The sequence below is a fragment of the Rhodococcus sp. F64268 genome, from assembly GCF_023015605.1.
Classification (GTDB): Bacteria; Actinomycetota; Actinomycetes; order Mycobacteriales; family Mycobacteriaceae; genus Rhodococcus.
Genome location: NZ_JALKAI010000001.1, coordinates 57,672 through 173,014 on the forward strand (window position 1 = coordinate 57,672; position 115,343 = coordinate 173,014).

105 protein-coding genes, 1 tRNA gene, 1 pseudogene and 1 riboswitch (2 of these 108 cut by a window edge) are annotated in these 115,343 nt (G+C 64.9%); of the genes and pseudogenes, 65 read left to right on the plus strand and 42 right to left on the minus strand.

Annotated elements, in window-relative coordinates; genetic code table 11:
* On the minus strand, positions 1 to 848 hold the 5' portion of the coding sequence (locus MWU77_RS00265) for an acyl-CoA dehydrogenase family protein (RefSeq protein WP_169688190.1). 331 nt of this gene lie to the left of the window's left edge; the window shows 848 of its 1,179 coding nt (coding positions 1–848); the start codon lies at positions 846 to 848; the stop codon falls past the left edge of the window.
* Between the two features lie 106 nt (positions 849 to 954).
* Between MWU77_RS00265 and MWU77_RS00270 the strand changes: the two genes are divergently transcribed.
* The 12 genes from MWU77_RS00270 (at position 955) to MWU77_RS00325 (ending at position 12,690) form a co-directional block, all read left to right on the plus strand.
* Positions 955 to 1,143, plus strand: a complete 189-nt coding sequence (locus tag MWU77_RS00270) for a ferredoxin (RefSeq protein WP_054714149.1) — start codon at positions 955 to 957, stop codon at positions 1,141 to 1,143.
* Between the two features lie 143 nt (positions 1,144 to 1,286).
* Entirely contained in the window at positions 1,287 to 2,201 is a 915-nt protein-coding gene (locus MWU77_RS00275; protein WP_247272676.1) for a 3-oxoacyl-ACP reductase, read from the plus strand.
* Between the two features lie 453 nt (positions 2,202 to 2,654).
* Positions 2,655 to 3,419, plus strand: coding sequence for an ABC transporter permease (locus MWU77_RS00280; protein WP_132476421.1), 765 nt, complete (start codon positions 2,655 to 2,657; stop codon positions 3,417 to 3,419).
* A 13-nt stretch (positions 3,420 to 3,432) separates the two neighbouring features.
* Positions 3,433 to 4,281: an ABC transporter permease gene (locus MWU77_RS00285; RefSeq protein WP_169688192.1), complete on the plus strand. Its 849-nt coding sequence runs from the start codon at positions 3,433 to 3,435 to the stop codon at positions 4,279 to 4,281.
* Positions 4,282 to 4,288: 7 nt separating this feature from the next.
* Positions 4,289 to 5,467, plus strand: coding sequence for an MCE family protein (locus MWU77_RS00290; protein WP_169688193.1), 1,179 nt, complete (start codon positions 4,289 to 4,291; stop codon positions 5,465 to 5,467).
* A 2-nt stretch (positions 5,468 to 5,469) separates the two neighbouring features.
* A complete protein-coding gene (locus tag MWU77_RS00295; RefSeq protein ID WP_169688194.1) occupies positions 5,470 to 6,489 on the plus strand; it encodes an MCE family protein in 1,020 nt (339 codons plus the stop codon).
* Positions 6,486 to 7,544, plus strand: a complete 1,059-nt coding sequence (locus MWU77_RS00300; protein WP_169688195.1) for an MCE family protein — start codon at positions 6,486 to 6,488, stop codon at positions 7,542 to 7,544. The genes MWU77_RS00295 and MWU77_RS00300 overlap by 4 nt, the downstream gene beginning before the upstream one ends.
* A complete protein-coding gene (locus tag MWU77_RS00305) occupies positions 7,541 to 8,860 on the plus strand; it encodes an MCE family protein (RefSeq protein WP_169688196.1) in 1,320 nt (439 codons plus the stop codon). The genes MWU77_RS00300 and MWU77_RS00305 overlap by 4 nt, the downstream gene beginning before the upstream one ends.
* A complete protein-coding gene (locus tag MWU77_RS00310) occupies positions 8,857 to 10,074 on the plus strand; it encodes an MCE family protein (protein WP_169688197.1) in 1,218 nt (405 codons plus the stop codon). The genes MWU77_RS00305 and MWU77_RS00310 overlap by 4 nt, the downstream gene beginning before the upstream one ends.
* The gene (locus tag MWU77_RS00315; RefSeq protein ID WP_169688198.1) at positions 10,071 to 11,486 is read left to right on the plus strand and encodes an MCE family protein; all 1,416 of its coding nucleotides are present in this window, start codon (positions 10,071 to 10,073) and stop codon (positions 11,484 to 11,486) included. Before MWU77_RS00310 ends, MWU77_RS00315 begins: the two co-directional genes overlap by 4 nt.
* On the plus strand, positions 11,486 to 12,103 hold the full coding sequence (locus MWU77_RS00320) for a hypothetical protein (protein WP_247272677.1): 618 nt from the start codon (positions 11,486 to 11,488) through the stop codon (positions 12,101 to 12,103). The genes MWU77_RS00315 and MWU77_RS00320 overlap by 1 nt, the downstream gene beginning before the upstream one ends.
* Before the next feature lie 113 nt (positions 12,104 to 12,216).
* Complete coding sequence (locus MWU77_RS00325; protein ID WP_240959177.1) at positions 12,217 to 12,690, plus strand: twin-arginine translocation pathway signal; 474 nt, start codon at positions 12,217 to 12,219, stop codon at positions 12,688 to 12,690.
* 10 nt (positions 12,691 to 12,700) lie between these two features.
* On the opposite strand, the gene MWU77_RS00330 is transcribed toward MWU77_RS00325, so the two are convergent.
* Together MWU77_RS00330 and MWU77_RS00335 are read right to left on the minus strand one after the other, a co-directional pair.
* On the minus strand, positions 12,701 to 14,206 hold the full coding sequence (locus MWU77_RS00330) for a trehalose-6-phosphate synthase (protein WP_247272678.1): 1,506 nt from the start codon (positions 14,204 to 14,206) through the stop codon (positions 12,701 to 12,703).
* 31 nt (positions 14,207 to 14,237) lie between these two features.
* A complete protein-coding gene (locus MWU77_RS00335; RefSeq protein ID WP_169688201.1) occupies positions 14,238 to 14,405 on the minus strand; it encodes a hypothetical protein in 168 nt (55 codons plus the stop codon).
* Positions 14,406 to 14,608: 203 nt separating this feature from the next.
* On the opposite strand from MWU77_RS00335, the gene MWU77_RS00340 reads away from it, so the two are divergent.
* The 3 genes from MWU77_RS00340 to MWU77_RS00350 all read left to right on the plus strand — a co-directional run bounded on the left by MWU77_RS00340 (position 14,609) and on the right by MWU77_RS00350 (position 17,268).
* Positions 14,609 to 15,409 (plus strand): alpha/beta fold hydrolase, encoded by an 801-nt coding sequence (locus MWU77_RS00340; RefSeq protein WP_169688202.1) that lies wholly within the window; start codon positions 14,609 to 14,611, stop codon positions 15,407 to 15,409.
* A gap of 234 nt (positions 15,410 to 15,643) precedes the next feature.
* Positions 15,644 to 17,032 (plus strand): lysine N(6)-hydroxylase/L-ornithine N(5)-oxygenase family protein, encoded by a 1,389-nt coding sequence (locus MWU77_RS00345; protein WP_247272679.1) that lies wholly within the window; start codon positions 15,644 to 15,646, stop codon positions 17,030 to 17,032.
* Positions 17,029 to 17,268, plus strand: coding sequence for an MbtH family protein (locus MWU77_RS00350; protein WP_247272680.1), 240 nt, complete (start codon positions 17,029 to 17,031; stop codon positions 17,266 to 17,268). Before MWU77_RS00345 ends, MWU77_RS00350 begins: the two co-directional genes overlap by 4 nt.
* Before the next feature lie 8 nt (positions 17,269 to 17,276).
* On the opposite strand, the gene MWU77_RS00355 is transcribed toward MWU77_RS00350, so the two are convergent.
* A complete protein-coding gene (locus MWU77_RS00355) occupies positions 17,277 to 18,899 on the minus strand; it encodes a threonine/serine exporter ThrE family protein (RefSeq protein WP_247272681.1) in 1,623 nt (540 codons plus the stop codon).
* 122 nt (positions 18,900 to 19,021) lie between these two features.
* Between MWU77_RS00355 and MWU77_RS00360 the strand changes: the two genes are divergently transcribed.
* The 4 genes from MWU77_RS00360 (at position 19,022) to MWU77_RS00375 (ending at position 24,236) form a co-directional block, all read left to right on the plus strand.
* Positions 19,022 to 19,096, plus strand: a tRNA-Thr gene (locus MWU77_RS00360).
* Positions 19,097 to 20,026: 930 nt separating this feature from the next.
* Positions 20,027 to 21,205 carry a tyrosine-type recombinase/integrase gene (locus MWU77_RS00365; protein ID WP_374229789.1) on the plus strand — a complete coding sequence of 393 codons (1,179 nt, stop codon included), beginning with the start codon at positions 20,027 to 20,029 and terminating at the stop codon, positions 21,203 to 21,205.
* 5 nt (positions 21,206 to 21,210) lie between these two features.
* Positions 21,211 to 22,224, plus strand: coding sequence for a hypothetical protein (locus tag MWU77_RS00370; RefSeq protein ID WP_247272682.1), 1,014 nt, complete (start codon positions 21,211 to 21,213; stop codon positions 22,222 to 22,224).
* Positions 22,225 to 22,988: 764 nt separating this feature from the next.
* Positions 22,989 to 24,236 (plus strand): IS256 family transposase, encoded by a 1,248-nt coding sequence (locus tag MWU77_RS00375; protein WP_024100149.1) that lies wholly within the window; start codon positions 22,989 to 22,991, stop codon positions 24,234 to 24,236.
* Positions 24,237 to 24,378: 142 nt separating this feature from the next.
* Here the strand turns inward: MWU77_RS00375 and MWU77_RS00380 are convergent, their stop codons facing one another.
* From MWU77_RS00380 to MWU77_RS24880, 10 genes and pseudogenes are all read right to left on the minus strand, one after another.
* The gene (locus MWU77_RS00380; RefSeq protein ID WP_247272683.1) at positions 24,379 to 24,600 is read right to left on the minus strand and encodes a hypothetical protein; all 222 of its coding nucleotides are present in this window, start codon (positions 24,598 to 24,600) and stop codon (positions 24,379 to 24,381) included.
* 123 nt (positions 24,601 to 24,723) lie between these two features.
* Positions 24,724 to 28,115, minus strand: a pseudogene (locus MWU77_RS00385) (pyruvate carboxylase).
* 132 nt (positions 28,116 to 28,247) lie between these two features.
* A complete protein-coding gene (locus MWU77_RS00390; protein WP_374229790.1) occupies positions 28,248 to 29,999 on the minus strand; it encodes an IlvD/Edd family dehydratase in 1,752 nt (583 codons plus the stop codon).
* Positions 30,000 to 30,049: 50 nt separating this feature from the next.
* Positions 30,050 to 31,792 (minus strand): NAD(P)/FAD-dependent oxidoreductase, encoded by a 1,743-nt coding sequence (locus MWU77_RS00395; RefSeq protein WP_247272684.1) that lies wholly within the window; start codon positions 31,790 to 31,792, stop codon positions 30,050 to 30,052.
* Positions 31,793 to 31,794: 2 nt separating this feature from the next.
* Entirely contained in the window at positions 31,795 to 32,124 is a 330-nt protein-coding gene (locus tag MWU77_RS00400) for a Dabb family protein (RefSeq protein ID WP_247272685.1), read from the minus strand.
* 1 nt (position 32,125) lies between these two features.
* Positions 32,126 to 33,562, minus strand: a complete 1,437-nt coding sequence (locus MWU77_RS00405; RefSeq protein WP_247272686.1) for a gamma-aminobutyraldehyde dehydrogenase — start codon at positions 33,560 to 33,562, stop codon at positions 32,126 to 32,128.
* A gap of 347 nt (positions 33,563 to 33,909) precedes the next feature.
* Entirely contained in the window at positions 33,910 to 34,782 is an 873-nt protein-coding gene (locus tag MWU77_RS00410) for a DMT family transporter (RefSeq protein ID WP_247272687.1), read from the minus strand.
* A 252-nt stretch (positions 34,783 to 35,034) separates the two neighbouring features.
* A complete protein-coding gene (locus tag MWU77_RS00415) occupies positions 35,035 to 36,513 on the minus strand; it encodes an APC family permease (RefSeq protein ID WP_247272688.1) in 1,479 nt (492 codons plus the stop codon).
* Between the two features lie 474 nt (positions 36,514 to 36,987).
* Positions 36,988 to 37,527 carry a TetR/AcrR family transcriptional regulator gene (locus MWU77_RS00420; protein WP_247272689.1) on the minus strand — a complete coding sequence of 180 codons (540 nt, stop codon included), beginning with the start codon at positions 37,525 to 37,527 and terminating at the stop codon, positions 36,988 to 36,990.
* Positions 37,528 to 37,718: 191 nt separating this feature from the next.
* A complete protein-coding gene (locus MWU77_RS24880; RefSeq protein ID WP_247272690.1) occupies positions 37,719 to 38,495 on the minus strand; it encodes an IclR family transcriptional regulator in 777 nt (258 codons plus the stop codon).
* A gap of 296 nt (positions 38,496 to 38,791) precedes the next feature.
* Here MWU77_RS24880 and MWU77_RS00430 point away from each other — a divergent pair, with 296 nt between their 5' ends.
* On the plus strand, positions 38,792 to 39,580 hold the full coding sequence (locus tag MWU77_RS00430; RefSeq protein WP_247272691.1) for an acetoacetate decarboxylase family protein: 789 nt from the start codon (positions 38,792 to 38,794) through the stop codon (positions 39,578 to 39,580).
* Positions 39,581 to 41,052: 1,472 nt separating this feature from the next.
* Here MWU77_RS00430 and MWU77_RS00435 read toward each other — a convergent pair.
* The gene (locus MWU77_RS00435; protein ID WP_247272692.1) at positions 41,053 to 41,931 is read right to left on the minus strand and encodes a replication protein; all 879 of its coding nucleotides are present in this window, start codon (positions 41,929 to 41,931) and stop codon (positions 41,053 to 41,055) included.
* Positions 41,932 to 42,248: 317 nt separating this feature from the next.
* On the opposite strand from MWU77_RS00435, the gene MWU77_RS00440 reads away from it, so the two are divergent.
* A complete protein-coding gene (locus MWU77_RS00440; RefSeq protein WP_169688207.1) occupies positions 42,249 to 42,872 on the plus strand; it encodes a YdcF family protein in 624 nt (207 codons plus the stop codon).
* A gap of 9 nt (positions 42,873 to 42,881) precedes the next feature.
* Here the strand turns inward: MWU77_RS00440 and MWU77_RS00445 are convergent, their stop codons facing one another.
* Complete coding sequence (locus tag MWU77_RS00445) at positions 42,882 to 43,127, minus strand: hypothetical protein (protein WP_169688208.1); 246 nt, start codon at positions 43,125 to 43,127, stop codon at positions 42,882 to 42,884.
* Positions 43,128 to 43,193: 66 nt separating this feature from the next.
* On the minus strand, positions 43,194 to 43,667 hold the full coding sequence (locus tag MWU77_RS00450; protein WP_169688209.1) for a general stress protein: 474 nt from the start codon (positions 43,665 to 43,667) through the stop codon (positions 43,194 to 43,196).
* 139 nt (positions 43,668 to 43,806) lie between these two features.
* Here MWU77_RS00450 and MWU77_RS00455 point away from each other — a divergent pair, with 139 nt between their 5' ends.
* Together MWU77_RS00455 and MWU77_RS00460 are read left to right on the plus strand one after the other, a co-directional pair.
* The gene (locus MWU77_RS00455) at positions 43,807 to 44,418 is read left to right on the plus strand and encodes a TetR/AcrR family transcriptional regulator (RefSeq protein ID WP_240959129.1); all 612 of its coding nucleotides are present in this window, start codon (positions 43,807 to 43,809) and stop codon (positions 44,416 to 44,418) included.
* A complete protein-coding gene (locus tag MWU77_RS00460; protein ID WP_247272693.1) occupies positions 44,405 to 45,289 on the plus strand; it encodes a ribokinase in 885 nt (294 codons plus the stop codon). Before MWU77_RS00455 ends, MWU77_RS00460 begins: the two co-directional genes overlap by 14 nt.
* Before the next feature lie 28 nt (positions 45,290 to 45,317).
* On the opposite strand, the gene MWU77_RS00465 is transcribed toward MWU77_RS00460, so the two are convergent.
* Positions 45,318 to 46,148, minus strand: a complete 831-nt coding sequence (locus MWU77_RS00465; protein ID WP_169688211.1) for an ABC transporter — start codon at positions 46,146 to 46,148, stop codon at positions 45,318 to 45,320.
* Positions 46,149 to 46,190: 42 nt separating this feature from the next.
* Positions 46,191 to 46,505, minus strand: a complete 315-nt coding sequence (locus MWU77_RS00470; protein WP_169688212.1) for a multidrug efflux SMR transporter — start codon at positions 46,503 to 46,505, stop codon at positions 46,191 to 46,193.
* A gap of 10 nt (positions 46,506 to 46,515) precedes the next feature.
* A riboswitch (guanidine-III (ykkC-III) riboswitch) is annotated at positions 46,516 to 46,581 on the minus strand.
* A gap of 127 nt (positions 46,582 to 46,708) precedes the next feature.
* Here MWU77_RS00470 and MWU77_RS00475 point away from each other — a divergent pair.
* The 3 genes from MWU77_RS00475 to MWU77_RS00485 all read left to right on the plus strand — a co-directional run bounded on the left by MWU77_RS00475 (position 46,709) and on the right by MWU77_RS00485 (position 50,023).
* Positions 46,709 to 47,413: a response regulator transcription factor gene (locus tag MWU77_RS00475; RefSeq protein ID WP_169688213.1), complete on the plus strand. Its 705-nt coding sequence runs from the start codon at positions 46,709 to 46,711 to the stop codon at positions 47,411 to 47,413.
* The gene (locus MWU77_RS00480; protein WP_169688214.1) at positions 47,410 to 48,837 is read left to right on the plus strand and encodes a HAMP domain-containing sensor histidine kinase; all 1,428 of its coding nucleotides are present in this window, start codon (positions 47,410 to 47,412) and stop codon (positions 48,835 to 48,837) included. Before MWU77_RS00475 ends, MWU77_RS00480 begins: the two co-directional genes overlap by 4 nt.
* Before the next feature lie 64 nt (positions 48,838 to 48,901).
* Entirely contained in the window at positions 48,902 to 50,023 is a 1,122-nt protein-coding gene (locus tag MWU77_RS00485) for an alpha/beta fold hydrolase (RefSeq protein ID WP_240959131.1), read from the plus strand.
* Between the two features lie 9 nt (positions 50,024 to 50,032).
* Here the strand turns inward: MWU77_RS00485 and MWU77_RS00490 are convergent, their stop codons facing one another.
* Genes MWU77_RS00490 through MWU77_RS00500 form a run of 3 tightly spaced genes read right to left on the minus strand, consistent with a single transcriptional unit; the run spans position 50,033 to position 52,059 of the window.
* The gene (locus tag MWU77_RS00490) at positions 50,033 to 50,458 is read right to left on the minus strand and encodes an HIT family protein (protein WP_169688215.1); all 426 of its coding nucleotides are present in this window, start codon (positions 50,456 to 50,458) and stop codon (positions 50,033 to 50,035) included.
* An 18-nt stretch (positions 50,459 to 50,476) separates the two neighbouring features.
* Entirely contained in the window at positions 50,477 to 50,962 is a 486-nt protein-coding gene (locus MWU77_RS00495) for a helix-turn-helix transcriptional regulator (protein ID WP_169688216.1), read from the minus strand.
* Positions 50,959 to 52,059: a serine hydrolase gene (locus MWU77_RS00500; protein WP_247272694.1), complete on the minus strand. Its 1,101-nt coding sequence runs from the start codon at positions 52,057 to 52,059 to the stop codon at positions 50,959 to 50,961. The genes MWU77_RS00495 and MWU77_RS00500 overlap by 4 nt, the downstream gene beginning before the upstream one ends.
* 102 nt (positions 52,060 to 52,161) lie before the next feature.
* On the opposite strand from MWU77_RS00500, the gene MWU77_RS00505 reads away from it, so the two are divergent.
* The 4 genes from MWU77_RS00505 (at position 52,162) to MWU77_RS00520 (ending at position 57,149) form a co-directional block, all read left to right on the plus strand.
* The gene (locus tag MWU77_RS00505) at positions 52,162 to 52,827 is read left to right on the plus strand and encodes a nucleoside/nucleotide kinase family protein (RefSeq protein WP_169688218.1); all 666 of its coding nucleotides are present in this window, start codon (positions 52,162 to 52,164) and stop codon (positions 52,825 to 52,827) included.
* Between the two features lie 10 nt (positions 52,828 to 52,837).
* Positions 52,838 to 54,091, plus strand: coding sequence for a phosphoribosylamine--glycine ligase (gene purD / locus MWU77_RS00510; RefSeq protein WP_169688219.1), 1,254 nt, complete (start codon positions 52,838 to 52,840; stop codon positions 54,089 to 54,091).
* A gap of 84 nt (positions 54,092 to 54,175) precedes the next feature.
* Positions 54,176 to 55,942 (plus strand): CocE/NonD family hydrolase, encoded by a 1,767-nt coding sequence (locus MWU77_RS00515; protein WP_240959132.1) that lies wholly within the window; start codon positions 54,176 to 54,178, stop codon positions 55,940 to 55,942.
* A 31-nt stretch (positions 55,943 to 55,973) separates the two neighbouring features.
* Entirely contained in the window at positions 55,974 to 57,149 is a 1,176-nt protein-coding gene (locus tag MWU77_RS00520) for a pyridoxal phosphate-dependent aminotransferase (protein ID WP_169688220.1), read from the plus strand.
* A gap of 9 nt (positions 57,150 to 57,158) precedes the next feature.
* Here MWU77_RS00520 and MWU77_RS00525 read toward each other — a convergent pair whose 3' ends face one another.
* On the minus strand, positions 57,159 to 58,787 hold the full coding sequence (locus tag MWU77_RS00525; RefSeq protein WP_169688221.1) for a GMC oxidoreductase: 1,629 nt from the start codon (positions 58,785 to 58,787) through the stop codon (positions 57,159 to 57,161).
* Between the two features lie 137 nt (positions 58,788 to 58,924).
* Between MWU77_RS00525 and MWU77_RS00530 the strand changes: the two genes are divergently transcribed.
* From MWU77_RS00530 to MWU77_RS00560, 7 genes are all read left to right on the plus strand, one after another.
* The gene (locus tag MWU77_RS00530) at positions 58,925 to 59,536 is read left to right on the plus strand and encodes a TetR family transcriptional regulator (RefSeq protein ID WP_169688222.1); all 612 of its coding nucleotides are present in this window, start codon (positions 58,925 to 58,927) and stop codon (positions 59,534 to 59,536) included.
* Positions 59,537 to 59,567: 31 nt separating this feature from the next.
* Positions 59,568 to 60,989, plus strand: a complete 1,422-nt coding sequence (gene purB / locus MWU77_RS00535) for an adenylosuccinate lyase (RefSeq protein ID WP_247272695.1) — start codon at positions 59,568 to 59,570, stop codon at positions 60,987 to 60,989.
* Positions 60,990 to 61,054: 65 nt separating this feature from the next.
* A complete protein-coding gene (locus MWU77_RS00540; protein WP_247272696.1) occupies positions 61,055 to 61,669 on the plus strand; it encodes a TetR/AcrR family transcriptional regulator in 615 nt (204 codons plus the stop codon).
* 24 nt (positions 61,670 to 61,693) lie between these two features.
* Positions 61,694 to 62,122: an HIT family protein gene (locus tag MWU77_RS00545; RefSeq protein ID WP_169688224.1), complete on the plus strand. Its 429-nt coding sequence runs from the start codon at positions 61,694 to 61,696 to the stop codon at positions 62,120 to 62,122.
* A 4-nt stretch (positions 62,123 to 62,126) separates the two neighbouring features.
* Positions 62,127 to 63,719 carry a lactate permease LctP family transporter gene (locus MWU77_RS00550; RefSeq protein ID WP_169688225.1) on the plus strand — a complete coding sequence of 531 codons (1,593 nt, stop codon included), beginning with the start codon at positions 62,127 to 62,129 and terminating at the stop codon, positions 63,717 to 63,719.
* A 43-nt stretch (positions 63,720 to 63,762) separates the two neighbouring features.
* Positions 63,763 to 64,779 (plus strand): Dyp-type peroxidase, encoded by a 1,017-nt coding sequence (locus MWU77_RS00555; RefSeq protein ID WP_169688226.1) that lies wholly within the window; start codon positions 63,763 to 63,765, stop codon positions 64,777 to 64,779.
* Positions 64,776 to 65,579, plus strand: a complete 804-nt coding sequence (locus tag MWU77_RS00560) for a family 1 encapsulin nanocompartment shell protein (protein ID WP_169688227.1) — start codon at positions 64,776 to 64,778, stop codon at positions 65,577 to 65,579. The genes MWU77_RS00555 and MWU77_RS00560 overlap by 4 nt, the downstream gene beginning before the upstream one ends.
* Positions 65,580 to 65,599: 20 nt before the next feature.
* On the opposite strand, the gene MWU77_RS00565 is transcribed toward MWU77_RS00560, so the two are convergent.
* The 5 genes from MWU77_RS00565 to aztB form a co-directional block, all read right to left on the minus strand.
* Positions 65,600 to 66,079: a MarR family winged helix-turn-helix transcriptional regulator gene (locus MWU77_RS00565; protein WP_169688228.1), complete on the minus strand. Its 480-nt coding sequence runs from the start codon at positions 66,077 to 66,079 to the stop codon at positions 65,600 to 65,602.
* Positions 66,080 to 66,218: 139 nt separating this feature from the next.
* The gene (aztD, locus tag MWU77_RS00570; protein ID WP_169688229.1) at positions 66,219 to 67,412 is read right to left on the minus strand and encodes a zinc metallochaperone AztD; all 1,194 of its coding nucleotides are present in this window, start codon (positions 67,410 to 67,412) and stop codon (positions 66,219 to 66,221) included.
* 25 nt (positions 67,413 to 67,437) lie between these two features.
* The gene (aztC, locus tag MWU77_RS00575) at positions 67,438 to 68,352 is read right to left on the minus strand and encodes a zinc ABC transporter substrate-binding protein AztC (protein WP_247272697.1); all 915 of its coding nucleotides are present in this window, start codon (positions 68,350 to 68,352) and stop codon (positions 67,438 to 67,440) included.
* On the minus strand, positions 68,349 to 69,596 hold the full coding sequence (locus tag MWU77_RS00580) for an ABC transporter (RefSeq protein ID WP_169688230.1): 1,248 nt from the start codon (positions 69,594 to 69,596) through the stop codon (positions 68,349 to 68,351). The genes aztC and MWU77_RS00580 overlap by 4 nt, the downstream gene beginning before the upstream one ends.
* 30 nt (positions 69,597 to 69,626) lie before the next feature.
* Positions 69,627 to 70,535, minus strand: a complete 909-nt coding sequence (aztB, locus tag MWU77_RS00585; protein WP_169688231.1) for a zinc ABC transporter permease AztB — start codon at positions 70,533 to 70,535, stop codon at positions 69,627 to 69,629.
* A gap of 55 nt (positions 70,536 to 70,590) precedes the next feature.
* Here aztB and aztA point away from each other — a divergent pair, with 55 nt between their 5' ends.
* Positions 70,591 to 71,220 (plus strand): zinc ABC transporter ATP-binding protein AztA, encoded by a 630-nt coding sequence (gene aztA, locus MWU77_RS00590; RefSeq protein WP_247272698.1) that lies wholly within the window; start codon positions 70,591 to 70,593, stop codon positions 71,218 to 71,220.
* Between the two features lie 54 nt (positions 71,221 to 71,274).
* Here the strand turns inward: aztA and MWU77_RS00595 are convergent, their stop codons facing one another.
* Together MWU77_RS00595 and MWU77_RS00600 are read right to left on the minus strand one after the other, a co-directional pair.
* Positions 71,275 to 72,033: a cutinase family protein gene (locus MWU77_RS00595; RefSeq protein WP_169688233.1), complete on the minus strand. Its 759-nt coding sequence runs from the start codon at positions 72,031 to 72,033 to the stop codon at positions 71,275 to 71,277.
* Positions 72,034 to 72,138: 105 nt separating this feature from the next.
* Complete coding sequence (locus MWU77_RS00600) at positions 72,139 to 72,807, minus strand: alpha-ketoglutarate-dependent dioxygenase AlkB (protein WP_169688234.1); 669 nt, start codon at positions 72,805 to 72,807, stop codon at positions 72,139 to 72,141.
* A 72-nt stretch (positions 72,808 to 72,879) separates the two neighbouring features.
* On the opposite strand from MWU77_RS00600, the gene MWU77_RS00605 reads away from it, so the two are divergent.
* The 7 genes from MWU77_RS00605 (at position 72,880) to MWU77_RS00635 (ending at position 79,105) form a co-directional block, all read left to right on the plus strand.
* Positions 72,880 to 73,560 (plus strand): TetR/AcrR family transcriptional regulator, encoded by a 681-nt coding sequence (locus tag MWU77_RS00605; RefSeq protein ID WP_247272699.1) that lies wholly within the window; start codon positions 72,880 to 72,882, stop codon positions 73,558 to 73,560.
* Between the two features lie 40 nt (positions 73,561 to 73,600).
* Positions 73,601 to 74,101 (plus strand): hypothetical protein, encoded by a 501-nt coding sequence (locus MWU77_RS00610; protein ID WP_169688236.1) that lies wholly within the window; start codon positions 73,601 to 73,603, stop codon positions 74,099 to 74,101.
* A gap of 113 nt (positions 74,102 to 74,214) precedes the next feature.
* The gene (locus MWU77_RS00615) at positions 74,215 to 75,033 is read left to right on the plus strand and encodes an SDR family oxidoreductase (protein WP_169688456.1); all 819 of its coding nucleotides are present in this window, start codon (positions 74,215 to 74,217) and stop codon (positions 75,031 to 75,033) included.
* Positions 75,034 to 75,055: 22 nt separating this feature from the next.
* Complete coding sequence (locus MWU77_RS00620) at positions 75,056 to 76,279, plus strand: acyl-CoA dehydrogenase family protein (protein WP_247272700.1); 1,224 nt, start codon at positions 75,056 to 75,058, stop codon at positions 76,277 to 76,279.
* Positions 76,276 to 77,058, plus strand: coding sequence for an SDR family oxidoreductase (locus MWU77_RS00625; RefSeq protein WP_247272701.1), 783 nt, complete (start codon positions 76,276 to 76,278; stop codon positions 77,056 to 77,058). The genes MWU77_RS00620 and MWU77_RS00625 overlap by 4 nt, the downstream gene beginning before the upstream one ends.
* Positions 77,051 to 78,085 (plus strand): phosphotransferase family protein, encoded by a 1,035-nt coding sequence (locus MWU77_RS00630; RefSeq protein ID WP_247272702.1) that lies wholly within the window; start codon positions 77,051 to 77,053, stop codon positions 78,083 to 78,085. Before MWU77_RS00625 ends, MWU77_RS00630 begins: the two co-directional genes overlap by 8 nt.
* 36 nt (positions 78,086 to 78,121) lie before the next feature.
* Positions 78,122 to 79,105, plus strand: a complete 984-nt coding sequence (locus MWU77_RS00635; RefSeq protein ID WP_247272703.1) for an NADPH:quinone oxidoreductase family protein — start codon at positions 78,122 to 78,124, stop codon at positions 79,103 to 79,105.
* Positions 79,106 to 79,168: 63 nt separating this feature from the next.
* Here the strand turns inward: MWU77_RS00635 and MWU77_RS00640 are convergent, their stop codons facing one another.
* Together MWU77_RS00640 and MWU77_RS00645 are read right to left on the minus strand one after the other, a co-directional pair.
* Positions 79,169 to 80,605 (minus strand): MFS transporter, encoded by a 1,437-nt coding sequence (locus MWU77_RS00640; protein WP_206039906.1) that lies wholly within the window; start codon positions 80,603 to 80,605, stop codon positions 79,169 to 79,171.
* Between the two features lie 103 nt (positions 80,606 to 80,708).
* Complete coding sequence (locus MWU77_RS00645) at positions 80,709 to 81,344, minus strand: TetR/AcrR family transcriptional regulator (RefSeq protein ID WP_247272704.1); 636 nt, start codon at positions 81,342 to 81,344, stop codon at positions 80,709 to 80,711.
* A gap of 124 nt (positions 81,345 to 81,468) precedes the next feature.
* On the opposite strand from MWU77_RS00645, the gene MWU77_RS00650 reads away from it, so the two are divergent.
* The 8 genes from MWU77_RS00650 to MWU77_RS00685 are packed head-to-tail and all read left to right on the plus strand — an operon-like array spanning position 81,469 to position 89,488.
* Entirely contained in the window at positions 81,469 to 82,260 is a 792-nt protein-coding gene (locus MWU77_RS00650) for a 3'(2'),5'-bisphosphate nucleotidase CysQ (RefSeq protein WP_247272705.1), read from the plus strand.
* Positions 82,257 to 83,177: a sulfate adenylyltransferase subunit CysD gene (gene cysD / locus MWU77_RS00655; protein ID WP_247272706.1), complete on the plus strand. Its 921-nt coding sequence runs from the start codon at positions 82,257 to 82,259 to the stop codon at positions 83,175 to 83,177. Before MWU77_RS00650 ends, cysD begins: the two co-directional genes overlap by 4 nt.
* Complete coding sequence (gene cysN, locus MWU77_RS00660) at positions 83,177 to 85,078, plus strand: sulfate adenylyltransferase subunit CysN (protein ID WP_247272707.1); 1,902 nt, start codon at positions 83,177 to 83,179, stop codon at positions 85,076 to 85,078. Before cysD ends, cysN begins: the two co-directional genes overlap by 1 nt.
* Before the next feature lie 41 nt (positions 85,079 to 85,119).
* Positions 85,120 to 85,479: a nuclear transport factor 2 family protein gene (locus tag MWU77_RS00665; protein ID WP_247272708.1), complete on the plus strand. Its 360-nt coding sequence runs from the start codon at positions 85,120 to 85,122 to the stop codon at positions 85,477 to 85,479.
* Complete coding sequence (locus MWU77_RS00670) at positions 85,476 to 86,288, plus strand: SDR family oxidoreductase (RefSeq protein ID WP_247272709.1); 813 nt, start codon at positions 85,476 to 85,478, stop codon at positions 86,286 to 86,288. The genes MWU77_RS00665 and MWU77_RS00670 overlap by 4 nt, the downstream gene beginning before the upstream one ends.
* Before the next feature lie 23 nt (positions 86,289 to 86,311).
* A complete protein-coding gene (locus MWU77_RS00675; protein WP_247272710.1) occupies positions 86,312 to 87,457 on the plus strand; it encodes a sulfotransferase in 1,146 nt (381 codons plus the stop codon).
* Between the two features lie 37 nt (positions 87,458 to 87,494).
* Positions 87,495 to 88,556 carry a DUF1214 domain-containing protein gene (locus MWU77_RS00680; protein WP_169688247.1) on the plus strand — a complete coding sequence of 354 codons (1,062 nt, stop codon included), beginning with the start codon at positions 87,495 to 87,497 and terminating at the stop codon, positions 88,554 to 88,556.
* Positions 88,557 to 88,585: 29 nt separating this feature from the next.
* Positions 88,586 to 89,488, plus strand: coding sequence for a TIGR03619 family F420-dependent LLM class oxidoreductase (locus MWU77_RS00685; protein WP_247272711.1), 903 nt, complete (start codon positions 88,586 to 88,588; stop codon positions 89,486 to 89,488).
* A gap of 32 nt (positions 89,489 to 89,520) precedes the next feature.
* On the opposite strand, the gene MWU77_RS00690 is transcribed toward MWU77_RS00685, so the two are convergent.
* Genes MWU77_RS00690 through MWU77_RS00700 form a run of 3 tightly spaced genes read right to left on the minus strand, consistent with a single transcriptional unit; the run spans position 89,521 to position 91,459 of the window.
* Entirely contained in the window at positions 89,521 to 90,516 is a 996-nt protein-coding gene (locus MWU77_RS00690) for a M56 family metallopeptidase (protein WP_169688249.1), read from the minus strand.
* Positions 90,513 to 90,863, minus strand: a complete 351-nt coding sequence (locus MWU77_RS00695) for a BlaI/MecI/CopY family transcriptional regulator (RefSeq protein WP_240959134.1) — start codon at positions 90,861 to 90,863, stop codon at positions 90,513 to 90,515. Before MWU77_RS00695 ends, MWU77_RS00690 begins: the two co-directional genes overlap by 4 nt.
* Before the next feature lie 32 nt (positions 90,864 to 90,895).
* Positions 90,896 to 91,459 (minus strand): hypothetical protein, encoded by a 564-nt coding sequence (locus MWU77_RS00700; RefSeq protein ID WP_169688250.1) that lies wholly within the window; start codon positions 91,457 to 91,459, stop codon positions 90,896 to 90,898.
* Positions 91,460 to 91,668: 209 nt separating this feature from the next.
* Between MWU77_RS00700 and MWU77_RS00705 the strand changes: the two genes are divergently transcribed.
* Positions 91,669 to 92,334, plus strand: a complete 666-nt coding sequence (locus MWU77_RS00705; RefSeq protein WP_169688251.1) for a thioredoxin domain-containing protein — start codon at positions 91,669 to 91,671, stop codon at positions 92,332 to 92,334.
* On the plus strand, positions 92,334 to 93,230 hold the full coding sequence (locus MWU77_RS00710) for a cytochrome c biogenesis CcdA family protein (RefSeq protein ID WP_247272712.1): 897 nt from the start codon (positions 92,334 to 92,336) through the stop codon (positions 93,228 to 93,230). The genes MWU77_RS00705 and MWU77_RS00710 overlap by 1 nt, the downstream gene beginning before the upstream one ends.
* Positions 93,231 to 93,277: 47 nt before the next feature.
* Here the strand turns inward: MWU77_RS00710 and MWU77_RS00715 are convergent, their stop codons facing one another.
* Positions 93,278 to 93,868, minus strand: a complete 591-nt coding sequence (locus MWU77_RS00715) for an ABATE domain-containing protein (RefSeq protein ID WP_169688253.1) — start codon at positions 93,866 to 93,868, stop codon at positions 93,278 to 93,280.
* Positions 93,869 to 93,963: 95 nt separating this feature from the next.
* Here MWU77_RS00715 and MWU77_RS00720 point away from each other — a divergent pair, with 95 nt between their 5' ends.
* Positions 93,964 to 95,028, plus strand: a complete 1,065-nt coding sequence (locus MWU77_RS00720; RefSeq protein ID WP_247272713.1) for an LLM class flavin-dependent oxidoreductase — start codon at positions 93,964 to 93,966, stop codon at positions 95,026 to 95,028.
* A gap of 36 nt (positions 95,029 to 95,064) precedes the next feature.
* Here MWU77_RS00720 and MWU77_RS00725 read toward each other — a convergent pair whose 3' ends face one another.
* Positions 95,065 to 95,556 carry an FBP domain-containing protein gene (locus MWU77_RS00725; RefSeq protein WP_169688255.1) on the minus strand — a complete coding sequence of 164 codons (492 nt, stop codon included), beginning with the start codon at positions 95,554 to 95,556 and terminating at the stop codon, positions 95,065 to 95,067.
* A 41-nt stretch (positions 95,557 to 95,597) separates the two neighbouring features.
* Positions 95,598 to 96,083 (minus strand): MarR family winged helix-turn-helix transcriptional regulator, encoded by a 486-nt coding sequence (locus tag MWU77_RS00730; RefSeq protein ID WP_374229792.1) that lies wholly within the window; start codon positions 96,081 to 96,083, stop codon positions 95,598 to 95,600.
* A gap of 74 nt (positions 96,084 to 96,157) precedes the next feature.
* Between MWU77_RS00730 and MWU77_RS00735 the strand changes: the two genes are divergently transcribed.
* Positions 96,158 to 97,996, plus strand: coding sequence for an ABC transporter ATP-binding protein (locus MWU77_RS00735; RefSeq protein WP_247272715.1), 1,839 nt, complete (start codon positions 96,158 to 96,160; stop codon positions 97,994 to 97,996).
* Positions 97,997 to 98,014: 18 nt separating this feature from the next.
* Here MWU77_RS00735 and MWU77_RS00740 read toward each other — a convergent pair whose 3' ends face one another.
* On the minus strand, positions 98,015 to 98,785 hold the full coding sequence (locus MWU77_RS00740; protein ID WP_247272716.1) for an SDR family oxidoreductase: 771 nt from the start codon (positions 98,783 to 98,785) through the stop codon (positions 98,015 to 98,017).
* Positions 98,782 to 99,924 carry an isochorismate synthase MenF gene (locus tag MWU77_RS00745; RefSeq protein WP_247272717.1) on the minus strand — a complete coding sequence of 381 codons (1,143 nt, stop codon included), beginning with the start codon at positions 99,922 to 99,924 and terminating at the stop codon, positions 98,782 to 98,784. Before MWU77_RS00745 ends, MWU77_RS00740 begins: the two co-directional genes overlap by 4 nt.
* A gap of 248 nt (positions 99,925 to 100,172) precedes the next feature.
* Between MWU77_RS00745 and MWU77_RS00750 the strand changes: the two genes are divergently transcribed.
* On the plus strand, positions 100,173 to 101,210 hold the full coding sequence (locus MWU77_RS00750; RefSeq protein ID WP_247272718.1) for an ABC transporter substrate-binding protein: 1,038 nt from the start codon (positions 100,173 to 100,175) through the stop codon (positions 101,208 to 101,210).
* Positions 101,211 to 101,301: 91 nt separating this feature from the next.
* Here the strand turns inward: MWU77_RS00750 and MWU77_RS00755 are convergent, their stop codons facing one another.
* Positions 101,302 to 101,712 (minus strand): hypothetical protein, encoded by a 411-nt coding sequence (locus MWU77_RS00755; protein WP_247272719.1) that lies wholly within the window; start codon positions 101,710 to 101,712, stop codon positions 101,302 to 101,304.
* A gap of 75 nt (positions 101,713 to 101,787) precedes the next feature.
* Here MWU77_RS00755 and MWU77_RS00760 point away from each other — a divergent pair, with 75 nt between their 5' ends.
* Positions 101,788 to 102,021 (plus strand): hypothetical protein, encoded by a 234-nt coding sequence (locus MWU77_RS00760; RefSeq protein WP_247272720.1) that lies wholly within the window; start codon positions 101,788 to 101,790, stop codon positions 102,019 to 102,021.
* A 38-nt stretch (positions 102,022 to 102,059) separates the two neighbouring features.
* On the opposite strand, the gene MWU77_RS00765 is transcribed toward MWU77_RS00760, so the two are convergent.
* Positions 102,060 to 103,496: an MDR family MFS transporter gene (locus MWU77_RS00765; protein ID WP_247272721.1), complete on the minus strand. Its 1,437-nt coding sequence runs from the start codon at positions 103,494 to 103,496 to the stop codon at positions 102,060 to 102,062.
* 131 nt (positions 103,497 to 103,627) lie between these two features.
* Between MWU77_RS00765 and MWU77_RS00770 the strand changes: the two genes are divergently transcribed.
* The 6 genes from MWU77_RS00770 to MWU77_RS00795 form a co-directional block, all read left to right on the plus strand.
* Positions 103,628 to 104,512 (plus strand): phosphoribosylaminoimidazolesuccinocarboxamide synthase, encoded by an 885-nt coding sequence (locus MWU77_RS00770; RefSeq protein WP_247272722.1) that lies wholly within the window; start codon positions 103,628 to 103,630, stop codon positions 104,510 to 104,512.
* A gap of 5 nt (positions 104,513 to 104,517) precedes the next feature.
* On the plus strand, positions 104,518 to 106,644 hold the full coding sequence (locus MWU77_RS00775) for a S9 family peptidase (protein WP_247272723.1): 2,127 nt from the start codon (positions 104,518 to 104,520) through the stop codon (positions 106,642 to 106,644).
* A gap of 499 nt (positions 106,645 to 107,143) precedes the next feature.
* A complete protein-coding gene (locus tag MWU77_RS00780) occupies positions 107,144 to 108,904 on the plus strand; it encodes an ABC transporter ATP-binding protein (protein ID WP_247272724.1) in 1,761 nt (586 codons plus the stop codon).
* The gene (locus tag MWU77_RS00785) at positions 108,901 to 110,706 is read left to right on the plus strand and encodes an ABC transporter ATP-binding protein (RefSeq protein ID WP_247272725.1); all 1,806 of its coding nucleotides are present in this window, start codon (positions 108,901 to 108,903) and stop codon (positions 110,704 to 110,706) included. Before MWU77_RS00780 ends, MWU77_RS00785 begins: the two co-directional genes overlap by 4 nt.
* A gap of 104 nt (positions 110,707 to 110,810) precedes the next feature.
* A complete protein-coding gene (locus MWU77_RS00790) occupies positions 110,811 to 112,412 on the plus strand; it encodes a (2,3-dihydroxybenzoyl)adenylate synthase (protein WP_169688461.1) in 1,602 nt (533 codons plus the stop codon).
* On the plus strand, positions 112,409 to 115,343 hold the beginning of the coding sequence (locus tag MWU77_RS00795; RefSeq protein WP_247272726.1) for a non-ribosomal peptide synthetase. Its footprint extends 10,373 nt past the window's final position; only the first 2,935 of its 13,308 coding nucleotides appear in the window; it begins with the start codon at positions 112,409 to 112,411; the stop codon falls past the right edge of the window. The genes MWU77_RS00790 and MWU77_RS00795 overlap by 4 nt, the downstream gene beginning before the upstream one ends.

Consider the following 115,343-nt stretch of genomic DNA (forward strand, 5'->3'; position numbering starts at 1 on the left):
CGGACCCATTCCTGGTCGATCACTCGCCGCCCGTCGGGACCTTGCGTCTGCTGAGCCCAGGCGCGGACCTCGCGCAGTGCGCTGAGGACCGGTCCGGCGGAGGTCAGCGCGACCCGCTCGTGGTTGAGCTGGTTGGTGATCAGTGCCCAGCCACCGTTCTCCTCCCCGACGAGTGCGGATGCCGGGACCCGGACATCCTGATAGTAGGTGGCGCTCGTGTCGGGGCCCGCCATGGTGTGCACCGGTGTGTACGAGAATCCCTCGGCGTCGGTGGGGACGATGAGGATACTTATTCCCTTGTGCTTCTTTGCCGCAGGGTCGGTGCGGACCGCGAGCCAGACGTAGTCGGCGTAGGCGATCAGGCTCGTCCACATCTTCTGGCCGTTGATCACCCACTCGTCGCCGTCGCGGACGGCACTGGTGCGCAGCGATGCGAGGTCGGTGCCCGCTTCCGGCTCCGAGTATCCGATGGAGAAATGGAGTTCACCGGCGGAGATACGCGGGAGGAAGTACGCCTTCTGTTCGTCGGTGCCGTAGTGCATGATCGTCGGCGCGACCGAGTCGATGGTCAGGAACGGAACGGGTGCTCCTGCGATGGCGGCCTCGTCGCTGAAGATCAGCTGATCCATCGCGGGACGGTTCTGGCCACCGAATTCCTCCGGCCAGCCGAGCGTGAGCCAGCCGTCTTTCCCCATCTGCTGGACGACCTCGCGGTATACGTTGCCCGAGCCGTACTCGCCGGTGGTGGCGGCAAGCGCCTCGCGCCGTTCTTCCGTCATCAGGTCGGCGAAGTACTCGCGCAGTTCCGCGCGCAGCCGTTGCTGCTCGGGGGTGTAGTTGATGTCCACGAACGCTCCTTCGTCGTCATAGGATCCGACGAATCATTGCACAGAATTGTAACGCGTTCTAGTGTAAGTTCGAACGACTCGTACGGCGAGGAAATGAGGTCCGGAAATGGATGTCGAGGTCGACTTCGACCGTTGTGAGGCCAATGGGGTGTGCGTGGGAATCGCACCCGAGGTCTTCGATCTGAACGACGACGATGAACTGATCGTTGTGCACCCCACTCCTGCGGGGAGTGAGGATCTCGTTCGTGACGCAATCGCACAGTGCCCGCGTGCGGCGCTGTCCGAGGTTCGCTAGCGACGGGCCCACGGGGAATCTGCCGGGGGTCTTGTCATAAACAGGAACAAGTTCTAGATTCCTGGTCGGCTTCGGATCTCCGGGGTGGGCCACGGGTGAGGGCATGTCGGATGTCCCGCCCGACTTCGCAAGGGAGTGCGTGAATGAGTGCTGTCGGCAACGGTCGCGACGATGTGTCGCTCGAAGGCAAGGTTGCGGTCGTCACCGGTGCCGGTGCGGGACTCGGACGCGCCGAGGCACTCGGTCTCGCCCGTGCGGGCGCGAGGGTGATCGTCAACGACCTCGCTCCCGGTGACGCGGTGGACGACACCCTCGCGCAGATCCGGTCGCTGGGGGTCGACGCCGAGTTCGTGGCCGGCAGTGTCGCCGAACGAGAGACCGCTGACGCAATGGTCGCCACCGCAGTGGATCGGTTCGGCGGCCTCGACATCGTCGTCAACAACGCCGGTGTCGTCCGCGACCGGATGCTTCCGAACATGTCCGACGAGGAATGGGACACGGTCGTCTCGGTGCACCTGCGCGGTCATTTCCTCCTGTGCCGCAATGCCGCCGCCTACTGGCGCGGCAAGTCGAAGGAGGTCGGCGGCCCGGTGTACGCGCGGATCGTGAACACCTCGTCCGAAGCCGGGCTCCTGGGCCCCGAAGGGCAGGCCAACTACGGTGCCGCGAAGGCGGGGATCACCTCACTCACGGTGTCGGCGGCGCGTGGTCTGTCGCGGTACGGCGTCCGTGCCAACGCGATCTGCCCTCGTGCTCGCACCGCGATGACGGAAGCGGTGTTCGGCGATGCACCCGACGGGGAGATCGACCCACTTTCACCCGACCACGTCGCATCGCTCGTGTCCTACCTGGCTTCTCCCGCGGCGGAGAAGGTCAACGGTCAGGTCTTCATCGTCTACGGCCCGATGGTTGCGTTGATGGCAGCGCCGACCGTCGAGCAGCGCTTCGACGCAGTCGGGCAGTGGACCCCTGCCGCTCTCGCATCCGAGCTCGGTGGGTACTTCTCCGACCGGGATCCGGGCAGGACGTTCTCGGCATCTGCCGCTCTCGACCTGTAGTTCGCCTCTAAGCTTCGTAGGAGGTTCGATTCGGACGCTCGTCCGGATCGGGTTTACTGCAACTGGCAGTGTCGGTTACTGTGCAGTTCGTGTGCCGCGGAGGTGCTCCGGCCGTGGGATGAATTGCTCTTTCGATGCCGAAACCAAATAGGAATCTGTTCTAGTTTTGCTGCTGGATCAAGTCTGATTTCGATGCCTCGATCGCATGGTGTCAACGATGCGGAAAGGTCTCCCGGGCGTTCGGATTCTCATCAAAGTCCCAGTGTAAACCGGCTTATGTCTGCTCGGATTCTTTGAATCCGCTCATGTTTTTCGTCAGCAGGACCGATATTCCAACCGTGGAAGCGATGCATCTTTGACACGTGAACACGTTCTAGTTAATATGACGCGGGTCACAGCATTACTGCTGCTGTGGCGTGGTGCAGGCGAATCATCGAACGATGGGGGGACGCGGTGGTAGACCTCTTCGAAGTCCCCCTTCGCGCCGTCGGTGGGCTCTTCGCCATGACGGGCGAGACTGCGCGTGCCGCGTTCGTCCGTCCGTTCCAGCGACGCGAATTCATCGACCAGGCCTGGTTCGTCGCCAGGGTCTCCCTGATGCCGACCATCCTCGTCGCGGTTCCGTTCACCGTGCTCGTCAGCTTCACACTGAACATCCTGCTGAGAGAGATCGGCGCGGCCGACCTCAGCGGAGCGGGAGCCGCACTGGGTGCCGTCACCCAGGTCGGACCCATGGTCACCGTGCTCATCGTCGCCGGCGCAGGCGCCACCGCGATCTGTGCCGACCTGGCCGCACGGACCATTCGCGAGGAGATCGACGCGATGAAGGTGCTCGGTATCAATCCGATCCAGCGTCTCGTCGTACCGCGGGTCCTCGCGTCCACCGTCGTCGCGCTACTGCTCAACGGACTTGTCTGCACCATCGGCATCCTCGGTGGATTCGGATTCTCGGTCTTCTTCCAAGGCGTGAACCCGGGCGCCTTCATCAACGGCATCACACTGCTCACCGGATTCGGGGAACTTATGATCTCCCAGGTCAAGGCCGGGCTGTTCGGCATGATCGCCGGACTCGTCGCCTCATACCTCGGTCTGAACGTGCGAGGCGGCGCCAAGAGCGTCGGCGACGCTGTCAACCAGACGGTCGTATTCGCCTTCATGGCGTTGTTCGTCGTCAACCTCCTCGTCACCGCGGTCGGCATCAAGCTGACCGGCGGATGAGGGGGGACACACGATGGCACTGATGACAGGTCGGTTCCCCAGAGTTGCGCGACGACTCGGCAACACGTCGAAGTCGATCGACAAGCTCGGCGAACAAGCGCTCTTCTTCGCTCGCGCGCTCGGCACCATGCCGCGCGCGGTGATGCACTATCCGAAAGAGACCGTGCGGTTGATCGCGGAGATCAGCATGGGCACAGGCGCGCTCGCGGTGATCGGCGGAACCGTCGTGATCGTCGGCTTCCTGACCTTGTTCACCGGCGGCATCATCGCCGTGCAGGGATTCAGCTCTCTCGGCAATATCGGAGTCGAGGCGCTCACGGGCTTCTTCGCAGCGTTCATCAACGTGCGCATCGCCGCTCCGACCATTGCCGGCATCGGTCTCGCGGCGACGATCGGGGCCGGCTCCACGGCGCAGCTCGGCGCGATGCGTGTCTCCGAAGAGATCGACGCGCTGGAGACCATGGCGATCCCGTCGATCCCCTACCTCGTCTCGACCCGCGTGATGGCGGGGATGATCTCGATCATCCCGCTGTACTCGCTTGCGGTCATCGCGTCGTTCATCGCCAGCCGGTTTGCAACCGTTGTGCTCTACGGGCAGTCGGCGGGCGTATACGACCACTACTTCTCGACCTTTCTCATCCCGACCGACATCCTGTGGTCGTTCGTGCAGGCCATGGTGATGGCGGTCGCGGTGATGCTCATCCACACCTACTACGGCTTCAACGCGAGTGGAGGGCCGGTCGGTGTCGGCGTGGCAGTCGGAAACGCGGTGCGGGCCTCACTGATCGCGGTCGTGACGGTGACCCTCCTGATCTCCCTTGCGGTGTACGGCACCTCCGGCAACTTCAATCTGTCGGGATAGGGCGCGCATGGAAACCGCTTCGTGGAAGAAGAAACTTGCTGCCGTCGGAATGGTCGGCGGACTGGCCGTGATCATCGTCGTGGCATTGACATTGTTCGTCGGTGGATTCACCTCCACCACACCCATCACCGTCACCTCGGCGCGCTCCGGCCTGGTGATGGAAACCGATGCCAAGGTGAAACTGCGCGGCGTCGAGGTGGGCAGGGTCGCCTCGATCGAGCACAGCCCGAACGGGGCCGTTCTCGAACTCGCGATGCAGCCGGGCCAGATGGATCTCATTCCGTCGAACGCAAAGGTCGCGATCGAATCGACCACTGTGTTCGGTGCCAAGTTCGTCAACATCATCGTGCCGGACGATCCGTCGTCCACTCCATTGGAGGAGGGCGCGGTGATCGCGGCCGACAGCGTGACAGTTGAGTTCAACACCGTTTTCGAGCACCTGTCCGATGTCCTGGCCCAGATCCAGCCCGAGAAACTCAACGCGACCCTCGGCGCCTTGTCCGAAGCACTGTCCGGGCGCGGCGACGACCTCGGCGCGACCCTCGTTGCCGCAGACGAATACCTCGTCGAGATGAATCCTTCTTTGCCGCAACTGGAATACGATCTCGAGGTCGGCGCGGATGTCGCGCAACTGTATGCCGATGTCGCGCCCGATCTGATGACCACCATCGGAAATGCAACGGATGTGGGCGACACGATCGTCGACGAGCAGGAGCAACTCGACCTGCTGCTGATGAATCTCACCGGGCTCGCCAATACCGGTCGGGACGTACTGGGGGAGAACGAAGGTCAGCTCACCACCGCACTCGATGTCCTGACCGATACGACCACACTGCTCGGTGAGTACTCGCCCGAACTCACCTGTTTCATCGTCGGACTCAACGACGCCCGCGTCGCATTCGAGCCGATGGCGGGCACCGGGAAGTACCCGGCCCTGATGCTCAGCACCAGCTTCATGGGTGGTGCCACTCCCTACAACCACGAGGAGGATCTGCCTGTGGTCGGTGCGTCGGGCGGCCCCAACTGCCACGGAATGCCGAATTTCGATCCGGTCCGCGACGGAAACGCATCGTTCGTGGTGACCGACACCGCGACCGTTCCGTTCAAGCCGTCCACCGAAGCGTGGATCCGGTACCCGACGATTTTCGGCTTCCTGTTCGGCGACTACCTTCCGGCAGGGCAGTGACCATGAGGGAATCCACGGTCAAGTTCTCGATTTTCGCGCTTGTCATGGTGCTCGTGTTCGCGGGGCTCGCAGTGGTGTTCAGTCAGGCGCGTTTCACCGGAACGGAGGGCTACCACGCCACCTTCACCGACGTATCGGGACTCGAAACCGGCGACAAGGTGCGAATCGCGGGGGTCCAGGTCGGATCGGTCACGGGAGTCGACATCGGAGACGGCAACCACGCCGAAGTCGATTTCGATGTCGATTCCCACCAGACGCTTTTCGCGAGTACCCGTGCAACCGTGCGCTACGAGAATCTGGTCGGCGACCGCTACCTCGAACTTCTCGAGGGACCGGGCAGCATCGACATTCTCGGAGCAGGCGGCAGCATTCCTGTCGAGCAGACCGAACCTGCCCTCGATCTCGACCTTCTGCTCGGGGGGTTCAAACCCCTGCTCAAAGGGCTCGACTCGAAACAGGTGAACGATCTCTCGGGTGCGTTGCTGCAGGTCTTCCAGGGGCAGGGCGACGCGTTAGTCTCGTTGCTCGGCTCCACGAATTCGTTCACCAATTCGATTGCGGACCGCGATCAATTGATCGGGGACGTGATCGACAATCTCAACGGCGTTCTCGGGACGATCGACGACCACGATCGTGAGTTCACCGAGACGATCGATCGGTTGCACACCCTGGTCGGTGGACTCGCAGACGACAAAGACCCGATCGGCGCCGCCATCCCGCAGATCGCCGCAGGCACAGCAGATCTCGCATCGCTCCTGCAGAACACGCGTCCCGACCTGCAGTCGGTGATCGCGCAGACGAACCGCACCATGACGCAACTGGACCTCGGTGAGGACGACATCAACGCCACCCTCGAACGGCTGCCGTCGGACTACAAGAAGCTCATCCGCGTCGGTGCGTACGGAAACTTCTTCCAATTCTTCCTGTGTGCCAACACCTTCAAGCTGTCGGGACCGGACGGCACGACCATCCGATACACGACCGCGGCACAAACGACCGGAAGGTGTGCAAAACTCGAATGAGTGGAATCCGAGAACCAGACACACTCCGGATCGGCGCGGTCGGTCTTGCGGTGTCCGTCGCGATCGTGGTGGCGGGCCTGCAATACGACCAACTGCAGTTCCTTTCCGGTGGACTGACCTATTCGGCGCGGTTCGCAGATGCGGGTGGCCTCGTTCCCGGTGACGACGTCATCCTTTCGGGAGTCGACGTCGGATCCGTGACCGACGTCGCCCTCGACGGGGATGCCGTGCTCGTGACCTTCTCCGTCCGTGACGGCATCGCCCTCGGGGACGGTACCGGGGCCGATATCAAGACCAACACGGTGCTGGGCGCCAAATCCCTCGCCGTCCGCCCGGGTGGGCAAGGCGTGATGCGTCCGGGGACGGTGATCGCCCTCGACCGCACCAACTCGCCGTATTCGCTGACCGACGCTCTCGGTGACCTCACCACGACCACGTCGGAGCTCGACACCGAACAGATCAACGAATCGCTCGAAGCGTTGTCGGATACGTTGCAGGACACGCCGCCCGAGATCCGCGGTGCCCTCGAAGGCATGACCCGGCTGTCGCAGTCGATCAACGCGCGGGACGAATCCCTGTCGCAACTGCTCGAACGCGCGGAGGACGTCACGGGGATCCTGGCCGAGCGCAGCGACCAGGTCAACGAACTGATCGTCGACGCCAACTCACTGTTCGGCGAGCTGAGCCTGCGGCGCGATGCCATCACCGAACTCATCGCGAATATCTCGGCAGTGTCGCGGGAGTTGACCGGTCTGGTCCAGGACAACCAGGCGCAGATGGGCCCGACGCTCGAGGTGCTCAACAGGGTCACCGAGAATTTGCAGGCCAACAAGGACAACATCGCCGGCGCGCTCGACGGGCTCGGCCCCTACATCAGTGCTCTCGGCGAATCCGTCGCGAGCGGGCCGTTCTTCAATGCCTATGTGTCGAACATTCTCCCGGCGCCGTGGTGGAAGGCCATCGTGGACAGTCAACTGGCACCCGACCTGCTGCCGCAGGATCTGCAGGACATAATTCCGAAGGAACCGCCGTCGATCAAGAGGGATGGCGAATGAACGCGCACACGACACCCACCGAAAACGCGGGCCGAAGCCGCCCGGCATGGCTGCTGCCTGCGATTGCAGGCATCGTGATCGTCGCACTCGTGGCGGTCGGTCTCACGGTGTTCCTCGGCCTGGGCAAACGTACGATCCACGCCGAATTCCTTTCCACGAGTGGGCTGTACGAGGGCGACGACGTGAGGGTGCTGGGTGTGTCGGTCGGGAAGATCACCGACATCGAACCCGGCGACGAGATGGTGCGCGTGACTATGCAGGTCGACGACTCGGTCGATGTTCCCGCAGACGCCAAGGCCGTGATCATCGCTCAGAGTCTCGTGTCGGCGCGCTTCGTCCAGCTCACACCGGTCTACGCCGGTGGCGAGGAGATCGCCGACGATGCAACCATTCCGGTGGAGCGCACCGCCTCTCCCGTGGAATGGGACGAGATCAAAGCAGAGTTGATGCGACTGTCGGAAGCGCTCGGCCCGGAAGAACTCGATCCGCAGGGCTCTCTCGGCAGGTTCATCGACACCGCCGCGGAGAATCTCGACGGAAACGGCGCGACCATCAACAGCACGCTCAGAGAACTGTCCGATACCATGCACACCCTGTCGGAAGGCCGAACGGACCTGTTCGGCACCGTCCGCAACCTGCAGACCTTCGTGTCGGTGCTCTCGCAGAGCAACGAGCAGATCGTGCAGTTCGGCGGTCGTTTGGCATCGGTGTCGAATGTGCTGGCCGAAAGCTCCGACCAGCTGGGTGTCTCGCTCACCGATCTGAATGTGGCGGTCGGAGATGTGCAGCGATTCGTGCAGGATAACCGGGCGGGCCTGACCGAATCGGTGCAGCGGCTTGCTGACGCCACAGAAGTGCTCGCCCGCAAGCGTCCCGAAATCGAACGTGTGCTGCATTCCGGCCCGACCGCCCTGTCGAACTTCTACAACATCTACAAGCCGGCGCAGGGCTCGCTCACCGGTGCTCTCGCGATCAACAACGCTGCCAGCCCGATCGAGTGGATGTGTGGATCCGTGGGCGCCGCTGCGAATGCGACGTCCGAGCGCAGTGAGGAATTGTGCAGGCAGCAGCTCGGTCCGGTCTTGTCGTCGATCCAGGCCAATTACCTGCCGGTGCTTGCCAATCCGTTGGCGGGTGTCCAGGCGTTCCCAGATCAGATCGAGTACTCCGAGCCCGGGCTCGAAGAGGCATCGGCGGGGCGTGGAACGGCTCCCGATCAGCCTCCGTCTCCGCTGGCCGGGCTGCTCGAGGGGATGCCCGGGGTCAGCGTTCCGGGCGATCTCGGGTCGCTGCTACAGCCGGGAGGCGGTCGATGAGAATGCGGAGCGCAGCCGCGCGATTCGTCGCAGCTGCAACGACGGTGGTCGCGGCAGCCACGTTGTCCGGCTGCGAGTGGAACGGGCTCAATTCGGTCCCGATGCCCGGTGCTGCGGGCCGTGGCGAGGACTCGTATCAGGTTCAGATACGGATGCCGAACGTCACTACTCTGACGCAGAATTCGCCGGTCCGGATCGACGACGTCACGGTCGGTTCCATCGAGAACATCGAGGTCGAGAACTGGCAAGCGCTGGTGACGGTGTCGCTCGAGGGCGACGTCGAGTTGCCTGCCAACGCGACCGCTCGTATCGGGCAGACGTCGCTGCTCGGATCGCAACATCTCGAGCTCGCGGCACCGACCACCGAACCTCCCGAAGGTCGGCTCGAGCCGGGTGACATCATCCCGGTCGAGCGTGCGGGTGCGTACCCCACGACGGAACAGACCCTGTCCTCACTGTCCGTCGTGCTCAATGGCGGTGGCCTTGCACAGATCAACGACATCACCACAGAGCTCAATGCGGCTCTCGTGGGTCGTGAGGATTCGATTCGCGATCTGCTACCGCGCCTCGACGAGCTCGTCTCCACACTCGACACGCAACGCGAGGACATCGTGTCGGCGCTCGAGGGGATGGATCGTCTCGCGTCCACGGTGAACAATCAGAACGAAACGCTCGTCCGAGCGTTGGAGGAGCTTCCCCCGGCTCTCGCCGTGCTCACCGACCAACGACAGAACCTCACATCGGCCATCACCTCGCTCGGCGAGCTGAGCACCACCGCGAGCCGGCTCGTCGAGAACAGTGGTGATGATCTGAAGACCAATCTGCAGGCGCTGTCTCCGACGCTGCGTGCACTCGCAGATTCAGGCAGTGCATTGACCGAGGTGCTCGGTGTGCTCTTGACCTATCCGTTCCCGCAGGCGGGCATCGACCAGATCATCCGTGGCGACTACGCGAATCTTGCAATGACGATCGATCTGACTCTCGACCGGCTCGACCTGAACTTCCTGACCGGAACTCCACTCGCCGGGCGGCTGGCCGGGCCCGAAGGCATCCTCGGTACGGATGCCGGTCTCGCGGCACAGGCGGTTGATCCGTTCCAGGCGCCGTTGGCGCCGCCCCCGCCTGCGCCACCTGCCCCGGAAGGAACAGTGACGATCCCGGGAATCGGCGAGATCAAGATTCCAGGGCTGCCATGGGAGGTGCCTGCGCCATGATGCTCACCAGGTTCGTCCGTATCCAGCTCTCGATTTTCGCGGTGCTCACCGTGATCGGGTTGGTGGTCATGTCGCTCGTGTATGTGCGGCTGCCCCAGCTGGTAGGTATCGGTCAGTACAACGTCACCGTCGAATTGGCATCCACGGGTGGTCTCTACCCGCATTCGAACGTGACGTACCGCGGAAACACCGTTGGCACGGTCACGAGCGTGACCTTGTCGCCGGTGGGTGTCGACGCGGTATTGTCCATCGATTCCGGGCAGAAGATTCCGGCCGATGTCGACGCAGCGGTGCGCAGTGTTTCCGCGGTCGGTGAGCAGTACGTCGATCTTGTGCCGCATGAGAATTCGTCGTCGGACGAACATCTCGGCGACGGCGATGTGATTCCGCTCGATCGCACGACGGTGCCCCAGGAGGTCGGGGCACTGCTCGATCAGGCGGATGTCCTGCTCGCCAGTATCTCCGACACGCGATTGCAGACCGTTGTCGACGAGGCATTCGACGCGTTCAACGGGACCGGGCCCGAGTTGCAGCAACTGATCGACTCGACGCGCCTGTTCGTGCAGGAGGCGTCGGCGAACTCCGGCGAAACTCGCCGCCTCCTGGACGAAATCGGGCCCCTGCTGGACACCCAGGTGGTCACGAGTGAGTCGATCCGCTCATGGACCCGCGATATGGTGACCTTCACCGATCGTCTCCGCGAGAGTGATCCGGATCTGCGGGCACTCATGGAGAAGGGGCCCGCGGCTGCCGCGGAGGCGGAGACCCTTCTGCAGGAACTGCGTCCGACATTGCCGCTGCTGCTCGCCAATCTGGTGAGCGTCGGTGAGGTCGGGGTGATCTACAACGCGGGTATCGAGCAGATTCTGGTGCTGTACCCGCCGATGACGACCGCTCTGATCACCGCCGCAGGCGGCGGGCCTGCGGAGGACGGCGCGGTTGTCGACTTCCATCTGCAATTGCACGACCCGCCGCCGTGCCTGTCCGGGTTCCTTCCGCCCGACCAGTGGCGCAGCCCGGCGGACACCTCGATGGTGGACACTCCGGACAACATCTTCTGTCAACTGCCGCAATCGGATCCGAATGCAGTACGTGGTGCGCGGAATGTACCGTGCATGGAGTACCCCGGCCGGCGAGCGCCGACCCCCGAGATGTGCCGCACGGGCTACACGCCGGGCTACTCGGACAACCCGTGGCGGGGCGCACCCACGCCGGTGCAGTCGGAGAACAGCATGCCGACCCCCGCGTCGTATTCCGAGGGTGACGCCGACGCGGCGCCCGCAGGCGTGACCGCGCGCAGGGTCGATCCGGAAACCGGCACGTACATTGGACCGGACGGCACTGTGTTCCGGCACACCGACCTCGGAGATGGGACGAGTTTGGAAACCTATATGAAGGCACAACAGGGCTGATGGCGGACGAGAAAGAGAACCCCGAAGCGGGCAGCGACGATGCGAGCAAGGTCGACCTGAGCAAAGCCGGGTCCACCACGGCTGAGCAGAGCAATGACAGTGGGTCCGACAAGCGTCCGGACTCCGTTGCGGCCCCCCGGTGGGCGAGACTCGTCACGGTCGTCGCATCGGTACTGGTCGTCGGGCTCATCGCTGCGGGAGCGTGGTTGCTGTTCGAACGACAGTCCGCGGCCGACCGCAACGACCGTCGCGAGGAATATCTGCAGGCTGCGCGACAGACCGTGCTCAACCTGACGAACATCCGGGCCGACACCGCCGACGCCGACGTCAAGCGACTCATGGAGGGCGCAACCGGCGATTTCAAGGCCGAGTTCGAAGGTCGTGAAGGGCCGTTCGTCGAGGTCGTGCAGCAGGCGGGCGTCACCACCACGGGTGAAGTGCTCGAGGCAGGCATCCAGAACGAGGACGGTTCGTGCACGGCTTCGCTGGTCGCGTCCCGCGCGATGGTGAGCAACGCAGAACAGTCCGAACCGGAGCCTCGCGATTTTCGCCTCCGCGTCACGGTCTGTGACGAGGACGGTCGCTTGCTGGCGTCGAAGGTGGAGTTCGTGCCGTGAGCGATGATCAGAAGGAGGAACCCGTGACGGCTGTCGACACGGATGTCGAGAACGATGCGGATGCCGGGAACGCCACACCGGCAGCGAACGATACCGAGTCGTCGACGTCGCGGCTGCCGCTCATCGCAGGTGCACTCGGTGTGGTGGTACTGGTCTTCGCGGTCCTCGTCGGATGGCTCGGGTACGGCAAGATCCAGGACAGCGCGGCCGAATCGGCCAGATCCGAGGCCGTGGCTGCGGCGGAAGAACAGTCGGTCGCGATGCTCGCCTACGACTTCGAGAACGTCGACGAGCAGGCGGCTGCCGCGGCCGAGGGACTCACCGGCGACTTCCGGGACGAGTACATGAACCTGATGCAGAACATCATCGCGCCCGGCGCCAAAGAGAAGTCGATCAGCGTGCAGGTGAGTGTGCAGGCCTCCTCGGTGGTGTCGGCCGACGCCGATCATGCAGTGACGCTGCTGTTCCTCAACCAGATCACCACCAGCTCCGAGAACCCGGAAGCCGTGAGCAGCGGGAGCCGGGTACGTGTGGAGCTCGAGAACCAGGACGGGCGCTGGCTCGTGAACCGGTTGACACCCATCTAGGACTGGGCGGTCAGATCGGTTCGCCGGTCTCCGCGGGGGCGACCAGCGCGGGACCGGCGGCCCCCTGGTGGGCGAGTGCGTCGAGGAACGCGCGCGCCCACCGATCCACGTCGTGGGTCAGAACCTGACGGCGGAGGGCCCGCATCCGCTTGCGGCCTTCCTCGCGGGTCTGCGTCAGCGCGGCCTCCAGCTTGTCCTTGACGTCCTCGAGGTCGTGCGGGTTGCACTGGTAGGCCTGTTTCAATTCCTCGGCAGCGCCGGTGAATTCGCTGAGAACAAGTGCTCCACCGAGGTCGCTGCGACAAGCGACGTATTCCTTGGCGACGAGGTTCATGCCGTCGCGGAGAGGGGTGACGAGCATTGCGTCGGCTGCGACGAAGAACGCGATCAGGTCTTCGCGGGGCACCGGGCGGTGAATGTAATGCACGACCGGGCGACCGACCTCGGCGTATTCGCCGTTGATGCGACTGACGACCATCTCGATCTCGCCGCGCATCTGCACATACGATTCGACTCGTTCACGGCTCGGTGTCGCGAGCTGCACCATCACCGTTTCGGTGGGGTCGACGCGGCCTTCGGCGATGAGTTCTCGAAGGGCATCGAGGCGAATATCGATTCCCTTGGTGTAATCGAGCCGGTCGACGCCGAGCAGCACCTTGGCCGGGTTGCCGAGTTCCTTGCGGATTGCCTTGGCGCGGGCGCGGATCGATTTGCTTCGGGACTGCTCGTCCAGAGCTCCCGACGCGATGGAGATCGGGAACGCTCCCACCCGGACCGTGCGGAAACCGACCTGCACCACACCGAGCTTGGAACGCACACCGACGGTCCCGCGGGACGTCTGATGCCCGGCCAGCCTGCGGGCGAGATACAGGAAGTTCGTTGCACCGCCCGCGAGATGGAACCCGATGAGATCGGCGCCGAGAAGACCTTCGACGATCTCGGTGCGCCACGGCATCTGCATGAACAGCTCGACCGGTGGGAACGGGATGTGAAGAAAGAATCCGATGGTGAGATCAGGCCGCAGCATTCGGAGCATCTTCGGGACCAGCTGGAGCTGGTAGTCCTGGATCCATACCGTCGCGCCGTGCGCGGAGGCTTTCGCCGTTGCTTCGGCGAATCGCCGATTCACCTCGACGTAGGCGTTCCACCACTCGCGCCGGTACTCGGGGCGCACGATCACATCGTGGTAGAGCGGCCACAAGGTGGCGTTGGAGAAGCCTTCGTAGTAGTCGGCTATCTCGTCGGCGCTGAGCGGGACGGGATGCAGGACCATGTCGTCTTCGACGATGGGGTCGATGTCTGCATCCGCAACACCGGCCCAGCCCACCCAGGCGCCGCGGTTACTGCGCAGGATCGGCTCCAGCGCGGTGACGAGACCACCCGGACTGCGCTTCCAGCGGGTGGAGCCGTCCGGGAGCCGTTCGAGGTCGACCGGGAGGCGGTTCGCGACGACCACGAAGTCCGATTCGGTGAACGTGTCGGAATCTTCGCGCGGTTCCGCCTCGCCGGTCGTCACATTGTGTCCTCTCCGCCTACGGTTCGTTGGTTCAGTTCTTGTCGAGCGGGCCGATGCCGAGCATCGACAGGAGCATGCGGCACTCGTCCGCATCCTCGGCGTATGCGGCGACGACGCGCTGCGCCTGGCGTGCGGTTTCGTCGGCGAGGGGTTCGATCTCCTCGTCCACGATGTCTTTCGCCGTGGGTTCCGCGGCCATGATTGTCCTCCCGGGGTGACTGCTGTGAGCAGGCGCTCTACCTGACTCTATGAGAATCGGACGCATCGACGCCACCCGCCTTCCGCTGGATCGAGTCAGGTGCGTGGAGGCGTGGGGCGACGAGCCATCACGGTACGGTGTAGCGGGGGTTGCGCCACGTGTCGAGATGTGGCGCTGTTCGCTATTCGCCGAGGAAGGTTTTCATGCCCATCGCCACCATCAACGGAATCCCACTGAATTACCAGGTCAAGGGTTCCGGCGACCTGGTCGTCCTGATCATGGGGACCGGTAGCCCGGGCCGCGTGTGGGATCTGCATCAGGTTCCCGCTCTGGTGAAGGAGGGATATCGCGTCGCGACGTTCGACAATCGCGGCATCGCGCCGTCGGGGGAGAGTCTCGGTGGTATCACCATCGAGGACATGGTCAAGGACACCGCAGGCCTGATCGAGTTGCTCGGCGGCCCGGCGCACGTCGTCGGAACGTCCATGGGTTCGCGCGTAGCGCAGGAACTCGCGCTTGCCCGGCCGGATCTGGTGCGGAAGGCCGTGTTCCTCGCAGGGCATGCTCGGATGGACCGTTTCCAGATCACGCTGACCGAGGGAGAACGTCAGCTGTACGACAGCGGAGTGGAACTGCCCGCGAAGTACCAGGCCGCGCTCACCGCGGTGATGAACCTGTCGCCTGCGTCGCTGGCCGACGAGAACACTGCCCGCGACTGGCTCGACGTATTCGAGTTCAGCGGTGGTCGTGCCTCGCCCGGTGTGCGGGCTCAGCTCGGGATGGACCGTGAGTTCGACCGCCGTGCCGCCTACCGGTCGGTGCGGGTGCCGTGCCTGTCGGTCGGATTCGCCGACGACCGGATGATTCCGTCATACCTGACGCGTGAGGTCGCCGATGCGATCCCGAACGCCCGGTACGAGGAGGTCCCGGACGCCGGTCACTACGGATACCTCGAACGACCCGAAGCTGTGAACAAACTGCTGCTGGACTTCCTGGCCGACTAGCGCAAGCGACCCGGACCGTGTGGTGCGAGCGCGGCGGAATCCCTGTGGGGTTCCGCCGCGCTCGTGCTTTTTCGGGTGTTTCGGACAGGCCGTGGGCGTGTCCGAAACGAGGGTCCCCATAGGGGGCACTTCGCTTGGTACGCTCGCCGAACCAAGGTTAGCCTGAGCTATGTTCAGGGGTGTTGAGGCGAGCCGGCTGCGGGCAGCATTGCCCCCGACTACGGAAGTTGAGTGATGATCGACCGATCAAGTACATTCACCGGTCAATCGGAGGTGCAGGGCGACCCGCACGGGGAAGTCTTCGACCTCGTCGGCATCGGTTTCGGTCCCGCGAATCTGGCGTTGGCCATTGCGATCGAGGAACACAACGAAAGCTCTCCGGGCGACGAGGTTCGCGCGTGTTTCTTCGAGCGTCGCACCGAGTTCGCGTGGCATCCCGGAATGCTCCTCGAAGGCTCGACCATGCAGATCGCGTTCCCCAAGGATCTGGTCACCTTCCGTAATCCGACCAGCAGCTACAGCTTCTTCTCCTACCTTCACGAACACGGGCGGTTGGTCGACTTCGTCAATCATCAGACGTTCTTCCCCACCCGGCTCGAATTCCAGGACTACCTCCAGTGGGCCGCGCGACGGGTCGGAACCGAGGTTCGCTACGACGCCGACATCGTGGCCGTCGAGCCGCTGCACAACGCGCGCGGAAGTGCCGACCTGTTCACGATCCGCGCTGCAGACGGCAGTGTCGTGCACGCTCGGACCGTCGTGATGGGTGTCGGCCTCCGGGCTCGCGTTCCCTCCTGGGCAACCGAGTCGTCACGCTGCTTCCACAACCACGACTTCCTGTTCCACCTCGAAGAGATGCCGTCTCCGGTCCACCAGCGGTTCGTCGTGGTCGGTGCCGGTCAGAGCGCTGCCGAGGTGGTGCAGTACCTTCACGCCAGCTATCCGCAGGCCGAGGTCCACAACGTCTTCGGCCGCTTCGGTTACAGCCCCGCCGACGACAGCCCGTACGCCAACCGGATCTTCGACCCCGAGGTGGTCGACGAACTGCACTCGGCTCCGTTCGAGGAACGCGAGCGGCTCCTCGCGCTGCACAAGGGCACCAACTATGCGGTCGTGGCGCCCGAACTGATCGAAGCGCTGTACGCAGCCGAATACCGCGAAAGGGTGCGTGGGCCGCGCCGTCTGTTCATGCGCCGCGCATCCGAGGTACTCGCCACCACGGAGACCTCCACGGGCATCGAAGTGGAGATTCGTAACAGTCTGGACGACTCGTCCGACACATTGGAGTGCGACGCCGTTGTCCTTGCGACCGGCTTCGAGCCGACATCGCTCGGTTCGATGCTCGGAGACCTCGCGTGGAATACCCCGGTGCCGCCGGTGGCACGCGACTATCGTCTGGAGCTGCCGGCCGATATCGCGGCCGACGTGTACCTGCTGGGAGGGACGGAGAAGACTCACGGTTTGACTGCGTCGCTACTGTCGAACGCGGCCGTTCGTGCAGGAGAGGTCCTCTCTTCGGTCCTCGAGCGCCGGCTGCGGGGGCAATCGGTGGAGCGGGCGGAGATCGGCGAGCTTGATAGAATACCGAGCCAGCACACCTACGCAACAAGTGAGGCGAGATGAGCACGAATCCATTTGACGACGAAGACGGCCGCTTCTACGTTCTCGTGAACGACGAGGAGCAGTACTCGCTGTGGCCGACCTTCGCCGAGGTCCCGCAGGGATGGCGGGTGGTATTCGGCGAAGAGTCGCGCGCCGCGTGCGTCGAGTACGTCGAGCAGAACTGGACCGACATGCGTCCCAAGAGCCTGCGCGACGCAATGGAGGCCGACGAGAAGGCCCGCGAGGGTAGCGCCTAGAGACTTTTCTACATCCGACGAGAGTCACGCAGCCGACGAAAACGCTGGGTGACTCTCGTCTTTTGTGCGGGTATCGGCGCAGTGGTGGAGATCGGTGACGTCGGAAGTGGACCGGTGCCTTCGATGATGGGTAGGGACCCGGTGCCGTCGATGACCGGAATCGGCCCGGTCGTCGCGGTGGCGCTGGGACGATCTTCTGCTTCCTCCATGGCGGTCCGCGAACCGGTCCGGCGCATCTGCGGTCGGCGCAACCCGCTCGCTGCGGCCCCGAGGAGAACGCGGGGATGCCGCGTCGTCCGGGCGAGCCACTCACCGAGCGTCACGCCTGCGGCGAGAGCGCATCCAATTCCGAACGCCGAGAACAGCGCTGTCATGCCGGTGGTCACCTCGTTGCGCAGCATTGCGTACAGACCCCGATACAGAGCCAGGCCCGGCAGAAGGGGAGTGATACCGGCAACGGCAACGACGAGCGGCGGGATCAGCGCGCGGCGGGCCATCAAACCACCCGCGAAGCCGATCACCGTCGCGGCGATCGCGGACGACACGATCGGCCCGAGGCTCAGCCCCAGCGACAACTGATAGACGAGGGCGCCTGCCGCGCCGGCGAGCGCGGCCACCGTCAGGGCCCGGCGCTCCGCGTAACAGGCCAGCGCGTAGAACAATGCAGCCGCCGCACCCGCAGTGACCTTCGTCGGCAGCTGTGTCAGATCGGGCAGCGGGGCATAGGTGATCAGGGGAAGTTCGGCCCCGAACACCTCGGCGATGCGCAGCGTCGTTGCCACACCGGCGATGATCCCGCCGGTCATCATCAGCAATTCGAAGAACCGCGCCGACGCAGTGATCGGCGCGCCCGTGATGGCGTCCTGCACCGAACCCACCAGAGAGAGTCCGGACAGCAGCACGGTGACCCCCGCCGCGATGATCAGCCCAGGCGAAATATCGATACCGAGTGCTTCGCGGAATCCGTACAACGTGATGGCCGGCGCAGTGGCGATGATGCCGCCGACGACGTGCTGGAAGAAGAACGGCAACCCTGCACCGTTGAGGAATCGGTTGGCGCGGTCGATCACGAACGTCGATGCGAAGGCCACCAAGGCAACGAGGAACCCACCGCCGAGCAACACGGAGATCGCAGCGGCCATGCCCGACCACGCGACCGTTGCAACCCAGCGGTTGTAGGGGTGGGGCGCGCTGGTGAGCGCCATGAGTTCCTCATGGGCCTGCGCAGGCGAGATGGCGTCGCGTCGGATTCTCCGGGTGAGACGATCGACCGCTGCCAGTCGAGTGAAGTCCATCGATCGGTACTGCACCACGCGCATCGTGCTGGCCGGGGGCATCGTCTGCCCGCGATACGCCGACAGCACGATCGAGTTGTAGGTGACGTCGACATCGCACTGGGCCAGGCCGTAGGTGGCGGCGACGAACCGTACTTGTTCGGAGGTGTCGATCGCGCCGGTTCCCGCGGCGAGCAGGACCTCACCCACGCGCACAGCGACGTCCAGGGCCTCGGCAACGACCGCATCGTCCGTCAGATCGATGGGCTGGAGCGGCGCGGGTGCGGCGGTGACCGCGTCGATGGTCGCGCGGCGCTTGCCGAAGATCAGATTGGCGGCGTCGTTGAGAAGGGTCACCGGCAACCGTCACCTACGAATCCGTGGCAGTCAGGGGTGAAACGCATGAGACCCACGGTAGCCAAACGGGCCGGGTGTGCGCGGCGAGTGTGACGCACTATATGATGGGTCGCGCTTGAGATGCCTCCTTAGCTCAGTGGTAGAGCACTCGCCTTGTAAGCGAGCGGTCGTCAGTTCAATCCTGACAGGGGGCTCCACATCAGGACCCGCTCCGACGTTGGTCAGGGGCCGTTTCTCCGGGAGGGGAGCGGCCCCCGTCGCGTTTTGCCCATATTGCCCGCATCTACCCGAACGGCCCGCCGACGTCGGGATGGTGGTTGGCGGAGAGGACGAGGGCTCCGGAGGTCGAGCCGTCTCGCGGTTCCTGGTCGCCTTCCGGTGGTAGGCGGTGCCGTCCTGAGCGCGTCGGGCGGGCTTCACCAGACCGGGGACGGGTACATGCTTCCGCGGGCTTGCTTGGCGGTTCGACCTCGCTGATGTCGGGTTGCAAATAGATACGCGTTCCGCCGCTCGTCGGTGAACTTCTCGATCGGTCGAAGAACTCGTAGATGATATAGGCAGCGAAGGAGTTTTCCGCCTGGGAAAGGGGGAATAGGAGCTCCAGTGAATGGGCTCTGGCCGGTAGAAACGATGGTCAGGGCCTGCATTTCTGCTATCCAAACCCCCGTGACGCACTGCGCCTCAACGCATTCGTGAGGCGGGCGTTTTCGACCGAGGTGGTGTGAGTTACGGGTTCACGAGTTGGCTGGCTCGTTGGAAGGTGACGCTGAGGATCGCGCCGACGTCGCAGACAGGAATGCCCTGTTCGGCCAGGTCGTGGGCGAGCGCTTTGGCTTCAGCAAGGGCGTGGGCTCGAGGCGTGAAGTCTCGGCACGGTGGCTGCGGACGGTGCCCGAGACGTCTCTACGGGCAGGGAACGCTCTGCGGTGGGGGATTCGGCTGGTCGCTGCGCACGAGACCAGAGGCTACCGGACTGCTTCGATACCTCTGTGCGAGGAAACGCGCTAACCAGGAAGTTTGGGTAAGTGGTGCGCTAATTGCCATTAGCGCACCATCTCACCCGAAACCCCTGCTGAGCGCGTTTTCCGGTGGAAACCTGTCCGAACAGGGCGGTAGGCTCCCGGTTCGTGCCCGACGACCTGCTGATGCGCCACCCGGACCCCTCCGACGCCTCTGTATCGACCGCCTCGGAGCCCGCTGCACCGTCCGTGCCGGTGTTGCCGGTCGAGACCCTCACGCAGGTGGCCGGGGCGGCGGCGCGGTCGCGGTCCGAGTCGACCCGGCGTAACTATGCCGCCGACTGGGCGCGGTTCACCGCCTGGTGCCAACGCGAAGGGCATGCCGCGCTGCCGGCACATCCGCTCACCGTCGCCGCCTATCTCCACGACGCGACCGCCACGGTGACGGAGGCGGGGGAGCGGGCCTACTCACCCTCGACGTTGGCCCGGTGGGTCGCCGGGATCGGCTTCCATCACCGCCGCGCCGGCCATCCCGCCCCGGGGGCGGATGAGCTGGTCACCGCGACCTTGTCCGGGATCCGGCGGGACTACGCCGCGGCGGGGGAGCGGCCCCGCAGTCCGCGGGCACCGCTGCTCACCGCCGACATCGTCACCATCGTCGACACAGCACGGGCACGTTGCGAGGGGTGGGCGGACGAGGTCCTCGAACGCCGCGACAGTGCGATTCTGCTGCTCGGCTTCGCCGGGGCGTTTCGCCGCAGCGAACTCGTCGCGCTCAGGTGTAGTGACGTCTCGCTGCATCGGCTCGACGGCCTGCACATCCGTCTGCGTAGGACCAAGACGGATCAGGAAGGGCGGGGGAGTGTCCGCGCCCTGCCGTTCACCCACTCACACGTGAGTTGTCCGCCGTGTGCGTGGTTGCGGTGGGCGCAGGTGGTCGCAGCCTTCGACCACGGGGGCCGGCCCGCCGTCATCCGTCTGCTCCGGAACGCGGAGCCGTTCGAAGCGCACATGTGCCGCGGTGCGCGACCACGGATGGTGCCGTCCTCGCCGTGGTTGCGGGCGATCCGCAAGAACGGCAACCTCTCCGATACCGCCCTGTCGGGGGCGGCGGTACATCAGACGATCCGCCGCCGCGCCGAGCAGGCCGGCTACGACCCCGAGATCGTGAAGCAGCTCGGAGGGCACTCGCTGCGGGCCGGGTTCGTCACCCAGGCCTTCCGCAACGGCGCGTCCGCGCACGCGATCATGCGCCAGACCGGGCACACCACCCCGGCGATGGTCGAAACCTACGCCCGCGAACATGCCCCGCTGATCGGCAACGCCGTGACGAATCTCGGACTGTGACCGCGATGACCAGTACTGACGCTTCATGGAGACGACACGACCTCGTCCAGGACGCAGACCGGGGCCTATGGCTCCCCGCCCGCTATCGTCACGACTGGGCGCTGTTCGCCGACTGGTGCGCCGCCGTCGACCGGCCGCCGATTCCGGCCAGTCCTGACACGCTCGCACTGTTCCTGGGTGAGCACCCGGCCGCGGACGCGACCCAGCGGCGCCGGCTCTCTGCGATCAATGCCGTGCACACCGATCACGGCTACCCCGCCCCCGGGCGGACCGAGACGGTGCGCCGGCACCTCGATGCCACCCGCGCTCAGCGTCTCGACCGGCTCGGGTGCCTTCTGGTGCAGCGAGCGGTCGAGCTACCCACCACCGGCTGGCCGAGCGGACTGTTCGGCCGCCGCGACGCCCTGCTGCTGGTCCTCGCCGCCACCGGCATGACCTTTGTCGACATCACCCGGCTGCGCCGCCGCGACCTCCGCCTCGACGGGAACACCCTGGTGGCCACCACCCGGGCCGGCGAACGCGTCCGCCTCGTACCGTATCCCGAAACCGGGGGCAATCCAGCTGCCACGATCTATCGACGGTGGGCGGAGATCCAGACGTTCCTCGACCAGTATCCCGGCACTCATTTGTTGCGCCATCACCTCACCGAACCGACCGAGATCATTACCGACCCACTCGACGCGGAACAGGCACGGCAACCGCTGTTGTGCCCAATCGACCGCTGGGGCCACCTCCCACACGCGCAGCCGATGACTCCGCAGTCAGTGTCGACACTGGTGCGGGCACACCTCTCAGGTCGTGTCCCAGCACGGAGGGCGCTGCCCGTTCCTTCGAAGGACGACACCGATACCTGCCTTGAGCCGGAGATCGACCTCGATCCTGGCTATTACGACCGGGGCATCGCCGCCCGCCGCCGTAACCACGAGACCCTCGAGGACCTCACCGACGTCTTCGACGAGCTCGAAGCCCGTGCCGATGCGCTCCTTGAGGACCTGATGGGAGTGCTGGAGGAGTTGTAGCCCGCCCTCGGCTCTGCAGAAGTTTGTGTGGCCGTCACGTTAGAGCGGCCGCGGGCTGCGGTGAGCTATAGCGACGAGTGAACCGAGTAGCGAGTAGTTAGAAACGCTTGTGGAAGGGCAACGCCACGACCGACGAAGACATCCGCACTGTGAACGACGCAAACCGCTGACAGGACTCATCGAAGCGACCCAGAACAAGCGGAAAGAGTAAGGCCGTCATCTTTGCTCGGTTCAATGTGTGAGTGCGTTGCGTGCATGCATTGCAAGCGACGCATCGTGTGCACGCAACGCAAACGCTCATGGGAGTGTTTGTCCTTAAAGACGACTGGCGTGCAGAGGGGACGCTTGTCGTTGAAGGACTCGCTCGCGGATCGACGTATCGTTGGATCCGCAGGCCGCGAGGTACGTCGCAGCAAGGACGGTGGCCACCGCAACTGTAGTTCATGGCGGCTCCGGTCGAAGTCTGAGCAGGTATTTCGGGGCCGGTATCTAGTCAATATTGCAACATTCGGGGTGGTTGAGAGGTAAAGGGTGCGCTGAATAATATTGCCGAGGAACGGTGTTGGAGAACCCGGCATGGTCAGTGCGAGCGCTCGTGCACCAGTGTGCCGCCGCTTCGAGCGGGGTAAGTCCCGGGGAGTGGTGGGAATCGGCTGAGCGCATCCGGCCAGGTCCGCGGCGTGTCGCTCCCTCGCCGAGGGTGGGCCATCGCGTAGTGATCAACGAGTTACCTCTCACAGTGACTCACAGAAAGCAGCTACGCGATGACCCACGATCATTCTGCACTGCTCACCCAGCTCCACGCGCTCAAGGGCGCCGACAGCGCCAGCGTGTTCGCCGAACTGATCCGTACCGGCCTGCAGGCTCTGATCGAAGCCGAGGCCACCGACAAGCTCGGCGCCGGCCGCTACGAACGCACCGACACCCGGATAACGCACCGCAACGGACATCGAACGAAGACCGTGGCCACCACCAGCGGCGATGTCGAGGTCAAGATCCCCAAACTGCGGTCAGGATCGTTCTTCCCCTCCTTGCTGGAGCGACGCCGCCGCATCGACAAGGCCCTGTACGCAGTGGTCATGGAAGCCTACGTGCACGGCGTGTCGACCCGCAGCGTCGACGACCTGGTCGGCGCGTTGGGTGTCGGATCCGGGATCTCGAAGTCGGAGGTGTCGCGGATCTGCGCTGGTCTGGACACCGAGATCGCCCGGTTCCGCGAGCGCACGCTGACGCACACGAGCTTTCCGTACGTGTTTCTCGACGCCACCTTCTGCAAGGTCCGGGTCGGTGCGCACGTGGTGTCCCAGGCGTTGGTGGTGGCCACCGGAGTCTCGATCGACGGCACCCGCGAGGTACTCGGAACCGCCGTCGGGGACAGCGAATCCTACGAGTTCTGGCGCGAGTTCCTCACCAGCCTCAAGGCCCGTGGTCTGTCGGGGGTGCATCTGGTGATCTCCGATGCACACAGTGGCCTCAAAGCTGCTGTGATGCAGCAGTTCGCGGGTTCTTCGTGGCAGCGGTGCCGGGTGCATTTCATGCGCAACATTCGGGCGGCGGTGGCGGCCAAGCATGTGCCGCCGGTGATGGCGGCGGTCAAGACGATCTTCGCGCACACCGACCCGGACGCCGTCGCGGAGCAGTGGGATCAGGTCACCGACACCTTCTCCGGGTCGTTTCCGAAGGTCGCGGCGTTGATGGAAGCCGCCAAACACGATGTGCTGGCGTTCACCGCGTTCCCCAAGGCTCATTGGCAAAAGGTGTGGTCCAACAATCCCATTGAGCGGTTGAACAAGGAAATCAAGCGTCGAGCCGACGTCGTGGAGATTTTTCCGAACCCGGCGGCATTCCTCCGGTTGGCGACCGCGGTGGTCATCGAGCAGCACGACGAGTGGCAGGTCACCCGCCGGTATGTCTCGGATGTGAGCATGGACGAGCTCCGGGCGGTGATCGCCGCCAAACAGCACGCTACCGAACCGGCGTTGTCGTTGACCGGCTCGAGCGAAACAGCATAGTATCCAGCACGACTCGTTGATCACTACGTCTACTGCAGAGCCGATCCGAAGTCCACCACTCCACGGGGCACTATCTTCGAGCGAGCGCAACTCAGTATCAGCTGCCGTTGCTGAGAGCAAGTCAAGTCAGCGCGCGGAGGCTTCACATAAGGGTGTGTTCCGGCGGGAGGCGACGTCTGCTGTGCGCGAGTGCGATAACCTGCTGCGCATCGATTTTGCTACAGGAACTCGTGTTGATCGCCTCAATCAACCGAGAGAAGTACTCCTCCGGACCGATGCCGAAGCGAACAAAAATATCCTCATCACTGCCCCCGCCGAACGGCAGCCATTTGACAGCAAATTCAAGGATCTCTGCCGATTCCACATGCGTGGACGATGCCGACTTTGGGTGTGTGGATGACATCGGTGTTCCTCTGCTCCTGATGTTTGGGCCTGAGTTCGCCTCGATTGCGCGGGTGAGGCAGGTACCTGCGCAATCGAGGCGGCATCAGCTTCTGGGATGTACTACTACGAGGAGGTCGCCGCCTTCGACCTGTTGCACCGGCCCGATCGCGACGCGCGTGATGCGTCCACCGCGCGGCGCGGTGATCGCGGCCTCCATCTTCATGGCCTCGATCGTGGCGACGGTGTCGCCGGCCGAGACGCTGTCGCCCTCGGACACGACGAGGGTGACCATGCCGGCGAAGGGCGCCGCGACGTGACCGGGATGGTTGCGGTCGGCCTTCTCTGCGGCAGGGATCTCCGCAGCCACCGAGCGGTCGCGCACCGACACCGGGCGCAGCTGCCCGTTGAGGATGCACATCACCGTGTGGAAGCCCTTCTCATCGGCATCGGAGATCGCCTCGAGACCGATGAGCAGTTCGACACCCTTGTCCAGGCGCACCCGGTGCTCCTCGCCGTGCCGCAGCCCGTAGAAGAACTGGTTGGCCGACAGCTCGGTGGTGTCGCCGTAGGTCTCCCGGTGCTGCTCGAACTCCTTCGCGGGCCCGGGAAGAGCAGGCGGTTGAGCATGCGGCGACGCTCGGCCGAGGTGCCGCCGAGGGCCTTCTCCTCCTCCGGCGCGAGCGGGGTGATCGGCTTGGGCTCGGCTCGGCCCGACAGCGCCTTGCTGCGGAAGGGCTCGGGCCAGCCCCCGGCCGGGGTCCCGAGATCGCCGCGCAGGAAGCCGATCACCGAATCGGGGATGTCGTACTTGCCGGGCTCGGCGGCGAAGTCGTCGACCGAGACCCCGGCACCGACGAGGTGCAGCGCGAGGTCGCCGACGACCTTGCTCGACGGGGTGACCTTGATCAGGCGGCCCAGGAGACGATCGGCGCCGGCATAGGCGGCCTCGACCTCCTCGAAGCGGTCGCCGAGTCCCAGCGCGATGGCCTGCTGGCGCAGGTTCGACAACTGGCCGCCGGGGATCTCATGGGTGTAGACGCGGCCGGTCGGGGCGGGCAGCCCCGACTCGAACGGTGCGTAGACCTTGCGCAGCGCCTCCCAGTACGGCTCGAGATCGCACACGGCCTGCAGGTCGAGGCCGGTGTCGAACTCGCTGTTCGCCGCGGCGGCGACGATCGCCGACAGGGCGGGCTGGCTCGTCGTACCGGCCAGCGCCGCGGAGGCACCGTCGACGGCGTCGGCACCGGCGTGCCAGGCGGCGAGGTAGGTGGCGAGCTGACCGCCCGGGGTGTCGTGCGTGTGCACGTGCACCGGCAGATCGAAGTTGCTGCGCAGCGCCGACACGAGCGTCGCGGCAGCCGGGGCGCGCAGCAGACCCGCCATGTCCTTGATGGCCAGGACGTGCGCACCGGCCTCGACGATCTCCTCGGCCAGACGCAGGTAGTAGTCGAGCGTGTAGATCGACTCGTTCGGGTTCGACAGGTCGCCGGTGTAGGACATCGCGACCTCGGCGAGGGTGGTGCCGGTCTCGCGCACCGCGTCGATCGCCGGGCGCATCTGGTCGACGTTGTTCAGCGCGTCGAAGATGCGGAAGATGTCGATGCCGGTGTCGGCGGCCTCCTGCACGAACGCGCGGGTGACGGCCTCCGGGTAGGGGGTGTAGCCGACGGTGTTGCGTCCGCGCAGCAGCATCTGCAGGTTGATGTTCGGGATCGCCTCGCGCAGCGCCGCGAGCCGCTCCCACGGATCCTCGTGCAGGAAGCGCAGTGCGACGTCGTAGGTCGCGCCGCCCCACGCCTCGATCGACAGCAGCTGCGGCGTCATCCGGGCCACGTGCCCGGCCACCGTCAGCAGGTCCTTGCTGCGCACGCGGGTCGCGAGCAGCGACTGGTGGGCGTCGCGGAAGGTGGTATCGGTGACGCCGATCGCCTTCTGCTCACGCAGCGCACGGGCGAAGCCCTCGGGGCCGAGCTCGAGCAGGCGTTGACGCGAACCGGCCGGCGGCTCGGCGTTCAGATCGATCGCAGGCAGCTTGACAACCGGATCGACCCGGGTCGGTCGTTCACCGTGCGGCCTGTTGACCGTCACATCGGCGAGATAGGACAGGATCTTGCTACCCCGGTCGGCCGGGAGGTGACCGAGACGCAGATTCGGATGGGTTTCGATATACGACGTCGTGACATGACCGCCGCGGAAGGCCTCATCGTCGAGCACCGCCCGCAGGAACGGGATGTTCGTGGCGACGCCGCGGATACGGAACTCGGCCAGAGCACGACGGGCACGGGCAATCGCCGTCGCGAAATCTCCCCCGCGACAAGTGAGCTTGACCAACATGGAGTCGAAATATGCGCCGACCTCGGCGCCGAGGGTGGACCCACCATCGAGGCGGATCCCCGCACCACCGGGTGTCCGGTAGCCGGTGATCTTTCCGGTATCGGGACGAAATTCGTTCTCGGGATCCTCGGTCGTGATGCGGCACTGCAGCGCCGCGCCGCGGATGGTGATGCTCTCCTGCGACAGACCCAGATCGGCGAGCGACTCGCCGGCGGCGATACGCAGCTGCGACTGCACGAGGTCGACGTCGGTGATCTCCTCGGTGACCGTGTGCTCGACCTGGATACGCGGGTTCATCTCGATGAACACGTGGTTGCCGCGCTCGTCGACGAGGAATTCGACGGTGCCCGCGCACTGGTAGCCGATCTCCTCGGCGAAGGCGACGGCGTCGGCGCAGATACGGTCGCGCAACTCCGGGTCGAGATTCGGGGCCGGGGCGAGCTCGATGACCTTCTGGTGCCGGCGCTGCACCGAGCAGTCGCGCTCGTACAGGTGGATGACGTTGCCGTGCTTGTCGGCGAGGATCTGTACCTCGATGTGCCGCGGGTTGACCACGGCCTGTTCCAGGAAGACGGTGGGATCACCGAAGGCGGCGTCTGCCTCGCGGGAGGCGGCTTCGATCGCTTCGCGCAGCTGGGAGGGCTCGGCGACCCGGCGCATGCCGCGTCCGCCACCACCGGCGACGGCCTTGACGAAGACCGGGAAGTTCATCGACTCCGACGCGGCGATCAACGCGTCGACATCCGACGACGGCGCCGTGGCGGCGAGGACAGGAAGTCCTGCCTCTTTGGCGGCGGCGACCGCGCGGGCCTTGTTGCCGGCCAGTTCGAGAACCCGCGCCGGTGGTCCGACGAAGCTGATGCCCTGGGCCTCGCAGGCACGGGCCAGCGCCGGGTTCTCGGACAGGAAACCGTAGCCGGGATAGATCGCGTCGGCACCGGCACGGGTTGCAGCAGAGACGATCTCGTCGACCGACAGGTAGGCGCGGACCGGGTGGCCCTGCTCACCGATCTGATAGGCCTCGTCGGCCTTCAACCGGTGCAGGGAGTTCCGGTCTTCGTACGGGAACACCGCGACCGTCCCGGCACCCAGTTCGTAGGCGGCACGGAACGCGCGGATCGCGATCTCGCCACGGTTGGCGACAAGCACTTTCGAAAACAATGGATCAGACGGCTTCCCTGGCAGGTTCGGTCTTCGGACAGAAGGAGTCGGTGCCAGGACGACGAAAAGTCTTTCCTGGCACCGACTCACGAAGGAAGATTCTTCAGATTTGGTGAGGTGGTATTAGGGCCGTCACCACCCACCGATCCATCCGTCGAAGACAGCTTCGGGTTCGTTCTCGGGGTTTTTCGACCGGCCTACAAGGAAGTCGAAGTCGCATCCCTGGTCGGCTTGGAGCACCCGGTCCACATACAGTGCCCCGTATCCACGCTGATGTCGTGGATGCGGCGGCTGCCAGGCGGCCCGGCGGCGGTCCAGTTCCTCATCGCTGAGACGCACCTCGAGAGTCCCCTTGTAGGCGTCGAGCGCGATGAGGTCGCCGTCCTGGATCAACGCCAGCGGTCCGCCCACCGCTGACTCGGGACTGACGTGGAGAACGCACGTACCGTAGGCTGTTCCACTCATCCTGGCATCGGAGATCCGAACCATGTCGGTGACTCCTTGCCTGAGGAGTTTCGTGGGAATGGGCAGCTGACCCCATTCCGGCATTCCGGGTGCACCCCTCGGTCCAGCTGAGCGCAGCACGAGAACCGAATCAGGGGTGACCTCCAGTTCGGGATCGTCGAAGCGCTTCATCAGGTCGTTCATATCGTCGAAGACCACTGCGGGACCTTCGTGAACCAACAATTCTTCAGATGCAGCGCTGCACTTGATCACAGCCCCACCAGGCGCCAGGTTTCCGCGAACCACAGCAAGGCCCTGGGGTGGCTTGAACGGATTGTCGATGTCAGCGATGACTGACTTGTCACTGCCACTGGTCGCAGGCAGATTCTCGCCGACCGTCTTGCCGGTGACCGTCACCGCGTCGGTGTGGAGCAGAGACTCGACCGCCTTCATGACCGCGGGGATCCCTCCGGCATGAAAAACCTGTTCAACGAGGTGTTCCCCCGAGGGCCGGACATTGACCATCAGTGGTGTTCGTGCGGACAGTTCGTGGAAGCGGTCGAGATCGAGATCGACACCGACGCGACCGGCTATGGCAAGCAGGTGCACGATTGCATTGGTCGAACCGCCAACGGTCAACATCAACGTGATGGCGTTGTCGAATGCTTCAGCCGTCAGAATTTGCGAGGGTCGGAGTTGTTCTCTTGCGAGTTCCACAGCGCGTGAGCCCACCATCTCGCCGATCTGAAGGCGGCGTGAGTCCATTGCCGGTACCGCTGCGGCACCGGGGAGGGTCATACCCAAGCCTTCGACCAGCGTGGCCATGGTGGAGGCGGTGCCCATTTCGGGGCAATGTCCCATCGACGGGCCGGCCGCCGCCTCCAGTCGGTCGTAGTCGGCCATCGACATCTCGCCGGAGCGCACCTTGTCGATGGCCTGCCACAGATCGGTGCCCACTCCCATCTGCTTTCCCTCGAACACCGCCGGTGACGCGGGGCCACCGGTCAGCACGATGGCCGGCACATCGGCGCTAGCGGCTCCCATGATTTGGGCCGGCACGGTCTTGTCGCATCCCCCTAGCAGCACGACAGCGTCGAAGGGATACGCCCGAATCGACTCTTCGACATCCATGGCCATCAGGTTGCGGAAGAGCATGGTGGTCGGCTTCATCATCTGTTCCCCGAGGGAGATGGTCGGGAACTCGAGGGGGAAGCCGCCCGCTGCCAGCACTCCACGCCGGACCGCATCTGCGAGTCCTCGGAAGTGCATATTGCAGTTGACCACCTCGGACCATGAATTACAGATTCCGACGATCGGGCGGCCTTCGAATGCCATGCGGGAAAATCCTGATGCTCGCATGGCGCTCCGGTGGACGAAACCAGGCACGTCCTGCCCGGCAAACCATTTAGAGCTCCTCAAGCGCATGCCTGGTTCCGTCATGATTGTTTCCTCCTTAGAACACGTTATGTGGCGTCGGTGAGTGTGTGGTGCTATCGCGACTTGGCTGCGTACTCGGTGATCTTTCGCAGTGCCGGCTGCCGGGCCCCGTGGTAGCCGACCCATCGCCCGGACTTCGTCGACATCAGCCAACCGAGCAAGCGCTCCTGCCAGGCGCGCTGCGGTGCTCCGACGAATGCGGTTGTCGTGGCCTCGGTTCGCACGACGCCGGCAGCGTCGTCGAGGGCGACCTTTGCCGCGTTGTGCCCATTGGCGCCCATCACGCCACCGCCCGGATGCGTGCCCGATCCACACAGGTAGTAGTTCTTGATGGGAGTGCGGTAGTTCGCAAGCTCCGGAATCGGCCGTGCTCCGAAAAGCTGGTCGAGGAACATGCTGCCGTGGAAGATGTTTCCATCTGTCATCAGGTACTCGCTGTCGAGATCATCCGGGGTGATGACCATGCGGTCGACGATGTGATCACGCAGGTTGGGTGCGTACTTGAACAGATCTGCCAGGACCAGGTCGGCCCAACGCTCCTTCTCAGCTGCCCAGGTGGTTCCACTGAGGTGGGTGGGCAGCTGCTGCACGCCCAGCGTCATGGTGTGAAGTCCCTTGGGGGCCAGCGAATCGTCGTGTACCGACTGAGTCACCGCTTCGATGACGAATCGATCGGGGAAGGTGCCCTGTCGTTGGGCTTCGAATGCCTTCTCGAAGGCTTCGGGGCTCGCACCGAGAAGCTGATGAGCGTGGTGCTGGGGTCCGACGGATGCGTCCTTGAACGGCAGGTACTGAGGGAGTTCATCGATCAGCAGATGGATACGTGCCATCGAACCGCGGGTGTCGATGTTCTCGATATCTTTGACCAGTGAGTTGGGAAGGACGCCGGGATCGAGGAGCTTCAGCATCGAGCGCTTGGGATCGGCGTTGGAGAAGATCTGATTGGTTTTGATCACGGTGCCGTCGGCCAGCCTGACGCCTGTGGCTTTGCCGCGCTGGACGATCACCTTCTCCACCGGCGTGGAAGTGCGGATCTCGGCGCCGTAGTGGCGGGCGGCCGCTGCGAGTGCTTCGCTGATCGCTCCCATACCGCCGCGGACGAAGCCGAACTGCCCGAAATTGCCCTTGAACTCGCCCCAGGAGTGATGTCCGTAGGTGTAGGCCGTTCCTGGCGAGGACGGGCTGCCGTACATCGACACCATGGCGAAGAAGGTCATCAAGCCTTTGATGCGGTCGTCTTCGAAGTACCGATCGAGCAGGTCGCGGACCGAGAGCAGTGTGAATTCGTCGAAGAGTGCTTGTTCGCCGGCAGCTTCGAAGGCGGCAAAGATCTCCGAACGGGAGGGCGGAGACTTCATCAGCCAGGGGGTGACAAAGCTTGCGTACTTCTGCAGACGGACTGCGAAGTCCAAGAACCCCTGAGCGTCCTTCTTGTTGAACCTCTCGAGTTCTCGGAGGGTGCGGTCGGTCTCTTTCCACATGAAGAAGTGGCTGCCGTCGTCGAAGAGACTGAACGCCAGAGCATCGCCCTGGTACAGGTCGAGACCGAATCGCTCCAGTTCGAGCTCGTCGATGATCTCCGGACGCAGCAGGCCTGCGACGATTGCGCAGGACGACCACTTGGTTCCGGTACCGGGAAACAGCTCTTCGGTCACGCACGCTCCGCCGACCACATTGCGGGCCTCAAGAACCAGGACCTTCTTTCCGGCGCGGGCAAGATAGTTGGCCGTGACCAGACCGTTGTGTCCCGCGCCGATGACCACGGCGTCGTAGTTCTGTGTTCGTGTAGCGGCCATTGTCACTTCTCCTGGATGAGCGGCGAGCGCCGGGTGAAATACGTAGTTACGGTCGAGGTGTCGACCAATTCGTCGAACTTCTTGACCACAGGTTCCAGTTCGGGCGCACCATCACGAACCGCAACCCAGTCGGACCAGGAGGTGACGGTCATGATCTCGATAACGTCCATACTCTGGCCGGCCGCCTTCTCCACGAGAAAGACCTCGAACTCTTCGACTTCGTCGAATGCGAGACAGGTGGGGCGGTCGAGTTCCTGCGAGAACTGCTCGAACTGTTCGGCCGTCACTCCCGGCCGCAGCGAGAAGAGGTTGATTGCGCTCACGGATGCCATGTCAGGACTCCTCGATGTTGACCATGACGTGCTTGATCTCCGTGTACTCCTCGAGGGCGTAGATCGACATGTCCTTACCGTTGCCGGACTGCTTGAAACCGCCGTGGGGCATCTCCGGGGTGATGGGCAGATGATCGTTGATCCACACGGTGCCGAACTGGAGGTCCGTCGAGGCGGACAGGGCCCGGGCGACGTCCTTAGTAAAGACCGAGGCGGCAAGCCCGTACTCGGTATCGTTCGCCCATCCTAGGACGTCGTCGTGGTCGGTGAACTTCGTGATCGAGGTCACCGGGCCGAACACCTCCTGGCGCACGATCTCGTCGCTCTGCAGGGCTCCGACGACGAGCGTCGGTGCGGTGTAGAAGCCGACCCCCGGGTTATCGCCCTGCAGGATGTCGACATGTCCGGTCGCCCGGGCTCGTTCGACGAACCCTTCGATGCGGTCGCGGTGCTCGGCCGTGATGACTGTGCCCATGGTGGTGTTCTCGTCGTTGAGCGGGCCGAGGTTCAGCTTCTGGACGGACTTGTACAGGCCCGCAACCAGATCGTCATGGACGGACTCGTGGACGTAGATCCGGGACGCGGCCATGCAGTCCTGGCCGGAGTTGCCGAATGCGCCTTCCATGATCTTCTCGACCGCGAGGTCGATGTTGGCATCCGGATAGATCAGTACCGGGGCCTTGCCACCGAGTTCGAGATGCAGTCGCTTCAGATTTGAGTCGGCCGAGGCGTGCATCAATGCCCGGCCGGTTTCGACCGAACCCGTCAGCGAGGACATGCGGACATCGGGATGCGAGACCAGCCGGGCGCCGACATCCTCGCCATCACCGGTGACGATATTGAGTACGCCGGCGGGGAACAGATCGGCGGCGAGTTCGGCCAGACGCAGCGCAGAGAACGGCGTATGCTCGGATGGCTTGAGCACCAGCGTGTTACCCGTGACGAGGGCCGGAGCAATCTTCCAGGTGGCCATCAGGAGCGGATAATTCCATGGGGCGACCGAACCGATCACACCCAGCGGGTCGCGGCGGATGATGCTCATCTTTCCGGGGACGAACTCGCCTGCGGCACGGCCTTCGAGGGAGCGAGCAGCTCCTGCAAAGTAACGGAAGTGCTCGACCACCATCCCCATCTCTTCGCGGGCAAGCGAAACCGGCTTACCGGCGTTCTGGGACTCGATCTGGGCGAGCTCCTCCTGTGCTTCTTCGACCCGGTCGGCCAGCCGCAGAAGCGCGAGTGCGCGCTCACCGGGAGCAGTCTTCGACCACGCGGGGAAGGCTCGCTCCGCGGCTGCAACGGCACGGTCGACGTCCTCGACGGTGCCGTGGGCAACCTCGGCGTAAGGCTGCCCCGTTGCAGGCTCGTTCACGGGATCGACGGCGCCGTTCGAGGCCGCCACCCATTCGCCATCGATGAACATTTCACTTCTCAGAGTCATCCCGAGCTCCTGGATCAGTTTTCATTGGATGAAACAATCATGCATCTAGTGAAGTCAGGTTATAAGCGATGCAGCCCGCGCGTCAATCTCGAAATTGACACGCTCCCAATCGATTATCGAGAATCAATAAGCGGAAACAGTGCGTCTGGCGGTGCAGGAAAACGCAGCCGCGGGACGGCCGAGGTGCAGGTCCGCTGGGTGGCGGTTGTGCCTGCGCGGCCGGGTTGGAGGCGCCGGTCGGCAGTGTCACCCCGCTCGCAGCGCTGAGGGGTGACGAGGAGCCTTCTCGGCCGTTCCGCGGGCTGCTATGTACGACCGTACACATGATGCGTACGTTTGTACATAGCTCAGCAGGGAAGTGTCGGTCTTTGATCCTGGCGCAGCACGGTTACCAGGACTGCAGCGGTGACGATCAAGGAAACGGCCAGTCCTTGTAGCCCGCTGAGTGATTGCCCAAGTACGAGGTATCCGGCGAGCACACCTGCTCCCGGTTCGAGAGCGACAAGCACACTGAACGACCGCTTGGGTAGCGTTTTCAATGCGGTCATTTCACAGGTCACGGGGATGACGGAGGCCAGCAGTGCGAGTGCGAGTCCGGCTGCAAGCATGCTGGGACTGAGTATCTCGGTGGCAACGGGAATTGCCAGCCAGATCGTCAAGGCCCCGGCCATCACCGTGGCCCCGGCAAGGACGTCCAAGCCGGTTTGCTGAGAGGCTGCTCGCGAAGCTGCCAGAATGTAGAGAGCCCAGAAGACCGCGGCGATGAGGGCCATGGTCACGCCGAAGGGATCAAGTGCGGCAGTCTCTCCGTAGGCCTGGACCCCGAAGATCCCGATGCCCACCGCCGCAATTGCGACCGGGAAGAGTTCGGTCAACCGGCGTGAGTTCATCAGGGCCACGAGAAGCGGCCCGGTGAATTCGATCGAGACGGCGACTCCGAGAGGAATCCTGGCAATCGATTCGTAGAAGAAGACATTCATGCCTGCCATGCACAAACCAAGTGCGGCACTGCCGAGCCAGGTGCCACCACTCCAGGCCCATACTCGGGGGCGGACGACCACCACGAGGATCAAGCCGGCGATAGTCAGTCTTAAGGCCGTGGTGCCACCGGGGCCTAACCGGTCGAAAAGACCCGCTGCAAAGGCAGCGCCGAACTGGATGGATGTAATCGCTGCCAGCACCAGGACGACTTCTCGGGCCCGCGTTGCCCTCGTGAGCATCGTCGTTCTTCCGAGAGCGCCGTCGATCTCTGGGCTGGCGTTTCGACTGAAGAAGTTGACCAACGAATTATTCCTTCCTCGGAGTGAAAGGCCAAGCTGTACGAAGAGGGCCTGCACCCTTACGGGTGCAGGCCCTCTTCTGCTGGCTGGTTGCGATCTGCGTGACGAACAAGTCGTCACCGCCTCGTCGCCTACGTGTGTCGTGTCCACATAAAGATGCGCGTAGCCTCCACCGGCCGAGGTGAGAGACCGCTACGTTGCTTCGGGAGCAGGCTCGTCGAGTTCGCGTTCGTTGAGAGCGCGTCCGATCCGGTCATACTTTTCACGCGACGTCAGTCGCAAGAAAACACCGTATGCAATCCCCAACAAGCAGGCCACGAAGACCAGGGACATCATCACGAACACAGCAGGTCCGGTCACATTCAACAAGACGTCGAGACTGCGGACTGTCCAGAACATGAACGACCCAAGGCCGAGGATGGCCAAGAGGGGCGCGATAAAGGTATTCCAGGTTCTCTTGTCCACGCTCGAACGGCGGAAGAACACGAAAATGGCAATCCCGGCGATGAGTTGAGACAAGATCACCGCGGTGGCACCGATTCCAGTCGCCCAGGTGAAGAGTTGGTCGAATGGATGGAGCGCGCAGATTGCGAAGATCAAGACGACCATGCCGGCCATAATCGATTGCACCACGGAAGCGACCCACGGGGTCTGCCGACTTGGCAGCGTCCATCCGAGCCGCCCCCAGATAAGGCCCTGCCTGCCCAGTGAGAACAGATAGCGGGCGACATTGTTGTGGAAGGTGATTATCGCTGCGAACATGGCGGTAATGATTAGGACTTGAAAGAAAACTGAAATGTTGTGTCCGATCAGATCGTCGCCAACGTCAAAAATGAACGACCCACTGTCCGCTTGTGCCATTTCTACTGCCCGTCCCAGTCCGAGGGCGTTCATGACAAGCCAACCCGAGATCGCATAGAGGGCTCCCATGAAAGCAACCGAGAGATAGGTGGCGCGAGGTATTGTCCGTTGTGGATCCTTCGCTTCTTCGCTGTAGATCGCAGATCCCTCGAATCCGATAAATGACGCATGAGCAAACATGATTGCGACACCGAAGGCTCCCGCGAATACTGCCGACGGTTTGAACGGTTCCAACGAGAATTCGGAGACCGGGACATTGCCAGCGAACAAGGACCACACGCTGAGCATTGCGATGGCGGTAATCTCAAGTGTCATGAAGACGCCGAGAACCTTAGCGCCCGAGTGTACCCCCTGGATTCCTAGCGCCAGGCAAAAGGCTAGTGCCACAAGCGCACAAGCCCACCATGGAATTTCTATGCCGAGCCGATTGGAAAGGAAGGTGGAGGTGTAATACCCGAATCCCCCGTACAGTCCGGCCTGGATCGCGTTGTAGGCAAATATCGCGAGGAAAGCAGAGCCGAGTCCGGGCAGACGTCCGAGGCCAAGGGTTACGTAAGCATAGAATGCGCCAGCGTTCGTAACGTGTCGACTCATTGCCACATAGCCTACGGCGAAAATCATCAATACCGCCGTGACGGCTAGGAACGCTCCCGGCATCCCGATTCCATTTCCGGAACCGAGAATGATGGGAAAAACAGCCACGACGACCGTCAGAGGTGACGCTGCCGCAATGATGTAGAAGAAGATGCTGGGTACTCCCAACGAATCCTTCTTCAACTCGTTGCGGTGGTAAGACCCTTTCGAGTCCACGAGGGCGGCTGTGACTCCGAGGCGTCGTCCTGAGGAGGAATTCTCACCAGGGGGCTCAGAGGCAATGGTTCCAGAATCGATTTTCATACCGATTTCGTCTCTCTGGTCTGAGATTGCGCGAACGTCCAACTCGGGCAAGAAACTTGAACCGTCTCGGATCAACCGGAGGCTGCAACGGGCCACGTAGACCATCTGATGGGGTTGGAGGGATTGCCGAACTGGAGCGCTATTTCATTGGGTGAAGAAGCACTTCGTTGAACGAAACCGTAAGGGTAGGGCTTGTGACTGTCAACACCCCCAGGGAGATTGGCAGCCGCGCCGACGCAAGGAGGGGGCTCCGTGCCCAGTTCTGGGTAGGTTCGGTGGGTCTGCTCGGTCGCAGCAGCCTGGTGGAGTGGCAATTCGAGGCGGACCAGATACGGCCGCATCGCCCGTGGATCGTGTCCTATCTCCGCAAGAATCCGAGTAGTGCGGTCAGCTCAGGATTCTCTCGACGCTGCGCCGGACGATTGCTCGGGCATCCGCTTGCGGGTCAAGAGACTGGTGGATCGACATCCCCTCCACCAACGCGTCGAGCATCCTTGACTCGTCCTCGTCGAAGTGACGGCGGAAGGACGCGCGACTGCGGGCCATCCAGTCCTGGGCGAGCTTCCGGTACTCGGACCTGCGAGATGCAAGATTGTAGAGTTCAAGCGTGATCGAGAATGATTCGGGAGTGTCGAAGAGGTCACGCAGAATGACTTCTACTACTGCCGTTTTCGCCTCGTCTCGGGTTGTTGCGGCAGCCAGACGGGCGCTCGATCGGCCACTCACATCGGTGGTGTAGCGCGTGAATGCCTCTCGCAGGAGGTCATCCATACTCTCGAAGTGGTAGGTGATCGAACCGAGGGGGACATCGGCACGGGCCGCGATCTTCCGGGCAGTGGTGCCCGCGACTCCTTCGGTAGCAATCACTTCGAGTGTCGCATCGATGATCTGGTCACGTCTGTCGGGTGCGTAACGCCGTGTAGCCATGGAGCTCCGATCCGGGGAGGTGTCGCGGTGAAACTCGGACCTTGTCCACCATGATGATTGAGGAACCTCGTATGCTGGCTCATGCAAGAATCGTCAGCGCTAGAGGAGCGATCGCCGAATATCGTTCTAGGACAACAGTCGTGCTGTCGGACTCGCGACGGCAGCCCGGCAGCGCTGCAGGAAGACGTGAATCAGTTCAAGCGGAGTGCAATCTCCTTGGCCGCGGCCGTTATCTTGTGTCCAGCATCTTCAACGCGGCCAGGGGTGAGTCGGTGCGTGACAAAACTGATGCTCAGTGCACTTTGAGCGGGCTTTCCGTCACTGGTAGGGATCGCGGCTGCGATGCAGGTCAACTCGTCGTCGACCTCTTCGTCGTCAACTGCGTACCCTCGCTCTCGTGTGGCTGCGATCTCGACCTCCATCTTGTTGAGACTGGTGATCGTATGTTCGGTGAGCCGCCGCAAACCTGCCTCTTCCAAGACTGCGCGCCATTCGAGATCAGGCATGGTCGCAAGTATTGATTTGCCGAGGGCGGAGGCATGCCATGGGTCGGACTGGCCGACGAAACTGATCTTTTTGACTGCACGGCTGCTCTCGACGACGTCGACGATCACGATGGCGCGCTGTCTCACGATCGCAAAGTTCACTGTCTCGTTGAACTCCGTGACCAGGGACTCCATGGCTGGCCTGATTGCTGCCCGGGGCACCTGCGTGGAAAGCGTCCTCTGGCCAAGGCGGAAGATCTCCCAGCCGAGCCGGTAGGTCGCAGGCTCGACACGCTCGATGAACCCGAGCGAGGAGAGACTGTTCAGATAGCGCAGGACGGTGGCCTCGTTGAGGTTGGTGCGCCTAGCGATCTCGGCCAGGTTCGAAGACCCCGCTGCTTCAACCGCCTGCAGGATTCGTGCTGTCCGCTCGACCCCCGAAAGAGTGGAGGAGCGGCTTTCTGTAGCCACGTTGTCTTTCACCTACCGAAGGGTATCAGCACTCTCCGGAAGGTTCGAGTGGCGATGTTGTTGACACGCGAATCGAACAGTCTTATGGTTTCAGCCATTGCAAGAGTAGTTCACTGAATGAAATTGCGATGGAACTCGGGGCTGTTAGGTAAAGGTGCGGTCCGATTGGCCGCGGTGGATGGGGTCTCCGTACACCGCTCGGGTAATCGTCTGACAAGCAGCTCACCTGACGGCATCACCCGGTGACTCGGGCGTGGCTGTTGCAACTAAGGTGCAGCCCCGCCAACGACTCGACGAAGAGGAACGCCATGGCTGAGATTTGGAAGCATCAGAGCTTCACCCCCCCGCTCACGACGACCGGAAAGGCGGCACTGCTGCCCACCCCGCCCTGGTACTACTCCGCCTGGGCCCTGAATGTGGGATTCAGTTACGACGCCACAAGGGCTTCCACCTTCGTTCCTGAGGGACTCGGACGAGTCACAGGTAATGGATGCGTGCACTTTGTCTATTGGCAGGCGACCGCCACCTCTGACGATCTCCTGGATCCCACCATGTCTCAGTTCCGCGAGACATCGTTCATGCTGGAGGTCGAGCAACCGGACGGCGAAATCTATAATTACTGCCCCGCTATGTGGGTCAATCAGGATGCGTCCCTTGTTAGGGGAATATTGCAGGGGCTGCCGAAGAAGACTGGGAACACGTGGCTGACACAAAGTTTCCCCATCGCACATCCTGCAGCGTCGCCTCTTGCTGCCGGCACCAAGATTGGCGGTGTCCTGTCGGCGAGGGACCGAGTCGTCTTTGAAGCTCAAGCGGTCCTCACCGGCGAGAAAAGTGAGGCCCTGGGCTACACTGCCCGACCCACCATCGGTGCAATTGGTATGCCCGACATGCGCAACCCCGGCTCACTCCCAGTCCCTCGTTTTACTCGCGCAGATACACGTGACTTCGTCTATTCCGAATGGCACGAAGCTGACGCAGCACTCACCGTTCACCCGCATCCCTATGAGGAAGTCGACTCGCTCGGCGAGTTGGCGGTAACCCGGTCGAACGTCGGATACTTCGGTTTCACGTTGCATGGCGTAATCGACGTCTGAGATATTCGTACAAGGCAGCAGTCGACTGATTGGCAGGACTGCTCGCGCGCACCTCTGCGGGACCCATGGAGACTTCCGCGAGAAGCTGGTGTAGCGCAGGACTTGCGCCAACAAAGGCTCGGTTTAAAGGTTCTTTTCTTTGGATGTGCGTTCAGCGCAGTGAAGGTTGCACCACTTGGTCCACAATCCGAAGTGCGTACGTGCGAGCTCTCTGCACGAGCCCCTTATGGACCTTTCGGTTTGAGGCGCAACGGCCGCTGACGACATATACGCACCTCCGCAGCCAGGGTCGGTCGCCGCATATAGGTGGTGGTATTGCAGATTTTTCATCGTACCGAACACTGTTGTTAAACAACCGAATTGATTAATGTACTAATCGACAATGGATGTCGTTGCCGGGGAGGGCATCGCACCTGTCGATGGTTCGTCCCGCAAGCATCTACCGCAGGTTCCACGTCGTGCCAACGGTGTGCGTGCAGCGTGGATGAGGCGGCGTGCCTCCATCTCCGGGCGCGAGCAGGTACCGATCCCCCCTGCAGTCGGCCTGCTAGGGCCCTGCTTCGATGATCAAGGGATCACCGAAGCAGGGCCTTCCGTCTTATGCCGGACATAACCTGCTCGGTAAAATTTTCTAGTACGTCAGCACGGCGACGGGTGGCATCCGCACTTCGAGGGACGAGGCTCATCCGCATTGCCGTCTGCACATCACCCTGCAGGATGTGCCGCGTGTAGACCGCGAACGCGTCGTCGACCGCATGGCGTCATCACATCGGGGCATTGGCGATCTGCGTGTCGGCGCAGCGCGCCGTCGGTGACTGTGTGGCGATCGGTTCGCCGACTCGATCCGGCCCGGGCGCCTTGGGCCGGCGCGAGTCGAAGCCCGGCCCAAGGGGGCGAGCAGAGGCTGGGCGGCGGCACGGAACCCGAAGGGATGTCGCGTCGATACAGAACGGGCCAGAGGATGTCGAACCGCTCCGACGTCCTGCCGCAGCGGTCCCGAGGATGTCCGATTTCACCCCGGTTAACATAACGAGGGTTATCGGCATCTTAACGCCATCCAGAACTGCTGCAGCCCAAGAGATTGAGTGATTTTTATAACCGTCTTGTGGCTCGGCTCGACGTCGAGGCGCTACGTGGGTGCCCTGATTGCGGAGGGTCGGCATATGGCCTTTTGACGATCTCGCCAACCCGGATCGCCAGCAGCCCCGTCCACCTTGGCTGCATCTCTTGGCATCGGCACCTTGATCAACGCCCACCTGCGCTACATGTCTGGAGGGTGGACCGTCAGATCCAGAATCGAGCCATCCCCGGTACTCACGAGACATCTTGTAGGACAACACTTCATGGAACGCCGATAAGCTCGTGAACCAATGTCGCACGGTTGGCGCCCTCGCTGCCAGGCGGCGTCTCGGATGGGGGTCGTGAGGCGGGCGTATTCGACCGCAGCGGTGTGGTACCGAGTCCGTCGCGCATCACGCAGCACGTCGGCACTCGCAGCGGCCGACGATCTCGTATTCGTCGTCCTCGACCCACCCGTTCACACACTTGCGACAGGAACTCGATCGAGTCAGCGAACGGTGGACCGGAAGGGACCTCCACAGCCGGATCCAGCCGTGGACGTGCATTGTCGGGTTCTCGGGCCGGTGCGCGCGGGTGGCCGCCGCGACGAGCGCGTCGATGCCGTGAAGTTCGATCAGCGTGGCGATTTCGCGCCTCTGTTCGGGTTTGATGCGCGCGTACGACGCGGGCAGGCCCGCAGCGAGAGTCGCCGCTTCGAGCGTGGTGAAGAGTGCGTGGGATTCGTCGACGACCGCGCGAGTCTTCCTGGCGAGAAAGTCTGCCGCTGACAACAACGACGTTGAGGTTGGGGTGTCGTCTCCGGTCGATTCGATCGTCCGCGCGGCGTCGTTGTCGGTTTCGGTCCTTGGAGATTCGTCCTTTGTGAGAGCGCCCGGTTCTCCGTCGGTCGCTTTACCGGAATCCGATTTCCTGGGCTTCGGAACGGGAGGCGGGGGCGTGGCGGTCTGGGGCTCTTCGTAGACGGTCTGGATGGTGGACCACCGGCCACGCTCGTCCTGGATTTTCTCGCGGACGAGGTAGCCGTGTTCGGCGAGTTCGCGCATCGCGGTGCGGATCGCTTCGCGGCCTTCGCGTGGAGACTGCCGGGCGATGGCGTCGGAGCGAATACTCCAGTCGTGGGGCTTGGACAGAAGCCAGATCAGCACTGCGCGTGCACGGAAACTGAGGCGCTCATCGTTGATGAGGGCGTTGGAAAGGATGGTGAAGTTGTCGGCCAGACGTGGCCCACGACGGATACCACCCGAACTGGGAACATGGGTATGCTCGGTCACTGTTCGACTCCTGTACTAGTCGGACAACCGCCCGTCGCGAGGGCCTAATCTCGCGGCGGGCCTTTTCATTTGTGGTCGAAACTCTGGCACATGCGGTTCGGGTTTGTCCACGCCTCTGACGAGCGCCGCGCTTTCGATCTCGTTGTGCGGTGGCGCCCGCCAACGAGCAGGCGTGCCACGTTGTCGGGGGTCCTCAAATCTTCTTGCGGGTGTGGTGACAGGTCCCGATCGCGCGGGTGCCATGCCCACCTGGCCCACTGGATGTGGCACAGTGCGGCCCATCCGGAATCCGACCGCTCCTTGGAAGGTGGACGTGTATGAGTGGTGTGCGACGGACAGTGCTCGCGGCGACAGTGGCAGCGACGGCCACGCTCGGACTTTCGACAGGGCAGGCAGCTGCAACACCTTCGGTGGACACAATCGTCAACGGAATACTGTCGGTCACTCCGCTCTGTCAGGGCACGATCGACGAGTTGATCATCGCGTGCACCGAGCTGGAGAACCTGACCCCGCGTTTTCCGGTGATGCTCGACATGAATCCGATCGGTACCCATCTCGTGGTTCTCGGGGCAGGGCTGACCGAGGACGGCAAGATCCGGCCTGTGCTCGCGCAACGACTCGAAGCGGCTCTCCGCGCGGCGGAGCGCTATCCGGAGTCACCCGTCGTCGTCACCGGGGGAGTGCCTCGCAACGGCATCACCGAGGCCGGTGCCATGAAGGAGTGGCTGGTGTCGCGGGGTGTTCCGCCGGAGCGGATCATCGAGGAATCCGAGTCGACTTCCACGGTGGAGAACGCGCGATTCACCAACGATGTCCTGCTCGAGCGTCGCGCAACGGGCGCTGTGCTGGTGACCAACAGGGATCACCTCGAGCGCGCAATGATCAATTTCCGTCAGGCCGTCGATGCCAGGATTCCTGTGGCAGGGATTGTCGCGGCCTGAGTGCGGGGATCAGACAGGAGCGATCTCCAGGTCGTCGTCGTCGACGAATACGAGACGCCCGTTGTCGAGCGCGACCGCCCACCTGCGGATCGGTGCCCAGTCGCGTCCGAGGTCTGCGCCCACTACCTGCTGGGAACTGCCGTAATCCTCCACGATCTTGCCGGGTGTCGATCTCGCTTCGGCAACCCCGGCTCTGACGATCACGGCAGTACCCACCGACAACTTCGGCGATGAATTCGACGTCGGATCGGCCATATCCGGATGATGCCATCTCGAGGCAGACTTGTCGGGGCGAAAGAGCGTACTCGAGCGGCGAGGAATTCACCGCAGTGCGAGTTTCTCCCGTGCTTCGGTAGCGAAATCCTGCTCGACCATCAGGTCGTATCGGCTCGCCTCGATGCTCTTGCGGGAGATGAAGTCGCGCCTGCCGCCTGTGCTGTAGTGGGCGACGAAGCCGAGTGCGCCGCCCCATAGGGCTCCGAGCGCGATGCCGACGAGGATGGGTCCGGCGACGGTGCTCGCCGGAAGGAAAACGGCGAGCAGGAGTCCGAACAGCAGGCCTGTCCATACGCCGACGCCTGCGCCGTTGGCGGTCGAGCGCGCCGTGGTCATCCGTCCTTCTACCTGTTCGACGGTGGTGACGCCCTGGCCCACGACCCTCAGGTACTCGACGGCGAAGCCTTCGTCGGAGAGATGGTCGATCGCGCGTTCTACTGCGTCGTATGTGCGGTAGCTCTCGAGAAGCGTCTCCGAATCGAAGTTGTATGCGGAAGTGGGTGCGTAGATCTCTGTCATGCGCAGCTCCTGAAATCTGAAAAATTGGCAAAACGATACGCTCAGCGTAGCGTATCGTTTCGTAGTGTTTGATTTCGGGGGGTGTTCTTCCGCAAACTCGATGCACTGGCGGGGAACACTCGCCCTAGAAGGGATGGACATGGTTGTCGATGCCGACGTGGTACCCGCGTCCGTATCGCCGCGACGTTCCGCCAAGTCGCGTGCCGGGACGGACGCGAGAATTCTGGGTGCGGTGCTCGCGATCCTGCGCGAGCACGGACCGAACCGGGTCACCGTGGAGTCCGTCGCGGCGTTGTCCGGTGTCGCGAAGACCACCATCTATCGTCGGTACGCCAACCGCGACGAACTGCTGGATGCCGCACTCGATTCGCAGTCCGCGGCGCCGCGCATACCCGACGGCCTCTGCATGTACGACCGGGTGAAGTGGACCCTCGATCTGCTTCGCGTCGCGCTCTCGAGCGACATCGGTATGGGTAGCGTCAGCGCGGTCCTCACCGACGCAGACCCGGATTTGACCGAATCGTTCCGCGACATCATCAACAGTCGCAGCCAAGTCGCGGCCGAAGTGCTCCGTGCCGCTGTCGATGCAGGTGCCCTCCGCGCGGATCTCGATATCGACACCGCGGTGTCCACGCTCGTCGGTTCGTACCTCGGCGCCTACCTGCGGCACGGCCGGGTCGACGAGACCTGGGCCGACGACGTAGTGCACATGGTGTGCCCGGGACTGGAACCGGGCAGTGCCGTCGGCTGACATCGAGGCAGCGAACCGCTGCGTCGTGGCTGTCGTCGGTTCCCTGAACCTCGACCTGACCGCGCTCGTGACGCGTGCCCCGGAGGACGGGGAGACGGTGCTGGGCCGGAGTCTGTCGACCTACCCGGGCGGAAAGGGCGCCAACCAGGCGATCGGAGCGGCCGAGGTGGCGTCGACCGCGATCGTCGGGGCGGTCGGAAACGACGACGCCGCGGACACTCTGCGAGATGCCCAGCGCCGCGCGGGTGTCGACACGCGTCACCTGACCGAACTCGATGCCGCGACAGGGCGCGCGATCGTCGTTCTCGCCGAGGACGGGAGCAACAGAATCATCGTGATCGGCGGTGCGAACGGACTCCTCGACCCGGCCTACGTCACCGAAGCGCTCGATGAGCTGGATCCGGCTGTCGTCCTCACCCAGCTCGAACTCCCACCATCGGTGACGCACGCTGTGGCGTCATGGGCCCGTGCTCGACAGCGCAGGTTCGTGCTCAATCCCAGCCCCACCGCTCCGGTCGCCCCCGAAATACTCCAGGTGGCCGACCCGCTCGTCGTCAACGAACACGAGGCCGCGTACTACGCGAACACCGAGCCGAGCACCGACATCGATGCCACGGTCGGGCGTTTGCTCCAGCGGGTTCCCACTGTTGTGGTGACGCGGGGCGGCGACGACATCGTGATCGGTACGAACGACGGCGTCGAGCACATCGAGGTTCCTCGCGTCGACGTAATCGACACGACCGGTGCCGGCGACCATTTCGCAGGCACTCTCGCGGCTCTGCTCGGCACCGGTGTGTCGTTACGTGATGCAGTGGTGCGGGCCGGTGCCGACGCGGCAGCGCTGGTCGCGACGCGGCGAGAGGATCGCTGAGGCTCTCGATACGTCGGATCGTTCCTGGTCAGGGAGGCGGGAGGATCTCGCCCTTACTGCTGCGCAACCAACGGCCCGGGAGTTTGCCCGCGAGGTCGCCGAGCGGGCCCACCGCGCCGCGCAGCAGCTCGACTGTTTCCTGCAGAGTGTCGACACTCTCGTTCATTCGGACTATGCCCGGAGTCAAGCTTGCGAGGGTCTCCGACAGCGACACGATCTGATCGAGGGGGCCGCCTTCGACGAGTAGGCGTTCGAGGGCGCCGCGCTCGGAGAGCAGCACGTCGAGCGTGCCGCCTTCGGCGAGTGCGCGTTCCACGACTCCGCCGGGCCGGAGCGCAGTATCGACCAGGCCGCCCGGCGTGGTGAGTCGCTCGACTGCGCCGTCCTGCGCCAGTAGTCGTTCGAGCGGGCCGTCGGGCGCTGTGATGCGGTCGAGGAGCCCGCCCTCCGACAGGAGCCTGTCGAGGGCTCCGTCGTCGGCGAGAACCCGGTCGAGTGGGCCACCGGGAACGGTCAACCGGTCGAGCGCTCCTCCTGGTTCGAGGATGCGTTCGAGTGGGCCGCCGGGGGCAGTGAGCCGATCAACCGGACCACCGGTCGCGAGGAGCCGGTCGAGTGGGCCGCCGGGGCGGAGGGCCTGCCCGAGACCGCGATCATCTGCGGTCAACCGCGACACCTGCTGCAGTAACCCGATCGAGTCTCGGGTGTCGTTCAGCCCGATCGCGCCCAGCGCCGAATAGGTCGCCGGCGACACCGCAATACGTATCGTGCCGATGACCGTTTCGGCGACGAGCAGCGCGGAATCTGCCGCCGCCAGGCCGACTCGCAACGGTGCCGCCAACACGGACCCCAAATTCATGAATTCACTGTAACCGGAGACACACAGAAATCAGCCCGGCGATCAGTGCAGGACTTTCAGCCCCACCACACATGCGACGATCCCGGCGATCAACAGGATCTTCACGACGGACGCGGTCTCGGTACCGCTGACCATCGCGTACCCCACGGTCAACGCGGCGCCGATACCGACCCATATCGCATAGGACGTGCCGATCGGGAGAGTGCGCATGGCGTAGGCCAGGCCGGCCATACTCAGCGTCAGCGCAACGAGGAAGACGATGCTGGGAGCCAGCCGGGTGAAACCCGCTGCTTTACCCAGAGCGGTGGCCCACACGGCCTCGAGAACACCGGACAACACAAGGACGATCCATGCCATGATGACAACTCCTGCACCGTCTTGTCGCTGGCCGGGTACGGTGCGCTCGTCCGGGAGACCGAGATGCGGTCACCATCGCTCCAGGTTAGGAACGCCCGTCGACGGCGGCAAGGGCCTGGTGGGCCATCTCACCGCATCCGTTCCCAGGAAGCTCACAGCGAACGCCCAGCGGGACTCGAGGGGCGGGCGCGACAATCGTCCGCGTGACCGATAATCCCGAGGCCCGCATTCTGGTCGTCGACGACGAGCCGACGATCGTCGAACTCCTGTCGGTGAGCCTGAAGTTCCAGGGGTTCGAGGTCGAGACGGCTTCGAGTGGCGCCGAAGGTCTCGACAGGGCCCGCCGCTTCCGTCCGGACGCGATGATTCTCGACGTCATGATGCCCGGCATGGACGGGTTCGGGATGCTGCGGCGCCTGCGCGCGGACGGCATCGACGCCCCGGTCCTCTTTCTCACCGCGAAGGATGCCGTCGAGGACAAAGTCTCGGGGCTGACACTCGGCGCCGACGATTACGTGACCAAGCCGTTCAGCCTCGAAGAGGTCATCGCACGGTTGCGCACGATTCTCCGGCGCGCAGGGAAAGTGTCGGAGTCCGAGCGCTCGGGGCGCGTCCGGTTCGCCGACATCGAACTCGACGACGACACCCACGAGGTGTTCAAGGCCGGGCAGCCGGTCTCGCTGTCTCCCACCGAGTTCACACTTCTGCGCTATTTCGTGGTCAACGCAGGCACGGTGCTGAGCAAGCCACGGATCCTGGAACACGTGTGGAACTACGACTTCGGGGGAGAGGTGGGGGTGGTGGAGTCGTACGTGTCGTACCTGCGGCGCAAGGTCGACACCGGTGACGTTCCCCTGATCCATACCCTGCGGGGAGTGGGTTACGTGATGCGTGAGCCCAGGGCGTGAACTCGCGTTCGCTCCCGCGACTGCATGCTGTTCCGCTGCGGCTGAAGCTGGTTGCGGCGCTGGTCCTGCTCGCGGGATTGGGGTTGCTGGCATCGGGCTTCGCTGTCACCTCGGCGTTCGAGACGTCGATGATCTCCCGCGTCGACCGGGATCTGCACGATGCCGGGCAGACCTGGGCGAAGCCGCTGGGGTTTCTTCCTCCACCGCGGCAGGCTGCGGACCCGGGACGTCCGCCGAGTCCGTTCTACGTCTATCTCACCGACGCCGACGGCAACGTTCGGCTGCTGATCAACGACCAGCCCGAGTCTCCCGAGCTGCCTCCGGTACCCGAAGCGGGACTGAGCACGGTGGGCTCGGCCGACGGGTCGGGTGTCGAGTGGAGGGTCCTGACGACCGATGATCGGGACGGAGGCACCACCACGGTCGCATTGACCTTGTCGGAGACCGAGGACCTCGTCGACCGACTCGTCGTTCTGCAACTGGTGATCGGCGGTGTCGTGCTCGTTCTTCTCGGCATCGCCGGATACTTCGCAATCCGGCACAGTCTGCGCCCGCTGCAGGAGGTCGAGCGTACGGCGGCTGCGATCGCGGCCGGCGACCTGAACGAGCGCGTCCCCGAAACGGATCCGAGGACCGAGGTGGGCGGGCTCTCCGTCGCACTCAACACGATGCTCGCCAGGATTCAGGAGGCATTCACCGCGACCGCCGCGTCGGAGGAGTCTGCTCGCCGGTCGGAAGATCGGATGCGCCGCTTCATCGCCGACGCGAGCCATGAACTGCGCACGCCCCTCACCACGATCCGGGGATTCGCCGAGCTCTACAAGCAGGGTGCGAGCGACGACACCGACATGGTGATGACGCGCATCGAAAGCGAATCCCGTCGTATGGGCGTCCTCGTAGAAGACCTGCTGATGCTGGCACGGCTCGACGCGCAACGACCGCTCGAACGCAAGCCCGTGGATCTGCTCGCGATCGCTGCCGACGCCGTGCACGGAGCGAGGGTCGTCGCGCCGGACCGCACCATCGACCTCGCGGTCGTGGACGGGCCCGGCACACCGGAGGTGCTGGGCGATGATGTCCGGTTGCGCCAGGTCCTCGGGAACCTCGTGACCAACGCATTGACCCACACGCCGTCCGACGCAGCGGTGACGGTCCGCGTGGGTACGGTCGGCGCCGATGCCGTGCTGGAGGTAGCCGACACCGGACCCGGATTGTCGGAAGTCGACAGGGAGCGCGTGTTCGAGCGTTTCTATCGCACCGACAGTTCTCGTTCACGCACCGGCGGCATCGGGGGCGGCAGTGGTCTGGGACTGTCCATCGTCGCCGCGCTGGTCGCCGCGCACGGCGGGACGGTCGACGTCGACAGCATCCCCGGCCGGGGGTCGACGTTCCGCGTGCGAATGCCACGCCTGCACCCGGAGTGACATCCCGCCCTCCTCTAGACTGCGTTTCGCATCATGCCGATTCGCAGGGCAGGTAGGGAGCCAGATGGGGATCGCGGATTTCGTGTCGAAGGCCGCCCACAACGCGTGGTCGTTGTTCGTGGCGGACGGTGTCGCCGAGCCGCACCGGACGCCGTCGGTCGTGGTCGGCGACGGCCCCCACCGGACGCTGCGCCGCTTCGGCCCCGAGGACGGCGGCGACCCCGTGCTGCTCGTGACGCCGCTCGCGGCGTCGCCGACCTGCTTCGACCTGATGCCCGAGCAGAGTCTCGCCGCGCACCTCGTCGGGCTCGGCCGCAGCGTCTTTCTCATCGAGTACGGGGAGATCACCGACGACGATCGTGACCTCGGACTCGAATTCTGGATCGACGACGTGCTTCCCGAAGCGATTCATCGCGTTGCGGAACTGTCGGGCGGACGCAACGTCGACCTCGTCGCGTGGAGCATCGCGGGAAGCCTTGCGCTACTGACTGCTGCGGCCCACCCGGAATTACCGGTTCGCTCGATCACCACGTTCGGGACACCCATCGACTACGCGAAGATTCCGCTGATGGCCCTTCCCCGGTTGGCAGGTAGGTATCTCGCAGAACCGGCGCTCGATGTCGCCGACCATCTGTTCGGCGGGATTCCTGCACCGCTGGTGCGGATTGCCTACCGCGTCACCGCGTTCGAGCGCGAGGTGAGGCGGCCGTGGTTCGTCGCCGCCAATATCGCCGACCGCGACAAGCTCGCGCGTATGGAACGCGTCGACCGGTTCCAGAACGAGATCGAAGGCTACGCGGGTCGGGCATTCCGTCAGCTCGCGGTGAAGGTGACCGTGGGCAACGAACTGACGACGGGACGGCTCGAGCTCGGCGGTCGCGTCGTCGAACTCGCCGATGTCGACGTGCCGGTGCTGGCGTTCGGCGGCACCGACGACGTTCTCGCTCCGATCCCATCGGTCGAGCCGGTCACGTCGGTTCTCACCGGGTCGCCGAGGGTGCGGTGCGTTCGTGTTCCGGGTACCCACCTCGGGATTCTCGCGGGAACGACGGCCCCCGCCACGTCGTGGGTGGAGCTGGCCGCGTTTCTGGACAACCCGCTCGGCGACGATCCGCACGGCGCGGGAGCAGCGCCCGCGGCGGCCGGTGTGTCGGTGTCGACAGCGTCGCAGCCGCGGGCGCACTGAGGCGTAGCTTCAGTCGGGGACGTGTTCTGCGTGCCCCTGCTCGCGCAACGCTGCCCGGATCCTGTCGCGGGCCCGGTCGAGCGACTCGGCCGACGGATCCTTCTCGGCCTGCGAGAAATCGAAGTCGCCGAGCGTGTGCGCCGGGAAGACGTGCAAGTGCAGGTGGGGGACCTCGAGACCGGCGATCACCAGCCCGGCGCGCGGCGCTTCGTACGCTGCGCACACTGCGCGTCCGACGATCCGGGCGACACGGTTGACCTTGTCCCATAGGTCGTCGTCGATCTCCTGCCAGTGATCCACTTCCTGTCGCGGAACGACGAGGACGTGCCCCTCGGTGAGCGGATTGATGGTGAGGAACGAGACGACATCGTCGTCCTCCCACACGAAACGGCCGGGTAGGTCACCGGAAATGATCATGCTGAACACGGAAGCCATACCGGCACAATAGGCCGATCACAGCTGCTCGGCGACATCGGCCGCAGCGAGTGAGAGGACAAGCAGGGGGACGACCTTCGCAGGTGGGATGTGATAGCGGTTACGGGACTGCTGTTCGACGATGTGGGCGGCCGACAGTGTCCGCAGATGGTGGTAGAGACGGCCGGGGGACGACAGGGCCGTCGCCTCTTGCAGTTCGCTTGCAGTGGCAGGACCTCGCAGGAGGGTCCGCACGATCGCGAGCCGGTCGGGGCTGCCGAGCGCGTCGAGGACCGCTGCGATCGCGGACCCATCGAGATCGAGGGTGGCGGCAGCGTCGTATTCGATGGTCCAGGACACGTTGCCGGACAACGACACGGCGCCTTGGTAGCCGATGCTGCCCGCTGCGCCCGGTGATTCCGAGACCGGGTTCTCCTCGGGCGCGGCGCTGTTCTCGAGGAGTCGGATGCGCCGTTCGAGGTCGGCGATGCGGTCCTCGTGGCTGCCGGTCGGGCGGTCGTTCACACAGCGCACCGTATCCGATCGAAGATCTCGGGCTCGGTCATCGCCGCGAACATCAGACCTTGGTGCGCGAAGCTTCCGCGCGCAGCCGTGTAGTCGGCTTCCGTCATGTTCGACGTCAGTATCACTGCGGTCGCGACGGTGCCGTCGGCCAGCCGCAGACTCATTGCTTCGGTGAGTATCCCGGGCAGACTTCCGCCCTTGAATCCGAGACCTTCGGTGCCGGGAGGTGCGGGTTGCCATTCCAGATGCCCGCGGGCGATGTCTGCTCCGCTCCCGAACGACCCGTCGGCGATCGCCCGATGGATGCTCGCGAGTTGCTCGGCTGTGCCCGCATTGTCGTCGCGTTGAATCCGGTCCATTTCGCCGTACGGATCATCGGGTAACACGTCGGGTTGTTGCAGGAGTTCGTGGATCTCGGCGCGGAAGCCCGGGTCGTTCGCGTAGCGCTGCGCGGTGTCCCACAGGTCGGCGTCGGTGTCTTCCGGTGCGATGAACCCGAGCGTATTGCCGAGCATGGTGGGCGGTGCGAAGTCGTCCCAGCCGCCTTGCTCGGCTGCTGCGGTCAGTGCGTCGTCGCCGAGTCGATCGCGCAGGTAGTCGGGTGCGGCGTTGTCGCTCTCCTGGATCATCGCGGTCACCAGGTCGTCGAGGGCGACCGTGCCCTCGGGGGTGACACCGAGGCGTTGCATGGCGGCGGGGTGTGCGCCGCCGTCCGTGTCCGGGAGGTACCAGCGTTCCCATTCGGCGACCGGGATCTGTTCGGCGGGGTCGAGGGTGCCGTCCGCAACGGCTCGTGCGTACGCGGCAAGGTGGACGACCTTGACTGCCGACGCGAGTGGTTGTGGGTCGTCGGCGCGGTGTGCGACGACGTTCCCGTGTCCGTCGTCGATGACGAGACCTACGGAGTCGGGGTGTTCGGCGAGGTAGCCGATCCAGCCTTCGGGGCTCGTCACGTCTGCGGCGGGAGGCGGGCCGCAATCGACGGCCGGCGAGGTTGCGGTGCCGGTTGCGGTGGCGTCGTCGGGCGGTGAGTCGGTGCACGCCGTGAGTGTCAGGGCGGTCGTGACGGCAACTGCAGCGAGGACCTTCGTCGACATCGGTACTCCGTAAGTTCGGAAATTCGGAATTACGAATTTACGATATGCGTGGCACGGACATGTGTCCAGCCCGCCGACCGGGTCGGTCGTATCGTCACCGTCATGGACGGGTCCGGATCTGCACGTGTCGGTACGCAACATGCGCTGATCGCCGAGCTTGTCACCGAGGTCCTGGCCCCACTACCCGCGCACCGCCGGACGGTCGTCGGGCTGTGCGGTCCGCCCGGCTCAGGCAAGAGCCGCGCGGCCGGACTGCTCGTCGGTGCGCTCACCCGCGCCGGAATCGAGACGGGGTTGGCGCCGATGGACGGCTTTCATCTGTCGAATGCCCAGCTCGATGCCCGCGGTGCCCGTGGACGCAAGGGGGCACCCGACACGTTCGACGTGGCGGGATTCCGCGAGCTGCTGCAGCGCGTGCGAGTGCGCCGGGACGAGACCGTGTACGCCCCCGGTTTCTCGCGCAGACTCGACGACCCGGTTGCGGCGGTGCATGCCATCGAACGGTCTGCGCGAGTCGTGGTCACCGAAGGGAACTACCTGTTGTTCGACGCCGGTGGCTGGCAGGAAATCCGTCCACTTCTGGATCTCGTGATCTACCTGGACGTGCCGGCGGAGACGCTGACTCCGCGCCTCGTTCGACGGCACCGCGTAGGTGGTCGTGCGCGATCGCAGGCCCGCGACTGGGTTCATGAAGTCGATCTGCCCAACGCCACCGCCGTCGCCCGCACCCGTGGCCGTGCCGATCTCGTGTGGAGCCCGGTCCCGTAGTCTGTCGTGCGTGCGCGTACTCGTTATCGGCTCCGGTGCCCGTGAACATGCTCTCGCTCTGGCTCTGTCCCGCGACCCGGGTGTGACGGCCGTCCTGGCTGCCCCGGGCAACGCCGGCATCGCCAAGGTGGCCGAGCAGTACGCGGTCGATGCCTCGTCCGCCGATCAGGTCGTCGCGCTCGCAAAGGACAAGCAGGTCGACCTCGTCGTGATCGGACCCGAGGTCCCGCTCGTTCTCGGTGTCGCCGAGGCCGTGCGCGAGGCAGGCATCCCCTGCTTCGGCCCGTCCGCCGACGCTGCTCGTATCGAGGGGTCGAAAGCTTTCGCGAAGGACGTCATGGCCGCAGCAGGCGTGCGTACCGCACGCAGCGAGGTCGTCGATTCACCCGCGATCATCGACGAGGCGCTCGACCGGTTCGGCCCGACCTGGGTCGTCAAGGACGATGGACTCGCCGCGGGCAAGGGTGTGGTGGTGACCACCGACCGAGACGCCGCCCGTGATCACGCGGCGGAGATCATCGAGAACGGACACCCCGTGCTGCTCGAGTCGTTCCTCGACGGACCCGAGGTGTCCCTGTTCTGCCTCGTCGACGGCGAGACCGTGGTGCCGTTGCTGCCCGCGCAGGATCACAAGCGGGTCGGCGACGGTGACGTCGGCCCCAACACCGGTGGTATGGGTGCGTACACGCCGCTTCCGTGGCTGCCCGAAGGTGCTGTCACTCGGATCGTCGACGAAGTCGTGAAGCCGGTTGCTGCCGAACTCGTGCGCCGGGGTTGTGGCTTCTCCGGCCTGCTCTATGCGGGTCTGGCCATGGGGCAGGAGGGTCCCGCGGTCGTCGAGTTCAACTGCCGTTTCGGTGATCCGGAGACGCAGGCTGTGCTCGCGCTACTCGAGTCCCCGCTCGGCGAGGTGCTCGGTGCGGTGGCGAACCGCACGCTCGCGCAGTTGCCGCCGCTGCAATGGCGCGACGGTGCTGCGGTGACGGTCGTGCTGGCTGCGGAGCACTACCCGGCGACCCCGCGCACCGGCGACGTCATCGGTGGTGCAGACAGCGACAAGGTCCTTCACGCCGGCACGAAGCGCGGCGACGACGGAGCGCTCCTGTCGGCGGGCGGTCGGGTGCTGAGCGTCGTGGGGGTCGGCGACGATCTCGCGGCTGCGCGTGCGGACGCTTACGCGACCTTGGATGACATCAAGCTCGCAGGCGGCCATTTCCGCACGGATATCGGTCTTGCCGCGGTCGAGGGACGCATCGCGCTCTGACTTGCTCCCGTGCGGGAAGAACTTGCGCATACTGATTGAATGTTTCACACTCGGTGCATCTTCTGAAGAGGCCAGAGGTGACAAATGGGTTCGTGGAAGCGTAGATCGACGCAGGATCCGACTCCGCTCGCGCATCATTGCGTCAGGCTCTACTCGCTGCCGGGCGACATCATTGTCGAGCGTGGTGTCCCGATCCGAATGGCCGACGGCACCATATTGCGGGCGAACGTCTTCCGGCCGGAGGGATCCGAACAGCACCCGGTCCTCGTCTGTGTGACGCCGTACGGCAAGGACGCCTGTGTCGACGACTATCCGGTGAGTTTCGGTGAACTCGCGCAGGGCGGCAACTTCGTCGGAGAACTCGAACTGAGTGATCACACGGCGTTCGAAGCCCCCGACCCCGGTTACTGGGTGCCGCGCGGATACGCCGTTGTCGTCGCCGACCTGCGCGGCTGTTTCGCCAGCGAGGGCCGCCCGCGGCTGTTGCTCGGCCGGATCGCGGCAGACGCCGCCGATGTCGTCGAATGGGCAGCCGAACAACCGTGGAGCACCGGCAAGGTGGGAATGGCCGGGGTGTCGCATCTGGCGACCCTGCAGTGGTACACCGCGGCGCAGCATCCGCCGCATCTCGCCGCTTTCTCCCCGTGGGAGGGCATCACCGATCCCTTCCGCGACACGCTCAGCCACGGCGGAATCCCGGAAACACATTTCAGCAGTTTCTGGTGGCGCGCGACGCAGCGCGGCAGCCGCTCGCCGTCGACGTCGATCCGGAGGATCTCTCCGTGGCTGTGGCGACGATTCCCCGACCGCTGCAGGCACGTCGTGGGCCCACCGCCCTTCGCCGACATCACCGTGCCCGCTCTGGTGGGAGCGTCGTGGTCCGATCAGGGGCCTCGCACGCGTGGCTCCATCACCGGTTTCTCACAGCTGGGATCGCCCGACAAGTGGCTGTACACGCACGGCCGCAAGACCTGGCAGACGTTCTACGGGGTCGAGGCGCTGGACGTACAACGCCGGTTCTTCGACCATTTCCTCAAGGGCGAGGACAACGGATTCGACGAGACCCCGCGTGTTCGCCTCGAAACCCGACACGACCTGCGCACCTACTCCGAACGGCATGAATCCCGGTGGCCGATTCCGGACACCCGCTACGTTCCACTCCATCTCGATCACGCCAGCGGTGGTCTGCATTCGGAGCGGCCCGCAGAGGAGGCCAGTGCCCGGATGTTCCCCGTCGCAGGCGACGAACTGGTCTTCACCACAACCTTCGACGAGGACACCGAGGTCACGGGCCACGCCGCTCTGCGGCTGTGGGTCGAGGCCAAGGACGCCAAGGACATGGACCTGTTCGTCGCGCTGAAGAAGATCGATCCGTCGGGCAACGAGGTCCGTTTCGAAGGCCACGACGGGTTCGAAGAGGCGGTCGTCGCGCACGGATGGATCCGGGTCTCGCGGCGCGCACTCGATCCGGAGGCGTCGACCGCATACCGACCGGTGATCGACCCTGCCGAGTACTGGCCGCTGTCGGCAGGACAGATCGTGCCCGTCGACATCGAGATCATGCCGCACAGCACCTTCTTCGAAGCGGGGTCCTCGCTCGCGTTGGTCATCACGGGCCACGACTTCGACACGCTTCCCGACATCCGGCACAACGACACGATCAACCAGGGTTTCCATATCGTGCATGCGGGCGGGCGATTCGATTCGCACCTGCTGCTGCCCGTGGTACCCGCTGCGGTCTCCGCCGCCGACGACGCAGGCAGTGCTGCGGTGTTCGGCGCCCCGGCTTCACTTCACGATGTCCCCATCGCGTGGGATGCCGTGCTCGGCCGCCAGCACATCCGGCTCTGAGCGCCGGGAGCGGAGGACTACCGTCGTGGTCGTGCGCATTGAATCCCGACGCTCCCGAATCGAGACGTTCCACGTCATGGATGTGTGGAAGGCCGCCGCCGAACGGCAGCGCACCCACGGTGACGTGCTGAGCCTGGCTGCAGGGCAGCCGTCGACACCGGCGCCCGTGCCGGTGCTGCGGGCCACCCGCCACGCCGTCGACACGGAACTGCTCGGCTACACCGAGACCTTCGGGATCCTTCCGCTGCGCGAAGTGATCGCCGGGTACCACCGCGAGCGGTACGGACTCGATGTCGATGCCGACGACGTCGTGGTCACCACGGGGTCATCGGGTGCCTTCACCCTGCTGTTCCTCGCCGCGTTCGACCCCGGCGACACCGTGGTCGTCGCGCGGCCCGGATACCCCGCCTACCGCAACACCCTCGCCGCGCTCGGCTGCAACGTGGTCGAACTCGATTGCGGTCCCGACACCCGTTACCAGCCCACCGTTGCCATGCTCGAGGCACTCGACACCCCGCCTGCGGGACTGGTGGTCGCGAGTCCGGCCAACCCGACCGGCACCATGATCGAACCCGACGAACTCGCCGCACTGGCCCGGTGGTGCGACGATCACGGCGCGTTGCTGATCTCCGACGAGATCTACCACGGCATCGAATTCGACACCCCGGGCTCGCCCGACACTTCGACGTCCTGGGCGACGTCGCGAGAGTCGGTCGTCGTCGGGTCGGTGTCGAAGTACTTCTCGATGACGGGCTGGCGACTCGGGTGGATGCTCGTTCCGGAATCGCTGCGGCCGGCCTTGCAGCGCCTGGCGTCGAACATGACGGTCTGCCCGCCGTCGATCGCACAATTCGCGGCGATCGAGGCGTTCAGCGCCGAAGCGCGTGCCGAACTCGACGGGCACGTCGCCCGCTACGCGGCCAACCGGGAACTGCTGTTGTCCGGCCTACCGGATCTCGGCATCACGAAGCTGGCACCTGCCGACGGCGCGTTCTACGTATACGCCGACATCGCCCATCTGCTCGGCGACGAGACGTCGACCGCGTGGTGTTCCCGGCTGCTGCACGACACGGGTCTGGCGCTTGCGCCCGGCATCGATTTCGACACCGTCCGAGGCGACGAGACAGTGCGACTGTCGTTCGCCGGATCGAGCGCGGACGTGTCGGCGGCGCTGGACCGGCTCGCCGGCTGGCTGCCGGTGTCCTGAACGGCGCTGTTACCTGCCCGACGCGATGATCTGCGCGATGTTGCGTTCGGCGAGCGCGGCGATCGTCAGTGACGGATTGACCGTGCCGGTGCTCCCGGGGATCAGGGCACCGTCGACGACGTACAGGCCGGGGTGCCCGTGCACCCGGCCGTAGTCGTCCGTCGCGTCGCCCATCACCACACCGCCGAGCGGATGCGCCGTGAACGACGCGTTGACGTCCGCCGCCATCGGCTCGGCGCCGGGTACGGTGCCGCCGGCCGCAGCCATCCTGTTGTGCACGGCCCGGAGTGCGTCGACGCTCGCGCGTTCGCCGCCCGAAGGCCAATTCACCACACCCCGATCGGCGTTCGGGTCGTAGACGACCTCGCCGCGTGTCGGGTCCAGCGTCATGCCGAGGGAGGCGAGCATGCCCACATCCTTCGCGGTGCCCGCGACGAACCAGTTCTCGAGGCTCAACGGCAGACCCGATTCGTCGACCACGCGGGAGGCCGAAGGCGCGCCCTGATCGCCGCCGAATGCGTCGGTCACGGCGATCGAGCGCACGAGCACCGCGTCACCGTTGGTGCCCCAGCCGCGGCCGACGTGCTCGTCGAGGTTTGCGAGCGATCCGGTGTGACGTGCCTTGACGAGCAGTTCCGTGGTGCCGACCGAGCCTGCACCCAGCACCAGCTTGTCGCACGTCAACGTCGAGGTACTCAGGACGGCACCGGTGGGATCGACGGCCTGCACCTCCACCACATAGCGGCCATCGGGTTCCTGGCCGACCGACAGCACCCGGTGGGCGTGGCACACCTGCGCGCGACCGGTTGCTTCCGCCGCTGGAATGTAGTTCTGGGTGAGGTCGAACTTCGCGCCGTTGGAGTTGCCGAGGTTCGATTCGCCCGCCACCGCCGACCGGCGCACCGACCCGGCGAGTTCGGCACGGACGATGTCCCAGTCCCAGATGCCGTCGATACGGTGCGGTGTGTAGCCGGCCTTGATGGCGTCGTCGTCCCAGCGTCGCGAGTGCGTGAATTCGCGGGCGTTGTAGATGTCGTCGGGCATCGGATCGAGCCGCAACATCGCCCGCACCTTCGGGTACCACGTCGAGGTCATCTCGTCGTAGCTCAGTCGGTTGCCGAAAACATGCTCGAAGAAGTGCCGTTCGGGGGCGATCATCACCCCGGTGAACACGATCGAGCCGCCACCGACCGCTGCCCCGCGCCACACCGACATGTTCGGGTAGTCGGTCACGTCGAGCACACCCGCGAAGTCGTCGCACACGACGGGAATTCCGGTGGGGCCGGTGAATGAGGTTCGGTGGTAGTAGCCGCGCCCGTCGGCGAGCAGATCTGTCGTGAAGATCTCCCGCTGCGGGTCACGGGGCCAGCGCATGCCGCGTTCGAGCACGGTCACCTGCGATCCGGATTCCGCGAGCCGCAGCGCGGCGACGCTCGCCCCGAATCCGGAACCCACCACGATCACGTCGGAATGCGCCGGTGGGGTGGGGGGAGGGGTGAACAGTTCGGGGACGAGGCGACGGTATTCGTCGATGCCGAGGGGCAGTGCCGAGGCGACCGGAAGCCCGGGGCCCCCGACACCCACGGACGCCACGGCTGCGCCGAATGCTGATGCCTGTAGGAACCGACGACGTTTCATTTCCGACTTCGCTCCGATCGTGTCGATACGACCAGGGGCACGACAGCCGAGCCCCCATGCCGGCGGAGCCGATCGTACCGGTCGGTCTCTGGCCCGTTCGCCCCTGGTAGAGGTGGTTGGGCTGTCACGATGACTAGGTGTCGATTGCTGCGACCCCGAAGGGCGAGCGGCGCCGCCAGGCGCTGGTCGAGGCTGCAGCCGACCTCGTACTCGAAGGCGGTATTGACGCGGTCCGGCATCGGTCCGTCGCGAACCGCGCCGGCCTCCCGCTGGCGTCCACGACCTACTACTTCGATTCGCTCGACGACCTCATATCGTGCGCCGTGCACTTCAACAGCGCGCGTGAACTCGACGAGATGGGCGAGTGGGTGCGTGAGGTTCCGCAATCGTCGCGCGCCGTCGACTCCACCGCCGATCTGATCGTCGACCTGCTCATCGGCCCGCGCGCGATCGGTCAGGCAGACCGGGAACGCCTCATCTCGAGGTACGAACGCTATGTCGCGACCGCACGGCATCCCGAGTTGCGCGACGTGCAGCTGGAGATGCGCGAGCAGCTCGACGAACTGCTCACCGAACTGCTCCACCGCTGCGGCCGCGACGTGCACACGGATCAGTTGCGCCGGCTCGTCGCGGTGGTGGACGGCGCGGTGCTCGGTGGTCTCGGAGAACTCGACCCCGATCCGAGAGCGCTGGCGCGGGGGATCTTGATCGACGTCGTGGACACCGTCGCACCACCGGCCGATGGGTGATCACGGGCACGGGTCCGTAAACTGTTGCTCCGTGAGCAACATCCCGAACGTCCTCGCCACCCGGTACGCCAGCCCCGAAATGCGGCAGTTGTGGTCGCCCGAGCAGAAGATCGTGCTCGAGCGTCAGCTGTGGCTCGCAGTGCTGCGTGCCCAGGCCGAGCTCGGGATCGATGTTCCTGCGGAGGCGGTCGCCGATTACGAGCGTGTTCTCGATCAGGTGGACCTCGACTCCATCGCCGCGCGCGAACGGGTCACTCGCCACGACGTGAAGGCCCGCATCGAGGAGTTCAACGCCCTCGCCGGCCACGAGCACGTGCACAAGGGAATGACCAGCCGCGACCTGACGGAGAACGTCGAGCAGCTGCAGATCCTGCGGTCGCTCGAGCACGTGCACGCACACGGTGTCGCGGTCGCCGCCCGTCTCGCAGAGCGCGCCGCCGAGTACTCGAAGCTCGTGATGGCCGGACGCTCGCACAACGTCGCGGCGCAGGCCACGACTCTGGGCAAGCGGTTCGCGTCGGCGGCCGATGAACTCCTCATCGCGCTGCAGCGCGTACGTGAACTGATCGATCGGTACCCGCTGCGCGGTATCAAGGGGCCGATGGGAACGGCCCAGGACATGCTCGATCTGCTCGGTGGCGACGCAGGCAAGCTCGAACAGCTCGAAGCGAAGGTCGCGGCGCATCTCGGCTTCTCACATGTGCTGACGAGCGTCGGCCAGGTGTACCCGCGTTCGCTCGACCACGATGTGCTCTCCGCGCTCGTGCAGGTCGGTGCGGGGCCGTCGTCCTTTGCGCACACCGTCCGTCTCATGGCCGGACACGAACTGGTCACCGAGGGATTCCAGCCCGGGCAGGTCGGCTCCTCGGCCATGCCGCACAAGATGAACACCCGGTCGTGCGAACGAGTCAACGGGCTGCAGGTCGTCTTGCGTGGTTACGCCTCGATGGCGGCAGAGCTGGCCGGTGCCCAGTGGAACGAAGGTGACGTGTTCTGCTCGGTTGTGCGCCGAGTTGCGCTGCCGGATGCGTTCTTCGCGATCGACGGGCAGATGGAGACCTTCCTGACGGTGCTCGCCGAGTTCGGTGCATACCCGGCGGTCATCGAGAAGGAACTCGTCCGGTACCTGCCGTTCCTTGCGACCACCAAGGTACTCATGGCTGCGGTGCGTGCAGGTGTGGGTCGAGAGACCGCGCACGAGGCCATCAAGGAGCACGCTGTTGCCGTGGCGCTGGCAATGCGTGAGCAGGGCCGCGAACCCGATCTGCTCGATCGACTCGCAGCCGACGAGCGGCTTCCGCTCGACCGCGCGGGACTCGATGAGGCGCTCGCCGACCGGTCGGTGTTCGTCGGCGCAGCCGAGGCGCAGACCGCGCGGGTGGTCGGTGCCGTGGAGGATTTGGTAACGCAGTACCCGGAGGCGGCGACGTATTCGCCGGCTCCGATCCTGTAGACACAGGAGACGGCTACCAGGGGAGAGTTCGATGGGGGTAGCTGCACACAACAGGGGAGACGACAGTGTCGGAGAAGGTGGGAACCAACGGTCGGATCAGAGACGCAGTGCGCACACGCACGGCGCTCCTCGATGCCGCGCTGGAGGTGTTCCTCAGGGACGGTTACGCCGAAGCGGCGACCGAGGAGATCGTGGCCGTCGCGGGCGTGACCAGAGGGGCGCTCTATCACCACTTCGCGAACAAGCGTGAGCTGTTCCGGGGTGTGATCGAGCGCCTTCAGAAGGAGGCCGAGGAAACCCTCGTGCCGAACGAGCCGTACGACGATCGGTGGGAGGCGTTCACCGCAGCCGTGCTCGCGTCTCTCGACGCGGTCTACGACCAGGCGACCCGCCGTCTGCTGCTGATCGAGGCGCCGGCTGTCCTCGGGTGGGCCGAGGTACGAGAGACCCACCGCAATTCGTCGTTGCGCAGCATCGAACGGATGCTGGAATCGCTCCACCCGGAGGACCCGGAGAAGTCGATTCGCGAATCGGTGCTTGCTCACCTGATCGTCGCTGCCGTCGAGGAAGCAATGCTCTACCTCGCGCACAGTGACGAGCCGCAGCGCGACCGCGCTGTGGTGGAAGCGGAATTGCTGAGGGTGCTCAGCGCAGCCCGACAGCCGGCCGTGGGTTCGTAACCACCGAGTGAGATCCTTACCTACGTGAACGACTGCATCTTCTGCGCGATCGTGGCCGGAGCCGCACCCGCGAGCGTGGTCCTCGACGAACCCGACGTACTCGCGTTCATGGACATCCGGCCCTTCACACCGGGTCACCTGCTGGTGGTACCGAAGCGTCACGCATCCGGTCTGAAGCAACTCGATCCGGCCGACGGGGCGGCGGTGTTCGCCGCGGGGCAGCGCATCGCCACAGCCCTCCGGGCGAGTTCCCTCCCGATCGACGGCGTGAACCTCTTCCTGGCCGACGGCGTAGCCGCGGGCCAGGAGGTGTTCCACGTGCACTTGCACGTCGTGCCGCGCACCGGAGGCGACGGTTTCGGGATCCGCGCCCGGTCACAGTCACCGAACCGGACAGTGCTCGACGGCACCGCCGATGCGATCAGGTCCGCCCTGGCCGTGCCCGGAGAGTGACCCCGTGACGTACGTGCAACCGATCGCGCCGATCGGCGAGTCGATCGCGTGGTCGGCCCTGGTCGCGGTTCTTCCGCTGCTGACGATGCTCGTGATGCTGGCGGTGTTCCGCGTCAAGTCCTATCTCGCTGCGGCGGTCGCGGTCGTCGTGGCCGTTGCGGTCGCTGCGATCGTCTACGGGATGCCGCTGATCTCCGCGGTCAGTTCCGGCCTCGAGGGCGCCGCGTTCGGCGTGTTCCCGATCATGTGGACCGTCGTCAGCGCTGTGTTCGTCTACCGGCTGACTGTCGAGACCGGTCATTTCGACGTGCTGACCCGGGCATTCGCGCGAATCTCCCCGGACCATCGCATCCTGACGATCGTGATCGCGTTCCTGTTCGGGGCGCTCCTCGAAGCCGTCGCCGGTTTCGGAACGCCGATCGTCGTCGCCACCGTCGTGCTCATCGGAGCGGGGCTCGAACCGGTCCGGGCGGCGGCTGCAGCATTGATCGCGAACGCTGTGGGGACACCTCTCGGCGTCATGGGCACCCCGATCCTCACCATGTCGAAGGTGTCGGAGATTCCGATCGAGGAGATCGGTCCCGTCGTGGCGACCCAGGTCTGCTTGATGGCAGCGATCGTTCCCCTGGTGCTCGTCGCAGTCGTCGGGGGCGCCGCCGGGGTCCGGCAGACGTGGCCGGCGGCGATTGCGGTCGGTGTCGCATTCGCGTCCGCACAGTTCCTGTGCGCGACCTACTTCGTGGTCGGACTGAGCAACATCGCGGGGGCTGCCGCAGGGCTGGTGGCGTTGCTTGTCGTGTTGCGATTCTGGTCGCCCACCGGGCAGGCGTCGGCCGCGCCGCAGCACGAACCCGACAGCACGCGCCGCGTGATCGAAGCCTTCGCGCCGTACGCCCTGATCGTCGTCGTGTTCCTGATCAGCCGCATCGAGCCGGTCGCATCGGTGCTGTCGCGCGCGACATTCTCGTTCACGTGGCCGGGTCTCGACGTGCAGACTGCGGCGGGTGGAGTGCCCGCCGCCGAGATGTTCACGCTGAACCTGCTGACCGCACCGGGCACGATCGTGTTCGTCGCGGCGTTGTTGTCGATCGCGTTGCTGCGTGTCGAGGCCGGGGACGCCCTGCGCTGTTTCGTTGCCGCTGTGGTGCAGTTGCGGTGGTCGTTCGCGACGGTGACCTCCGTCGTCGCGTTGGCATACGTGATGAACCTGTCGGGACAGACAGCGACGATCGGTCAGTTCCTCGCCGGTGCGGGGGCGGCATTCGCACTGCTGTCGCCGGTTCTCGGGTGGCTCGGTGTCGTCGTGACGGGTTCCAACACCGCGTCCAATGCGATGTTCGGAAGCCTGCAGGTGTCGGCGGCGCAGCAGGCCGGACTGGACCCGACCGTTCTCGTGGCGGGAAACATGACCGGTGGAACGGCCGGAACCCCGATCGCGCTGCAGAACCTTGCGCTGGTCTCGTCGGTGGAGGGCCTGGCAGGCAGGGACGGGGTGCTCCTGCGCCGGCTGCTTCCCGTGAGCCTCGCTGCGCTGGTCGTGTATTCGGTGGTGGTCTGGTTGCAGACCACCTCGGTGCTGTCCGCGATGGTGAGCTAGCGTCGTTGCACCGTTCGGTCCGGACTTCCACTACGGTGATCTTGTGCCAGTACCGCAGCCGATCATCACGCCCCTGACCGAGGCGGCGATCTTCCTTGTCGTCACGGTGGACGAGGGAGGTGAGCCGGTCGTCCGGGATCTGCTCGGCGATCTTGCAGGTCTGCGTCGATCCGTCGGTTTCCGGATCCCCGAGGGCGGGCTCTCTGTTGTTACCGGAATCGGGTCGAAGTTGTGGGACCGGTTGTTCTCCGGTTCCCGTCCCGCCGAACTGCACGAGTTCGTCCCGTTGAACGGCGAGACACACCACGCTCCGGCGACGCCGGGAGACCTCCTGTTCCATCTCCGGGCATCGACGATGGACCTGTGTTTCGAGCTCGCGGGGAAGATCAACGATCGGCTCCGCGGGGTTGCCACCGTGGTCGACGAAACCCACGGGTTTCGTTACTTCGACCGCCGCGACCTCCTGGGGTTCGTCGACGGCACCGAAAACCCCGAGGACGACGAGGCGGTCGGTGCCGCACTGGTCGCGGACGACCCCGGTTTCGCCGGCGGCAGCTATGTCATCGTGCAGAAGTATCTGCACGATCTCGCGGCCTGGAATGCGTTGCCGGTCGAAGAGCAAGAACGCGTGATCGGACGCACCAAGCTCGACGACATGGAACTCGACGACGACGTCAAACCGGCGAACTCACACGTCGCGCTCAATACGATCGTCGACGACAACGGCGACGAACGCCAGATCCTCCGGGCGAACATGCCCTTCGGGAACTTCGGAGCCGACGAATTCGGCACGTACTTCATCGGATATTCCGGCACTCCCGATGTGACCGAACGAATGCTGCGCAACATGTTCCTCGGCGATCCGCCCGGAAACCACGACCGGATACTGGATTTCTCCACGGCCGTCACCGGCACGCTCTTCTTCTGCCCGGCCGGGGAGTTCCTCGACGACCTACCTCCGGCACCGTCGGAAAGAGCGGTCGTACCCGAACCGAACACACCGACCGCCGGAGACGGATCCCTCGGAATCGGCCCTCTCAGAAGGAGTTCAACGCTGTGAACAATCTCTATCGAGAACTTGCCCCCATCACGGACGCCGCGTGGGCCGAGATCGAGGAGGAAGCGTCCCGCACGTTCAAGCGGCATGTGGCGGGTCGTACTGTCGTCGACTTCTCCGGCCCGCACGGCACCGATTTCGCGGCGGTCGGTCTCGGCCGCACCCGCGAGATCGACGCTCCCGCCGACGGCGTCCGTGCACGACAGCACCGGGTGGCGCCCATCGTCGAACTGCGGGTGCCGTTCACGCTCTCGCGCGAAGAGCTCGACAACGTCGAGCGTGGCGCTCACGATGTCGACCTCGACGCGGTGAAGGAGGCTGCCAAGAAGATCGCGTTCGCGGAGGACCGCGCGATTTTCGAGGGCTACGCTGCTGCGGGAATCGAAGGCATTCGTGCCGCGTCGACGAATGCGCCGTTGCATCTGCCCGACGATCCGCGCGACATCCCGGAGACCATCAGCCTCGCACTGTCGGAGCTGCGCCTGGCCGGTGTCGGTGGCCCGTACTCGGTGTTGCTGAGTGCGGATGCGTTCACGAAGGTCAGCGAGACGTCCGACCACGGCTACCCGATCCGTGAGCAGATCCGTCGCCTGATCGACGGCGACCTCATCTGGGCGCCGGCGATCGACGGGGCATTCGTGGTGACGACCCGTGGCGGCGACTACGACCTGCAGGTCGGGCAGGATCTGTCGATCGGGTATCTGTCGCATGATGCCGACAGAGTGCAGTTGTACTTCCAGGAGACCCTGACGTTCCTCGTGTACACGGGCGAGGCCTCGGTCGCGCTGCTCTCGCAACCCTGACCTGGCAGCCCTGACCTCGCCTAGCGCTGACCCTGCTGCTTCTGGGCGGCGGTGTTGACGCGGGCGAGGACTCGGTGCAGTTCCTCGAGTTCGGATATCTCCACGCCGAGCGCGTCCACGACCTGATTCGGGACGGATTCGGCGGCGATCCGCAGATCGCGGCCGGCCTCGGTCAGGGCGACGACCAGGCGCCGCTCGTCGACCGAGCTACGGGTGCGGGTGATCAGATCGAGCGACTCGAGTCGCTTGAGCAGCGGCGACAGTGTGGGGGAGTCGAGTTGCAGGAGCGCGCCGATGTCCTTGACAGCGAGCGGTGCCTGCTCCCACAACGCCAGCATGACGAGGTACTGCGGGTGCGTCAGTCCGAGCGGCTCGAGAATCGGCCGATACACCGCAAGCACCGCACGGTTCGCCACCGACAGGGCGAAACACACCTGACGCTCGAGGGCGAGGGGGTCGTCGTCGGGTGAGATATGCGAAGCGGGGATATCGACGCTCATGAGATCACCGTACCGAATCGGTCGTGCGTCAATGGATCGTGGGCGATTTGGTTCATCCGGCACTGACATCACGTCCCGGCAACGACGACACACCCGGCTGTGATGCACGCTCGCGCACACCACAGCCGGGTCGATCACGCTACGCGACAGCGAGCTCGTTCGGCTGATCCGGGAGCTCGGTGGATTTCACGATCACACCGGTGGTGAGGTCGACGGCGTGAATCGTGTTGCTCGCAGGTTCGGTGACATATCCGATATCGCCGTCGACCACGATGGCCGGGTGCGGGTTCTGCCACTCGTCCGGCCCTTCCCACGGTGCGATCACGGGATACCGGCCGCTCATCTCACCGGTGGCGGGGTCCATGACATGGATGGACCCGTCGGTTGCGAGAACGTAGGCCTGGTCGTTCGGTCCGCGAGCGATGCCGCGCCAGGTGTATTCGATACCGTCGGGCAGCTCGATCGCTTCGTACGTGTGCGCGTCGGTGTCGATCAAGGCCACCATGTTCAACAGGTAGCCCTCGGCGTCGGGGTCATTCTTGTAGTCGCCGACGATGAGCGGGCTCGTTTCCGACACGTAGGCGTTGCCCATCCGCCCGTATTCGTCTGGAGCGGTGAATTTCTCGAACGCACCGTCGTGGTAGAGCAGCGCCCCGTCCTCGCAACCGAAGACCACAGCCTCATCGGCTGCTGTTCCTTCCCCGTGGACGCCCGGGCACTCTTCGTTTCGCGCCACCTCGTTCGAATCCGTGTCGAGTGCCCGCGCCCCGGTGCGGCCATCGGCGTTGCCGATGGTCGTGAGTAGCGTGCCGTCCTCGAGGACGACCGACACCCCGTGGTGGGCTTCATCGCCGGGAACCATCCGGGTCGACGGTAATTCGTCATTGTTCGTCAGCAGCGCATCGGTGTCGAACACGACGGTGTTGCCGGTGCCGTCGTCGTAGAGGACGGTCTTGCCATGGTGGCGGACGACGTGCGCCGGAGTCTCGGCCTCGAAGACGAGATCGGTCAGTTCCGGTGTGGCGGTGTCGAGTACCTGGAAGCCACCGGTGGTCGTCACGAGAAGATGGCGGCCGTCGCCGACCGCGTTGAGCCGGGTGAACTCTTCGGATTCGAACTCGCCGCGAACTTCGAGGGAGTCCCCATCGAGTACTACGAGCCCGTTCTCGATCGCGACCGCGATGCCTCCTTCGGCCGAGGCATCGGCGGAGGGCGACACCGTGGTCGGGTCGGTGACCGTCTGCTCATCCGATCCGCTACACGCGGTGGCCAGCAATGCGGCGCCGATTACGGCCGCAACTGCTCCTTTTCCGGGCACATGTCGTAGTCTCATCGTTCTTCCTCTCGATATTCGGTGATCAGGGAGAGAGCCCGGCGGTGATGCGCTCGGTGTTGGCGCGCATCATCTCCAGGTAGCTTTCGGCGCCTTGTCCGGATGCTGTGAGCGACTCGGTGAACAGTTCGATCACGTCCACGTCGACACCGGCTTCGTCGGCAAGGACCTGGACCAGGCGGTCGGGTTGTGACGATTCGGCGAAGATCGCCGGAACGCCGGATTCGGCGATGGCGGAGGAAAGTTCGCGCAGGTCACTTGCGCTGGGCGACGCGAGCGTCGTACCTCCGGGGATGATCGCGCCCACGATACGGAAGTCGAATCGTTCAGCAAGGTAACCGAAAACGTGATGATTGGTCACCAGGCTGCGCCGGTCCGCAGGGACGGAATCGAACGCCGCGGTCATCTCCTTCTCGAGTTCTGCGAGTTCCACGCGGTAACGTGCGGCGTTCTCGTCGATCGCCCTCTTGTCGATACCGTCGATCGACACCAGCGCGTCTGCCAGTGCGTCCACAACGTCGCGCATGCGTGTGGGATCGGTCCAGAAGTGAGGATCGGGTGTACCTTCGTTCTCCTCGGAGTACGCGAGAACGTCGATGGTGTTGCCTGCGACGAACGTGTCGACGCCCGCATCGGCAGCGCGATCGAGGTGCTGCTGCAGCCCTTCTTCGAGACCGAGCCCATTCGAAACCACCAGATCGGCTCGACTCAGAAGGCTTGCTTCCTGCGCTGAGATCTCGAAGGAGTGTGGGTCGGCATCGGGTTTCATGAGCGTGGTGACCTCAGCGGCATCACCCACCACGTTCTCGACGACGTCCCCGAGTATGTTGGTGGTCACGACCACCGTCGGCCGGTCCTCGTCCTCGCTCGTGCTTCCGCAGCCTGCGAGAGCGAGCATCCCTGCCAACGCCGCACCGACCAGAATGGTTCGGCGCATCATCGCCCCGTCTCCGCGAAGAAGGTTGGTGTGGTCGGTGTTTCGAGGGTGCGGGCCAGCCGTGCATTGTCGGCATAGGCGATCTCGTAGACGACGCCTTCCGCCGGCGCATTGAGATAGGCACGCTGCCGGTCGACGGTCAGTTCGACGCTGTCGAGCAGTGCGGGATCTGCGACGGTCCGAGTCAACAGTGGCTCGGTAACCGCGACTTCATCGCCCGAACTGCCGTCGTACACCCTGATGCGGCCACTTCGATCGAGGGCGACGACATGCTCGTCCGCGTCATCTGCGGCCGACACCTGTAGGAGTGGCTCGATGGTCGGGATCAGCTGCCAGGTGCGGGCGCGGGTGTCCAGTAGCCAGATGCCCTCGTCGCCGGCCAGTGCGGCGACGCTCGGGCGCCCTTTGCGATTGTCGAATTCCACCGCGGGCGTGTGGGTCCCTTCCGGGTAGGGGAGGTGCTCGAAGGTCACGTCGCCGTCTTCCGCGGTCGCGAGCAGAGCGCCGGTGGCGCACCCGATCACGACGCCGATCCGGGTGGTGATGGTGCCCTGCGGGTCGAGGCATTCGACGCTCGACCCGTCTGCGAGGGTTCCGTCGGCGTGATGGAAACGCACTTCCGGCGCCTGTCCTCGATCTCCTGCGTGGGTGACCAGGGCCCCGCCCCCCAGGGGGACGGCGAGTCCTGGATGTGGCCCGGCGTCGATCCGGAACAGTTCGCGTATCTCCCCTTGCGAGAGAGCCTCATTGTCCAACAGCACCGCGTCGCCGGTGAGAGGGAAGAAGAGTCCGGTACCACCGGTGGTCGAGGTGTTCGATGTCGAAACTGTCGCTGTGCCTTCACCGGTGACGTTCCCGAGCAACTTCGGTGCCGATCGGTAGTAGTGGAAGTGGTCTTCGTGGTCCCAGGTCCACACACCGCTGTCGACGATGTCGACTCCTTGTGGCGTCGTCGCAAACAGGTATCGTCCGTCGGATGCGACCGCGGACGGTGCGGAGATGGTGCCCAGCTCCGTGGTGGTGTCGTCGAGAAGATCGAGCATGCCGACTGCGCCCGCGGCGTCGATGCTCACCAGGTGCAGTGGCGGCTCGGCAACCTCCTCCGCTCCTGCAATCGCGCCGTGGCCGTCACCGGTGGATCGATCGGCCTCTATCGGAGGGGGCGAATCGGCGGATCGAACTGCGCAGGACGACAGTGCGATAGTTGCGGTCGCGGCAAGTGCGGTCAGAATCCCGCGTCGTAACATTGTCTGCTTTCTGATCGAGAATTGTTCAGGTCAACGGCTTTCGGCGCGGATCGGGACCGGCGGCTCGTCTCCGGTATGTCCGAACTCCTCGGTCGGGTGCACGTCACGGTCGTGGCGATTGCGGAAACGGTTGTGTGTATTGCGGGTGATCGCGGATGCCAGGGCCAGGCAGATGGCGCAGAATGCGATCGATGCGCCGGCCGCAGTTCCGGAATGCCATGAGGCGAGCAGGCCGGAGGTGACGGCCGCGAATCCGAACGCCGTGGCGAGGAGCATCGTCGAAGGGATGCGCCTGGTCCACTGGTGGGCCGCGACGACCGGGCCGAGCAGCAGGGCCACAACGAGGAGCGTTCCGACCGCCTGGTAGGACGCGACCACGGCGAGGGTGACGAGTGCAACCAGCATCACCTGTGCGAGCTGCGGGCGGAGGCCGAGGGTGTGGGCGATACGCGGGTCGAACGCGGCTGCCACGAAGGATCGGTGGAACTTGGTCGCGATACCGAGCGCGATTATGAGTGCGCCTGTGAGGGTGATGATCTCCGCAGTCCGGATCGCGAGAATGTCGCCGAACAGAATGGTCGTCGCATCGGTGGCGAAGCTACGCGAATGAGAGACGATGATGATGCCACTCGAGAGCATCGCGACGAACAACAGGCCGATGGTCGTGTCGTAGGACAGGCGGCCTCGCCGTTGCAGGGCGCCGATCGCTGCGCTCATGACTCCGGCGCTGATCGCTCCGCCCGCCAGTACGGGCAGACCGAGAACTGTTGCCAAGGCAACCCCGGGCAACATTCCGTGACCGATCGCTTCACCGAGAAAAGCCATGCCGCGGATGACTACCCAGGTGCCTACGACACCGCAGATCGCGGCGACGAGGGCGCCTCCGAGAAGGGCGCGGACCATGAAGTCGGTGGTGAAGGGATCGCTGAGCCAGGACACGGGTCATGACCTTAATTGGTAATGACAACGATTTCCAATTGCTATAGTCGCATGAATGAAGACTTCGATCTCGGTGTTGACCGCGCGATCCGTGAGCTACGCCTACGACGGACGGGATGTGCTGCACGGTGTCTCCGTGACGCTCCCCCGTGGAACCGTGACGGCAATCGCGGGACCCAACGGCTCAGGTAAATCGACGCTCGTCGAGTTGCTGGCGGGAGTCCGCACTCCCCGCTGCGGAGAGATCTCACGAGGCGGCGCGGTGGCGCTGGTCGTCCAACGGCCATCCGTCCCCGACACCCTCCCGGTGACCGTCTTCGATGTCGTCACCATGGGAACCTGGGCGCGACGACTGGACCGCCGGAGTGCCCGCAGCGTGGTTGCCGAGGCGATCGAGAAGGTGGACCTCACGGGATTCGAGAAACAACCACTCGCCGCACTGTCCGGCGGGCAACGACAGCGGGCCCTACTTGCCCAAGGGATCGTGCAAGAGGCACCGATCCTGCTTCTCGACGAACCCGCTGCCGGGCTGGATTCGGCCAGTCGCCGACGCACACGCGAGATCCTCGCCGAGTATGCGACCCGTTGTGGAGCGGCAGTGGCGTGCGTGACCCACGATGACGAATCGATCGCCGCCGCAGATCGCGTGCTTCGACTCGAGTCCGGACGCGCAGCAGTGTTCTGAAGCGAGTGGTCGGTCTTCGCAATCGATGTTCGGGGCCTGGTGTGTGATTCCCCGTCAGGGCTGGTAGTCGGGGTATTTCGTGTGCAGTTCGAGATAGCCGGCGACGTTCGCCTCGAGCCAGTCGTCGCCGTCGCCGGGGGTTCGGCCGTCGCAGACCGCGTCGCCCTCGATGCAGATTCGCTGGACGGGGATCTCACCGAATTCGCTACGGCCGCCGCCGAGTGTCACTCCGGGAACAACGGGGCCCGGGAACAAGGTCTCGACGCCCCGGGAGTCTCGCGGATCCGAGTACAGGATGCCGCTGATCCGGGCGGGCGGGACGGATCCGTCCTCCGCGATCTCGGCGAGAACATCGCCGGCGATCGAGGCGCCCTGCGAATAGCCGAGAATCAACAGATCGGCGTCGGGGCAGGTGCTGTGCCGCGCAGTGATGGTTTCGCGGAGTCGCTGATGCCCGATCTGCTTGGATCGGTCATAGGCGATGGCGCCGTCGTCGTCGATGCCGTCTCCGTCGTCGCTCGAACCGGAACCTGGCATCGGTACGACCACCGCGGGGTAACGGATGTGTTCGACAACGGTGCCGGGCTCCTGGTAGCGAGCAGAGATCTTCGCCAGAGGGGAGTCCGGGTCGATCGAGTCGGGCGTGTCGAGGCCTCGGGTGCCGTCAACGGCGAGGACATAGCGTTCAGGACAGTCGCGGACCGGTTCGGCGGACGCGGAGCCGACCGGGCCCGTAGCCATCAGACCTGCGGTGAGCAGACCCGCGGCGAACAGGCCGACGGTGCGGGGACGCCTGCGGGCGGTCCAGGACATGCGCGATTCTCCTCGTCAGCCCCCGACAGGCGATAATTGAAAACGATGGTATCGACGTTTCGAATGTTCCGCATGTCCAAAATGTGAACTTTCAGGTGATCATGGTCACCCCCGGTCGCGGTCGAGTCCGGTCACGCGAAGCGTGATGTTCAATCGTCCGCCCGTCATCGAGATGCCGGAGGGCCCGGTGTTCGGGAACACCGAGGGCACACCATGATACGCGAATCGTGACGGGCCGCCGAACACGAACAGATCCCCGGACTCGAGCCGGATGTCGGTGTAGGGCCTGCCTCGCGTCTCGCAATTCCCGAATCGGAAGACGCATGCATCGCCGAGACTGAGCGACACGATCGGTTCGGCGACGCGTTCGTCCTTGTCCTGGTGCATCCCCATTCGGGCATCGGCGTCGTAGAAGTTGATCAGCGCGGTGTCCGGCTCGTAGTCGTCGGCCGGGCGGGAGTACGCGTCCGCGACCGCTCGGCGACCGAGGTCGGCGAGCCGGCTGGGGAGAGGTGCGACAGGTGCGTCGTCGACATCCACCGCCCGGCGCGTGTAACGGTACGGAGACCAATGCCATCCCAGGCAGGCGGTCTGCACCGTCATCACCCCGCCTCCGGGGAGGGCGGTGTGCCGCATCGGTGCGGGGCTCCGTGCCCAGTCGCGACACGCCTCGACCAGTCGACGTTGTGTCGCGCGGTCCAGCCAGTCGGGCACGTGCACCGCCCCGGGCGCGACCTCGCGACGTGCGCGGGGGATGGGTAGTGATTCGTTCACGGTCGCAGCTCCTCGAGGCCTTCGTCGTCCGGGGTGGACAGCGTCCACCCGCCGATCACGTATAAATACAGAATGCCGAGCTCCGACATCGACGACACCTTCGACGATTCTCCTCCGTCGATGGCACCGTCGTCGTTGTTGCGCGACCTTCCGGTCACCGAGCGGGGGCTGCGGACGCGGTCGTCGTTGATCGCCGCTGCCCGGACGGTCTTCGAGAGTGCGGGTTACCTCGACACCAGGCTCGTCGACATAACCACGCAGGCGAAGTGTTCTGCGGGCACGTTCTACACCTACTTCTCGAGCAAGGAGGAGATCTTCGCGGCGGTGCTCGAACTGGCGCAGGAGGACATGCTGCATCCGGGCATGCCCCGCGTGGCCGACGAGGACGACCCTGCGGCGGTCGTGGAGGCGAGCAACCGGGCTTATCTCGAAGCGTATCGACGCAACGCGAAGCTGATGGGTCTGCTCGAGCAGGTGTCGCACATCGACCCGGTTTTTCGTGAGCTGCGTCAGAAGCGCGGCGACGCCTTCATTCGGCGCAATGCGCGCAGCATCGCGCATCTGCAGAGCCGCGGCCTCGCCGATCGCGAGGTCGACCCGCTCCTGGCGTCGAGGGCCCTCTCCGGGATGATCAGCCGACTTGCACTCTCCCACTTCGTCATCAACGAAGACGAGTCCGCGGACATGGACGAGCTCGTGTACACCGCGACTCGGCTGTGGGTCAACGCGCTGCAGATCCCCCACGACGACTGATCGCTCCGGTTTCGGCGTGATCCGTCGTAGCATGCGGGGCATGACGACGACACGCATCGCCGCGCTTGCGCTCCTCGCTGCTGCGGCCTGTGGTGCATGTAGCCAGCAAGAAGTATCCGTGACCCGTAACGGCACCACGGTGCCTGAGGTCGCTGTCCCGGTATCGGCGCAGGATGTCGACCCGTGCTCCGCAATTTCTCCCGAGACGCTCGATGCGGTGGGCGCGGGCGATGCGACGCCGCACGAGTTGCTCGCCGAACCCGGGTGCGAGTGGTCCGGGGTGAACTCCTACGTCACTCCTGACGCGACGCTGTGGGTCTCCGGTAGGTCCGAGCCCGACGATGGGTGGGAGCGCACGACCGTTGCGGGCACCGAGGTCGAGATCTGGACTCTCACGCCGGAGATGGGCCGATACATTGCCCGATTCGACGACCTCACACTCTCCCTGAACTACAAGCGCGCTCGAAGTGAGATGCCCGCAGGCGAAGCGCTGGATCTTCTGATGGCAGACGTATTGCGCGCGTACGGTCGCGTCGAATAGGAACTGTTGTCCCGTTGCCTCGTCCTCGGACGGTGCGCCGTGAACGGTTGAAGTTGACGCCGTGTTCAACTTATAGTGCGGTGGACGAGTTGTTCGGCTGCGGGGAGAACGAAGTGGACGTTGCTGGGAAAGTTGCCATCGTGACCGGCGGGGGGAGCGGGATCGGTGACGCCCTCGCAGCCCGGCTCGCGCAGGCAGGAGCGCGCGTCGTGGTTGTCGACCTCGATGCCGCCGCAGCCGAGGAGACGGTCGCGCGGATCCTGGCAGAACACCCCGACAGCGCTGTCGCCGCCGGAGCGGACGTATCCGACGCCGCCGCGATCGCCAGGGTCATCGAGGCCGCCGAAACCCGCTTCGGGCCGGTCGATCTGTATTTCGCGAACGCCGGAATCACCGGCATGCACGGACTCGACCTCGACGACGACCAGTGGGAGAACGTCTTCGACGTCAATCTCCGGGCACACATCCGTGCGGCGAAACTTCTCGTCCCGGGCTGGGTCGAGCGTGGCGAAGGCTACTTCGTGAGCACCGCGTCCGCGGCAGGTCTACTCACCCAGATCGGCGCGGCAGGATATTCCGTCACCAAGCACGCGGCCGTCGGATTCGCAGAATGGCTGTCGGTGACCTACGGCGACCGGGGTGTCCGCGTCAGCTGTATCTGTCCGATGGGTGTCAACACGCCGCTGCTGTACTCCGGCAGCAACTCCGGTGACTCACTCGGCGACCTCGGAACTCGCGCCGTGACGTCTTCCGCGGCGGTGCTCGAACCCGCAGATGTCGCCGAGATCGTGCTCGACGGCATCCGTGAAGAGCGGTTCCTGATCCTTCCGCACCCGGAGGTACTCCAGATGTACCGGAACAAGGGTGCCGATTACGACCGGTGGCTGCGCGGAATGCGGCGCTACCAACGGTCTCTGATGTCCGAGTCCTGATCAACTCTTCGAGGAGCTTGTCGTGTCTCTGTTCGACCTGTCGCCGCGCGCCGAGAAATACCGCGCGGACCTGCTGGAATTCATGGATTCGCACGTCTACCCGGCCGAGGCGGTCTACCACCGTCAGATGGAGGAAGCCGGCGATCCGCACTTCCATCCACCCATCATGGAGGAACTCAAGGCGGAGGCGCGGTCGCGTGGGCTGTGGAACCTCTTCCATCCGCATCCGGAGTGGGGTCCGGGGCTCACCAATCTCGAGTATGCGCCCCTCGCGGAGATCATGGGCCGTAGCCCATTGGCGTCGGAGGCCTGCAACTGCGCCGCCCCGGACACCGGGAACATGGAGGTGTTCACACTCTTCGGAACGGAAGAACACCACGAGAAGTATCTGAAGCCGTTGCTGGACGGCACTATTCGCTCGGCCTTCGCGATGACCGAGCCCGATGTCGCGAGTTCGGACGCCACCAACATCGAGATGTCGATGGTCCGCGACGGCGACGACTATGTCCTCAACGGGCGTAAATGGTTCGCGTCCAACGCGATGCACAAGAACTGCAAGGTGCTCATCGTGATGGGCAAGACCGACCCCACTGCGGCGCCCCACCGCCAGCAGTCGATGATGGTCGTCCCCATCGACGCCCCCGGCGTCACAGTGGTGCGCAACCTACCGGTCTTCGGCTACCACGACCGCGAAGGCCACGCCGAGATCCTGTTCGAGGACGTGCGCGTGCCGTCGAAGGACGTTCTCAAAGGTGAAGGCGAAGGTTTCGCCATCAGCCAGGCGCGTCTCGGCCCCGGCCGGATCCACCACTGCATGCGGGCGATCGGCGTGTCCGAACGCGCACTCGAACTGCTGTGCCGCCGTGCACAATCACGCGTCACCTTCGGCAAGCCCGTCGCCGACAACACCAACATCCAGGACTGGATCGCCGAGGCGCGCATCGAGATCGAGATGATCCGCCTCCTGACCCTCAAGACCGCGTACCTGATGGATACCGTCGGCAACAAGGAAGCGCGAACCGAGATCGCGGCGATCAAGGTTGCGGGACCGAACATCGCGCTGAAGATCGTCGACCGCGCGATCCAGGTGCACGGCGGCGGCGGAGTCACCGACGACTTCCCGCTCGCCATGGCGTACGCGCATCTGCGCACACTGCGCTTGGCGGACGGGCCCGACGAGGTGCACAAGCGCGCGATCGCGAAGCAGGAACTGCGCAGGTACCGAGACCTACGGCCCACTTCATGACGGGGTTCGACCTGACGGGCAAGACCGCGATCATCACCGGTGGCTCCCGCGGTATCGGGCTGGAGACCGCCCGCGGTCTCGCGCACGCGGGAGCGAACGTCGTCGTGACCTCGCGCAGCCAGGAGTCGGCGGACGCCGCCGCAGCCGACATCGGTCCGGCTGCACTCGGTGTGGGAGCACACGCCGTCGACGAGGAGGCTGCGCGCCGATGCATCGACGTCACCCTCGAGGAGTTCGGCCGCATCGACATTCTCGTCAACAACGCCGGGACCAACCCCTCGTACGGTCCGCTGGTCGAACAGGACCACGCGCGATTCGCGAAGACCTTCGACGTGAACGTGTGGGGCCCGGTGTTGTGGTCGTCGTTGGTGGTGAAAGCGTGGATGGGTGATCACGGCGGCAGCATCGTCAACACCGCGTCGATCGGTGGCATGAAGTTCGAAGCGAACATCGGTGTGTACAACGCGTCGAAGGCCGCGCTGATCCACCTCACCAAACAGCTCGCGCTCGAGTTGTCGCCGATGGTCCGCGTCAATGCCGTGGCACCCGGTGTCGTGAGAACCAAGCTGGCCGAAGCACTGTGGAAGGACCACGAGCCCCGGGTCGCGGCCTCCACCCCGCTCGGGCGCATCGGTGAACCTATCGACGTCGCGTCCGCCGTGCACTTTCTCGTATCGGATGCGGCGCAGTGGATCACCGGTGAGGTGATGGTGATCGACGGTGGCCGATTGCTCGGCAACGCGCAGTCGTTCCGGCAGGGAAGTGCACACGATGTCTGACACCGCGGTGGTCGGGATCGAGACCGAAGCAGTCACGACCTGGGTCGAAGGCATCGTGCCGGAATTCGCGGGGCCGCTGACATTCGAGCGGATCGGGCTGGGGCAATCCAACCTGACCTACCTGATCAGCGACGCATCCGGCCGGCGGTGGGTGCTGCGACGGCCGCCCCTGGGTACGCTGCTCGCTTCCGCACACGATGTTGCGCGGGAAGCCCGGATCCTCTCGGCCCTCGAGCACTCGGCCGTTCCGGTACCGCGCGTGCTTGCGGTGACCGACAACCCGGCGGTCATCGATGCGCCGCTCGTCCTGATGGAATTCGTCGACGGGCTCGTCGTCGACCGGATGGCCGTGGCCGAGGAACTCACACCCGGGCAGCGACGGGCGATCGGGATCCGCCTGCCGCGGACACTCGCGGCGATCCACGCCGTCGACCCTGCCGAGGTGGGACTGGCGGATCTCGCGAGCCACAAGCCCTACGCTCAGCGGCAGCTCACCCGCTGGTCGGGCCAATGGGAACGCTCGAAGACACGAGAGATACCCGACCTCGACGACCTCACCCGACGGTTGCTGGCCAACATCCCGGAGCAGCGGGAAGTGACACTCGTGCACGGCGACTTCCACCTGCGGAATCTCATCACCGCACCGGAGAACGGTGATGTACGAGCTGTCCTCGACTGGGAGTTGTCCACGCTCGGAGAACCCCTGGCGGACATGGGAAGCACGCTCGCATATTGGAGCGAGCCGGGTGAGCGCATCTCGGGGGATTTCCCGGCAACCCAGCTGGACGGCTTCCCGAACCGCGCCGAACTCGTGGAGATGTATCTTGCCGAGACCGGCCGGGACCCTGCGGCACTGAAGTTCTGGCATGCGCTCGGCCTGTGGAAAGTGGCCATCATCGCCGAAGGTGTGATGAGACGCGCCCGCGACGACCCGCGCAACAAGGCGGCCGCCAGCACACCCACCGTCGAGCGCATCGATGCACTCGTCGATGCTGCCCGATCGGTGGCCGCCGATGCCGGAATCTGACCGACCGACAACCACTGAACTGAAGGCTGTGATTGCGTGAAAGCTTGGCGTGTACACGAACTCGGTGAGCCTCGAGATGTGCTCCGGTTCGAGGAGATCGACGATCCGGTGGCCGGGACCGGGCAGTTGCTCGTCCGTACCCTGGCGGCGCCCGCGAACTTCCCCGACGTGCTGTTGTGCCGGGGTAAGTACCAGGTGAAGCCATCGCTGCCGTTCACCCCTGGCGTCGAACTGTGCGGCGAGGTGGTTTCCGTCGGAGAGGGCGTCACTAAGTTCTCCGTGGGCGACAGGGTGATCGGGAATCCGAATCTGCCGCTCGGCGCGTTGGCCGAGCGCACTCTGATGGACGAGGTGAACGCATTCGCTGCGCCGGCGTCGCTGGACGATGCCGAGGCATCCGCGCTGTTCATCGGGTATCAGACCGCATGGTTCGCGTTGCATCGCCGAACGCAACTGCGAGAAGGTGAAACGCTTCTCGTGCACGCTGCTGCGGGAGGTGTCGGCAGCGCCGCGGTACAGCTCGGAAAGGCAGCCGGTGCGCGCGTCATCGGTGTGGTGGGTGGGCCCGAGAAGGCCGAGTACTGCACGCGACTCGGCGCTGATCTCGTGATCGACCGCCATACGGACGATTTCGTGCCGCTGGTCAAGGAATTCACCGGCGATAAGGGCGCCGACGTCGTGTTCGATCCCGTGGGCGGCGACGCCTACGCCGGATCGACGAAGTGCATCGCGTTCGAGGGGCGGATCGTGATCATTGGTTTCGCGGGCGGGACCATCCCCACTCCGGGTCTCAATCACGCACTGATCAAGAACTATTCGATCATCGGACTGCACTGGGGTCTCTACAAGGAGCACAACCGCGCGGTGATCGAGGAATGCCACACCGAACTCGCAGCTCTCGCGGCGTCCGGGGCGATCGCACCACTCGTCAGCGAGCGGTTGTCGCTGTCGGAGGTCGCAGACGGAATTGCGCGGTTGGGTGAGGGAACGACCGTGGGCAGGGTCGTGTTCGTGCCCTAGCCGCCACGCGGGGGTGAAGGATCGGCCGACGGTTCGAGACCGTCGGCCGACCCTGTGTGCTCGTCAGTTCTTGGTGTACTTGATTCCGAGCGTGAGCGCGATCGTGATGGCACACAAGACCACGAGCATCGCGCAGACGGCGCCGAGCGCGGCCACCGTCGGGGTCGACGTCCCGGGGACCACCAGGGTGGCGAGCAGGACTGTCGTGATCGACGTACCGACTGCCATCGCGGCGGTGCGCACAACCGACTGGCTTCCGGTGATTTCGCTGGTGTTGTGTTCGGGGACGAACTCGACCAGCAGATTCGGCAGAGCTGTATAGGCGAAGGCCGTCGCGATCGACACGGTGACGACCAGCGCGGTCATGCCGACAACGGAACCGCGGAAGACGAAGAACGCGGCACACGCGATCATGAACAAAGCTGTGCCGAGCAGCAACGACGCCCGCGCGCCGACTGCCGCAGCGATCTTGCCTGCGAGTGGGGTGAAGAGCATTCCGATCATCGCGCCGATGAACGAGAGCATCCCGGCGTGGGTGGCCGAGAGGCCGAGCCCGAACGGCGCCGTGGTCGGAGTCTGCATGATGATCGGGATCAGCATCGTCGTCACGCCGATCGGGCCGACACCCAGCGCGATCGTGGCGAGCATGGTGAACGAGACGTTGCGTTCGGCGAGCAGGCGAAGGTTGATGATCGGGGACGTGCGGCCGAGTTCCCAGCGCACCCACCAGGTGAAGATCGCGATTCCGACCACGAGGAGACCGAGCACTCGGGTATCGCCCCAGCCCCAGGACTTGCCCTGGGTGAGGGCCAGCAGGATGGCGGTCACCGAGATCGCGAGACCGGCCGCGCCGACGAAGTCGACCTGCTGACGTTCGGTGTCGCGATGACGCCACGGCAGCACGGCTTCGACGAGCACGACACACCCGATGGCGTAGACGGCGGTGACGACGAACATGTACCGCCAGTCGCCGAGATCGATGAGCACGCCTGCCACCAGGAGCGAGGCAGCACCTGCAGCAACTGCGGATCCGGCGATCAACGCGACCGCCATCGGCACCTTCTTCGCCGGGAGGTGTTCACGGGCGAGTCCGATACACAGCGGCAGGATCGCACCCGCGACCCCCTGGATCGCGCGTCCGATGATGATCGCCCACAGGGAGCCGAAGGCCATGCTGATGATGGAACCTACCGCCGCACAGATCAGAACGACGATGAGGACGCGTTCGCGGCCGTACATGTCGCCGAGGCGGCCGCACACGGCGGCCGAGGCTGCGGCGACCAGTAGGAACGCCGTCACCGTCCATCCGACCGATGCTGCGTTGGTGTCGAAGACCTGCGTGAAGGTCGGGAGCGCGGCGTACATCATCGAGGTCTCGAACGCGCTGATGATCTCTACCGCGATCAGCACGGACACGATCAACCAGACCGGCCTGGTGCGCTCGTATCGCCGTTGTGCGCGTGTCGACCGGGGCCGATCGGGTATCACCGATGTACTCATGCGAGCTCCTGAATTCCGTGAGGCTTCGAGCAAGCACGGTATGGGTGTGCGCGTGGTCACATCGGCCGGATACCGGTGAGTGGGACGTTCGGCCGAGCAGATGTCAGTTCTGTGTCTGCGAGCTGTCGCCCACGGTGATCGCCCTGGTCAGTGACTCGGCAGCGAATCGGGTGAGTTCTGTGTGGTCGAGTTCGGCTGCCCAGTTGTGGACGATGGTGTCGGCCACGCCCTGGAGGGTGGACAGAACGAAGGGGAGCATCGACGGGTCGTTCCGGAGGACGCGACCTTCGGATTCGGCGGCCTCTGTGAGTGCGGCATGGAGTTCGGAGTTGTACTCTCGCGCCGTCCGCCGCACCTCTCGGACCGATTCACGTTCGGTGCGGTTGTCGCCTTCGATGTCACGCCAGGTGGCGGTGAAGCGGCCGACTCGGCCCCACTGACGCGTGGACTCGGGGAGGACCGCCGCCAGCAGGGCGGCGACTCCCCGGTCGCGGGGAATGGTCGCTACGAACGAACGGGCCTCGATCTGGCTCTCGTTGAGCAATGAGGTGAAGATGTCCTGTTTGTCGGTGAAGTACTGGTAGATCAGTCCGACGCTGGTTCCGGAGCGTTTCGCGACCGAGCGGATCGTCAGCGCTGCGTACCCGCCCTCGTCGAGCAGGGCTGCGGCCGCATCGAGTGTGCGGCGACGCCGGGCCTCCGCGTCTCCGTAAATCGATTTTGTGCTCGATTCGCCCATCGTCCCACCGTAGCCGGGGTGTCGTCATTGCCGATGCCCGCATCGGCGTGGTGTTGCCGAATGAGATCGAACATTGTTCGAAACAGGATTGAACAATGTTCGTTCTGTGGTTAGAGTCTCATTCATGGACCACGGCGCCGTCTCGGCGACACAATCGATTCTTCCCTCCCGGAGCGCCGGCGATGCGCTCGCTGCCTCTGAATTAGCCACTGCAGCAGGGGAATTGCTCCTCGGCCTCCGGCGCGATACCGAGGTTGCGGACGCGGACCCGGATCAGCTCCGGCGGATGGGAGACCTGCGGAGTCACGACTACCTCACCCTCGCACTGGCGGAGAGGTTTCCCGACGACTCGGTGCTCTCGGAAGAGGGTGCCGATGATCATGCGCGGCTCCGAGCGGATCGCGTCTGGATCGTCGACCCGCTCGACGGCACCCGCGAGTTCGGTGAGCACGGCCGCACCGACTGGGCCGTGCACGTCGCCCTTGTCGAGAACGGACTGCTGACGGTCGGAGCGGTCGCGCTGCCCGCCCTCGGGGTCACCTACTCGACGGGTGATACTCCCGCGACCCTCTCGCCGTTACCGCGAACTCCTCGCGTGGCCGTGTCCCGCACCCGCAAACCGGAACCCGTCCTCGCCCTCGCCCGCGCGCTCGGCGGCGAACTCGTGGAGATGGGATCGGCCGGCGCGAAAGCCATGGCCGTCGTGCGCGGCGAGGTCGATATCTATGCCCACACCGGAGGCCAGTTCGAGTGGGATTCGGCGGCACCCGTAGCGGTTGCTCGCGCCGCAGGCCTGCACGTCTCACGGATCGACGGCTCCGAACCCCGCTACAACCAGAAGGACCCTTGGATGCCCGACATGTTGATCTGCCGCCCCGAGTTGGCCGGCCAAGCATTGGAGGTGCTCGGACGATGAGCAGTCCCACCGTCGGTAAGCACCTGACACACCTGGAGCGTCTCGAGGCCGAGAGCATCCACATCATGCGGGAAGCAGTCGCCGAGAGCGAGAACCCGGTGATGCTGTACTCGGTCGGCAAGGACAGCGCGGTGATGCTGCACCTGGCGCGCAAGGCGTTCTACCCGTCACGCCTGCCCTTCCCGCTGCTCCACGTCGACACCACGTGGAAGTTCCGCGAGATGTACAAGCTGCGCGACGAGACCGCTGCCGCAGGCGATCTCGACCTGATCGTCTACCAGAACCCGGAATGTGTCGAGAAGGGCATCAACCCGTTCACGCACGGATCGGCGACCCACACCGACATGTGGAAGACCGAAGGTCTCAAGCAAGCCCTCGACCTCCACAAGTTCGACGCCGCATTCGGTGGGGCCCGCCGCGACGAAGAGAAGTCCCGCGCCAAGGAGCGCGTCTTCTCGATCCGCTCCGCCGAGCACCGCTGGGATCCGAAACAGCAGCGGCCCGAACTGTGGCGCATGTACAACGTCCGCAAATCGCCCGGTGAAACCCTGCGGGTGTTCCCCCTGTCGAACTGGACCGAACTCGATGTGTGGGAATACATCAGGCAGGAGAACATTCCGATCGTTCCGCTCTATTTCGCGGCGAAGCGACCAGTCGTCGAGCGCGACGGCACCCTGATCATGGTCGACGACGACCGGATGCCCCTGCTGCCCGGGGAGGTTCCTGAGCTGAAGAGCGTGCGCTTCCGCACCCTCGGTTGCTACCCGCTCACCGGCGCCGTCGAATCCACGGCCGAGACGTTGACCGACATCATCCAGGAAATGTTGCTGACCACTACCTCCGAGCGCCAGGGTCGCGTGATCGACCACGACTCCAGCGCCTCGATGGAGAAGAAGAAGCAGGAAGGGTACTTCTGATGACTCAGCCTTCGGAGCTGATCACCGACGACATCGAGCAGTACCTCGCGCGGCACGCGAACAAGTCCATGCTCCGCTTCATCACGTGCGGTAGCGTCGACGACGGCAAGTCCACCCTGATCGGCCGCCTGCTCTACGAGTCGAAACTGGTCTTCGAGGATCAGCTTTCCGCACTCGAAGCGGACTCACGCAAGGTCGGCACCCAGGGCGAGGGCCTCGACTTCGCGTTACTCGTCGACGGCTTGGCCGCCGAACGCGAACAGGGCATCACCATCGACGTCGCATACCGCTACTTCTCGACCGAACAGCGCAAGTTCGTCGTCGCGGACACCCCGGGCCACGAGCAATACACCCGCAACATGGTGACCGGGGCTTCCACCGCCGACCTCGCAGTCATCCTCATCGACGCCCGCAAGGGGGTGCTCACCCAGACCCGTCGGCACTCGTACCTCGTCTCACTCCTCGGCATCCGCCACGTGGTGATCGCCGTCAACAAACTCGACCTGGTCGACTACTCACAGGAGGTCTTCGACGACATCTTCGCCGAATACACGAGTTTCGCGAACGAGATCGGGCTCGGAGGCGTCGTCGCGATTCCCATGTCGGCGTACGTCGGTGACAACCTCACCGAACGCAGCTCCAACACACCCTGGTATCAGGGGCCGACGCTGATCGAGCATCTCGAGCACGTCGAGATCGACGACGACCTGCGCAATGGCCCGTTCCGTATGCCGGTGCAGTGGGTCAACCGTCCCAACCTGGACTTCCGTGGCTTCTCCGGCCAGATCGTCGGCGGAACTGTTCGACCGGGCGACCGGTTGCGAGTTCTCCCCAGCGGCAAGGAATCCGCTGTCGCGCGGATCGTCACCATGGACGGAGACCTCGACGAGGCCGTCGCCGGTCAGTCGGTCACCATCACCCTCGCCGACGAGATCGACGTCAGCCGTGGAGATGTGCTTGCCGGAGCGGAGGCGCTGCCCGGTGTGGCCGACCAGTTCGAGGCGCACGTGGTGTGGATGGGCGAACACGAAATGCTGCCCGAGCGTCCCTATGTGTGTCAGATCGGGACGATGACCGTGCAGGCCCGCATCACCAAACCCAAGCACAAGGTCAACGTCAATACCCTCGAGAAGACCGCGACGAACACACTTGCGCTCAATGAGATCGGTGTGTGCAACATCAGCTTCGATCGGCCGGTGCCGTTCGACGCCTATGCTGCGAACCGCGATACCGGCGGATTCATCCTCATCGACCGGCTCACCAACACCACGGTCGGTGCCGGCATGATCGCGCATTCGCTGCGACGGTCCGACAACATCCATTGGCAGGCCGTGGACGTAGACGGTGATGCACGCAGGGCGCTCAACGGTCACGGTTCACACGTGCTGTGGTTCACCGGCCTGTCCGGATCGGGCAAGTCGACGATCGCCAACGATCTCGAGCGCAAGTTGTATGCGTTGGGCTGCCACACCTATCTCCTCGACGGCGACAACATCCGGCATGGACTCGGCCGCGACCTCGGATTCACCGAGGCCGACCGGGTGGAGAACATCAGACGTGTCACCGAGGTCGCCCGGCTGATGGCCGATGCCGGCCTGATCGTCCTGGCGTCGTTCATCTCTCCGTTCCGCGCCGACCGCGATGCGGCACGCGATGTGATCGGCGCGGACCAATTCTGCGAGGTGTTCGTCGACACCCCGATCGACGTCGCCGAGCAGCGGGATCCCAAGGGCCTCTACAAGAAGGCGCGACGCGGCGATCTGACCAACTTCACCGGCGTCGATTCCCCGTACGAGCCGCCGGAGAATCCCGACCTGAGGATCGATACGACCGCGACCTCACCCGAAGACGCGAGCCGGCAGATCATCGAGCTGCTGCGCAGCCGCGGCGCGATCGCCTGAATCGGCTCCCGAAGTACCACCCGTCACGGAAGGAATGTTTCTTGCCCACAAGGGACGAAATCTGTTCGGCACTCGAGTCGTACGTCAAGCACCTGGGAGACCACGATGTGGACCAACTGGTGGCGCTATTCGCAGATGATGCGGTGCAACATGAGCCGCTCGGCGTGCGGACGCACCGCGGCGTCGATGAGATCCGCCAGTTCGGTATCGCAAATGCCAAGGTGGACTTCACGGTGAGCCGCCACTCACCGATCGTCGTCACCGGCCGGTATGCCGCGATGCAGGTACGGGTGGAGCGCGAGGGGATGCCGGCGTTCCTCGCCAGCGACCTCTTCGAGTTCGACGACGACTGCCGAATCGTTTCACTCAGCGTCGTGATCGACCCGCAGGCCCAGGTATGACGGCGGCCGAGCGAGCCGCGACCGCGATGCCGATAATGCTCGAGGGTAAGGTCCTCGTCGTTTCCGGTGTGGGGACGGGGCTCGGACGCTCGGTGGCCGTCCGCGGCGCGCTCGCGGGAGCCCGCGTCGTCCTGGCCGCCCGGACCGAATCGAGGCTGACGGAGGTCGCCGAGGAGATCCGGGATATGGGCGGTACCGCGGTGTCCGTGCCGACAGACCTCACCGACGACGCGTCCGTCACCAATCTCGCCGAGTCGGCACTCGCGGAGTTCGGATTCGTCGACGCGGTAGTGCACAACGCGTTCGTGCAGCCGCCCCATGAGCGTCTGCTCGACACCGAGTTCGAGTCGGTCCGGCGGGGCATGGACATCAACCTGCTCGCGGCACTCAACCTGACCCGGAAATTGGCGCCCGCCCTCGAGAAGTCCCAGGGCTCGGTCGTGATGATCAACTCGATGGTGCTGCGCAACCAGCTGCCGAACTTCGGGGCCTACCGCGTGATGAAGGCCGGGCTGCTAGCCCTCGCCCGAAGCCTCTCGGTGGAGCTCGGTCCTATGGGTGTTCGGGTGAATTCGGTCGCGCCAGGATATATCTGGGCCGAGCGCGTCCAGCGCATGGTCGAGAAGCAGGCGGGGGAGCGTGGCGTAGACCCGTCTGTGGTCTATGACGAGATCGCGGCCGGCACCGATCTGCGCCGGCTACCCGAACCCGATGACATCGCGAACGCTGTGCTGTTCTTCGCATCCGATCTTGCTCGCGCGATCACCGGGCAGTGCCTGGACGTCAATTGCGGTCACGCGCACCACTGATTCACTCTCACAAGGACACAAGAATGACACAGGACTACGCCGGCATCGGTTCCATCGAGGACTTGCGTCACGCCGCGCGCGAGGCCGCCGGATACGACGACTTCGGCAGCGACGACTACCTCGAAGGGCTGCGGGTATTGCTCGAATCGTTCGAGCACGAAGCCGACCTCACTCCCCACGGTAAGGTGATCGCGCGCAAGATGATCATCGCCGCGCTCGCGGGGCGCCTGTCCAGCGAGGCCGGATTTGCGAAATACCCTGAGCACGTAGATGTTCCGATCGAACGCCCGATCTTCGTAGTCGGGTTGACGCGGACCGGCAGCACCGCGTTGCACCGGCTGCTCGGTGCTGACCCGGCGCATCAGGGTGCCGAGATGTGGCTCGCCGAGACCCCTCAGCCGCGTCCGCCTCGCGACAAGTGGTCGGAGAACGAGGATTACCTGCGCTCCGACGCCTTCTACCGGGCTCGCCAACGCAACGAGGCGGACCTGATGAAGGTTCATTTCATGGGGTCTGAAGAGGTCGAGGAATGCTGGCGTCTGCTTCAGCAGACGATGCTTTCGACCGCATTCGAGACCGTCGCATACGTACCGAGCTACACCAAGTGGCTCGCGGAGCAGGACTGGACCGAAACGTATGCGCGGCACAAGAAGAACCTGCAGTTGATCGGGCTGCACGACGCGGACCGGCGGTGGGTACTCAAGAGCCCGAGCCATGTCTTCGCGATCGATGAGATCATGTCCGTGTACCCCGATGCGCTGTTCGTTCGCACCTTCCGGGACCCGCTGACGTCGATGGCGTCCACATTCAGCCTTGCAGAGCAGGGCGGCCACGACATGTCGAAGGCCTTCGACCGGCCGGCCATCGGGCGCACCCAACTGGACCTGTGGGCGCGCGGAAACGCGAACTTCAACAGTGCCCGTACCCGTTACAACCCCGATCAGTTCATCGACGTCGACTACAAGGAGTTCATCTCCGACGCGGTCGGCACCGTCGAGAAGATCTATTCGCAATTCGCCATGCCCTTCACGGACGTGGCTCGATCTGCGGTGGAGGCATCGCACCAGGCGAGCCTCGCCAGCCATCGCCGTCCGTCGCACCGCTATTCGCTCGAGGAGTTCGGCGTGAGCGCAGCCGACGTCGAGGCGAAGTTTGCCCCCACGGCATGAACGTATTCGACACATCGATCAGAATAGGAATAGTCGTATGAACCCCACTTGGGAGAAGTTCTGCACAGATCTGCTCGACGTCGGGAAGATCCTCGAGGACGACATCGTTCCACAGGATTCACTGACTCAGGCGGAGGGCGTCCGCTATCTGAGCCGGTTGCTCCGATACGCCACCATCAACTGCGTCGAATACACCGATCCGCGGTGGCCGCAATTCACGTCGGCCCCGAACCCGAACATGATGACGAAGATCGGCGCCGACAATCCCGACAACCTGTACATGCGGGCGAACATCTCCGGTAGGTACACCTACCGGATCACCGGCACACGGGGGACCGTGCCGCTCGTGACGTTCGGGTCGCGGGTCAACCGCTACCACATCGACGGTTCCATGCTGCAGACCGGCGACCTGCACGGTCATGACCTCGACGTCGACGAACACGGCCGATTCACGTTCATCGCGAGCGTCGACGAGCCCGCGGAAGGGTCGTGGCTGCCGCTGGCCCCGGACAGCAACCTCATCTCCATCCGGCAGACCTACCGAGACCGGCGCAGCGAGGTTCCCGCCGAACTGTCCATCGAATGTCTGAACCCCGACGGTGAATTCGTGCCGTTGAGTTCCGTGGAGATGGCCGACCGCCTCGGGAAGGCGATCGGGATGGTCCGGGGCTCCGCGAACACATTCCTCGAGTGGTCGCGCAAATTCCAGCCGCAGCCCAACGAGATCTTCGACCGCGGCCAGGAGCAGTTCCAGAACGCCGGCGGCGACCCCACGATCTTCTATCTGCACGGGTACTGGAAGCTCGCCGCCGATGAGGCCTGGGTGATCGAGACCGAGGTGCCGAACTGCGAGTACTTCAACTTCGTGCTGCAGAATTTCTGGGTCGAGTCGCTCGACTACAACCGGACCAACATCTACATCAACAATCACACCGCGAAACTGAATGACGACGGCACGCTGACCATCGTCGTCGCCGCAAAGGATCCCGGCTACGGAAACTGGATCGATACCGACTCGCACGCCGAGGGCACATGGGCAATGCGCTGGATCAAGGCCGATTCTCATCCGATCCCGACATCGCGTGTGGTCAAGCTGTGAGCTTGGTGTCCACGAAGAGATCAGGGCCCATGAAATGGGCACTGCCCGCGGCGATGATCGAAGCGGGCGACCTGCCGGAGTTCGCCCGCGTCGCCGACGAATGCGGCTACGACGCGATTGCCTTGCCCGACTCGGTGTTCTACCCCGAGACGGTCTCGGCCGATTATCCGTATTCACCCGATGGTAAGAGGATGTGGGCTCCCGAGACACCGATGCCGGATCCCTTCATCGCGATGACCGCGATGGCTGCCGTCACGCAGCGTGTGCGGTTCTACACGAACGTGCTGAAGTTGCCGCTGCGCGATCCGTTGCTCACTGCCAAGCAGGTGGCGACGATGGCGGTGATGTCGGGGAACCGCATCGCCGTCGGGGTCGGATTGTCATGGATACCCGAGGAATTCGAGTTCACCGGCACCGAGATGCGCACTCGTGGTGCTCGCACCGACGAAGCCATCGCGATCGTGAAGGCGGTGTGTTCCGGCGAAGGTCCACAGTGGGTCGAATTCCATGGTAAGCACTACGAATTCGACCGCCTCATGATCAGCCCCGCGCCCGATCGGCCTGTTCCGATCTACGGTGGAGGGCACAGTGAGGCAGCTCTGCGGCGTGCGGCGCGACTGGGCGACGGCTGGATCTCGGTCAACACCGATGTCGCGCAGCTGACGTCGGCGATCGGGCGGCTGTCGGAGCTGCGTTCCGAATTCGGCCGCGCGGATGTTCCGTTCGAGATCGATGTATCGCCCACCGATGTCTCCGACGTCGACGGGTACCGTCGTTTGGCCGGCCTCGGGGTCACCCGGGTGCGAGTGGCGCCGTGGCGCATGTACGGCGTCGACCCGTCCGATCCGCAGGCCCGGCTCGACGCCATTCGCCGGTTCGCGGACGACGTGATCTTCCCTCACGCTTCGGCTGCGATCAGTTCGCTCTCGTAGGTGCCGGTGCAGTCGTCGGCGCCATGACGGGGCTATGTGGACAGGCCGCAGCCCGCAAGGGCCACACGGAGGTACGGCCCGTGTACGGCAGCCGCGACGATCGCGAACAGAGCCAGTTGGATGCCCAACACCGACATCGGGACCACGGCAGAACGAATGGGGGCCGGCGCCACGATGTGCCCGATCCGGTCGGGACCCGTCGCATGCAGCACCGTACCGGCGATCGGGTATCCCGACGGGTCGCTCAGATCACTGTCCGGGGCACCGAGCTCGAGTAGCGCACTCGCGAGCGCGGGTGTCCCGGCGTGACTGCGTGCCGCGTTGTCCGCAGCAATCTCCAGATAGTGCGGCACGGCATCGACAATCGCTGATATCAACGGCACCCGCCGCAACGGCCAGGCCACGGTGTCGAGGACGGTCAGGACAAGGTGATGGCGTTGTCGCAGATGAGCGTGCTCGTGCGCGAGAACTGCCGCGAGCTCGTCGGGCTCGAGCGCTTCGCACAGTGCGTCGGAGACGACGATGCCGCCCGAGCGCGGCGGCAGGGAAAACGCGAGCCGGCGCTGATCGTGAAGCAACAGCACGCGATATCCGTCTATATATGTGCTGCGAGCCCGATCGGACACAGAGTGGGCGGCAGAGCGGGTGGCGCGGACGCGGCGCATCCACCGAGGTACGCCTACACCGATGAGCGTGAGCAGCGCCAGCGCCGGAAGAAACAGGAGCAGCAGCACGGGAAACGCTGTGTCCACCGTGGCCGCGGCGAACGGGTTCGCGGCATCGAGACACTGCTGACAGACATCGGCCAGAGGTGTGGGCAGAAGGCTCGGCCCGGTGACCAGCCAGGCTGTCATCAGGCTGAGCGATGCCACTGCCGGCAACCACAGCAGCAGACCGCCGGTCAGAAGGAGGATCGCCGTGCGCGGAATACGCATCAGCAGCGGCGCAGCGGCACGGATGAGACCCGGCCCACCCAGCGAGGCGGCGATCAGGACGAGGGCGACCAGCGCCGGCCCGATCGCGTTCATCGGTGATCTCCGCGCTGCGCAAGGTAGTCGCGCAGCCGTTGCGCGTCGTCCGGATCGATCGCGTCGAGGAAGTGCACGATCGATGCGACGCGGTCGTTGCTCGTCGACAGTGCCTGCTCCATGAGCTGGGCTGCGTGCACCTCGCGCGTGTGGCACGGCGTGTAGAACGCGGACCGACCCTGCTTCTCCGAGCGGACGAGGCGTTTGCGCTCGAGGTTGGTCATGACCGTGGCGATCGTGGTGTACGCCAAGTTGTCTCCCAGACGGATGATCACCTGCCGGATCGTGGACGGCCCCTGGTCCCACAGCACATCCATGACCTGCTGTTCGAGCGCGCCCAGTCGCATCGGTTCAGTGGATCGCCCTCGGTCGCCGGACATCATGACGTCGCCACTTTCTCTGTAGTGGGGATGGGACATGCGACCTGACCTCGTAAGCGCCAGAGCACCGCGAGAGCGGACAGTACCAGCGCGGTGATCGCCAGCACCGGCTGGAGAGGCGCGAACCAGGTCAGCGCCCCGGTGTATCCGAGGGCGAGAAGCGCGATCTTGTTGCAGACGGGGCAGCCCACCGCGAACCAGGCCAGGACTCCGGCGGCGCCGCCGAGCCGGCCGCTGGATCGGTCCGAACCCTTGTTGCCGGTCGCATGCTCCGGCGCGTGCTCGTCGGGGGCGCTCCCGACGGGGTGCACGTAGGTGGCGATGAGGATCCCGGCCAGGATCGACGTGACGAGCCAGGCCGGGTAGTTCCATGGCACTGGTGGAATTTCGCGTGTGAAAACGGGATTCGGGATCAGGACGGTGGCCACACCGACGACTGCGCCGACAGATGTGGCCGCCACGGCTGCTGTGATCATCTGCCGGGGACCCCATGTGCGCAGAGCGCGGACGGCGAGATCGAGCGACAACTTCTGCCGGTTCGTCCAACAGGTGAGGCGACTCATGGTTCTACTATGCCCGATAGTTGACTATCTTGCATAGTCGACTACCTTGCATAGTAGGTCCGGGTTTCGGTCTCGTCTCTGCCACACGGCACGTAGAACGCCCTTGTCTCGGTTCCGCCTCAGAGCGCTCACGCCTCGTCCCTCGATCGGTTAGGAGCAAGACGATCTCCGAGCAGACCACTTCCACTCGTCCACTTCCCTGGAAGCTCATGGGCATCGGTGCGATCGTTGTTGCGCTGTTGGCCATCGGTGTCGCAATCGGCTCGCAGACGAACAACGGTGATTCGGCCACGACCTCGAACTCGGCCGACGAGTCGAGTCGACTGTCCGACCTCGCCCGCCGTGACGCGGCCGATGCCTTCGCGATCGGCGACGTCGACGCTCCAGTCGTGATCATCGAATACGCGGATTTCACGTGCCCGTACTGCGGAGTCTTCGCGGTCGAGACGTTCCCGACCCTGTTCGAGAAGTACATCGAACCCGGTCACGTCCGCTTCGAGTGGAGAGACACTCCCATTCTCACCGACCACTCCGAGAGCACTGCGATCGCGGGACGTGCAGCGGCGGAGCAGAACCTGTTTTGGGAGTTCAACCACGAGATATTCGTGCATACGGTTGCCGGGTCGAAGGACTACAACCGTGACACGCTGATCGGCCTCGCCGGCCGAGTGGACGGACTCGACGTCGCCGAGTTCACCACGGCGCTCGACGATCCCGCGCTCGCGGACGCGGTCCGACGAGAAGGAGCTGAGTCCCGGTCCCTCGGCGTGACCGCGACACCGACGTTCATCGTCGGCGACGAAGTCCTGCAGGGAGCGCAACCCGTGTACATGTTCGAGCAGATCCTCGATTCGCAGCTTGCAGAGGACAATTGATGGACATCGGATACCTCGGCGCGTTTCTCGGTGGTGTGCTCAGCTTGTTGTCGCCGTGCTCGGTGATGCTGTTGCCGGCATTCTTCGCCTATGCGTTCTCGCATCCGGCCACCCTTGTCGCACGCACCGGTGTGTTCTATCTGGGCTTGATCACGACACTCGTCCCGCTGGGCGTGTTCGCCGGTACCGCCGGGGCATTCCTCAACGACAACCGCGGGCTGCTGCTCACGGCCGTTGCCGCTGTGGTGATCGTCTTCGGTCTCGTGCAGCTGGCAGGAATTCCGATCCCGGGGTTGTCTCGCAGTGGGCAGGCCGGGGACGCCGGACGTGCATGGACCGTCTTCATTCTGGGCACCGGGTACGGAGTTGCCGGAGTGTGCACCGGCCCGATCCTCGGTTCGGTTCTGATGGTTGCCGCTGTGGGGGCGAATCCCGTCTACGGGGGCATTCTGCTCGCGATCTATGCGGCCGGTATGGCGTTGCCGTTGCTGCTGCTGGCACTTGTCTGGAAACGATGGTCGGGCAAACTGCGTGTACTTCTGACTCCGCGTGAACTCACCGTCGGGCGCTGGAGCAACAGTTGGCACGCGATCATCGCCGGGACGTTGTCCATTGTGCTCGGTGGGTTGCTGCTCGTCGTTGCCCGTGATCCCGAGGCGGGAGGTCTGCTGCCCATCGCCGTCCAGTACCGGATCGAGACGGGGGCTGCCGATTTCGGGAGGAGCGTGTCGAACATCGTCGTTGTCGCTGTGTCTGCGGTCGTCGCGGTGATCGGTACGGCAGTGTGGTCGTTTCGGCGCACCGGGAGAAGTGCATCCGGTTCCCCCGACTCGCACGCTGCGCGTGCCTCCGACTCCGATGGCTCCGTGAGTTTTCCGGGGACGCCGCGACGATGAGCGACCACAGCTGGGCAATTCCGCCGCGGAATCTCGGTCGCTGCAGTTCACTCCACGGTGATTCGGTCCTGCTTGCGGGCGTAGGCCCGTGCGGCACGGACGCGGTCGCCGCACCGAGTGGAGCACCAATGCCTCCGAGCATGGGTGCGCAGCATGAAGCGGTCACACGGTGATGCTTCGCACTGGGAGATCAGGGCTGCCCGCTCACCGGTGAGTAGCGCGGCAGCATCCTCGGCAACCTGGGCCATCGCATGCTCGACGAGTTGCGTCACCGGATGCTCCGGGACACGGTGGAAACCGTGGTTGGAGTCGTACCGCAACAACGGGGCGCTGGGCACTTTCGTCAGTGCCCGATTGACGCCGTCCACGGCACTTTCCGGGGGAGTGTGGCCCCGGACGTGCGCGGCGAAGACCGAACGCAGATCATCCCGCAGGCCGGTGAGTTGATTCTGACAGTACGTCAGTAGGGCGGTCCCTTCGGGAGCAAGTCCGTGGGCGACCAGCCACGCGGTGGCGTCTTCGGGAGAACCCAGTTCGTCCGTCCCGCGTCCCCCGGGGAGGCTCACCGTGCTGTTGGCCAACGCGAGACTGACATGGTCGTCGGTTCCCGGCGCCGGCGGGAGTGGGCTCCTTGTCACGCTTATCACGGTATCACTCGAATTTTTCCGTGACTTCACTGGTAGCATCGAATCACGCCAACATAATCACTTAACCGTGAGAATCGAGACGATGCATGATCCCGCTTCCCCCCTCCGGCACCGCCCCGTTCGCCCTGTCCGTCCTCGACAACGCGCACACCGCCGTCGGTCGGACAGCCCAGGAATCCTTCTCGGAAATCATCACGCTGGCCCAGCTTGCAGAACGCCGCGGATATCAACGGTTCTGGATGTCCGAGCACCATGCGATGCCCGCTGCAGCGACCTCATCGCCCCAGATGATGTTGTCCCGGTTGACCGGCGAGACCCAACGCATCCGTCTCGGTGCAGGGGGGATCATGCTCCCCAACCACCCGCCCTTGGTGATAGCCGAGCAGTTCGGCATGCTCGAGGCGCTTGCTCCCGGCCGCATCGACCTGGGGCTGGGGCGAGCACCCGGCACAGACGCACCGACCGCTGCGGCACTGCGCCGCGGCCGAAGCGCGAACGACGAATTCCCCCAACAAGTTCTGGAACTACTCGGTTTCCTGGGCGACGATTTCCCGCAGGATCACCCGTATCGGAACGTGCACGCCGTGCCCGGACCGTGGCAAGCCGAGCAGAATCGGGTATCGCGCCCGACGAGTCCACAGGTCTGGATTCTGGGTTCCTCACCGTATTCGGCTCAATTGGCGGGCCGGCTCGGACGGCCGTATGCCTTCGCGCTGCAGTTCGGCGATGCCGACATCGTCTCCGCCATGCGCTTGTACCGGGAAAGCTTCCGTCCATCCGAAATGCTGGATGAACCCCACAGTCTCGTCAGCGTCGGGGTGGTTGCGCACGACGATCCCGAGGAAGCCCGCCGTCAGTCGGCATCCGCAGCCATGGCGATGCTCAGAATGCTCCAGCGCAAGACCTACTCGTTGCTCCCGCCCGAGGAAGTCGAGGCCTACCCCGCCACGCCGCAGGAGCAACACATCCTCGACGCATACACGCAGCGCTTCGTTCACGGCACCGGCGCCGAGGTCGCCGACGTTCTCGAACACCTGCACGCGCAGACGAGCGTCGACGAAGTGATGCTCGTCGTCATGGGCTATTCACGCCGGGTACAGGCGCGCACGGTGGAGTTGATCGCCGACCACTACGAACTGCCGGAGCTCTGACAGACAATGGGGGCCGCGTCACACGCTTCGGGCTCGTCAGGAGGAGCCGACGCGGGCGATGAACGCGTCCAGGTTGGACCGGACGCGTTCGATCCGGTCGTCGACGGCAGTGTCGTCGCGGTAGAGGCGGCCCCCGCTCGGGGTCTTCTTGCGGCGAGCGTAGAGCGAGCAGTCGAGGTCGGCGCACATGTAGGTGCCGATCGTGTTGCCCCGGCGCCCGGCGTCGCCGGTCTTGCGTGCCGCCATGAGGTGTACGCCCCCGTTGGGGTGGGTGGTCTGGCAGATCGAACACATCTGCGCGGGGCGACGGCCACCGGACTCGTGTCGCAGTGCAACACCGACCAGGCGGTCGCCCTGCTCGGTCACCACGTAGCAGCGACCGGGATACGACGGATCGGTCCAGCCGAGAAAATCGAGGTCCTCCCAGGGCAGACCGGCGAGGTCGGCGGGGACGGACAGGCGCTTCGCGTCACCTTTCGAGCAATTGATGAACGACGACCTGATATCGCGTTCGGTGACCGGCAGCATGATCTGCCTCCTCGTAGAGCCGGGTATGACGTGCGACGAGATTACGGGCCGTCGTTCGCCGAGGCAACGGAATTTTCTGCCCTCGCGGTGTGGTTGTGGTCGTCGGTGAGCTTGAGGAGCAGGCGTGCGAGTTCGGCGCGTTCGGCAGCATCGAGTCGGGCGAAGACCTCGGCCGCGTCGGCGTCGCGCGCGGTGTCCAGTTCTGTCAGCATGCGTCGTCCGTCGTCGGTGAGTTGCACGCATACGGCGCGGCGGTCGGCGGGGTCGGGGAGGCGTTCGGTGAGACCGCGGGATTCGAGCCGGTCGACGACCTCGGTGACCGAGCGCGGAACGATGCGCAACGACTTCGCGACGACACCCAGACGTACCGGTTCGTCGGCGCTTCCGATCACTCGCAGCGCTCGATGTTCGTGAGGAGACAGCTCCCAGGGACGGAGTATCTCGTGCCAGCGTTTCCGCAGCGTACGGGTGGTTGCCATCAGCAGGTCGCGGAGTACGGCGGGGGAATCCGACATGATGTTCACCATACCTCAGTTGACGCCTGCCTCTTAATGAGGCAACCTCACTAAGTACGAACGAATCATGAATCGAGGTGGTGTGCATGATGCAGCCCCCACCAGGTCCCGGGCCCAGCGGCGGCAGAGGCCGCGGCGGCAAGGTCGACCCCAAGGACATCGAACAGCTGAAGGAATCACCCGTCAGCCTCCGGCGCATCGGCGCCCTGTTCGCCCCCTACCGCTGGCAGATCGCCGTCGTCGTCGCGCTCATCGTCGCCTCGTCGGTCATCTCACTTGCGAACCCATTCCTCGTCCGCGCCGTCATCGACGACGCGATCCCGCATCAGAACGTGCCCCTGCTGCTGTGGACGGTGGGTGGCATGCTCGCCGTCACCGTGGTCAGCTCACTGCTCGGTGTCGCTCAGACGTGGATTTCCACGACCGTCGGGCAGCGGATCATGCACGATCTGCGAACTCGCGTGTTCTCACACCTGCAACGACAGTCGCTGAGTTTCTTCACCCGCACCCGCGGTGGTGAGATCCAGTCGAGGCTGACCAACGACATCGGGGGAATGCAATCGGTGGTGACCTCCACTGCGACGTCCATCGCCTCCAACGTCACCACCGTGGTCGGTACCGCCGTCGCGATGACGATCCTCAGCTGGCGACTGGCGCTGCTGTCGCTGATCGTGCTGCCGCCGGCCATCTGGCTCACCCGCCGCGTCGCGAGGATGCGTCGCGTGATCACCGCGCGTCAGCAACGCCGGCTGGCCGACATGCAGACCCAGATCGAAGAAGGACTGTCCGTCAGCGGCGTACTCCTGGTCAAGACGCTCGGCACCGGGCCCGCGCTGTCCGGGAAGTTCGCGCGCACCTCCGACGATCTCGCCGACCTCGAGCTGCACGCGCAGCTGTCCGGCCGGTGGCGCATGGCCACTATGAACATCGTCTTCTCCGCGATTCCCGCGGTGCTCTATCTCGTCGCCGGACTGCCCGCTACGTCCGGCGGCATGACGATCGGCACCCTCGTTGCTTTCACCGGTCTGCAATCGACCCTGTTCCGGCCACTGATGAGCCTGCTCGACGTCGGAATCACCGTCACCAGCTCGCTTGCGTTGTTCAGCAGGATATTCGAATACCTGGATCTCACCGTCGAGATCGATGACCCGGAGGAACCGGTCCACGTCGATCTCGAACGGGTCGCGGGTGCAGTGCGATTCGAGGGCGTCGACTTCCGGTACGACGGCGCACACCGTCTTGCCCTGGACGACGTCACCCTCGATGTACCGGCAGGTACGCAGGTTGCCCTCGTCGGCGAGACCGGTTCGGGCAAAACGACTCTCGGCGGACTCGTCGCGCGGCTGTACGACCCGACATCGGGGCGCGTCACGATCGACGGTGTGGACCTGCGCGACATGGCGCTCGCCGATGTCGCCGCGCTGGTCGGTGTGGTCTCGCAGGAGACGTATCTTCTCCACGCGACCGTGCGCGAGAACCTGCGCTACGCAAAGTCCGATGCGACTGACACAGAGATCGAGGATGCCGCTCGCGCCGCACGCATCCACGACCTGATCGTGTCGTTGCCCGACGGCTACGACACGGTCGTCGGGGCCCGCGGCCACCGGTTCTCGGGAGGCGAGAAGCAGCGCCTCGCCATTGCCCGAACGTTGCTCCGCGATCCGCGGATTCTCGTGCTCGACGAAGCGACCAGTGCGCTCGACAACGAAACCGAACGTCTGGTGCAACAGGCGATCGACACCGCGCGACACGGGCGCACCACCATCACCATCGCGCACCGGCTCTCGACGGTTCGCGACGCCGACGAGATCGTCGTCCTGGACCACGGCAGGATCGCCGAACAGGGATCTCACGACGAGCTTGTCGCGCTCGGCGGTCGGTATGCTGCGCTGGAGGCCCGCGTCGAGCTACCCGTCGCAGTGTGAGCCGCACCTCGGACCGGATCACGCTCTGAGCGTGGCACCACCGTCGACGTACAGGGTCTGCATGGTGATGTGCCGGGCACGCGGTGAGAGCAGGAACTCTATCGACTCGGCGATATCCACGGGTTCTGCGATGCGTCCCAGTGGGATGCCGACCTTGAACTGCGCGAGATCACCCGCGATGGCGCCCTGCGCTCCGGTGTCGTCGTCGGGGTCGGCCCACAGCGTGCGTTGCATCGCCGTGTCGGTGGAACCGGGCGCGACGACGTTGGCGCGAATCCCGTACTGCGCGAGCTCGAGGCCGAGAATTCGCACGAGCATCGTCGCGGCTGCCTTCGAGGACCCGTACGCTCCCATGCCCATGCGGGGCACGCCCGCGGAATTCGAACCGACCACGACGATCGATCCGGACTTGCGGTCGCGCATCGCCCGCCCGACGGCTCGCAGCACGGAGAGGAGCCCGGTGACGTTGATGTCGTGGATGCGTTGCCATTCGTCCGGGTCGCAGTCGAGGACCGAGCCGACGGAGAACACCCCTGCGACGTGGGCGAGGCCCTCGATCGGGCCGTGGGTGCCTTCGATGTGGGCGATCACAGTGTCCACGGCGTCGCGGTCGCGGATATCGAGTTGATACGAGGGCGCAGGATCGTCCAGCATCGCCGCTGTCTCGCGCACTCCGTCGAGATCGCGATCGGCGAGGACGAGGCGATGTCCCGAGGCCGCGAGCGTCAGGGCGGTCGCCCGCCCGATGCCCTGGGCCGCGCCGACGACGAGAGTGACCGGCCGGGTCATCGGCGAACTCCGAAGGCATCGAGCACTGTTCCGAATTTCACTGTGGTCTCGGATAATTCGTCGGACGGATCGGAGTCGGCGACGATGCCTCCGCCTGCGTGGGCGGTCAGTGTCGTGCGGTCGGGGTGGAGGACGGCACACCGGATGGTGACCATCCACTCGCCGTCGCCGTCCTCGTCGCACCAGCCGAGTGCGCCGGCGTAGAATCCCCGGTCGCCTTCGAGTTCCTGGATCACCTCGCGTGCCAGGCCGGTCGGAGTGCCGCAGATCGCGGGCGTCGGATGGACGGCGAGCGCAAGGTCGAGCGCGGTGAGGGAACGGTCGCGCAGCCGACCGGATACGGGCGTGCCGAGATGCCACAACTGCCGAGTGTTCGTGAGGGACGGTCTATCCGGAATGTCGAGCTTTGAGCACAGCGGCTCGAGTGAGGCCCGCAGTGAATCGATGACGTGGGCGTGCTCGCGCAGATTCTTCGCGGAGGCCCGAAGCGTCTCGGCGGTGGCGCGGTCGACGTCGGGGTCCGAACTGCGGGGTGCAGAGCCGGCGAGGGGGTGGGCGGTGACGAGGTCGCCCCGGCGCCGGACGAGTACCTCGGGGCTTGCACCCACCAGGTGGCATCCGGACCACTGTGCACCGGCCGCGCTGAGATCGACGGCGAATCCGTTGCCGACGGTGTCGCGGGAAATCAGAGCGGCAAGAAGCGTTTCGGGAGCGAGGCGGCTCTCGGACTCGAGCGTGAGAGCGCGGGCGAGAACGACTTTCTTGAGCGCGTGGTCGTCGGCGCGGAGCAGTCCCAGCGCGGTGGTCACGCGGTCGACGTGTTCATCCTCGTCGGGGGTGACACCGGTGAGCCGAATCGTCGGTAGCGCAGGAGTTTCCGTCGTGTAGGGGGTGGCGATGTGGTCGAGGGCCTCGGGGGCGGTCAGCGCTGCGGGGTGGTCGGGGGCGAAGGGCAGGGCGCCGGCCACCGCGCGGATCCGGCCGGCGCGCAGTGCGGATGCGGCGTCGAGGGCGGAATCGAAGCGGTCGTGAACACCGTGGGCGAGCACGGTGCCGTGAGGGCGGGACAGCACGAATGGGGGTGGTGCGGTCCGTGCTGCCCGGTCGGTTGCGGTAGCGGCGGCGACCGGTGCCTGCATGCTCACACCTTTCGGTTGCGGCTGGTCGGCCGCGGCGGCTGCGCGCGACCGGTGACGAAGATATACGGATAGCCTTACCTTTGCTAGCGCTACGGGTCGTGTCGTGCGGCAGCCTGGATCCGAGGTGGCCGAAATTTCGGTCGAAACGGGGTGAACCGGGCGCTTGGCCTCGTCGTCGATGTCGGTTAGCCTAACCAATTGCGACCGGGGCGACGTGCCGCGGCGTAGTGACATGTGGGAGACACACGATGCGGGTTCTGGAACGGAGCCGGGGGCGCACCGCCGTAGTGCTCGGCGCGGCGGCCTTGTTGGCTGTCGGACTGGTCGGATGCTCGAGCGACGGTGACAGCGACACTGCAGATGGGGGTGCCGGCACCTCGGCATCCTCGGAGACGCGGACATTCGAGGCGCAGAACGGTTCCATCGAGATCCCGGCCGACCCGCAGCGCATCGTCGCCTGTGGCTACGCGGTGCTCCCTCTGATCCAGTCGAACGCCAACCTTGCTGCTGTGTGCGAGTGGACACGTGAGACCGAGAACATGGACGAGGAAACCCTCGCCGCATACGAGGAGTTGCCGAAGGTCGCTCCCGACATGTCGGTCGCCGACCTGAACTACGAGGCCGTCACTATGGCCGAGCCCGACCTCATCATCATGGGTGTTCCGGCGATGGTCCAAGAGCAGCTCGACATGGCCACACTGGAAACGCTTGCGCCGGTGGTGTTCCTCGGCCCCAGTATTCCAGGTGAATGGCGTGAACTCGGTGAGCAGTTCGCTGATGCAGCCAACGTGAGCGATTCGTACGGTGAGTTCAAGGACGAGTACGACGCGCGCGCTGCGGAACTCGCCGAGAAATACGCCGGTACTCTCGGCAGCCTGAAGTTCGCGGGTGTGTGCAGTGAATGTGGCACGAACCCCGGCGAATACATGCGCGAATACAAGTCGTCCTACACCACGAATCTGCTCGACGACCTCGGCTTCGACTTCCCCGGCACGCCGGCCGACCCCGCAATCACTCACGGCGAGTACCTCTCGTTCGAGCAGCTGCCGGAGAACCTCGGTGACGCGGACGTGATCGTCTACGGCATCGAAGCGGACGGATCAGTCACTCCGGCCTTGCAGGAACTGTTCGATTCACCGCTGTGGAAGGAACTGCCCGCAGTGAAGGCGGGTAACCTCGTCGCCGTCGAGCACGCCAACGCGGCGACTTACCAAACCGCTCTCCTCGCACTCGATTCCATCGATGCGGCACTCGAGAAGCTGCCCGCCAACCAGTCGCAGCAGTAGTACTTCGTTGCGGGTGCGTCCCCCCAACGCACGCCTGAACGGCCCCCGGCCCCCGGGGGCCGTTTGCGTGCCTGAACGAGCCGGTCATGTCTCAGGGGCGCAGAGCGTTCTTCGTGGTGCGTGCCCACGACTCGATCGCAGAGTAGCTGTCGCCGACGCCCTGCGTGTAGGCCACCAGGGCCCCGTACAGGTGCGCTCCTTCGGTGGCCAGCTCGATCGTGCTGACCCAGTGGGAGGCACGCGCCATGACGGCGGCGGAGATGTCGAGGCGATCGCGGGTCTCCCGCGATACCGAGGTGAATGAGTCGTCCGCGATCATGAACGTCTCCGTCACCCCGCGCCAGTAGTACTCCGCGTCCATCGCTGCGCGCAACGATTCGTAGTCCGTCGTCTCCTGCATCGCCGTCGCATGCCGGAGCTGGCTCGACGCGTGGCCGGACGAGCCGAGCGGGATGTACGTGATGTCGTCGATGGATCTGTTGTCACCGCGTCTGGTCCTCACCGCAGAGATGGTGCCTGATTGCGAGGCAGAACGGAACACGCGGTTCCAGAACGGTCGCGCGCCCGGTCGGTGATTGTGGGCAAGTCCCTGGTGATGGTGCGATTCGACATCGTACTCGTCGTCAGCGCGATCACGGTCGTGGTGTTGCCGTACCCGGTCTCGGGCAGGCCACGCCGCCGATATCCGATCGCCGGAGTGGACCTGTGGTCGAACTCTGCATCTTGCCGCGACCACTTACGCATGGCCGGTACGGTTTTCGTCTCGGCCGGTACCCACGCGAATTTCGATGAAGGGGGCGGCCCATCCTGACTCGTCATGCCCGCCGCATCGGGTGAACCTGGCCGAATTCAGGGGCGCTGGGTTTCTCTGCCGGGACGGTTCGGAATCGACGCTACACAGACGGCGAGCGCGAGCGCGCACACCAGAACGCCCGTGAACACGGGAGAGACGGACGCGGCGAGCTGCTCTGCGCCCGGTGCGGAGCCCTCGATCGCGCCGGAGCGAGCCAGCGCGGCGTTCGCGAGAGCGCCGAACACGGCAACGCCCACAGCGCTGCCGATCGAACGGGCGAAGGCGTTCGCGCCGGTGACGACGCCGCGCTCATTCCATTTCACGCTGGACTGGGCAGCGATGAGTGATGGACTCGCGATCAGACCCATGCCCAGGCCGATGACGACACAGCAGCCCGCGACCTGCCACGGTGCCGAATCCGGACCCATCTGTGTCAGGAGGGTGGTACCGGTAAGGAGCGGGACCGCACCGATGAGGCCTGTGGTGCGGAATCCGAGACGCAGGTACAGGCGTCCCGACTGCGCGGCCGCTATCGGCCAACCGAGCGTCATCGCGGCAAGTGTGAACCCGGCGACCAGAGCGGTGGTGCCCAGCGAACCCTGTACAAACGACGGCACGTACGACGTCAGGCCCAACACCACTGCGCCGACCAGGCACGACACCGCGCTGGTGGTGATCAGAACCCGGCGGGTCAGCACCCACACCGGCAAGATCGGCTCGGGCACCCGCGTCTCGATCACGACGAACGACACGAGCAGGACCGCACCGGCCGTGAAGATCGCAATGCTCGTCGTCGACACCCATGCCCACGACTGCCCGCCCTCGAGTAGCCCGAGGATCACCAGCGCCGCTCCGACGGCCAGCGTGGTGGCGCCTGCCCAGTCCACGGAGCGTCGCGGTCCATCGGGTTTCGACTCGTGGAAACTGCGCACGAGCACCCACGCCGCGACCGCACACAGCGGCACGTTCACCCAGAAGATCCACCGCCACGACATGAAATCGGAGAACACCCCACCGACCGTCGGGCCGACAATCGACGACATTCCCCACACGCTGGCCAGATAACCCTGGGCCTTTGCGCGCTCCGCCACCGTGTAGATGTCACCCGCGATGGTCTGCGCCATCGGTAGCACCGCGCCCGCCCCGATCCCCTGCAAGGCGCGGAAGGCGATCAGCGCCGGCATGCTCCATGCCACCGCGCACAGCACCGAACCTGCAGCGAACACACCGATACCGAACAACAGGACCGGTGTGCGCCCGAAGATATCGGACAGCTTCCCGTACACGGGCACGAGGACGGCCTGAGCGAGCAGATAACTCGAGAACAGCCACGGGAACTGGGTGAATCCGCCCAGGTCGTCGACGATCGTGGGTACCGCGGTTGCCAGGATCGTGCTTTCGAGTGCCACCAGCGCGGTGGCGAGCATCAAAGCGATCAGGATCGGCCCTCGCTCCGACCGGAAGCCGACGTCCACACGGTCCGACACGGCCATCACACCTTCCATTGTTCTGCCGCGTCGTCGTCCGGGGGAACGATCTTCGTGGCCTCTTCTCGCAATTGTGGTCGATGGGACATACGCCACGGCGTGCGCTACGAGTCGGTGTCGACCACTAGGGTGTCATCGTGCGTCCTTCACTCGAGTCCTACTCACACCTGGCAGGCGGCAAGGTCCGCGACCTCTACATCGTCGACGACGAGCACCTGCTGCTCGTAGCCAGCGACCGGATCTCGGCCTACGACCACGTCCTGGAGACCTCGATCCCTGACAAGGGCCGGGTCCTCACCGCGATGAGCGTGTTCTTCTTCGACCTTCTCGACGCGAACAATCACCTCGCAGGCGAGCCCGACGACGAGCGAATTCCCGCCGAGGTTCTCGGACGCGCGCTGATCGTCAAGCGCCTCGAGATGGTGCCGGTGGAGTGTGTGGCCCGCGGATATCTCACCGGGTCCGGTCTCGCCGACTACAACGCCACCGGATCGGTATGCGGCGTCGAACTACCTGAGGGGCTGGTCGAGGCATCCAGGCTTCCCGAACCGATCTTCACGCCCGCGACGAAGGCCGATCTCGGCGATCACGACGAGAACGTCAGCTTCGAACAGGTTGCAGAGAAGATCGGACTGAACCTGGCGATGCAGCTGCGCCAGGACACCCTGGACATCTACGACCGCGCCTCGATCTATGCCTACGAGCGCGGCATCATGCTCGCCGACACCAAGTTCGAGTTCGGTCTCGACAAGGCAGGCAATCTCGTGCTGGCCGACGAGGTGCTCACCCCCGATTCGTCCCGGTACTGGGATCTGGCCGAGTACGAGGTGGGCAAAGTTCAGCCGAGCTTCGACAAGCAGATCGTCCGTAACTGGCTCACCAGTGACGAATCCGGATGGGATCGCGCGTCGGACACGCCGCCGCCCGCACTGCCGCAGCACATCGTCGACAAGACCCGTGCGCGCTACATCGAGGCCTACGAACGCATTTCCGGACTGTCCTTCGACGATTGGATCGGCTGACCACGATGACCTCCCCGACCCCGCCCGTTGCCACGAAGGTTCCGCACGAGCGCACCCATCACGGTCACACGTTCGTCGACGACTACGAGTGGCTGCGCGACAAGGACAACCCGGAGGTGATCGCGTACCTCGAAGCGGAGAACGCGTACACCGAGGCGCAGACCGCGCATCTGGCACCGGTGCGGGAGTCGATCTTCGAGGAGATCAAGTCCCGGACTCAGGAGACCGACATGTCGGTCCCCACCCGCATGGGCGAGTGGTGGTACTACGCCCGCACGGTCGAGGGCAAGCAGTACGGAATCCAATGCCGGTGCCCCATCACCGACCCGGAGGACTGGACGCCTCCGGAGGTCGCCGTCGGCACCGAACTGCCCGGCGAACAGGTGCTGCTCGACGGCAACGTGGAGTCCGAGGGGCACGACTTCTTCTCGGTCGGCGCGTTCTCACTCAGTCATGACGGCACAATGCTCGCGTACTCGACCGACGTGGTGGGCGACGAGCGGTACACACTCAAATTCAAGGACCTCACCACCGGTGAACTCCTCGCCGACGAGATCCCCGGCACCGCACCCGGCGCCACGTGGGCACTCGACCACAGTCACGTCTTCTATCAGACGGTCGACGAGTCCTGGCGCCCCGACACCGTGTGGCGGCATCGGCTCGGCACCTCCGTCGATGACGATGTGAAGGTCTTCCACGAGCCCGACGAGCGGTACTGGGTGTCGATCGGCGCCACGCGCAGCGAGAAGTACCTCATGATCTGGGTGGGTTCGAAGATCACCACCGAGGGCTGGGTTCTCGAATCCGACAATCCCACGGGGGAGTTCCGGGTACTGCTGCCACGGCGTGAAGGCGTCGAGTACGGCGCCGAGCATGCCGTCGTCGGCGGCCGGGATCGGTTCCTGGTGCTGCACAACGACGTCGATCCCCGCACCGGCGAGAAGGCGGAGAACTTCGTCCTCGCGGAAGCGCCTGTCGACGATCCGGCGGCGCTGCGCACGCTGATCGAACACCGCAAGGACGTCCGGCTCGAAGATGTCGAGGCGTTCGAAGGTCATCTCGTGTTGAGCTACCGACGCGAGGCGCTCACCCGGCTCGCGGTGTGGCCGCTCACCGCCGACGGATACGGCGACCTCCACGAACTCGAATTCGACGAAGAACTCTTTGCCGTCGGTCCGGGCGGCAATCCCGAGTGGAAGCAGCCCGTGCTCCGACTCGGGTTCACCTCGTTCATCACCCCGACCCGCGTCTACGAGTACGTCGTGGGCACCGACGCGCTGTTGCTGCGCAAGTCGCAGCCCGTGCTCGGCGACTTCGATCCGTCACGCTACGAACAGCGACGTGAGTGGGCGACCGCCGACGACGGAACGAAGATCCCGGTCTCGATCGTCGCGAAGAAGGGCACACCTGCGAACGCCCCGACCCTGCTGTACGGATACGGCTCGTACGAGGCCAGCATCGACCCGGGTTTCTCGGTCGCACGACTGTCGTTGCTCGACCGCGGCATGGTGTTCGCAGTCGCGCACGTGCGTGGTGGTGGCGAGATGGGCCGGCATTGGTACGAGAACGGCAAGTCGCTCACCAAGAAGAACACCTTCACCGACTTCGTCGCGTGCGCGCGGCACCTCGTCGACACCGGCGTGACGAGCCCCGACCGGCTCGTCGCGGACGGCGGCAGCGCCGGGGGTCTGCTCATGGGCGCGGTCGCAAACATGGCACCGGAACTGTTCACGGGCATCCTCGCCAATGTGCCGTTCGTCGACCCCCTCACCTCGATCCTCGACCCGTCGCTGCCGCTGACGGTGATCGAGTGGGACGAGTGGGGCAATCCCCTCGAGAACCCGGAGGTGTACGAGTACATGCGCTCGTACAGCCCCTACGAGAACATCGAGGCGAAGGACTACCCGGCGATCCTCGCCATCACGAGCATCAACGACACCCGCGTGCTGTACGTCGAACCCGCCAAGTGGGTCGCGAAACTGCGCGCGACGAAGACGGGCGATGCACCCTTGCTGCTCAAGACCGAGATGAGCGCGGGCCACGGCGGTGTGTCGGGCCGGTACGAGAAGTGGCGCGAGGTGGCATTCGAGTTCGCATGGGTGCTCGATACCTCCGGGGCCCTTCACGAGTGACGGTTGTTCTCCAGCGGATCCGCAGGTGACGCGGTTTCGGTAGAACACCGACGAGGCGCACGATGCCCTCCGGATGTACGCCCGCAAAGGCGCATCCGGAGGGCATCTTCCTTTTCCCGCCGAAAGTGGGTGATCGACGTTTCCCTGGCAGGTCGATGTGCCACGCCCGAGCTACCTCTGTACCGATCGCCCTAAGGTAGGTTAGGCTCCCATTACTGATACCGGTCGAGGGGAGGATTGTGTCTACGGGGCGTGTCCAGGTTCTGCGTGTGATACCCGGTTCATGTTGTGCCGATGAAGTATTCGTGCAGAGAGACGCCCCTGTATCCGCACTCCACCCACGACGAACCCGATTCTGCGTGCGCGTGAATACGGGGGGCAGGCCATCCGCAGTGCTGGGCGCTGCGCCGGCTCGACGTATCGACCGACGCTGACATACCGACCGCTCGGAGCCGCCGCGACATCGATGGCTCCGTCATGGGCCAGGAGAGCCGAGTACATGCGACTACCAGTCTTCTTCGAAGCGCCTGCGTCACCGCTGCGCACCAAACACATAGAGGTCACGGAATCCACGACTCCGCGGGAGCTGACGCTGCGAACGATGTTCGCTGCGAAGAGGTACACGGTGCCCGGTGGCCTCCTGCTGATCATCCACCAGCTCTGCGGGGCGTTGGTTCCGGTCATCATGGGTGTGGCCATCGACCGTGCGATCAGCCCGAACGACGCGGGACAACTGGTGCTGTGGGTCGCTGTGCTCGCCGTCGACTTCGCACTCGTGTCGTTCACCTTCCGGTTCGGATCCCGCATCGGGTTCCTCGGGATGCAGTCGATCCAGCACCAGGTGCGGACGAGGATCACCGACCGGATCCTCGACGCACGAGGGATGGGCGGACCCCGGCGCCAACCCGGAATACTGTTGAGCATCGCGACATCGGACGCACGGCAGCTCGCCATGGCCGTTGCGATCGTCATCTACCCCCTCGGCGAATTCGCCGCTGTGGTCTTCTCGGCATTGATTCTGCTGTTCATCTCGTGGCCGCTCGGTCTCGCAATCCTGGTGGCAGCGCCGCTGATGCTGTGGGTCATGGACCGTGCAGGTTCGCCGTTGCGCCGACGGAGCATGCAGGAGCAGCAGGTCGCAGGGGAAGCTGCCGGTACCGCCGCGGATCTCGTGGGCGGCTTCAGGATCGTCAAAGGCCTTGGCGCGGAACACGAGGCGGGACGCCGATACCTCGAGGCCAGCGAACGCGCGCTGCAGGGCACCCTCAAGGCGAACGTCGCACGCGGGGGCTACCTGGGGTCGATGGAGATCGTCACTGGACTGTTCATCGCCGGAGTCGCGATCGCTGCCGGAGCGATGGCGGTCGGCGGTGAACTCACCATCGGCCAACTCATCACCGTGGTGGCAGTGACCCAGTTCGTGATGGGCCCCCTCCAGGCGTTCGCAGCGAACTTCGGTGCTATCTGGGCTCAGGCGTTGGCCTCGGCAGAACGCGTACTGACGGTGCTGCAGGCGCCGTACTCGAACGAAAGCACCGCTGCCGCGCGTGCTCCGCACGGCTTCGAACTGCACTTCGACGGCGTGACGTGTGGTACCGCGACCGAGGTCGATCGCCGCGTGTCCGAAGGGGAGTTCATCGCCGTCGACACGGATGCGGCCACCACCTCCGCGTTCGCCGATGTGCTTACCGGACTGGCGAATCCGGACGCCGGCGTGATCACCGTCGGCGGAGTGGACGTCCGAGATCTGCCCCATGACTCTCGCGCGAGAACCCTGCTGGTCGCCCCGCACGAGAGTGATCTCTTCGAGGGAACGATCGGCGAGAACATCGCCGCTACGGACGACGTCACCGACGACGCTGCGGCCCGTGCCGTATTCGCGGCGGCCTGCGACGATGTGGTGGCGGTGCTTCCCGACGGCCTGACCACCGATGTCGGAGAGGCCGGACGGCTGCTGTCTGGTGGGCAGCGTCAGCGTGTGTCGCTGGCACGGGCACTCGCAGCGAACCCGGACATCCTCGTACTGCTCGACCCGACGACCGCCGTCGACTCGGTGACGGAAGCGACCGTCGCCGGGCGCATCGCGGCTGCACGGGCAGGAAAGACCACTGTCGTGTTCACCTCGTCGCCGGCCCTGTTGGCAGCGGCATCGAGCGTGTGGCGTTTCGGCACTGCCGCAGGAGAGGCAACCGAACCGCACACCGCCACCGAGACGGTGGAAAGCGATATCGATTCGACGCTGATGGAGCCTTCGCGATGACCACCCAATTGAGTCCCGAATCAGCGAAGTTCCCCATCGCCGAGGCGCGGTCGGTGTGGCACGAAGTTCGTCGCGCGCTGCAGGGGCAGCACCTTCGCCTGGTCGCAGTCGTGGCAACCATGGTCGTCGGAGCTGCACTCGGTCTCGTTCCGCCATGGGCACTCGGCCGCATGGTCGATGCCGTCATCGACGGAGGCGGGACAGGGCGGATCTGGCTGCTCGGTGCCGCCATGATCGGCGCGGCACTTGCATTCGCCGGATTCACCGCGCTCGGAGTCATCCTGTCTTCCAGGCTCTTCGAGACAATTCTGGCGAGACTGCGCGAGCAGATGTTCACGACGAGTCTCTCCTTGCCGCTCGAACGTGTCGAGGCGGCGGGCAGCGGCGATCTCGTATCGCGAGCCACGGACGATGTCGAAGAGGTGTCCCGAGCGATCAGCACGGTGATGCCTGCACTGTCGACATCGTTGTTCACGGTGCTGCTCACCGCAGTGGGGCTGACCGCTCTCGACTGGCGGTTCCTTGCGGTGCTCGTGGTGGCCCTCCCGATCTACGTGCTCGCGGTCCGCTGGTACCTGCGCAAAGCGCCGGCGATCTACGCGGCCGAACGAGCAGCAATGGGGCTTCGAGCACAACAGGTGCTGGGCGGGGTGCGCGGACTGCGCACGGTGCACGCGTACGACCTGTCGCCCAGACTCGCAGACCGCATCGGATCCCACTCGTGGGAGGTCGTCCGCTGGTCGATGCGTGCCCGCATCGTTCAGAACCGGTTCTACGGGCGGCTCAATTCCGGCCAGTTCATCGTGATGGCAGGCCTTCTCGTGGCCGGATTCCTCCTCGTGGGCGCCGATGCACTCACCGTGGGAGCCACGACGACGGCAATGCTGCTCTTCCTCAGGTTGTTCGCCCCCATCGACGACCTCCTCCTCGTCATCGACGAGTTGCAGTCGGCACTCGCATCGCTCGCACGCATCGTCGGTGTGATCGAGGTAGGTACGGAGAAAGAGAACGAAGGGGCGGACGGTGCCGACCGAACTGCCGAATCCCGCACGCCTCGGCTTCCGTCGCGAGGTGCGCTCGCAGTGCGGAACGTCACGTTCGGCTACACACCCGGACGAGACATCATCCACGGTATCGATCTCGATGTCGCACCCGGCGAAACCGTTGCGGTCGTGGGTCCTTCGGGAGCCGGGAAGTCGACGCTGGCGGCCCTGCTCGCCGGGGTCCGTACGCCCGACTCCGGCGCGATTCGGTTCGGTGGCGTCGACATCCTGGATGTACCGGAGTCCGAGCGCGCGCAGCGGATCACACTGGTCACACAGGAAGTGCATGTCTTCGCCGGATCGTTGCGCGACGATCTGGCCATGGCGAACCCGAACGCCGACGACGCCGCCATGGAGGCGGCGTTGCGGACCGTGCTCGCCGGCGACTGGTTCGATCTGCTTCCCGACGGACTCGACACGGTCGTCGGGGACGCCGGCCATCAGCTCACGCCCATGCAGGCCCAGCAGCTCGCATTGGCTCGGCTGGTGCTCGCCGACCCACCGATGGTGATTCTCGACGAGGCCACCGCGGATGCCGGGAGCGCAGGCGCTTCGCTGCTCGAGCGTGCAGCCCGTGCGGCGCTCGCCGGCCGCAGCGCACTCGTCGTTGCGCATCGCCTCGGGCAGACTCGGGATGCAGACCGAATTCTCCTGGTGGACAATGGAACAGTTGTGGAATCAGGCACCCATGAGCAGTTGATTGCACGTGATGGCCGCTACTGCGAACTGTGGGATGCATGGAGCATGCATCGGCAGTGACCGTGAACGCGAACATGCAGAAGCAGGCCGGCGATCACCTTCCCGCTGCAGACCGATCCGAGAGGGATCCGATGGCACACCCGAAGCTATCCGTCGACACCAGCATGCCCATCGCTCCGCTCCACCTCGACGGGGTGGTGGACTACCCGGCCGAGTTCGCCGCGCAGTACCGCGAGAAGGGATACTGGATCGGACAGACACATTCGGCGCTCCTGGCCGGTACGGTCGCTGCCCATCCGGACGGGGCGGCGGTCGTGGACCCACGGCGTTCGCTGTCCTACGCCGAACTCTCGGAGCGAGTGCAGATCATTGCGGGTGAATTCGCTGCCAGGGGGCTCGGCCGCGGCGACCGCGTGATAGTCCACATGCCGAATACCGTCGAGTACGTCGAAGTCGTGTTCGCGCTCTTCGAGATCGGTGCGTTGCCGGTGTTCGCGCTGGCCGCGCACCGCTCCGCCGAGATCCGCCAGTTCTGCACGGCCGCAACGGCCCGCGGGTACATCACCGTCGACAAGTTCGGTCTCACCTCGTACGGGGACCTCGCAACCGAGATCGCTACCGACTTCCCCGATGTCTCGACCTTCGTGATCCCGATCGGTGACGAATCGTGGGCAACCGGCCCGCCCCTACCTCGCGTCGACCGCTCACTGCCCTCGGACGTGGCGTTCCTCCAGCTCTCGGGAGGTACCACCGGCACACCGAAACTCATTCCGCGTACCCACGACGACTACCTGTACTCGGTGCGGGAGAGCGCGCGGATTTGCTGCATCGACAGCTCCTCGGTGATGCTTGCGGTACTGCCGATCTCGCACAACTTCACCATGAGCTCGCCGGGGCTGCTGGGAATGATCGCCGTAGGTGGGCTCGTGGTGATGGCCCCGGACCCCAGCCCGGATACCTGCTTGCGGTTGATCGAGGAACACGCGGTCACCCATGCGGCACTCGTACCGCCGGTACTGATCGCGTGGCTGAATTCGTCGGCGCGCCACGATCGTGACATCTCGTCGCTCTCCTCACTGTGGGTGGGCGGCGCGAAGCTACCGGAGGAGGCGGCCCGCCGGGTCGCCCCGGAACTCGGGTGCTCACTGACCCAGGTGTTCGGCATGGCCGAAGGACTGGTCAACTACACGCGTCCCGATGACGACGAGGAGACCGTCACCACCACGCAGGGGCGGCCCATCTCTCCCGACGACGAAGTGCGGGTCGTCGACGACGCAGGCGTGCCGGTGGCCGACGGCGTGGCGGGGCACCTCCAGACCCGCGGCCCGTACACGATCCGCGGCTACTACCGGGCGCCGGAGCACAACCGGACATCGTTCACCGCCGACGGGTTCTACGCCACCGGCGACATCGTGGTCCGCGACCCTCGCGGATACCTCACGGTCGTGGGCCGCAGTAAGGACCAGATCAATCGGGGCGGTGAGAAGATCGCGCCGGCGATGGTGGAGAACCATCTGCTGGCACACCACGAGATCCACGACGTATCCGTCGTGGGTATTCCCGATGAGGCTCTGGGCGAACGTATCTGTGCGTATGTGATCCGGCGCGATCCGGACTCCGCGACACCCACCGCGTCTCAGCTACGCGCATTTCTGCGGACCGAACGGCAGGTGGCGGCGTACACGATCCCGGATCGCTTCGAGTTCGTCACCGAGTTTCCCACCACGTCGGTAGGCAAGATCGACAAGAAAAGTCAGGGAGCATGACACTTACCGAAGGGCACCCCGCCCCGACCGCTGCCGCCGCGACTGCCACGCCCACGCTGCTGCCGCTCACCGGCGCGCAACTCGGGATCTGGAACGCGCAACGACTCGAACCGGATTCGCCGTACTACCTGGTGGGTGAAGTACTCGAAATAGACGGCTCCGCGGCGGGCGTGGAGATAGATCTGCCGGTGCTCATCGCGGAGATCTCGGAGACCGTCGCCGAGGCCGAGACGATGAGATTGCGATTCGTCGACACGGATGACGGGCCCCGCCAGTGGATTGCCCCCGAACAGGCGTTGTCGATCCCCGTCCTCGACCTCGGCAACGAGAAGAATCCGCACGCGGCAGCACACGAGGCCGTCACCCGCATCCGCGCCGACGCCGCCTGCGCTGCCAGGGACATGGAGGAGCGAGAACTCTTCACCTACACGCTGCTCCGCTTGTCGTCGACGCAGGTGTGGTGTGTTCAGCTGTACCACCACCTGATCGTCGACGGGTACTCCGCGGCGATGATCTCCCGCAGGCTGGCGACCCGCTACACCGCTGCTGTAACGGGAAAGCGGCTTCGCCCGAACACTTTCGGTTCAATCTCCGAAGTCGTCGCCGAGGATGTGGAATACCGGAACTCCGAGCAGGCGGCGCTGGATCGTGCCTACTGGACCGCGCGTCTCGATCCACTGCCCGAACTCCACGGCCGCCGCGGGGGAGCCGATCTCGGATCTGCAGCACAGACACATTCTGCCCGGGCGATCCTCGATGCCGAGGTCATGGAGCAGCTGAAGCAGATCGCCGCAGACAGCGGATGCACGTGGGCGGACGTACTGATCGGTGCCTATGCGGGATTCGTTGCCCGGCTGCACGGGACCGCCGACGTCGTGCTGGCGCTCCCCGTCATGGTGCGCACCACGCGCACCGCACTCACGACACCGTCGATGGCGGTCAACGTGCTGCCGCTGCGCGTGTCGGTGTCCCTGTCCGACGACATCTCGATGCTGGGGTCGTCGGCCGCGACAGCTCTGAGTGAGCTGCGTGAGCACCAGCGCTACCGCGGTGAGGACCTCGTACGTGATCTGGCTGCGCCAGGAGCGGGTGCCGTCCTGCACGGGGTGGGAATCAACCTCAAGGCCTTCGATTTCGATCTGAACTTCGCCGGAGCAGTCGGAACGTTGCGCAACGTCGCGGGCGGACCGCCGGAGGAACTGGGTCTGACAGCGACACCCATCGACGGTGGACGCATGATGCTCGGGTTCGAGGTCGACGCCCGGGTCGTGTCCGAGGCCGAGGTGAACGCCCGGGCCGAAAGCCTCGCCGGGCTCATCCGTGCACTGTGCGCGCCCGAGCGCCCGTCGCTCGGCACGATGAGCCTGCGCTCCCGCGGTATCGACGAGAAGTGGACCCCCGCTGCGCTCCCGCAGGCCGGTATCCGGTCGGTCACCGACATGTTCGCGGACATGGCGGCCGCGCACCCCGCCGACATCGTGCTCTCCGATTCGGACAACGACGTGACGGCAGCAGATCTCGCAGCGCGCACCTACCGTCTTGCGCGCCTGATCCGTTCCCGCGGAGTCGGTCCCGACGACATCGTGGCGATTGCCCTTCCGAGGACCACGGACATCGTCGCGTGCATCTTCGCGGTCTGGGAAGCCGGCGCCGCCTATGTCGTGCTGGATCCGGCGTACCCCACCGAACGTCTCGATGGGCTCGTCGAACTCGCCCGACCCTCCCTGCTGCTGTGCGCCGGCGAGCCGCCGGTGACGAAGGCGGCATGCGAGACGGTCCGGCTGGGGACGGAAGAAACCGAATTCGAGCTGGATTCATTCCCCGATACACGACTGCGCGACCACGAGCGGGCGGCAACTCCGCACCCCGACGACGCCGCCTACGTTCTGTTCACCTCAGGCTCGACCGGGACGCCGAAGGGGGTCGTCGTCCGCTCGGGAGGGCTCGCGCATCTCGTGCATCGTCAACGTCGCACGGTGCACGCGGATGCTCGCGCGCGAGCCGGTGGACGTCGGCTGCACGTCGCCCACACCACCTCGTTCGCGTTCGACGCCTCACTCGATCCGCTGATGTGGATAGTCGGCGGTCACCATATTCATCTGTACGGCAGTGATATTCAGCGCGATGCCGATCTGCAGATCGAGAAGTTCACCCACGATGAGATCGACGTTGTCGACACGACCCCGTCGATGGCGGCGTTCCTTCTCGAGGCGGGTCTGCTCCCGCCCTCGTCCGCGACCGATACGGGTCACCGGGTCGATACGATCGTCGTCGGTGGTGAAGCGCTACCCTCTGGGCTCGCCGAGCAACTCGGACGGAGTGCAGCCCGCGCCTACAACATGTACGGGCCCACCGAAGCCACCGTCGATGCGATCGTGGCGGACGTGACCGGCCCCGACGTCCACATCGGTATGCCCTTGGAAGGTACCGCGGCGTACCTCCTCGATGCGGCGCTGCATCCGGTCCTGGACGGGGAGGCCGGTGAGCTGTATCTGTCCGGCCCCCAACTTGCGCGCGGCTACCTCGATCGGCCCGGGATCACCGCGGATCGATTCGTGGCGGATCCCTTCGATGCGTCGGGTGGCCGGATGTACCGCACGGGCGATCTCGCCCGCTGGAATCCCGAGACCGGCTTCGAATACCGCGGTCGCGTCGACGACCAGGTCAAGATCCGCGGCCACCGGGTGGAACTTCGCGGAGTCGAAGCTGCGCTGGCACAAGCAGGTTCGGTCACCGCGTCGGTCGCCGTGGTGCACGGGGCAGGGCCCTTCGCAAAGCTCGTCGGATACGTCGTGTCAGACGATGCCGCACTGTCCGGCGACGACGTCCGTCGCGAGCTGCTGACCCGGGTCCCGGATCACCTGGTGCCGTCCGTGGTCGTGGTCCTGGACGAGATGCCGGTGACCGTGAACGGCAAGATCGACCGGAGGC

Excerpts from the sequence above, each read along its gene's own strand:
- MWU77_RS00270 (WP_054714149.1), top strand. The coding sequence starts at position 955 with ATGGATGTCGAGGTCGACTTCGACCGTTGTGAGGCCAATGGGGTGTGC.
- MWU77_RS00275 (WP_247272676.1), top strand. The coding sequence starts at position 1,287 with ATGAGTGCTGTCGGCAACGGTCGCGACGATGTGTCGCTCGAAGGCAAG.
- MWU77_RS00285 (WP_169688192.1), top strand. The coding sequence starts at position 3,433 with ATGGCACTGATGACAGGTCGGTTCCCCAGAGTTGCGCGACGACTCGGC.
- MWU77_RS00290 (WP_169688193.1), top strand. The coding sequence starts at position 4,289 with ATGGAAACCGCTTCGTGGAAGAAGAAACTTGCTGCCGTCGGAATGGTC.
- MWU77_RS00295 (WP_169688194.1), top strand. The coding sequence starts at position 5,470 with ATGAGGGAATCCACGGTCAAGTTCTCGATTTTCGCGCTTGTCATGGTG.
- MWU77_RS00300 (WP_169688195.1), top strand. The coding sequence starts at position 6,486 with ATGAGTGGAATCCGAGAACCAGACACACTCCGGATCGGCGCGGTCGGT.
- MWU77_RS00305 (WP_169688196.1), top strand. The coding sequence starts at position 7,541 with ATGAACGCGCACACGACACCCACCGAAAACGCGGGCCGAAGCCGCCCG.
- MWU77_RS00310 (WP_169688197.1), top strand. The coding sequence starts at position 8,857 with ATGAGAATGCGGAGCGCAGCCGCGCGATTCGTCGCAGCTGCAACGACG.
- MWU77_RS00315 (WP_169688198.1), top strand. The coding sequence starts at position 10,071 with ATGATGCTCACCAGGTTCGTCCGTATCCAGCTCTCGATTTTCGCGGTG.
- MWU77_RS00320 (WP_247272677.1), top strand. The coding sequence starts at position 11,486 with ATGGCGGACGAGAAAGAGAACCCCGAAGCGGGCAGCGACGATGCGAGC.
- MWU77_RS00335 (WP_169688201.1), bottom strand. The coding sequence starts at position 14,405 with ATGGCCGCGGAACCCACGGCGAAAGACATCGTGGACGAGGAGATCGAA.
- MWU77_RS00340 (WP_169688202.1), top strand. The coding sequence starts at position 14,609 with ATGCCCATCGCCACCATCAACGGAATCCCACTGAATTACCAGGTCAAG.
- MWU77_RS00345 (WP_247272679.1), top strand. The coding sequence starts at position 15,644 with ATGATCGACCGATCAAGTACATTCACCGGTCAATCGGAGGTGCAGGGC.
- MWU77_RS00350 (WP_247272680.1), top strand. The coding sequence starts at position 17,029 with ATGAGCACGAATCCATTTGACGACGAAGACGGCCGCTTCTACGTTCTC.
- MWU77_RS00370 (WP_247272682.1), top strand. The coding sequence starts at position 21,211 with ATGACCAGTACTGACGCTTCATGGAGACGACACGACCTCGTCCAGGAC.
- MWU77_RS00375 (WP_024100149.1), top strand. The coding sequence starts at position 22,989 with ATGACCCACGATCATTCTGCACTGCTCACCCAGCTCCACGCGCTCAAG.
- MWU77_RS00390 (WP_374229790.1), bottom strand. The coding sequence starts at position 29,999 with ATGACGGAACCAGGCATGCGCTTGAGGAGCTCTAAATGGTTTGCCGGG.
- MWU77_RS00395 (WP_247272684.1), bottom strand. The coding sequence starts at position 31,792 with ATGGCCGCTACACGAACACAGAACTACGACGCCGTGGTCATCGGCGCG.
- MWU77_RS00400 (WP_247272685.1), bottom strand. The coding sequence starts at position 32,124 with ATGGCATCCGTGAGCGCAATCAACCTCTTCTCGCTGCGGCCGGGAGTG.
- MWU77_RS00405 (WP_247272686.1), bottom strand. The coding sequence starts at position 33,562 with ATGACTCTGAGAAGTGAAATGTTCATCGATGGCGAATGGGTGGCGGCC.
- MWU77_RS00410 (WP_247272687.1), bottom strand. The coding sequence starts at position 34,782 with ATGCTCACGAGGGCAACGCGGGCCCGAGAAGTCGTCCTGGTGCTGGCA.
- MWU77_RS00420 (WP_247272689.1), bottom strand. The coding sequence starts at position 37,527 with ATGGCTACACGGCGTTACGCACCCGACAGACGTGACCAGATCATCGAT.
- MWU77_RS00430 (WP_247272691.1), top strand. The coding sequence starts at position 38,792 with ATGGCTGAGATTTGGAAGCATCAGAGCTTCACCCCCCCGCTCACGACG.
- MWU77_RS00440 (WP_169688207.1), top strand. The coding sequence starts at position 42,249 with ATGAGTGGTGTGCGACGGACAGTGCTCGCGGCGACAGTGGCAGCGACG.
- MWU77_RS00445 (WP_169688208.1), bottom strand. The coding sequence starts at position 43,127 with ATGGCCGATCCGACGTCGAATTCATCGCCGAAGTTGTCGGTGGGTACT.
- MWU77_RS00450 (WP_169688209.1), bottom strand. The coding sequence starts at position 43,667 with ATGACAGAGATCTACGCACCCACTTCCGCATACAACTTCGATTCGGAG.
- MWU77_RS00455 (WP_240959129.1), top strand. The coding sequence starts at position 43,807 with ATGGTTGTCGATGCCGACGTGGTACCCGCGTCCGTATCGCCGCGACGT.
- MWU77_RS00465 (WP_169688211.1), bottom strand. The coding sequence starts at position 46,148 with ATGAATTTGGGGTCCGTGTTGGCGGCACCGTTGCGAGTCGGCCTGGCG.
- MWU77_RS00470 (WP_169688212.1), bottom strand. The coding sequence starts at position 46,505 with ATGGCATGGATCGTCCTTGTGTTGTCCGGTGTTCTCGAGGCCGTGTGG.
- MWU77_RS00485 (WP_240959131.1), top strand. The coding sequence starts at position 48,902 with ATGGGGATCGCGGATTTCGTGTCGAAGGCCGCCCACAACGCGTGGTCG.
- MWU77_RS00490 (WP_169688215.1), bottom strand. The coding sequence starts at position 50,458 with ATGGCTTCCGTGTTCAGCATGATCATTTCCGGTGACCTACCCGGCCGT.
- MWU77_RS00500 (WP_247272694.1), bottom strand. The coding sequence starts at position 52,059 with ATGTCGACGAAGGTCCTCGCTGCAGTTGCCGTCACGACCGCCCTGACA.
- MWU77_RS00505 (WP_169688218.1), top strand. The coding sequence starts at position 52,162 with ATGGACGGGTCCGGATCTGCACGTGTCGGTACGCAACATGCGCTGATC.
- MWU77_RS00515 (WP_240959132.1), top strand. The coding sequence starts at position 54,176 with ATGGGTTCGTGGAAGCGTAGATCGACGCAGGATCCGACTCCGCTCGCG.
- MWU77_RS00525 (WP_169688221.1), bottom strand. The coding sequence starts at position 58,787 with ATGAAACGTCGTCGGTTCCTACAGGCATCAGCATTCGGCGCAGCCGTG.
- MWU77_RS00565 (WP_169688228.1), bottom strand. The coding sequence starts at position 66,079 with ATGAGCGTCGATATCCCCGCTTCGCATATCTCACCCGACGACGACCCC.
- aztD (WP_169688229.1), bottom strand. The coding sequence starts at position 67,412 with ATGAGACTACGACATGTGCCCGGAAAAGGAGCAGTTGCGGCCGTAATC.
- aztC (WP_247272697.1), bottom strand. The coding sequence starts at position 68,352 with ATGATGCGCCGAACCATTCTGGTCGGTGCGGCGTTGGCAGGGATGCTC.
- MWU77_RS00580 (WP_169688230.1), bottom strand. The coding sequence starts at position 69,596 with ATGTTACGACGCGGGATTCTGACCGCACTTGCCGCGACCGCAACTATC.
- aztA (WP_247272698.1), top strand. The coding sequence starts at position 70,591 with ATGAAGACTTCGATCTCGGTGTTGACCGCGCGATCCGTGAGCTACGCC.
- MWU77_RS00595 (WP_169688233.1), bottom strand. The coding sequence starts at position 72,033 with ATGTCCTGGACCGCCCGCAGGCGTCCCCGCACCGTCGGCCTGTTCGCC.
- MWU77_RS00605 (WP_247272699.1), top strand. The coding sequence starts at position 72,880 with ATGCCGAGCTCCGACATCGACGACACCTTCGACGATTCTCCTCCGTCG.
- MWU77_RS00610 (WP_169688236.1), top strand. The coding sequence starts at position 73,601 with ATGACGACGACACGCATCGCCGCGCTTGCGCTCCTCGCTGCTGCGGCC.
- MWU77_RS00625 (WP_247272701.1), top strand. The coding sequence starts at position 76,276 with ATGACGGGGTTCGACCTGACGGGCAAGACCGCGATCATCACCGGTGGC.
- MWU77_RS00630 (WP_247272702.1), top strand. The coding sequence starts at position 77,051 with ATGTCTGACACCGCGGTGGTCGGGATCGAGACCGAAGCAGTCACGACC.
- MWU77_RS00640 (WP_206039906.1), bottom strand. The coding sequence starts at position 80,605 with ATGAGTACATCGGTGATACCCGATCGGCCCCGGTCGACACGCGCACAA.
- MWU77_RS00645 (WP_247272704.1), bottom strand. The coding sequence starts at position 81,344 with ATGGGCGAATCGAGCACAAAATCGATTTACGGAGACGCGGAGGCCCGG.
- MWU77_RS00650 (WP_247272705.1), top strand. The coding sequence starts at position 81,469 with ATGGACCACGGCGCCGTCTCGGCGACACAATCGATTCTTCCCTCCCGG.
- cysD (WP_247272706.1), top strand. The coding sequence starts at position 82,257 with ATGAGCAGTCCCACCGTCGGTAAGCACCTGACACACCTGGAGCGTCTC.
- cysN (WP_247272707.1), top strand. The coding sequence starts at position 83,177 with ATGACTCAGCCTTCGGAGCTGATCACCGACGACATCGAGCAGTACCTC.
- MWU77_RS00670 (WP_247272709.1), top strand. The coding sequence starts at position 85,476 with ATGACGGCGGCCGAGCGAGCCGCGACCGCGATGCCGATAATGCTCGAG.
- MWU77_RS00675 (WP_247272710.1), top strand. The coding sequence starts at position 86,312 with ATGACACAGGACTACGCCGGCATCGGTTCCATCGAGGACTTGCGTCAC.
- MWU77_RS00680 (WP_169688247.1), top strand. The coding sequence starts at position 87,495 with ATGAACCCCACTTGGGAGAAGTTCTGCACAGATCTGCTCGACGTCGGG.
- MWU77_RS00685 (WP_247272711.1), top strand. The coding sequence starts at position 88,586 with ATGAAATGGGCACTGCCCGCGGCGATGATCGAAGCGGGCGACCTGCCG.
- MWU77_RS00690 (WP_169688249.1), bottom strand. The coding sequence starts at position 90,516 with ATGAACGCGATCGGGCCGGCGCTGGTCGCCCTCGTCCTGATCGCCGCC.
- MWU77_RS00695 (WP_240959134.1), bottom strand. The coding sequence starts at position 90,863 with ATGCGACTGGGCGCGCTCGAACAGCAGGTCATGGATGTGCTGTGGGAC.
- MWU77_RS00700 (WP_169688250.1), bottom strand. The coding sequence starts at position 91,459 with ATGAGTCGCCTCACCTGTTGGACGAACCGGCAGAAGTTGTCGCTCGAT.
- MWU77_RS00705 (WP_169688251.1), top strand. The coding sequence starts at position 91,669 with ATGGGCATCGGTGCGATCGTTGTTGCGCTGTTGGCCATCGGTGTCGCA.
- MWU77_RS00710 (WP_247272712.1), top strand. The coding sequence starts at position 92,334 with ATGGACATCGGATACCTCGGCGCGTTTCTCGGTGGTGTGCTCAGCTTG.
- MWU77_RS00720 (WP_247272713.1), top strand. The coding sequence starts at position 93,964 with ATGATCCCGCTTCCCCCCTCCGGCACCGCCCCGTTCGCCCTGTCCGTC.
- MWU77_RS00725 (WP_169688255.1), bottom strand. The coding sequence starts at position 95,556 with ATGCTGCCGGTCACCGAACGCGATATCAGGTCGTCGTTCATCAATTGC.
- MWU77_RS00730 (WP_374229792.1), bottom strand. The coding sequence starts at position 96,083 with ATGGTGAACATCATGTCGGATTCCCCCGCCGTACTCCGCGACCTGCTG.
- MWU77_RS00735 (WP_247272715.1), top strand. The coding sequence starts at position 96,158 with ATGATGCAGCCCCCACCAGGTCCCGGGCCCAGCGGCGGCAGAGGCCGC.
- MWU77_RS00740 (WP_247272716.1), bottom strand. The coding sequence starts at position 98,785 with ATGACCCGGCCGGTCACTCTCGTCGTCGGCGCGGCCCAGGGCATCGGG.
- MWU77_RS00745 (WP_247272717.1), bottom strand. The coding sequence starts at position 99,924 with ATGCAGGCACCGGTCGCCGCCGCTACCGCAACCGACCGGGCAGCACGG.
- MWU77_RS00750 (WP_247272718.1), top strand. The coding sequence starts at position 100,173 with ATGCGGGTTCTGGAACGGAGCCGGGGGCGCACCGCCGTAGTGCTCGGC.
- MWU77_RS00765 (WP_247272721.1), bottom strand. The coding sequence starts at position 103,496 with ATGGCCGTGTCGGACCGTGTGGACGTCGGCTTCCGGTCGGAGCGAGGG.
- MWU77_RS00775 (WP_247272723.1), top strand. The coding sequence starts at position 104,518 with ATGACCTCCCCGACCCCGCCCGTTGCCACGAAGGTTCCGCACGAGCGC.
- MWU77_RS00780 (WP_247272724.1), top strand. The coding sequence starts at position 107,144 with ATGCGACTACCAGTCTTCTTCGAAGCGCCTGCGTCACCGCTGCGCACC.
- MWU77_RS00785 (WP_247272725.1), top strand. The coding sequence starts at position 108,901 with ATGACCACCCAATTGAGTCCCGAATCAGCGAAGTTCCCCATCGCCGAG.
- MWU77_RS00790 (WP_169688461.1), top strand. The coding sequence starts at position 110,811 with ATGCCCATCGCTCCGCTCCACCTCGACGGGGTGGTGGACTACCCGGCC.